Annotated in this window: 108 protein-coding genes and 1 riboswitch (2 of these 109 cut by a window edge); of the genes, 38 read left to right on the forward strand and 70 right to left on the reverse strand. The window is 70.8% G+C overall.

Features of this window, described 5'->3' with window-relative positions; translation table 11 throughout:
• Positions 1-1434, forward strand: the 3' portion of a protein-coding gene (locus H4W31_RS06335) for an ABC-F family ATP-binding cassette domain-containing protein (RefSeq protein ID WP_192765795.1). It extends 201 nt beyond the left edge of the window; only the last 1434 of its 1635 coding nucleotides appear in the window; its start codon lies off the left edge, out of view; it ends in the stop codon at positions 1432-1434.
• 33 nt (positions 1435-1467) lie between these two features.
• Here H4W31_RS06335 and H4W31_RS06340 read toward each other — a convergent pair whose 3' ends face one another.
• Positions 1468-2160, reverse strand: coding sequence for an anti-sigma factor family protein (locus tag H4W31_RS06340; protein WP_192765796.1), 693 nt, complete (start codon positions 2158-2160; stop codon positions 1468-1470).
• Entirely contained in the window at positions 2157-2672 is a 516-nt protein-coding gene (locus tag H4W31_RS06345; protein WP_192771885.1) for a sigma-70 family RNA polymerase sigma factor, read from the reverse strand. The genes H4W31_RS06340 and H4W31_RS06345 overlap by 4 nt, the downstream gene beginning before the upstream one ends.
• A gap of 237 nt (positions 2673-2909) precedes the next feature.
• Here H4W31_RS06345 and H4W31_RS06350 point away from each other — a divergent pair, with 237 nt between their 5' ends.
• Positions 2910-5042, forward strand: a complete 2133-nt coding sequence (locus H4W31_RS06350; protein WP_192765797.1) for a PhoX family protein — start codon at positions 2910-2912, stop codon at positions 5040-5042.
• A 126-nt stretch (positions 5043-5168) separates the two neighbouring features.
• Here H4W31_RS06350 and H4W31_RS06355 read toward each other — a convergent pair whose 3' ends face one another.
• Positions 5169-5951 carry an IclR family transcriptional regulator gene (locus H4W31_RS06355; RefSeq protein ID WP_192765798.1) on the reverse strand — a complete coding sequence of 261 codons (783 nt, stop codon included), beginning with the start codon at positions 5949-5951 and terminating at the stop codon, positions 5169-5171.
• 152 nt (positions 5952-6103) lie between these two features.
• Between H4W31_RS06355 and H4W31_RS06360 the strand changes: the two genes are divergently transcribed.
• Both H4W31_RS06360 and H4W31_RS06365 read left to right on the forward strand, forming a co-directional pair.
• The gene (locus H4W31_RS06360; protein WP_192765799.1) at positions 6104-7294 is read left to right on the forward strand and encodes an MFS transporter; all 1191 of its coding nucleotides are present in this window, start codon (positions 6104-6106) and stop codon (positions 7292-7294) included.
• Between the two features lie 88 nt (positions 7295-7382).
• The gene (locus H4W31_RS06365; RefSeq protein WP_192765800.1) at positions 7383-8105 is read left to right on the forward strand and encodes a hypothetical protein; all 723 of its coding nucleotides are present in this window, start codon (positions 7383-7385) and stop codon (positions 8103-8105) included.
• 61 nt (positions 8106-8166) lie between these two features.
• Here the strand turns inward: H4W31_RS06365 and H4W31_RS06370 are convergent, their stop codons facing one another.
• The 19 genes from H4W31_RS06370 to mqnC form a co-directional block, all read right to left on the reverse strand.
• Positions 8167-9198, reverse strand: coding sequence for a polyprenyl synthetase family protein (locus H4W31_RS06370; RefSeq protein ID WP_192765801.1), 1032 nt, complete (start codon positions 9196-9198; stop codon positions 8167-8169).
• 66 nt (positions 9199-9264) lie between these two features.
• Complete coding sequence (nuoN, locus tag H4W31_RS06375; RefSeq protein ID WP_225945416.1) at positions 9265-10821, reverse strand: NADH-quinone oxidoreductase subunit NuoN; 1557 nt, start codon at positions 10819-10821, stop codon at positions 9265-9267.
• A gap of 37 nt (positions 10822-10858) precedes the next feature.
• Positions 10859-12394 (reverse strand): NADH-quinone oxidoreductase subunit M, encoded by a 1536-nt coding sequence (locus H4W31_RS06380; protein WP_192765802.1) that lies wholly within the window; start codon positions 12392-12394, stop codon positions 10859-10861.
• Between the two features lie 64 nt (positions 12395-12458).
• A complete protein-coding gene (gene nuoL / locus H4W31_RS06385; RefSeq protein ID WP_192765803.1) occupies positions 12459-14378 on the reverse strand; it encodes an NADH-quinone oxidoreductase subunit L in 1920 nt (639 codons plus the stop codon).
• A gap of 13 nt (positions 14379-14391) precedes the next feature.
• Entirely contained in the window at positions 14392-14709 is a 318-nt protein-coding gene (gene nuoK / locus H4W31_RS06390; protein WP_192765804.1) for an NADH-quinone oxidoreductase subunit NuoK, read from the reverse strand.
• Between the two features lies 1 nt (position 14710).
• Entirely contained in the window at positions 14711-15481 is a 771-nt protein-coding gene (locus H4W31_RS06395) for an NADH-quinone oxidoreductase subunit J (protein ID WP_192765805.1), read from the reverse strand.
• Positions 15478-16068: an NADH-quinone oxidoreductase subunit NuoI gene (gene nuoI / locus H4W31_RS06400; protein ID WP_192765806.1), complete on the reverse strand. Its 591-nt coding sequence runs from the start codon at positions 16066-16068 to the stop codon at positions 15478-15480. The genes H4W31_RS06395 and nuoI overlap by 4 nt, the downstream gene beginning before the upstream one ends.
• Before the next feature lies 1 nt (position 16069).
• Positions 16070-17449, reverse strand: a complete 1380-nt coding sequence (gene nuoH, locus H4W31_RS06405; protein ID WP_192771887.1) for an NADH-quinone oxidoreductase subunit NuoH — start codon at positions 17447-17449, stop codon at positions 16070-16072.
• A gap of 67 nt (positions 17450-17516) precedes the next feature.
• Positions 17517-20012 carry an NADH-quinone oxidoreductase subunit G gene (locus H4W31_RS06410; RefSeq protein ID WP_192765807.1) on the reverse strand — a complete coding sequence of 832 codons (2496 nt, stop codon included), beginning with the start codon at positions 20010-20012 and terminating at the stop codon, positions 17517-17519.
• On the reverse strand, positions 20012-21331 hold the full coding sequence (gene nuoF, locus H4W31_RS06415; RefSeq protein WP_192765808.1) for an NADH-quinone oxidoreductase subunit NuoF: 1320 nt from the start codon (positions 21329-21331) through the stop codon (positions 20012-20014). Before nuoF ends, H4W31_RS06410 begins: the two co-directional genes overlap by 1 nt.
• Positions 21328-22407, reverse strand: a complete 1080-nt coding sequence (gene nuoE, locus H4W31_RS06420) for an NADH-quinone oxidoreductase subunit NuoE (RefSeq protein ID WP_192765809.1) — start codon at positions 22405-22407, stop codon at positions 21328-21330. The genes nuoF and nuoE overlap by 4 nt, the downstream gene beginning before the upstream one ends.
• Positions 22408-23742, reverse strand: a complete 1335-nt coding sequence (locus tag H4W31_RS06425; RefSeq protein ID WP_192765810.1) for an NADH-quinone oxidoreductase subunit D — start codon at positions 23740-23742, stop codon at positions 22408-22410. It lies immediately after the preceding gene.
• Complete coding sequence (locus H4W31_RS06430; protein ID WP_192765811.1) at positions 23739-24482, reverse strand: NADH-quinone oxidoreductase subunit C; 744 nt, start codon at positions 24480-24482, stop codon at positions 23739-23741. Before H4W31_RS06430 ends, H4W31_RS06425 begins: the two co-directional genes overlap by 4 nt.
• On the reverse strand, positions 24479-25153 hold the full coding sequence (locus H4W31_RS06435) for a NuoB/complex I 20 kDa subunit family protein (RefSeq protein WP_192765812.1): 675 nt from the start codon (positions 25151-25153) through the stop codon (positions 24479-24481). The genes H4W31_RS06430 and H4W31_RS06435 overlap by 4 nt, the downstream gene beginning before the upstream one ends.
• Before the next feature lie 13 nt (positions 25154-25166).
• Positions 25167-25532, reverse strand: a complete 366-nt coding sequence (locus H4W31_RS06440) for an NADH-quinone oxidoreductase subunit A (RefSeq protein ID WP_192765813.1) — start codon at positions 25530-25532, stop codon at positions 25167-25169.
• A 120-nt stretch (positions 25533-25652) separates the two neighbouring features.
• Positions 25653-26930, reverse strand: a complete 1278-nt coding sequence (locus tag H4W31_RS06445) for a geranylgeranyl reductase family protein (protein WP_192765814.1) — start codon at positions 26928-26930, stop codon at positions 25653-25655.
• A gap of 141 nt (positions 26931-27071) precedes the next feature.
• Positions 27072-27956, reverse strand: a complete 885-nt coding sequence (locus tag H4W31_RS06450; RefSeq protein WP_192765815.1) for a hypothetical protein — start codon at positions 27954-27956, stop codon at positions 27072-27074.
• Between the two features lie 72 nt (positions 27957-28028).
• Entirely contained in the window at positions 28029-28739 is a 711-nt protein-coding gene (locus tag H4W31_RS06455) for a demethylmenaquinone methyltransferase (protein WP_192765816.1), read from the reverse strand.
• 501 nt (positions 28740-29240) lie between these two features.
• Positions 29241-30431: a cyclic dehypoxanthinyl futalosine synthase gene (gene mqnC / locus H4W31_RS06460; protein WP_192765817.1), complete on the reverse strand. Its 1191-nt coding sequence runs from the start codon at positions 30429-30431 to the stop codon at positions 29241-29243.
• Positions 30432-30640: 209 nt separating this feature from the next.
• Between mqnC and H4W31_RS06465 the strand changes: the two genes are divergently transcribed.
• Complete coding sequence (locus tag H4W31_RS06465; RefSeq protein ID WP_192765818.1) at positions 30641-31744, forward strand: tetratricopeptide repeat protein; 1104 nt, start codon at positions 30641-30643, stop codon at positions 31742-31744.
• A gap of 45 nt (positions 31745-31789) precedes the next feature.
• Here the strand turns inward: H4W31_RS06465 and H4W31_RS06470 are convergent, their stop codons facing one another.
• Together H4W31_RS06470 and H4W31_RS06475 are read right to left on the reverse strand one after the other, a co-directional pair.
• Positions 31790-33082 (reverse strand): phospholipase D-like domain-containing protein, encoded by a 1293-nt coding sequence (locus H4W31_RS06470; protein WP_192765819.1) that lies wholly within the window; start codon positions 33080-33082, stop codon positions 31790-31792.
• A gap of 163 nt (positions 33083-33245) precedes the next feature.
• A complete protein-coding gene (locus tag H4W31_RS06475; protein WP_192765820.1) occupies positions 33246-33464 on the reverse strand; it encodes a helix-turn-helix transcriptional regulator in 219 nt (72 codons plus the stop codon).
• A 620-nt stretch (positions 33465-34084) separates the two neighbouring features.
• Here H4W31_RS06475 and H4W31_RS06480 point away from each other — a divergent pair.
• Positions 34085-34876 (forward strand): GNAT family N-acetyltransferase, encoded by a 792-nt coding sequence (locus tag H4W31_RS06480; protein WP_192765821.1) that lies wholly within the window; start codon positions 34085-34087, stop codon positions 34874-34876.
• A 68-nt stretch (positions 34877-34944) separates the two neighbouring features.
• Here the strand turns inward: H4W31_RS06480 and H4W31_RS06485 are convergent, their stop codons facing one another.
• Positions 34945-35220, reverse strand: coding sequence for a hypothetical protein (locus H4W31_RS06485; protein WP_192765822.1), 276 nt, complete (start codon positions 35218-35220; stop codon positions 34945-34947).
• 390 nt (positions 35221-35610) lie between these two features.
• Between H4W31_RS06485 and H4W31_RS06490 the strand changes: the two genes are divergently transcribed.
• Together H4W31_RS06490 and H4W31_RS06495 are read left to right on the forward strand one after the other, a co-directional pair.
• The gene (locus tag H4W31_RS06490; protein ID WP_192765823.1) at positions 35611-35901 is read left to right on the forward strand and encodes a hypothetical protein; all 291 of its coding nucleotides are present in this window, start codon (positions 35611-35613) and stop codon (positions 35899-35901) included.
• Positions 35898-36293 carry a hypothetical protein gene (locus tag H4W31_RS06495; RefSeq protein ID WP_192765824.1) on the forward strand — a complete coding sequence of 132 codons (396 nt, stop codon included), beginning with the start codon at positions 35898-35900 and terminating at the stop codon, positions 36291-36293. The genes H4W31_RS06490 and H4W31_RS06495 overlap by 4 nt, the downstream gene beginning before the upstream one ends.
• A 53-nt stretch (positions 36294-36346) precedes the next feature.
• Here the strand turns inward: H4W31_RS06495 and paaE are convergent, their stop codons facing one another.
• Genes paaE through paaA form a run of 5 tightly spaced genes read right to left on the reverse strand, consistent with a single transcriptional unit; the run spans position 36347 to position 40074 of the window.
• Positions 36347-37471: a 1,2-phenylacetyl-CoA epoxidase subunit PaaE gene (gene paaE / locus H4W31_RS06500; protein WP_192765825.1), complete on the reverse strand. Its 1125-nt coding sequence runs from the start codon at positions 37469-37471 to the stop codon at positions 36347-36349.
• Positions 37468-37950 carry a 1,2-phenylacetyl-CoA epoxidase subunit PaaD gene (gene paaD / locus H4W31_RS06505; RefSeq protein ID WP_192771888.1) on the reverse strand — a complete coding sequence of 161 codons (483 nt, stop codon included), beginning with the start codon at positions 37948-37950 and terminating at the stop codon, positions 37468-37470. The genes paaE and paaD overlap by 4 nt, the downstream gene beginning before the upstream one ends.
• A gap of 2 nt (positions 37951-37952) precedes the next feature.
• Positions 37953-38699: a 1,2-phenylacetyl-CoA epoxidase subunit PaaC gene (gene paaC / locus H4W31_RS06510; RefSeq protein ID WP_192765826.1), complete on the reverse strand. Its 747-nt coding sequence runs from the start codon at positions 38697-38699 to the stop codon at positions 37953-37955.
• On the reverse strand, positions 38696-39001 hold the full coding sequence (gene paaB / locus H4W31_RS06515) for a 1,2-phenylacetyl-CoA epoxidase subunit PaaB (RefSeq protein ID WP_192765827.1): 306 nt from the start codon (positions 38999-39001) through the stop codon (positions 38696-38698). The genes paaC and paaB overlap by 4 nt, the downstream gene beginning before the upstream one ends.
• On the reverse strand, positions 38998-40074 hold the full coding sequence (gene paaA / locus H4W31_RS06520; protein ID WP_192765828.1) for a 1,2-phenylacetyl-CoA epoxidase subunit PaaA: 1077 nt from the start codon (positions 40072-40074) through the stop codon (positions 38998-39000). Before paaA ends, paaB begins: the two co-directional genes overlap by 4 nt.
• 400 nt (positions 40075-40474) lie before the next feature.
• Here paaA and H4W31_RS06525 point away from each other — a divergent pair, with 400 nt between their 5' ends.
• The gene (locus H4W31_RS06525; protein ID WP_192765829.1) at positions 40475-41431 is read left to right on the forward strand and encodes a hypothetical protein; all 957 of its coding nucleotides are present in this window, start codon (positions 40475-40477) and stop codon (positions 41429-41431) included.
• Positions 41431-42378 (forward strand): serine hydrolase, encoded by a 948-nt coding sequence (locus H4W31_RS06530; protein ID WP_192765830.1) that lies wholly within the window; start codon positions 41431-41433, stop codon positions 42376-42378. The genes H4W31_RS06525 and H4W31_RS06530 overlap by 1 nt, the downstream gene beginning before the upstream one ends.
• Before the next feature lie 71 nt (positions 42379-42449).
• On the opposite strand, the gene H4W31_RS06535 is transcribed toward H4W31_RS06530, so the two are convergent.
• The 5 genes from H4W31_RS06535 to H4W31_RS06555 all read right to left on the reverse strand — a co-directional run bounded on the left by H4W31_RS06535 (position 42450) and on the right by H4W31_RS06555 (position 46241).
• Positions 42450-43298 (reverse strand): menaquinone biosynthetic enzyme MqnA/MqnD family protein, encoded by an 849-nt coding sequence (locus H4W31_RS06535; protein WP_225945417.1) that lies wholly within the window; start codon positions 43296-43298, stop codon positions 42450-42452.
• Entirely contained in the window at positions 43295-44707 is a 1413-nt protein-coding gene (locus H4W31_RS06540; protein ID WP_192765831.1) for an MFS transporter, read from the reverse strand. Before H4W31_RS06540 ends, H4W31_RS06535 begins: the two co-directional genes overlap by 4 nt.
• A gap of 45 nt (positions 44708-44752) precedes the next feature.
• The gene (locus tag H4W31_RS06545) at positions 44753-45334 is read right to left on the reverse strand and encodes an ArsR/SmtB family transcription factor (RefSeq protein WP_318783054.1); all 582 of its coding nucleotides are present in this window, start codon (positions 45332-45334) and stop codon (positions 44753-44755) included.
• A 216-nt stretch (positions 45335-45550) separates the two neighbouring features.
• Positions 45551-45871 (reverse strand): helix-turn-helix domain-containing protein, encoded by a 321-nt coding sequence (locus H4W31_RS06550; RefSeq protein WP_192765832.1) that lies wholly within the window; start codon positions 45869-45871, stop codon positions 45551-45553.
• Positions 45858-46241 (reverse strand): type II toxin-antitoxin system RelE/ParE family toxin, encoded by a 384-nt coding sequence (locus H4W31_RS06555; protein ID WP_192765833.1) that lies wholly within the window; start codon positions 46239-46241, stop codon positions 45858-45860. Before H4W31_RS06555 ends, H4W31_RS06550 begins: the two co-directional genes overlap by 14 nt.
• Positions 46242-46497: 256 nt before the next feature.
• Between H4W31_RS06555 and H4W31_RS06560 the strand changes: the two genes are divergently transcribed.
• The 8 genes from H4W31_RS06560 (at position 46498) to H4W31_RS06595 (ending at position 54489) form a co-directional block, all read left to right on the forward strand.
• Positions 46498-48582: a HelD family protein gene (locus H4W31_RS06560; RefSeq protein WP_192765834.1), complete on the forward strand. Its 2085-nt coding sequence runs from the start codon at positions 46498-46500 to the stop codon at positions 48580-48582.
• Positions 48583-48890: 308 nt separating this feature from the next.
• Positions 48891-50060 carry a serine hydrolase domain-containing protein gene (locus H4W31_RS06565; protein ID WP_192771891.1) on the forward strand — a complete coding sequence of 390 codons (1170 nt, stop codon included), beginning with the start codon at positions 48891-48893 and terminating at the stop codon, positions 50058-50060.
• A 118-nt stretch (positions 50061-50178) separates the two neighbouring features.
• Positions 50179-50886 carry a transporter gene (locus H4W31_RS06570; protein ID WP_192765835.1) on the forward strand — a complete coding sequence of 236 codons (708 nt, stop codon included), beginning with the start codon at positions 50179-50181 and terminating at the stop codon, positions 50884-50886.
• On the forward strand, positions 50883-51218 hold the full coding sequence (locus H4W31_RS06575) for a winged helix-turn-helix domain-containing protein (protein WP_318783056.1): 336 nt from the start codon (positions 50883-50885) through the stop codon (positions 51216-51218). The genes H4W31_RS06570 and H4W31_RS06575 overlap by 4 nt, the downstream gene beginning before the upstream one ends.
• Positions 51215-52159 carry an ABC transporter ATP-binding protein gene (locus H4W31_RS06580; RefSeq protein ID WP_192765836.1) on the forward strand — a complete coding sequence of 315 codons (945 nt, stop codon included), beginning with the start codon at positions 51215-51217 and terminating at the stop codon, positions 52157-52159. The genes H4W31_RS06575 and H4W31_RS06580 overlap by 4 nt, the downstream gene beginning before the upstream one ends.
• 14 nt (positions 52160-52173) lie before the next feature.
• Positions 52174-52911: an ABC transporter permease gene (locus tag H4W31_RS06585; protein ID WP_192765837.1), complete on the forward strand. Its 738-nt coding sequence runs from the start codon at positions 52174-52176 to the stop codon at positions 52909-52911.
• Between the two features lie 303 nt (positions 52912-53214).
• Positions 53215-53715: a hypothetical protein gene (locus H4W31_RS06590; protein WP_192765838.1), complete on the forward strand. Its 501-nt coding sequence runs from the start codon at positions 53215-53217 to the stop codon at positions 53713-53715.
• A 162-nt stretch (positions 53716-53877) separates the two neighbouring features.
• Positions 53878-54489 carry a dihydrofolate reductase family protein gene (locus H4W31_RS06595; protein WP_192765839.1) on the forward strand — a complete coding sequence of 204 codons (612 nt, stop codon included), beginning with the start codon at positions 53878-53880 and terminating at the stop codon, positions 54487-54489.
• Positions 54490-54500: 11 nt separating this feature from the next.
• Here H4W31_RS06595 and H4W31_RS06600 read toward each other — a convergent pair whose 3' ends face one another.
• The 3 genes from H4W31_RS06600 to H4W31_RS06610 form a co-directional block, all read right to left on the reverse strand.
• Positions 54501-55355 (reverse strand): ABC transporter ATP-binding protein, encoded by an 855-nt coding sequence (locus H4W31_RS06600; protein WP_192765840.1) that lies wholly within the window; start codon positions 55353-55355, stop codon positions 54501-54503.
• Entirely contained in the window at positions 55352-56419 is a 1068-nt protein-coding gene (locus H4W31_RS06605) for a FecCD family ABC transporter permease (protein WP_192771893.1), read from the reverse strand. The genes H4W31_RS06600 and H4W31_RS06605 overlap by 4 nt, the downstream gene beginning before the upstream one ends.
• Positions 56420-56490: 71 nt before the next feature.
• The gene (locus H4W31_RS06610; protein WP_192765841.1) at positions 56491-57426 is read right to left on the reverse strand and encodes an ABC transporter substrate-binding protein; all 936 of its coding nucleotides are present in this window, start codon (positions 57424-57426) and stop codon (positions 56491-56493) included.
• Positions 57427-57534: 108 nt separating this feature from the next.
• A riboswitch (cobalamin riboswitch) is annotated at positions 57535-57633 on the reverse strand.
• A gap of 194 nt (positions 57634-57827) precedes the next feature.
• Between H4W31_RS06610 and H4W31_RS06615 the strand changes: the two genes are divergently transcribed.
• From H4W31_RS06615 to H4W31_RS06635, 5 genes are all read left to right on the forward strand, one after another.
• Complete coding sequence (locus H4W31_RS06615; protein ID WP_192765842.1) at positions 57828-58676, forward strand: phosphatase PAP2 family protein; 849 nt, start codon at positions 57828-57830, stop codon at positions 58674-58676.
• Positions 58677-58705: 29 nt separating this feature from the next.
• Positions 58706-59440 (forward strand): phosphatase PAP2 family protein, encoded by a 735-nt coding sequence (locus H4W31_RS06620; RefSeq protein WP_192765843.1) that lies wholly within the window; start codon positions 58706-58708, stop codon positions 59438-59440.
• Positions 59441-59542: 102 nt separating this feature from the next.
• Entirely contained in the window at positions 59543-61384 is a 1842-nt protein-coding gene (gene recQ, locus H4W31_RS06625) for a DNA helicase RecQ (RefSeq protein ID WP_192765844.1), read from the forward strand.
• 125 nt (positions 61385-61509) lie between these two features.
• Entirely contained in the window at positions 61510-62055 is a 546-nt protein-coding gene (locus H4W31_RS06630) for an RNA polymerase sigma factor (RefSeq protein WP_318783057.1), read from the forward strand.
• Positions 62052-63176 carry a CU044_5270 family protein gene (locus H4W31_RS06635; protein ID WP_192765845.1) on the forward strand — a complete coding sequence of 375 codons (1125 nt, stop codon included), beginning with the start codon at positions 62052-62054 and terminating at the stop codon, positions 63174-63176. Before H4W31_RS06630 ends, H4W31_RS06635 begins: the two co-directional genes overlap by 4 nt.
• Positions 63177-63229: 53 nt before the next feature.
• On the opposite strand, the gene H4W31_RS06640 is transcribed toward H4W31_RS06635, so the two are convergent.
• The 6 genes from H4W31_RS06640 to H4W31_RS06665 form a co-directional block, all read right to left on the reverse strand.
• Entirely contained in the window at positions 63230-63712 is a 483-nt protein-coding gene (locus H4W31_RS06640) for a pyridoxamine 5'-phosphate oxidase family protein (protein ID WP_192765846.1), read from the reverse strand.
• A gap of 208 nt (positions 63713-63920) precedes the next feature.
• Positions 63921-64541 carry a response regulator gene (locus H4W31_RS06645; protein WP_192765847.1) on the reverse strand — a complete coding sequence of 207 codons (621 nt, stop codon included), beginning with the start codon at positions 64539-64541 and terminating at the stop codon, positions 63921-63923.
• Complete coding sequence (locus H4W31_RS06650) at positions 64538-65884, reverse strand: sensor histidine kinase (RefSeq protein WP_225945418.1); 1347 nt, start codon at positions 65882-65884, stop codon at positions 64538-64540. The genes H4W31_RS06645 and H4W31_RS06650 overlap by 4 nt, the downstream gene beginning before the upstream one ends.
• Before the next feature lie 6 nt (positions 65885-65890).
• Complete coding sequence (locus H4W31_RS06655) at positions 65891-66637, reverse strand: ABC transporter permease (RefSeq protein WP_192765848.1); 747 nt, start codon at positions 66635-66637, stop codon at positions 65891-65893.
• 21 nt (positions 66638-66658) lie between these two features.
• On the reverse strand, positions 66659-67591 hold the full coding sequence (locus tag H4W31_RS06660; RefSeq protein ID WP_192765849.1) for an ABC transporter ATP-binding protein: 933 nt from the start codon (positions 67589-67591) through the stop codon (positions 66659-66661).
• 90 nt (positions 67592-67681) lie between these two features.
• Positions 67682-68242 (reverse strand): hypothetical protein, encoded by a 561-nt coding sequence (locus tag H4W31_RS06665; protein WP_192765850.1) that lies wholly within the window; start codon positions 68240-68242, stop codon positions 67682-67684.
• Positions 68243-68272: 30 nt separating this feature from the next.
• Between H4W31_RS06665 and H4W31_RS06670 the strand changes: the two genes are divergently transcribed.
• Complete coding sequence (locus H4W31_RS06670; protein ID WP_192765851.1) at positions 68273-68437, forward strand: hypothetical protein; 165 nt, start codon at positions 68273-68275, stop codon at positions 68435-68437.
• A gap of 58 nt (positions 68438-68495) precedes the next feature.
• Here the strand turns inward: H4W31_RS06670 and H4W31_RS06675 are convergent, their stop codons facing one another.
• Entirely contained in the window at positions 68496-70379 is a 1884-nt protein-coding gene (locus H4W31_RS06675; RefSeq protein WP_404825697.1) for a M14 family metallopeptidase, read from the reverse strand.
• A 277-nt stretch (positions 70380-70656) separates the two neighbouring features.
• Here H4W31_RS06675 and H4W31_RS06680 point away from each other — a divergent pair, with 277 nt between their 5' ends.
• Together H4W31_RS06680 and H4W31_RS06685 are read left to right on the forward strand one after the other, a co-directional pair.
• Positions 70657-72021, forward strand: coding sequence for a C39 family peptidase (locus H4W31_RS06680; RefSeq protein WP_192765852.1), 1365 nt, complete (start codon positions 70657-70659; stop codon positions 72019-72021).
• A gap of 157 nt (positions 72022-72178) precedes the next feature.
• Positions 72179-74986 carry an ABC transporter permease gene (locus H4W31_RS06685; protein WP_192765853.1) on the forward strand — a complete coding sequence of 936 codons (2808 nt, stop codon included), beginning with the start codon at positions 72179-72181 and terminating at the stop codon, positions 74984-74986.
• Positions 74987-75001: 15 nt separating this feature from the next.
• On the opposite strand, the gene H4W31_RS06690 is transcribed toward H4W31_RS06685, so the two are convergent.
• The 7 genes from H4W31_RS06690 to H4W31_RS06720 all read right to left on the reverse strand — a co-directional run bounded on the left by H4W31_RS06690 (position 75002) and on the right by H4W31_RS06720 (position 80282).
• Entirely contained in the window at positions 75002-75604 is a 603-nt protein-coding gene (locus H4W31_RS06690) for a hypothetical protein (protein ID WP_192765854.1), read from the reverse strand.
• Positions 75605-75619: 15 nt separating this feature from the next.
• Entirely contained in the window at positions 75620-75913 is a 294-nt protein-coding gene (locus H4W31_RS06695) for a DUF4229 domain-containing protein (RefSeq protein WP_192765855.1), read from the reverse strand.
• A 14-nt stretch (positions 75914-75927) separates the two neighbouring features.
• Positions 75928-76356: a hypothetical protein gene (locus H4W31_RS06700; RefSeq protein WP_192765856.1), complete on the reverse strand. Its 429-nt coding sequence runs from the start codon at positions 76354-76356 to the stop codon at positions 75928-75930.
• 152 nt (positions 76357-76508) lie between these two features.
• A complete protein-coding gene (locus tag H4W31_RS06705) occupies positions 76509-77705 on the reverse strand; it encodes an ABC transporter permease (RefSeq protein ID WP_192765857.1) in 1197 nt (398 codons plus the stop codon).
• Positions 77702-78484 (reverse strand): ABC transporter ATP-binding protein, encoded by a 783-nt coding sequence (locus H4W31_RS06710; protein ID WP_318783058.1) that lies wholly within the window; start codon positions 78482-78484, stop codon positions 77702-77704. Before H4W31_RS06710 ends, H4W31_RS06705 begins: the two co-directional genes overlap by 4 nt.
• Positions 78481-79851 (reverse strand): efflux RND transporter periplasmic adaptor subunit, encoded by a 1371-nt coding sequence (locus H4W31_RS06715; protein ID WP_192765858.1) that lies wholly within the window; start codon positions 79849-79851, stop codon positions 78481-78483. The genes H4W31_RS06710 and H4W31_RS06715 overlap by 4 nt, the downstream gene beginning before the upstream one ends.
• Positions 79848-80282, reverse strand: coding sequence for a hypothetical protein (locus H4W31_RS06720; RefSeq protein WP_192765859.1), 435 nt, complete (start codon positions 80280-80282; stop codon positions 79848-79850). The genes H4W31_RS06715 and H4W31_RS06720 overlap by 4 nt, the downstream gene beginning before the upstream one ends.
• A 316-nt stretch (positions 80283-80598) precedes the next feature.
• On the opposite strand from H4W31_RS06720, the gene H4W31_RS06725 reads away from it, so the two are divergent.
• Both H4W31_RS06725 and H4W31_RS06730 read left to right on the forward strand, forming a co-directional pair.
• Positions 80599-81258 (forward strand): response regulator transcription factor, encoded by a 660-nt coding sequence (locus H4W31_RS06725; protein ID WP_192765860.1) that lies wholly within the window; start codon positions 80599-80601, stop codon positions 81256-81258.
• Complete coding sequence (locus H4W31_RS06730) at positions 81255-82433, forward strand: ATP-binding protein (protein ID WP_192765861.1); 1179 nt, start codon at positions 81255-81257, stop codon at positions 82431-82433. Before H4W31_RS06725 ends, H4W31_RS06730 begins: the two co-directional genes overlap by 4 nt.
• 43 nt (positions 82434-82476) lie before the next feature.
• On the opposite strand, the gene mqnE is transcribed toward H4W31_RS06730, so the two are convergent.
• A complete protein-coding gene (gene mqnE, locus H4W31_RS06735) occupies positions 82477-83646 on the reverse strand; it encodes an aminofutalosine synthase MqnE (RefSeq protein WP_192765862.1) in 1170 nt (389 codons plus the stop codon).
• Positions 83647-83918: 272 nt separating this feature from the next.
• Here mqnE and H4W31_RS06740 point away from each other — a divergent pair, with 272 nt between their 5' ends.
• Positions 83919-85403 (forward strand): C40 family peptidase, encoded by a 1485-nt coding sequence (locus tag H4W31_RS06740; RefSeq protein WP_192765863.1) that lies wholly within the window; start codon positions 83919-83921, stop codon positions 85401-85403.
• An 870-nt stretch (positions 85404-86273) separates the two neighbouring features.
• Here the strand turns inward: H4W31_RS06740 and H4W31_RS06745 are convergent.
• Positions 86274-86453: a hypothetical protein gene (locus H4W31_RS06745; RefSeq protein ID WP_192765864.1), complete on the reverse strand. Its 180-nt coding sequence runs from the start codon at positions 86451-86453 to the stop codon at positions 86274-86276.
• 1576 nt (positions 86454-88029) lie between these two features.
• On the opposite strand from H4W31_RS06745, the gene H4W31_RS06750 reads away from it, so the two are divergent.
• From H4W31_RS06750 to H4W31_RS06760, 3 genes are all read left to right on the forward strand, one after another.
• Complete coding sequence (locus H4W31_RS06750) at positions 88030-88248, forward strand: hypothetical protein (protein WP_192765865.1); 219 nt, start codon at positions 88030-88032, stop codon at positions 88246-88248.
• Between the two features lie 536 nt (positions 88249-88784).
• Positions 88785-90422 carry a DEAD/DEAH box helicase gene (locus H4W31_RS06755; protein WP_192765866.1) on the forward strand — a complete coding sequence of 546 codons (1638 nt, stop codon included), beginning with the start codon at positions 88785-88787 and terminating at the stop codon, positions 90420-90422.
• Between the two features lie 313 nt (positions 90423-90735).
• Positions 90736-91359, forward strand: coding sequence for a putative glycolipid-binding domain-containing protein (locus H4W31_RS06760; protein ID WP_192765867.1), 624 nt, complete (start codon positions 90736-90738; stop codon positions 91357-91359).
• Positions 91360-91381: 22 nt separating this feature from the next.
• Here the strand turns inward: H4W31_RS06760 and H4W31_RS06765 are convergent, their stop codons facing one another.
• Positions 91382-92473: an L-cysteine desulfhydrase Cds1 gene (locus tag H4W31_RS06765; RefSeq protein ID WP_192765868.1), complete on the reverse strand. Its 1092-nt coding sequence runs from the start codon at positions 92471-92473 to the stop codon at positions 91382-91384.
• 39 nt (positions 92474-92512) lie between these two features.
• On the reverse strand, positions 92513-92983 hold the full coding sequence (locus tag H4W31_RS06770) for an Lrp/AsnC family transcriptional regulator (RefSeq protein ID WP_192765869.1): 471 nt from the start codon (positions 92981-92983) through the stop codon (positions 92513-92515).
• Positions 92984-93229: 246 nt separating this feature from the next.
• Here H4W31_RS06770 and H4W31_RS06775 point away from each other — a divergent pair, with 246 nt between their 5' ends.
• Positions 93230-93511, forward strand: coding sequence for a BldC family transcriptional regulator (locus H4W31_RS06775; RefSeq protein WP_192765870.1), 282 nt, complete (start codon positions 93230-93232; stop codon positions 93509-93511).
• Between the two features lie 102 nt (positions 93512-93613).
• Here the strand turns inward: H4W31_RS06775 and H4W31_RS06780 are convergent, their stop codons facing one another.
• The gene (locus H4W31_RS06780; protein ID WP_192765871.1) at positions 93614-94243 is read right to left on the reverse strand and encodes a UbiX family flavin prenyltransferase; all 630 of its coding nucleotides are present in this window, start codon (positions 94241-94243) and stop codon (positions 93614-93616) included.
• Positions 94244-94505: 262 nt separating this feature from the next.
• Between H4W31_RS06780 and H4W31_RS06785 the strand changes: the two genes are divergently transcribed.
• A complete protein-coding gene (locus H4W31_RS06785) occupies positions 94506-95672 on the forward strand; it encodes a terpene synthase family protein (RefSeq protein WP_192765872.1) in 1167 nt (388 codons plus the stop codon).
• An 85-nt stretch (positions 95673-95757) separates the two neighbouring features.
• Here the strand turns inward: H4W31_RS06785 and mqnP are convergent, their stop codons facing one another.
• From mqnP to H4W31_RS06800, 3 genes are all read right to left on the reverse strand, one after another.
• The gene (gene mqnP / locus H4W31_RS06790; protein ID WP_192765873.1) at positions 95758-96660 is read right to left on the reverse strand and encodes a menaquinone biosynthesis prenyltransferase MqnP; all 903 of its coding nucleotides are present in this window, start codon (positions 96658-96660) and stop codon (positions 95758-95760) included.
• Positions 96660-98120, reverse strand: a complete 1461-nt coding sequence (locus tag H4W31_RS06795; RefSeq protein WP_192765874.1) for a menaquinone biosynthesis decarboxylase — start codon at positions 98118-98120, stop codon at positions 96660-96662. Before H4W31_RS06795 ends, mqnP begins: the two co-directional genes overlap by 1 nt.
• Before the next feature lie 200 nt (positions 98121-98320).
• Entirely contained in the window at positions 98321-98725 is a 405-nt protein-coding gene (locus H4W31_RS06800) for a hypothetical protein (RefSeq protein ID WP_192765875.1), read from the reverse strand.
• Between the two features lie 371 nt (positions 98726-99096).
• Here H4W31_RS06800 and H4W31_RS06805 point away from each other — a divergent pair, with 371 nt between their 5' ends.
• The 3 genes from H4W31_RS06805 to H4W31_RS06815 all read left to right on the forward strand — a co-directional run bounded on the left by H4W31_RS06805 (position 99097) and on the right by H4W31_RS06815 (position 101881).
• Positions 99097-99804 carry a DUF998 domain-containing protein gene (locus H4W31_RS06805; protein ID WP_192765876.1) on the forward strand — a complete coding sequence of 236 codons (708 nt, stop codon included), beginning with the start codon at positions 99097-99099 and terminating at the stop codon, positions 99802-99804.
• Positions 99805-99931: 127 nt separating this feature from the next.
• Positions 99932-100303, forward strand: coding sequence for a YciI family protein (locus tag H4W31_RS06810; RefSeq protein ID WP_192765877.1), 372 nt, complete (start codon positions 99932-99934; stop codon positions 100301-100303).
• A gap of 93 nt (positions 100304-100396) precedes the next feature.
• Positions 100397-101881 (forward strand): RNA polymerase sigma factor, encoded by a 1485-nt coding sequence (locus tag H4W31_RS06815; RefSeq protein WP_192765878.1) that lies wholly within the window; start codon positions 100397-100399, stop codon positions 101879-101881.
• Between the two features lie 312 nt (positions 101882-102193).
• On the opposite strand, the gene H4W31_RS06820 is transcribed toward H4W31_RS06815, so the two are convergent.
• The 8 genes from H4W31_RS06820 to hemL all read right to left on the reverse strand — a co-directional run bounded on the left by H4W31_RS06820 (position 102194) and on the right by hemL (position 111558).
• Positions 102194-103678, reverse strand: a complete 1485-nt coding sequence (locus tag H4W31_RS06820) for an ATP-binding protein (RefSeq protein ID WP_192765879.1) — start codon at positions 103676-103678, stop codon at positions 102194-102196.
• 140 nt (positions 103679-103818) lie between these two features.
• On the reverse strand, positions 103819-104985 hold the full coding sequence (locus H4W31_RS06825; RefSeq protein WP_192765880.1) for a serine hydrolase domain-containing protein: 1167 nt from the start codon (positions 104983-104985) through the stop codon (positions 103819-103821).
• 288 nt (positions 104986-105273) lie between these two features.
• On the reverse strand, positions 105274-106314 hold the full coding sequence (gene ccsB, locus H4W31_RS06830; protein ID WP_192765881.1) for a c-type cytochrome biogenesis protein CcsB: 1041 nt from the start codon (positions 106312-106314) through the stop codon (positions 105274-105276).
• On the reverse strand, positions 106314-107963 hold the full coding sequence (gene resB, locus H4W31_RS06835; protein WP_192765882.1) for a cytochrome c biogenesis protein ResB: 1650 nt from the start codon (positions 107961-107963) through the stop codon (positions 106314-106316). Before resB ends, ccsB begins: the two co-directional genes overlap by 1 nt.
• A complete protein-coding gene (locus tag H4W31_RS06840) occupies positions 107963-108904 on the reverse strand; it encodes a cytochrome c biogenesis CcdA family protein (protein ID WP_192765883.1) in 942 nt (313 codons plus the stop codon). Before H4W31_RS06840 ends, resB begins: the two co-directional genes overlap by 1 nt.
• Entirely contained in the window at positions 108904-109497 is a 594-nt protein-coding gene (locus tag H4W31_RS06845; RefSeq protein ID WP_192765884.1) for a TlpA family protein disulfide reductase, read from the reverse strand. The genes H4W31_RS06840 and H4W31_RS06845 overlap by 1 nt, the downstream gene beginning before the upstream one ends.
• A gap of 1 nt (position 109498) precedes the next feature.
• On the reverse strand, positions 109499-110146 hold the full coding sequence (locus H4W31_RS06850; RefSeq protein ID WP_192765885.1) for a histidine phosphatase family protein: 648 nt from the start codon (positions 110144-110146) through the stop codon (positions 109499-109501).
• A 74-nt stretch (positions 110147-110220) separates the two neighbouring features.
• Positions 110221-111558 (reverse strand): glutamate-1-semialdehyde 2,1-aminomutase, encoded by a 1338-nt coding sequence (gene hemL, locus H4W31_RS06855; RefSeq protein ID WP_192765886.1) that lies wholly within the window; start codon positions 111556-111558, stop codon positions 110221-110223.
• Between the two features lie 213 nt (positions 111559-111771).
• Between hemL and H4W31_RS06860 the strand changes: the two genes are divergently transcribed.
• The gene (locus H4W31_RS06860; RefSeq protein ID WP_192765887.1) at positions 111772-112107 is read left to right on the forward strand and encodes an STAS domain-containing protein; all 336 of its coding nucleotides are present in this window, start codon (positions 111772-111774) and stop codon (positions 112105-112107) included.
• A gap of 80 nt (positions 112108-112187) precedes the next feature.
• Here H4W31_RS06860 and H4W31_RS06865 read toward each other — a convergent pair whose 3' ends face one another.
• On the reverse strand, positions 112188-112742 hold the full coding sequence (locus H4W31_RS06865) for a response regulator (RefSeq protein ID WP_192765888.1): 555 nt from the start codon (positions 112740-112742) through the stop codon (positions 112188-112190).
• Between the two features lie 24 nt (positions 112743-112766).
• Positions 112767-114125: the final stretch of a hybrid sensor histidine kinase/response regulator gene (locus tag H4W31_RS06870; RefSeq protein WP_192765889.1), read on the reverse strand. 3012 nt of this gene lie beyond the right edge of the window; only the last 1359 of its 4371 coding nucleotides appear in the window; the start codon falls outside the window, past its right edge — the gene reads right to left on this strand; the stop codon is at positions 112767-112769.

Raw genomic sequence — 114125 nt, forward strand, 5'->3', positions numbered from 1 at the left:
GGCGTGATGCGTCAGTTCATCGGCTCGATCCGCGACCACCGCACCGTGCACGAACTGCTGCTCTCGGTGGCACCCGACCGGATCCGGCAGGCCGCCGACAGACTGCGCCAGGCCGAACGGGCGCTGGCCGAGCACGACGACGAGCCGACCCAACTCCGCTACGCGCACGCCGTCACCGAGTACGTCGAGGCGGGCGGCTACGACCTCGAAGTCGTCTGGGACGCGGTGACCACGGCCGCCCTGGGCCTGCCGTACGAGCGGGCCGGCAGCCGGGACGTCAACACCCTCTCCGGCGGAGAGCAGAAACGCCTCGTCCTGGAGGCCCTGCTACGCGGTCCGGACCAACTGCTGCTGCTCGACGAGCCGGACAACTACCTCGACGTACCGGGCAAGCAGTGGCTGGAGCGACAACTTCGGGCGAGCACCAAGACGGTGCTGCTGGTCTCGCACGACCGGCAACTGCTCGCCGAGGCGGCCGACCGGATCGTCACCGTCGAGGACCGGCAGGTCTGGGTGCACGGTGGCGGGTTCGCCAGCTATCCCGCAGCACGGCGGGATCGGATCGACCGGCTCGACGACCGGCGCCGACGATGGGAGGACGAACACGCCCGGCTCCGGCACCTGGTGCACACCGCCCGGCAGGGCGCCGCCCACAACGACGCGCTCGCCTCGGCGTACCGGGCGGCGCGCAGTCGTCTGGCCCGGTTCACCGACGCCGGACCACCGACCCGGCCGCCGAAGGAGCAGAACGTGCGGATCCGGCTGCGCGGTGGGCGTACCGGAAAACAGGCCCTGCTCTGCCAGCAGCTCGAACTGACCGGCCTGATGCGACCGTTCGACCTGGAAATCTGGTACGGCGAACGGGTCGCGGTGCTCGGCTCCAACGGCTCCGGCAAGTCACAGTTTCTCAGGTTGCTGGCCGGAGCCGGTGACGTCGGTCCGCCGGGCGGCCACCCGGTTGGCCACACCGGCACGGTGCGGCTCGGTGCCCGCGTCGTACCCGGATTCTTCGCCCAGACCCACGCCCGACCCGACCTGTACGGACGCACCCCCGCCGACATCCTGATGACCGGGTACGCGCTGCTCCGCAACGACGCCATGGCGGCGCTGGCCCGGTACGAGATCGCGCCCGCCTGGAACCAGCCGTTCCAGACCCTCTCCGGCGGGGAACAGGCCCGGTTGCAGATCCTGCTGCTCGAACTCGCCGGTGCCACCCTGCTGCTGCTCGACGAGCCGACCGACAATCTCGACCTGGCCAGCGCCGAGGCCCTGGAACACGGTCTGGCCGAGTTCGCCGGCACCGTCGTCACGGTCACCCACGACCGCTGGTTCGCCGCGCACACCGACCGCTATCTGCTGTTCGGGGCGGACGGGCAGGTCCAGGAGACCGACGAGCCGGTCTGGACGCAGGGTCGGGTCGACCGACCCCGCTGACCGCCGTCGGTGGGCGGGAACGAGCTGACCGGGCTACGGCACGTCGTAGGCGAGCAGCGGGGTGTTGTCGTACCGAACGAGTTCCAGCCGGAGCAGTTCGGACCGGGTGAACCGGGTTACCCCGGTGAAGGTGACGTCGTCGCCGGGTGCGGCCACCCACGAGCCGACCTGCTCCATCGCGCCGTCCGGGCCGTACGCGATCAGCCGGAAGGTGTACGCCTTCGTGTAGTCCGCCGTCTTCTTGTAGAGGCACTTCATCGTCACCTGGGTGCCCGACCTCGTGCCGTTGAAGCCGATCTCGGCACTTACCGGCACGGCGCCCCGGACCGGTTGCATGGCGGCCATCCGCACCTCGACGCCGCTTCCGCCACCGTCGCCCAGCGGAAGCCAGTTCACGCCCAGCCCGACGGCGACGGCCAGGCAGGCGGCGGCCAGCGTCACGGCGGCGAGCCGGATCCGGCCGACCCGACGGTCCCGGCGTCGTACGGCCACCGCCGATTCGACCAGTTTCGGCACCCGGGACTCGGCGGGCGGCGGTGCGGAGATCCACTCCAGTCCGGCCGGATCGAGCCGCCCCAGCAGCCCCGGCAGTACGGCGATCTCGGCGACCGCCTCCCGGCAGGCCGGACAGCCGGCCAGGTGCCGTTCGTACGCGGTCCGCTCGGCGGGGGACAGGGCGCCCAGCACGTACGCGCCATCATCGTGGGCGTACTCGCAGCGCATCACCCGGTCACCCCCATTTCCGCCAACACCAGGCGCAACGATCGCAACGCGTAGTGCGTACGCGACTTCACCGTTCCCGGCGGCACCCCCAGCCGGGCGGCCGCCTCGGCCACCGACCTGCCCTGGTAGAAGCACTCCACCAGCACCTCGCGGTGCGGCGGCGACAGCCGGTGCAGCGCCTCCGCGACCGTCCAGGCCTCCACCGCGCGGTCCGCCTCGTCGACCACCTGCGGCGGCTCGGGCAGGTCGTCGGTGATGACCTCGCCGACCCGGGCACTGCGCCGCCGCCAGGCGTCGATGGCGAGGTTCCGGGCGATGGTGAAGAGCCAGGCCCGGACGGATCCACGTTGCGGATCCATCGCCTCCGGATGCCGCCAGGCCCGCAGCAGGGTCTCCTGCACCAGGTCCTCGGCCCGCTGCCGGTCACCGTTGGTCAGCCGCAGGGCGTGCGCGAGCAGCGCCTCTCCGTGCTCGTCGTGCATGGCGCGCAGAAGTTGGGCGTCCCGGTCGCTGATGGTGTTCCTCGCTTCCCCGCTCGCTACGGCTGCCGGACCCCGTCGTCAGGTTTCACGTAATCCTCGGGCAAACGGTTCAACCCGATGTCCGGAAGGCACCCCTGGCTGCAGGTGTTCATGCGCGGTTCACCGGAGCGCCGGCCGCCGCTCACGGCGCACTTCTAGCGTCCGGCAGGCATGCGCCCGTGATCGCGATCCGGGTGGGCATTCCGAATCCTGCGAGGAGGCTCCATCTCCATGACCGAGCGACCCCGGCTGCTCCCTCTGCTCGGCCCGGCGGGCCACGGCGGACGTGACGCCATGACCTGCATCTACCGGTGCGGCAACGCCTGTTCGCACCCGGTGCCCAACGAGTCGGACAACCCGTACTTCGGGGATGTCGTCCACGCCGAGGTCACCCGCCGGGGCGTGGTCCGGGCCGGTGCGGTCGGCGCGCTGGTGCTCGGCTTCGGTGGCGCCGCGGCCGGTGCGCTCGTCGGCTCGCCGGCGCTGGCCGCCCCGGCCGGCGGAGCCGGACCGGTGGTCCCGGAGGTGGACAGCTTCGTCCCGAGCCGGCAGGGCGCCGGCAACGGTGCGCTGACCTTCAAGCCGATCCCGCCGAACAAGCTCGACACCCTGGTCGTGCCGAACGGGTACGACCACCGCGTCGTGATCCGCTGGGGCGACCCGGTGCTGGCCGGCGCGCCCGAGCTGGACGTGGAGCGGCAGAGTCCGGGCCGGCAGTCCCAGCAGTTCGGCTACAACAACGACTTCGTCGGCGTACTTCCGTTGGACCGCAAGGGCGAGCGTGCCCTGCTGGTGGTGAACCACGAGTACACCAACGAGAACCTGATGTTCCCGAACTTCACCAGCCTGGACGCGATGAGCGTCGAGCAGATCCGGACCGCGATGGCCGCGCACGGGCTTTCCGTGGTCGAGCTGGAGCGGGTCGGCCGCGGCGGCGAGTGGAAGCCGGTCCGCGACGGCAGGCTGCGGTACAACCGCCGGATCACCGCGCACACCACGAAGTTCGACTTCACCGGGCCGGCGGCCGGCTCGGCCTGGTTGAAGACGGCGGCGGACCCGAAGGGCCGGACCGCGATCGGCACCCTGAACAACTGCGCCGGTGGCATCACCCCGTGGGGCACGGTGCTCTCCGGTGAGGAGAACTTCAACCAGTACTTCGTGGGCGGCGACGGCGCACCGGAGCAGCTGAAGCCGAAGCTGGCCCGGTACGGCATCCCGACCACCGCCCGCTACCCGGCCGACAGCCGGAAGTGGGAGCGGGCCGACGAGCGGTTCGACCTCGCCAAGCACCCCAACGAGGTGCACCGGTTCGGCTGGATCGTCGAGGTCGACCCGTTCGACCCGGAGGCGAGGCCGCGCAAGCACACCGCGCTGGGCCGGTTCAAGCACGAGGGCGCGAACGTCATTGTGGCCAAGGACGGGCACGTCGTGGCGTACATGGGCGACGACGAGCGGTTCGACTACCTCTACAAGTTCGTCTCGGACAAAAAGTTCATGAAGGGCGACTCCTGGACCGCCCGGGAGCACAACCTCGGCCTGCTGGAGGCCGGCACGCTGTACGTGGCGAAGCTGGAGTACACCAGCGCCGGCGAGATCGACGGCTCGGGGAAGGTGCCGACCGACGGCGCGTTCAACGGCAGGGGCAAGTGGATCAAGCTGGTCCGGGGCAACGTCTCGTACGTGCCGGGGATGACCGCGGCGGACGTACTCACCTTCACCCGGCTCGCCGGTGACGCGGTCGGAGCGACCAAGATGGACCGTCCGGAGGACGTCGAGCCGAGCCTGCTCACCGGCAAGGTGTACGTGGCGCTGACCAACAACACCAACCGGGGCGTCGGCACCAACCCGGCGGCCGACGAGGCGAACCCGCGGATCAACAACAAGCACGGGCACGTGCTGGAGCTGGTCGAGAACAAGGGCGACAACGCCGCCGAGACGTTCACCTGGTCGGTGCCGATCGTCTGCGGCGACCCGACCGACGCGTCGACGTACTTCGCCGGGTACGACAAGACCAAGGTGTCGCCGATCTCCTGCCCGGACAACGTGGCGTTCGACGGTTCCGGCAACCTCTGGATCTCGACCGACGGCAACGCGCTCGGCAGCAACGACGGGCTCTTCGCCACCGCCGTCGAGGGGCCGGAGCGGGGCCACCTGAAGCAGTTCCTCACCGTGCCGCTCGGTGCGGAGACCTGTGGGCCGTTCATCAGCACCGACAACCGGTCGGTCTTCGTCGCCGTACAGCACCCGGGTGAGATCACCGGGGCGTCGGTGGAGAACCCGGCGTCGAACTGGCCGGACGGGGACTTCGCCAAGCCCGGTGTGGTGGTCACCTGGCGGCTCGACGGCGGCGTCGTCGGTAGCTGATCCGGAGTACGCGTTCCGTGGCCTCCTGCCACCCCGTCAGGGGCGGTAGGAGGCCACCTCGCGGTCCAACCCCGGACGCCGCACCGTCGATCCTGGAGCGTCGCCCTCAGGGCCGCCGGGGCGGCCTCAGACCTCGCTGGCGAGTCCATCGGCGACGGCGCGGGCCACCGCCAGCAGCTTGGCCCGGACCACCCGGGCCGAGGTCATCATCTCGGCGGCCGGCAGCGCGCAGGCGAGGACCACCCGGCGCTCCATGTCCTTGTCCGGGGTGACCAGCACCGCCGCGCAGGCGACGCCGTGCCGGAACTGACCCAGTTCCAGGTGCATGCCGCGCCGGTCACCGGCGGCCAGGTCGGCCTCGAACGCGTCGTTCGCCACCAGGGTCGCCGAGGTGAACGGCCGCATCCCGTACTCGCGCAGGTAGCGGAACCGCTGCTCCGGGGTGAGGGTGGCGAGCAGCGCCTTGCCCAACGCGGTGGCGTGGGCGCCCTCGTCGAAGCCGGGCACGAGATCCTCCAGGTACGGCGACCTCGGCCCCTCGGCGAGTGCGGTGATCGCCACCTGGCCGCCCACGAACCGGCCGAGGTAATGGCTGTAGCCGGTGTCCGAGGCGGCCCGCCGCAGCGACTCGCCCACCACGGGCGGCCCGCGGAACGCGGTCACCAACTCGCGGTACCGGTCGGCCACCTCCAGACCGACGATGTACGTGCCATCTTCGCGCCTGATCACGTAGCCCTCGTAGGCGAGCGTGCGCACCAGGTGGTACGTGGTGGCCACAGTCAACTCGCAACGCCGGGCTATCTGCTTAACGGTCAGGCCCTTCGGTGCCCGTCCGACCGCTTCGAGCACGCGCAACGCACGCGACACGCTGCGGATCAGGTCCGAAGGTTCCGCCAAGGGGTCGCGCACAACCACCTCCGCCGCCGGGGACTTACACATTATGAGAAACCGGGCGTCTGCGAAATGCCCGTTCGGATCGAGGATGCCAGATCTACGGCGACCGTGCGTGCAGCCACGGACACGAACGGTTCATACGGGCGGCTCGCGTAGGCTCGTCGCAAATGGCCGATTTCCCTGTGGACCCCCCTCCAGCCGTAACCTCTGCCAGCCTCACTCGTACGGTCCTCGGCGCCACCATCATCACCGTCGCCGGCGTACTTCCGGTATTCCTGGTCGGTGGACTGGCCGTACAACTCGGCGCCGAACTGCACCTCACCCCCGCTGGGCTGGGCCTGGCGGTCGCCGTCTACTTCGGTGTCAGCGCGCTCGCCTCGGTCCCGTCCGGTGCGCTCGTCGAGCGGTACGGGCCGTCCGTGGCCGCCCGGGGCAGCCTGCTGCTGGTCGCCGCCACCATGCTCGCCATCGCCGCCGTGGCACACTCCTATCCGGTCCTGCTCGCCCTGCTGGCGCTCGTCGCCCTGGCCAACCCGCTCGGGCAGATGTCCAGCAATGCCGCGCTGGCCCACCAGGTGCCGCCCGGCCGGCAGGGCCTCTCGTTCGGGATCAAACAGGCTGCCATCCCGGCCGGCACGCTGCTGGCCGGAGCCGCCGTACCGGCCGTCGCGTTGACCGTCGGCTGGCGCTGGGCGTTCGTACTCGCCGCCGGGCTCGCGCTGGCCACCCTGGCGCTCGTACCCACCGGTCGGGCCGCCGCCGCGAGCCCGGCGCGGCAACGCGGTGAGCGGGCCACCGGCGCCCTCGTGATGCTCGGCCTGGCCGCCGCCCTGGCCGCCGGTGCCGCGAACGCACTCGGCACCTTCCTGGTCTCCTCGGCTGCGGCCCGGGGCCTCTCCCCGGGGCTGGCCGGGTTGGTGCTGACCCTCGGCGGCGCCGTCTGCCTGGTGTCCCGGGTCCTCGGCGGTTGGCTGGCCGACCGGCGTACCGGCGGGCACCTGAACACCGTCGCCGGGATGCTCGTGGTCGGTGCCGTGGGGCTGAGCCTGCTGCACCTGGCCGGCCCGGTGGCGCTGCTCCTCGGCGTGGCGCTGGCCTTCGGGCTGGGCTGGGCCTGGCCCGGGCTGCTGAACTTCGCGGTGGTCCGGTTGCATCCACAGGCGCCGACCGCCGCCACCTCGATCACCCAGACCGGGGTGTACGCGGGCGGCTGCCTCGGTCCGCTCGGCCTGGGCGCGCTCGCCGGCCGACTCGGCTACCCGACAATGTGGCTGGTCGCGGCGGTGACGATGCTGCTTGCCGCCGGATTCATGCTGATCGGTCGCCGGATGTTGTTGCGGGCCATGAATCGTCGGTAGATAACGGGACTAGTGGGATACCTGGTCGTATGAAATCATTTCGCCGGTATGTGCGCCCCCGCTTACCCCCTGGCAGGAGACGAGACGGATGAACCGCAACCGCCCGGTCGGGCGCCTCGCGGTACTGGCGCTGCTGCTCTGCCTACCGGTCGCGGCCGCCGGCTGCGCCGGGCAGGAGGGGGAGTGGGATCCGGTGGAGTTCGGCACACCGAGCCCCGCCTCGGCGGCGTTGCCGATCCGGGTCGACGAGGACGACGTGATGGGAGCCGCCCGCTGGCCGAGCGCCTGCCGCTTCCTCACCGACGGCGAGATCCGGACGCTCCTGCCGCAGGCCGAGAGGATCCAGCGCAAGCCGACCGCGGTCAGCGTCTTCTCCTTCGACGAGGAGCAGCGACAGCACGCGCCCGAGGGTTCGTGCCGGTTCGACTTCTGGCTGCGGGACGTGACGATCGAGGACGTGACCTCGGGCGTCAAGCTGAGCATCGTGGCCATCGCCGACCCGTCGATCATCAGCGACCACTACAGCGAGGAACTCGCCAGCGCCCGGACCCGCAGTGACCGGGAACCCGCCGTCGACCTGGGCGCCTCGCTCGGGCCCGAGGCCTGCTACACCTGGCGTGAGACGTCGAAGCTCTTCCCCGTCGTGGTGTGCCGACAGGGCCCCCTGATGTACGACGTCAGCGGCACCGGCTACGGCGACATGCAGGGCGTACCGGAAGGCGATCTGGTCGCCCAGGGCGAGGCCTGGCGTGACCGGGTGCAGATCCCGATCGCACAGATCATCGCCACGAAGGTGCCGGCGACGGGCTGAGCGGTTAGGAAGGGGCCCTTCTTCTACCGGAAGCGATAGGAAGGGGCCCTTCCTTACACCTTCAGCCGGTGCGGTCGGCGATGAAGTCGCAGAGGGACTCCAGGGCCTGCCGAGGGCCGCCGTGGGGTAGCGGTGCCAGCCGGGACCGTGCCTCCTCGGCGTAGCTACGTACCGTCTCCCGGGCCCTCTTCAACGCCGGGGACTCGCGGAGCAGGCCGAGCGCCTCGGCGTGCAGCGCGTCGTCGGTGACCGGGCCCCGGGACAGGATGTCGCGGAGTCGGACCGATGCCGCGTCGCCGTCGTCCGAGCTGAGTGCGTAGAGGACCGGCAGGGTCGGTACGCCTTCCCGCAGGTCGGTGCCGGGGGTCTTGCCGGACTGCACCGACTCGGAGGCGATGTCGAGCAGGTCGTCGGAGAGCTGGAAGGCCATCCCGACCGTCTCCCCGTACCCGGCGAGAGCCTCGGTGTGCGCGGCCGGCGCACCGCCGAACATCCCGCCGAAGCGCGTCGACGTGGCGATCAACGAACCGGTCTTCTCCGCGATCACGTTCAGATAGTGCCGAACCGGGTCCTCGCCGGCACGCGGACCGACCGTCTCGGCGATCTGGCCGTGCACCAGCCGGGCGAAGGTCCGGGCCTGCAACCGCACCGCCTCGGTACCCAGGTCGGCCGCGATGTCGGCGGCCCGGGCGAACAGGTAGTCGCCGACCAGGATCGCCACCGAGTTGGTCCAGCGCGAGTTGGCGCTCGGCGCACCTCGACGCACCGGCGCCTCGTCCATCACGTCGTCGTGGTACAGCGTCGCGAGGTGGGTGAGTTCCATCACCACCGCCGCCGGCACCACCTGGGCGGCGGTCGGATCCCCGAACTGCGCCCCGAGAGCCACCAGCAGCGGCCGGAACCGCTTGCCGCCGGCATCCACCAGATGTCGGGCCGCCTCCGCCACCAGCGGATCGGCACTGTTGATGTTCGTCAGCAGCGCGGTCTCCACGGTGACCAGCACACTGGCCACCGACGCCTCGACCTGGGCATCGACGAAGTCGATCCCGAGCGCACCCATTCCGTCAGCCGTTCCCCCCACGCCATCAACCATGCCACACCCGCCGGCCAACCCCTGGTGGGGGGCAGTTGACGAATGGCCGGACGTGGGAGGAACCGGTCATCGGACGAATTCGGCAGCGCCGTTGGCGAGATCCAGCAGCGGCGCCGGAGCCACCCCGAGCACCAGGGTGGCCAGTACGCCGATCGCCAGCGCCGTCGCGGTCAGGCCACCCGGCAGCGACACCGTCGGGGTGGACTCGCCCGGCTCGGAGAGCCACATCATCACGACCACCCGCAGGTACGGGAAGGCGAGGATCATGCTGGTCAGCACACCGGCGACCACCAACCAGGTCTGCCCGGCGTCCAGCGCCGCCCCGAACACCGCGAACTTGCTGGTGAACCCGCTGGTCAGCGGAATGCCGGCGAAGGCCAGCAGGAGGAAGGTGAACAGTCCGGCGTAGAGCGGCGACCGCCGGCCCAGCCCGGCCCACCGGGACAGGTGGGTGGCCTCGCCGTCCGCGTCCCGGACCAGGGTCACCACGCCGAAGGCGGCGACCACCGTGAAGCCGTACGCGACGAGGTAGAACATCGTGCTGGAGAGACCGTCCCTGGAGATTGCCAGGGCGCCGACCAGCAGGTAGCCGGCGTTCGCCACCGACGAGTACGCGAGCAGCCGCTTGATGTCGGTCTGGGTGACCGCGAGGATCGCGCCGACCAGCATCGTCAACACCGCCACCGTGCCGAGCACCGGAACGAAGTTCCAGCTCGCGCCGGAGAACGCCACGTGCAGCACCCGGAGCAGACCGCCGAACGCGGCGACCTTGGTGCAGGCGGCCATGAAGCCGGTGATCGGGGTCGGGGCACCCTGGTAGACGTCCGGGGTCCAGACGTGGAACGGCGCCGCCGCGATCTTGAACAGCAGGCCGATGGAGAGCAGTGCGAGGCCGGCGAAGAGCAGCACCGGGCTGGCCGACGAGTCGCTGACCGCCGTCCGGATGGTGCCGAAGTCCACCCCGCCACCGGAGCCGGGGCCGCCGGCACCGACGGTGAAGCCGTACACCAGCGCCATGCCGAACAGGAAGAACGCCGAGGCGTACGACCCGAGCAGGAAGTACTTGAGCGCCGCCTCCTGGCTCAGCAGCCGCCGACGCCGGGCCAGCGCGCAGAGCAGGTAGAGCGGCAGCGAGAACGCCTCCAGCGCGATGAACATCGTCAGCAGGTCGTTCGCGGCGACGAAGAGCAGCATGCCGGAGATGGCGAACATCGTCAGCGGGTAGACCTCGGTCGCGCCGCCCTCGTCGGCGGCCTGCCGCTGGTCCTCGGGGGATCCGACGGTGACCGCGGCGTGCGCCACGAACGCGCCGCCGCGCTGCACCGACCGCTCACCGATGAGTAGCAGCGCCATCCCGGCGAGCACCAGGATCGCGCCCTGGAGGAACAGCGTCGGCCCGTCGATCGCGACCGCCGTGCTGGCGGTGATCAGCCGGTCGTTCGCGTTCAGCACCACCATGACCAGCGCGGCGACCACGGCGAGCAGGCCGAGGATCAACTGCACCAGGTGTCGGCGGGCCCGTGGCACGAACGCCTCGACCAGTACGCCAAGCAACGAGGCCCCGAAGAGGATCAGGATCGGCGACAGCGCCGCGTAGTCCATCGGCGGGAATTCGAGATCCATTATCGGACCTTCCTTACGTGCGCGACTGAGGGCCCGCTCACCGGTGTGCCTCCTGGACGGTGCCCACCGTCGGCGCCGGATCCTGCTTGTCGAGGTCCTGCTCCATGGTGGCCTGGACGGCGGGGTTGATGACGTCGGTGACCGGCTTCGGGTAGAAGCCGAGCAGCAACAGCAGCGCGATCAGCGGGGCGACCACGACCTTCTCCCGGATCGACATGTCGCGCCGCATGCTCTCGACCCCGGCCAGTGCCGGGTTGAGCGTGCCCTGGGTGGTCCGCTGCACCATCCACAGCACGTACGCGGCGGCCAGGATGATTCCGGCGGTGGCGATGATCGCGACCGGCTTGTTCACCGTGTACGTGCCGATCAGCACCAGGAACTCGGAGATGAACGGCGCCGTACCGGGCAGCGCGAGCGAGGCGAGACCGGCGAAGAAGAACACCCCGGCCAGTACCGGCATCAGCTTGCCGACCCCGCCGAAGTCGGTGATCAGCGCCGAGTTGCGCCGGGCGACCAGCATGCCGACCACCAGGAAGAGCAGGCCGGTGGCGAGCCCGTGGTTCACCATGTAGAGCACGGCACCGGTGCCGGCCTGGGTGGTGAAGGCGAAGATGCCGACCCCGATGAAGCCGAAGTGCGCGATCGAGGTGTACGACACCAGCCGCTTGAGGTCGTTCTGCCCGACCGCCAGCAGCGCGGCGTAGACGATGCCGATCAGGGCCAGCGCGATCGCCCAGGGGGCGAACCATTTCGACGCGTCCGGGAACAGCGGCAGGCAGTACCGCAGGATGCCGAAGGTGCCGACCTTGTCCATCACGCCCACCAGCAGCGCGGCGGAGCCCGCCGGTGCCGCGCCACCGGCGTCCGGCAGCCAGGTGTGGAACGGGAAGAACGGTGCCTTGATCGCGAACGCGACGAAGAACCCGAGGAAGAGCCAGCGCTCGGTGCCGGTGGAGATGTCGATCTGGGTCAGCGCCTGCCAGTCGAAGGTCTTGCCGCCGACCACCCAGAGCCCGATCACCGCGGCCAGCATGAACAGACCGCCGACCAGCGAGTACAGGAAGAACTTCACCGCCGCGTACTGGCGCCGGTGGCCGCCGTAGCTGCCGATCAGGAAGTACATCGGCACCAGCATGACCTCGAAGAACACGTAGAACAGGAAGACGTCGGCGGCGGCGAAGACGCCGATCATCGTGCACTCGAGGAAGAGCAGCAGCGCGAAGTAGACCGGCACGGAACGCTTCGAGGACTCCGCCTCGTGCCAGGAGGCCAGGATCACCACCGGGACCAGCAGGGCGATCAGCATCAGCATGACCAGCGCGATGCCGTCGGCGGCAAAGGTGAAGTTGACCCCCCAACGCGGGATCCAGGAGTACGACTCGCGTAGCTGGAGCCGGTCGCCGCCGGCCTCGAACGCGATCCACATGAAGACGGCGAGCACCAGTACGGCCAGCGACCAGCCGAGCGCGATCCGCTTGGCCAGCTCGGCCCGGCTCGCCGGCAGGAACACCACCACCAGCGCACCGACCAGCGGCGCGACGGTGAGCACCGAGAGGAAGGGGAAGTCGGACATTATTCGGCCTTACCTCCGTCGTCAGTGCCCGGTCGGTTGAGGGCGCCCGGTCCCTTGAGGTCGGTCACGCCAACCACCCCAGTTGGACCGCCAGGAACGCGGCCACCACCAGCACGGCACCGGTCAGCATGGACATCGCGTACGACCGGACGAAGCCGGTCTGGAGCCGGCGCAGTCGACCCGAGCCGCCACCCACTGCGGCGGCGAGCGCGTTGACCAGACCGTCGATCCCCCGGTTGTCCAGGAACACCAGCGCCCGGGTGAGGAAGATGCCCGGCTTCTCGAAGACCGCCTCGTTGAACGCGTCGGTGTAGAGGTTCCGGCGGGCCGCCCGGACCACCGGGCCGGCCGGCTGCTCCTGGAGCGCGGTGCCGTTGCGGAACAGCACCCAGGCCAGGCCGGCGCCGAGCACCGTCAGCCCGAGCGACAGCACGGTGATGACGGTGTGCGAGAGCACCGGTTCGTGCGCCTCGCCGTGGCCGCCGAGCACCGGGGTCAGCCAGTCCGCGACCGGGGTGGCCATCAGCGCGCCGGCCGCCACCGAGCCGAGGCCCAGCAGGATCAGCGGCACGGTCATCACCGGCGGCGACTCGTGCGGGTGGTCGATGTCCTCGGTCCAGCGCTTCGGACCGTGGAAGGTGAGCACGAAGAGCCGGGTCATGTAGAACGCGGTCAGGCCGGCGCCGAGCAGCGCGGCGCCGCCGTACAGCCAGGCGGTCCAGTCGTCGCGCTCGAAGGCGGCGACGATGATCGGCTCCTTGGTGAAGAAGCCGGAGAACGGCCACATGCCGATGATCGCCAGCCAGCCGAGGCCGAAGGTGATCCAGGTGATCTTCATGTGCTTGGAGAGCCCGCCGAACCGGCGGATGTCCACCTGGTCCTTCATCCCGTGCATCACCGAGCCGGCCCCGAGGAACATGTTGGCCTTGAAGAAGCCGTGCGCCAGCAGGTGGATGATCGCCAGCGCGTACGCCCCGCCGCCGAGCCCGACGCCGAGGAACATGTAGCCGATCTGGCTCACCGTCGACCAGGCGAGGACCCGCTTGATGTCGTCCTTGGCCGCGCCGATGATGCAGCCCATCAGCAGGGTGAGCGCGCCGACGCTGACCACCACGGTCTGCAACGTCGGGTCGAGCGAGAAGATCGGGTTGGACCGGGCGATCAGGTAGACACCGGCGGTCACCATCGTGGCGGCGTGGATCAGCGCCGAGACCGGGGTCGGACCCTCCATCGCGTCCGGCAGCCAGGCCTGGAGCGGGAACTGACCGGACTTGCCGGCCGCGCCGAGCAGCAGCAGGAGACCGAGGATCAGGATCGTGCTGCCGGCGAGCTGGCTCGCGCCGTTGAAGACGTCGGCGAACTGGGTGCTGCCCAGGGTGGCGAACATGATGAAGATCGCGATCGCCAGGCCGGCGTCGCCGACCCGGTTCATCAGGAACGCCTTCTTGCCGGCGGTGGCCGCGCTGGGCCGGTCGTTCCAGAACGAGATCAGCAGGTACGACGCCAGACCGACGCCCTCCCAGCCGACGTAGAGCATCACGTAGTTGTTGCCGAGCACCAGCAGCAGCATCGCGGCGACGAACAGGTTGAAGAACCCGAAGAACCGGCGCCGGCCGGCGTCGTGCGACATGTACCCGACCGCGTACACGTGGATCAGGAAGCCCACGCCGGTGATCAGCAGTACGAACACGGCGGCCAGCGGGTCGAAGAGCAGCCCGAAGTCGACGTGCAGGTCCCCGACCGCGATGAAGTCCCAGAGGGACAGCTCGACCGAGCGGTTCTCCAGGTTACGCAGCCCGAAGAAGTAGCTCAGGCCGAGCGCGAAGGTGACGCCGATGCTGGCCACGCCGAGCCAGTGCCCCCACCGGTCGGCACGCCGGCCGAGCAGCAGGAGGATCGCCGCGCTGACCAGCGGGATTGCCACCAGCAGCCACACGCTGCCCAGCAACCCCGTGGCGTGGGCGTACTCCACAGAATGTTCCACTGGTGGGCCCCTCTTAGTACTTCAACAGGTTGGCGTCGTCGACGCTCGCCGAGCGTCGAGTCCGGAAGATCGTCATGATGATGGCCAGCCCGACCACGACCTCGGCCGCGGCCACCACCATGACGAAGAACGCCATGATCTGGCCGTTCAGGTCGCCGTTGATCCGGCTGAACGTGACCAACGCCAGGTTGGAGGCGTTGAGCATCAGTTCGATACACATGAAGAGGACGATCGCGTTCCGCCGGATGAGTACCCCGACCGCGCCGATGGTGAAGAGCACACAGGCGAGGATCAGGTAGTGGTTCGGCGATACCGAGAAGAAGTCCGACATGCTATTTCTCCGTCCCCTTCAGTGCCGTCTCCGAGTCGGACATCTCGCGGGTCGGCAGGATCTGCGGAACGCTCCGCTCGGTCAGGCCACCGTCGGGCAGCCGGGCCGGGGTGGCGACCGAGGACGAGGTGGCGTAGACGCCGGGGCCGGGCTTCGGCCCCGGGTAGTTGCCGGGCCGGAACCGGGACCGCATCGTGGCGATCTGGTCCATCCGGTCCTCGCGGCGCCGTTCGACGTGCGCCAGCACCATCGCGCCGACCGCCGCGGTGATCAGCAGCGCCGAGGTGATCTCGAAGGCGAAGACGTACTTCGTGAAGAGCAGCGCGGCGATCCCCTGCACGTTGCCGCCCGCGTTGGCCTGCTCCAGGCCGGCCGCGTCGGCCTGGCCGAGCGCCCGCCACGCGCCGGTGGCGAGCAGGGCGCCGAAGCCGAGGCCGAGCACGATCGCGGCGACCCGCTGGCCGCGCAGCGTCTCGATCAGCGAGTCCGAGGCGTCCCGACCGACCAGCATCAGCACGAAGAGGAACAGCATCATGATGGCGCCGGTGTAGACGATGATCTGCACCATGCCGATGAACGGCCCGGACTGGAGCACGTAGAACACACCCAGGCAGAGCATCGTCAGCACCAGCCAGAGCGCCGAGTGCACCGCGTTGCGCGCCCACACCATGCCGATCGCGCCGATCAGGGCGAGCGGGGCCAGGACCCAGAAGGTCACCTGCTCCCCGCCGGTCACCCCACCGGTGGCGGCGAGCACCGCCTGCCCGGTCACGACGGCTCTCCCGTCGTACCGGAGCCGTCCACCGTGCCGGTCTCGGACCAGGGCGCCCGCTCCGCCCCGGCCGAGGTGCCCGGGTTGGTCAGCGCGCCGATGTAGTAGTCCTTCTCGGTGTCACCGAGCCGCATCGGGTGCGGCGGCTGCTCCATCCCCGGCAGCAGCGGCGCCAGCAGCTGCTCCTTGGTGAAGATCAGGTCCTGCCGGTTGTCCCGGGCCAGCTCGTACTCGTTGCTCATCGTGAGCGACCGGGTCGGGCAGGCCTCGATGCAGAGTCCGCAGAAGATGCAGCGGGCGTAGTTGATCTGGTACGTGCCGGCGTACCGCTCGCCCGGCGAGAAGCGCTGCTCGTCGGTGTTGTCGGCGCCCTCGACGTAGATCGCGTCCGCCGGGCAGGCCCAGGCGCACAGCTCACAGCCGATGCACTTCTCCAGCCCGTCCGGATGCCGGTTGAGGATGTGCCGCCCGTGGTAACGCGGAGCGGAGACCGGCGGCTTGAACGGATAGTCGGTGGTGACGACCTTCTTGAACATGTGCGAGAAGGTGACCCCGAAACCCTTGAAAGAACCGGTGATCGCGCCCACGTCACACCTCCTTCTCGTCGTGACCGGCGCCGGTGGTGCCCGGCTGTCCGGCGCCCACGTTGGCCGGCTCCCGCTCGGCGACCGCCCGTTTCGTGCGTGGACTCGGCGGCACCTGGAGATCCATCGGCGGCAGTGGGAAACTGCCGGCCGGTCGCCGGTTGACCTTCTCCTGCAACGTCCGGGGCGGCGGCTGCTTCTTGGTCGGCCAGAGCAGCGTCAGCAGCAGTACGACCAGCACCGCACCGGCGATGATCGTGTAGCGGGTGGTCTCGCCGAGGTCTTCCTTCTGCAGGGTGCGGATGCCGGCCAGGACCAGGATCCAGACCAGGTTGATCGGCAGCAGCACCTTCCAGCCGAGCCGCATGAACTGGTCGTACCGGAGCCGGGGCAGCGTGCCCCGCAGCCAGATGAAGATGAAGACCAGGCCGATGACCTTGCCCATGAACCAGAGCAGCGGCCACCAACCGGAGTTCGCACCCTCCCAGAGGCTGATCGGCCAGGGTGCCCGCCAGCCGCCGAGGAAGAGCGTCGTGGTGACCGCCGACATGGTCACCATGGCGACGTACTCGGAGAGCATGAAGAGCGCGAACTTCAGCGAGCTGTACTCGGTCATGAAGCCCGCGACCAGCTCGGATTCGGCCTCGGGCAGGTCGAACGGCGCCCGGTTGGTCTCACCGACGGTCGAGATGAAGAAGATGATGAAGCTCGGCAGCAGCAGGATGGCGTACCAGCCCGGGGCCGGCAGATCCACCACGCCGAACAGGTTCAGCCGGGTGCCGTCACCCTGGGCCGCGACGATGCCGCTGGTCGACATCGTGCCGGCGGTCATGAAGACCGCGACGATGCTCAGACCCATCGCGACCTCGTACGAGATCATCTGCGCGCTCGACCGCAGCCCACCGAGCAGCGGGTACGTCGAGCCGGAGGCCCAGCCGCCGAGCACGATGCCGTAGACGCCCATCGAGGAGCAGGCCAGCAGCACCAGTACCGCCACCGACACGTCGGTGACCTGCAGCGGGGTCCGCTCGCCGAAGATGCTCACCATCGGACCGAACGGCACCACCGACAGCGCGGTCACCGCGCTGATCACCGAGATGGTCGGCGCGAAGAAGTAGACGACCTTGTCGGCCGCCTTCGGCAGGATGTCCTCCTTGAAGGCCATCTTGAGACCGTCGGCGAGGGTCTGGAGCAGGCCGAACGGGCCGATCTGGTTCAGACCGGGCCGCTGCGCCATCCGGGCCACCACCCGGCGCTCGAACCAGACACCCAGCAGGGTGGCCAGCACGGCGAAGACGAACGCGAACACGATCTTGATCAGGACCAGCCACCACGGATCCTTGCCGAAGTCCTGCAGCGTCGGATCCTGGGCCAGATAGGCCAGGTTCACAGCGTCCACCTCTCGTTCGCGACTGCGGGGCTCACTCGCTCCGCTCGCTCACTCCTCGCGCTCACCGGGAACCTCCGGCAGTGGTGTTCAGCAGCGGTCCCGGACGACCGGCCGCGTCGGCGGCCGGCTGCCCAGCCCCGACGGTCAGCCGGACGATCGTGCCGGACGCCGCCCCGAGGCTGCGCCGCACGGTCGCGCCGGGCGAGTTGGTAGGCAGCCAGACCACGCCGTCCGGCATGTCGGTGACCGCCACCGGCAGGGTGAGCGCACCCCGGTCGGTGCCGACGGTGACCGCGTCACCCTCGGCCACGCCGAGCTCCTCGGCGGCGGCCCTGCCGAGCCGGACCACCGGAGGCCGGGCCGTGCCGCCGAGGTGCGGGTCGCCTTCGGTCAGGGTGCCGGCGTCGATCATCTGGTGCCAGGTGGCGAGCACGGCCTCGCCCGGACCCGGTCGGGCCGGCTCGGCCGGCGCCACGGCCGGCGCGGCGGTCCGGTTGCCCCGGGTCGCGGGCAGCGCGCCCAGCTCGCGGCGGACGCTGTTCACGTCCCCGGTGCCGAGCTGCACGTCGAGCTGCGCGGCGATCGCGTCGAGCACCCGGCCGTCGGTCATCGCCGGAGTGTTCAGCACCGCCTCGAAGGTCCGCAGCCGGCCCTCCCAGTCGAGGAAACTGCCGGCCTTCTCCACCACCGGCGCGACCGGGAGGACCACGTCGGCCCGCCGGGTCACGGCGCCGTGCCGCAGCTCCAGGCTGACCAGGAACGGCACCTTCTCCAGCGCCTCGTCGGCCAGTCGGGGGTCGGCCAGGTCGGCCGGGTCGACCCCGGCCACCACCAGTCCGCCGAGCGCGCCGGACGCGGCGGCGGCGAGGATCCCGTCGGTGTCCCGACCGGGCTGGCTCGGGATGACCCCGGCGGCCAGGTTCCACGCCCCGGCCAGTTCACCCCGGGCGGCCGGGTCGGTCACCGGACGTCCGCCGGGAAGCAGGTTCGGCAGGCAACCGGCGTCGACGGCGCCACGGTCCCCGGCACGCCTCGGAACCCAGGCCAGCCTGGCGCCGGTACGGTCGGCCAGCTCCGCGGCGGCCGAAAGCCCGCCCGGTACGCCGGCCAGCCGCTCGCCGACCAGCAGCACCGCACCCTCCTGGCGCAGCGCCTCGGCGATCGCGGTGTCCTCGGCCAGCAGCCGGGCCTCCTCGCCGGGCGCGGCGGTCAGCACCGTCGCGCCGAGCTTCGCCAGGCCCCGGGTCACGAACGGCGCCAGGGCGAGCACCTTCAGGCCCCGCTTCGAGTACGCCTTGCGCAGCCGCAGGAAGAGGATCGGGCACTCCTCCTCGGGCTCCAGCCCGGCGATGACCACTGCCGGCGCCCGCTCGACGTCGGCGTACGTCACCTCGGTCGCCCCGGCCACGGTGCTGGCCAGGAACTGGGCCTCCTCGGCGGAGACCGGCCGGGCCCGGAAGTCGATGTCGTTGCTGTTCAGCGCCACCCGGGTGAACTTCGCGTAGGCGTACGCGTCCTCCACGGTGAGCCGACCGCCGGTCAGTACGCCGACTCCGCCGCCCGCGTCCCGTGCCTCGCGCAACCCGTCTGCGGCGAAGGCCAGCGCCTCGCTCCAGGAGGCCTCGCGCAGCTCACCGGTCTTGGCGTCCCGGATCAGCGGGTTCGTGATCCGCTCGTTGGCGGTGGCGTACCGGAAGCCCCAGCGGCCCTTGTCGCAGTTCCACTCCTCGTTCACCGCCGCGTCGTCGCCGGCCAGCCGGCGCATCACCTTGCCCCGGCGGTGGTCGGTGCGCTGGGCGCAGCCAGCGGAGCAGTGCTCGCAGACGCTCGGCGTGGAGACCAGGTCGAACGGGCGGGCCCGGAACCGGTACTGGGCACCGGTCAGCGCGCCGACCGGACAGATCTGCACGGTGTTGCCGGAGAAGTAGGAGTTGAACGGGACGTCGCCCTCGTCCCCCTCCTCGCCGCCGTAGACCTCGTCCCGGTAGACGTTGATCTCCTCGGCGCTGGACCGGCCCATCAGGTCGATGAACTTGTCCCCGGCGATCTCCTCGGAGAACCGGGTGCAGCGCTGGCACAGTACGCACCGCTCCCGGTCCAGCAGCACCTGGCTGGAGATGTTGACCGGCTTCTCGTACTCGCGCTTCTGCTCGTGGAAGCGGGTCTCCGGGCGACCGGTGGACATCGCCTGGTTCTGTAGCGGGCACTCGCCGCCCTTGTCGCACATCGGGCAGTCGAGGGGGTGGTTGACCAGCAGCAGCTCCATGATCCCCTCCTGCGCCTTCTTGGCGACCGGAGAGGTGAGCTGGGTACGGACCACCATGCCGTCGGCCACGGCCTGGGTGCAGGAGGCGACCGGCTTGCGCTGGCCCTCCACGTCGACCAGGCACTGCCGGCAGGCGCCCGCCGGAGCGAGCAGCGGATGGTCGCAGAACCGCGGGATCTCGATGCCCAGCTGCTCGGCGACCCGGATCAGCAGCGCACCCTTCGGCGCCGTCACCTCGATGCCGTCGATGGTGAGCGTGACGGTGTTGGTCTGCTTGGCGACGTCCGTCATCAGTGCGCTCCTACCAGGGTCTGCTCCGACAGCTTGGGCGCCGTCCGGCCCTCGATGTAGTCGAGGTAGTCCTGCTTGAAGTACTGCAACGAGGAGGTCACCGGACTGGTCGCGCCGTCGCCGAGGCCACAGAACGAGCGGCCGAGGATGTTGTCGCAGGTGTCCAGCAGGGTGTCCAGGTCCTCGTGGGTGCCCTGGCCGGCCAGGATCCGCCGGTAGGTGCGGACCATCCAGTAGTTGCCCTCCCGGCACGGCGTGCACTTACCGCACGACTCGTGGTGGTAGAACTCCAGCCACCGGTAGGTGGCGTAGACCGGACAGTCCTGGTCGGAGAAGATCTGGGTCGCGGTGGTGCCGAGGATCGAACCGGCCGCCGCCACCCCCTCGAAGTCGAGCGGTACGTCCAGGTGCTCGGCGGTGAGCAGCGGGGTCGAGGAGCCGCCCGGGGTCCAGAACCGCAGTTGGTGACCGGGCTGCATGCCACCGGCCAGCTCGATCAGCTCCCGCAGCGTGATGCCGAGCCCGGCCTCGTACTGGCCCGGGTTGGCGATCCGGCCGGAGAGCGAGTAGATCATCGGCCCGGACGACTTCTCCGTACCCATGCTCTTCCACCAGGCGGCCCCGCCCAGCACGATGTACGGCACGCTGGCGATGGTGCCGACGTTGTTGACGACGGTCGGGCAGGCGTACAGGCCGTGGGTCGCCGGGAACGGCGGGCGGAGCCGGGGCTGGCCCCGGAACCCCTCCAGCGAGTCCAGCAGCGCCGTCTCCTCGCCACAGATGTACGCCCCGGCGCCGCTGTGCACCACCAGGTCGAGGTCGAAGCCGGTGCCGAGGATGTTCTTGCCGAGGTAGCCGGCCCGGTACGCCTCGTCGACGGCGTTGCGCAGCCGTCGGGCGGCGTGCACCGCCTCACCCCGGATGTAGATGTACGCCCGGTTGGCCCGGATCGCGTACGAGGCGATGATGACGCCCTCGACCAGCGAGTGCGGGTCGTGGGTCATCAGCGGAAGGTCCTTGCAGGTGCCCGGCTCGCCCTCGTCGGCGTTGACCACCAGGTAGTGCGGCTTGCCGTCGCCCTGCGGGATGAAGCCCCACTTGAGTCCGGTCGGGAAGCCGGCGCCACCCCGGCCACGCAGGCCCGAGTCCTTGATCAGCTGGATCAGGTCGTCCGGGTGCGCGGCGAGTGCCTTGCGCAGCGCGGCGTACCCGTCCAACCGCTGGTAGACGTCGAGTTGCCAGGCGTCCGGCGAGAGCCAGCGCTTGGTGAGCACCGGGGTCAGCTTCTCCAGCGTCTCCCGAGAGGGCGTGGTACTCACTCCTTGGCCTCCTTCAGCGAGCGCTCCTGCGCGTCCGACCCGTCGCCGTCACCGGCCGGCTTGCCGTCGCTGGCCGGCGGGTTGGCGTCGGCGCCGGCCGCCTCGGCGGCCCTGGCGTCGGTCGGTCCGGCCGGTACGCCGTCGACCGGTGCCTTCGTGCCGGGCGCGTCCGGGGCCGGGGTGCTGGCGTCCGGTGCCCGGGTCTCGGCGGTACGCACCTGCGGCGACTTGCCGTCCGGAGCCTTCACGTCCGGCGCGGTGGTGCCGGTGGCGGCGGCCGGTCGGGTGGTCGCCGGTGCCGGCTTGTCGCCGGTGTCCCGGCCCTTGATCGGGGTGTTCGGGTCGTAGCCGGCCACCGAGATGCCGTGCTGCTGGGCGAGCCGCAGCCCGCGCAGCGTCGGGTCGCCGGCCTGCCCGTCGGCCACCGCCTCCTGGCGCGGGTCGCTGAACCCGGCCAGTTGCAGCGACATCTCCTTGAGCGTGCAGAGCCGCGCGCCCCGGCTCGGCTGCGGCCGGTTGCCGGCGCGCAGCTCGTTGACCACGCCGACCGCGCTGTCCGGGTCGACCTGGTCGAAGAAGTCGTAGTTGACCGTCATCACCGGGCCGTAGTCGCAGGCGGCCAGGCACTCGGCGTGTTCCAGCGTGATGCTGCCGTCCGCGGTGGTCTCGTCGTGCCCGACGCCGAGGTGCTCGGTCAGGGCGTCGTAGACCTGCTGGCCGCCGAGCACGTTGCACATGGTGTTGGTGCAGACGCTGACCAGCCAGTCGCCGGTCGGCCGACGCTTGTACATGGTGTAGAAGGTCGCCACCGCGCCGACCTGCGCCTTGTTCAGTCCGAGCACGTCGGCGCAGAACTCGACACCGGCCGGGGAGACGTACCCCTCCTCGGACTGCACGAGGTGCAGCAGCGGCAGCAGCGCCGATCGGGACCGGTCGGCCGGGTAACGGGCGACGATCTCCCGCGCCCGGTCGTCCAGCTTCGCGTGCAGGCCCGCGCTGCGCGCACCGGTCCGCTGGCCCGGCACTGGGCCGGGTCCGGCCGCCGCGCCGTTGAGCTGAATCTCGATATCAGTCATTTAGCGATCACACCCACCCATCACCGGGTCCAGCGACGCGCCGCCCGCGATCACGTCGGCGATCAGGCCGCCCTCGGCCATTGCCGGCAGCGCCTGGAGGTTGACGAAGCTGGGCTCGCGGTAGTGCACCCGGTACGGCCGGGTGCCTCCGTCGGAGACCGCGTGTACGCCCAACTCGCCGCGAGGCGACTCGATGGCGACGTACACCTGCCCCGGGGGCACCCGGAAGCCCTCGGTGACCAGCTTGAAGTGGTGGATCAGCGACTCCATCGACTGACCCATGATCCTGGCGACGTGCTCCAGCGAGTTGCCCATCCCGTCGACCCCGATGGCGAGCTGCGCCGGCCAGGCGACCTTCTTGTCGGCAACCATGATCGGGCCGGGCCGGAGCTTGTCCAGCGCCTGCTCGACGAGCTTGAGCGACTCCCGCATCTCGGCCATCCGGACCAGGTAGCGGCCCCAGACGTCACCGGTCTCGGTGGTCGGCACGTCGAACTCGTAGTTCTCGTAGCCGCAGTACGGCATGGTCTTGCGGATGTCCCAGGCCAGGCCGGCCGAGCGGAGCACCGGGCCGGTGACGCCCAGCGCCACACAGCCGGTCACGTCCAGCACGGCCACGTTCTTGGTGCGCTCGGTCCAGATCGGCTGGCCGGAGAGCATGTCCTCGTATTCCTTCAGGCGCTTCGGCAGCATCTTCAGGAACTCGCGGATCTTGACGATCGCCTCGTCCGGCACGTCCTGGGCGACCCCGCCCGGCCGGATGTACGCCATGTTCATCCGGAGGCCGGTGATCATCTCGAAGATGTCGAGGACGTACTCGCGCTCGCGGAAGCCGTAGAGCATCACGTTGACCGCGCCGAGCTCCATCGCCGTGGTGGCGATCCAGACCAGGTGCGAGGAGATCCGGTTGAGCTCCATCATCAGCACCCGGATGGTGTTGGCCCGCTCGGTGATCTCGTCGGTGATGCCGAGCAGCTTCTCCACCGCCAGGCTGTACGCCGTCTCGTTGAACAGCGGCGAGAGGTAGTCCATCCGGGTGACGAACGTGGTGCCCTGCACCCAGTTGCGGTACTCGAGGTTCTTCTCGATCCCGGTGTGCAGGTAGCCGACCACCGCCCGGGCCTCGCGGACGGTCTCGCCCTCGAGTTCCAGGATCAGGCGGAGCACGCCGTGCGTCGACGGGTGCTGCGGACCCATGTTGACGATGAGCCGCTCGTCGTTGATCGGGTCGTGCCCGCTGACGACCTGGTCCCAGTCGCCACCGGTGACGGTGAAGACCCGACCCTCGGTGGTTTCCCGGGATTCGGCGTAGCTCGGGTTCGTCGAGGTGCTCATTGGTACGACCTCCGCTGATCGGGCGGCGGGATCTCGGCGCCCTTGTACTCGACCGGCACACCGCCGAGCGGGTAGTCCTTGCGCTGCGGGTGGCCCTCCCAGTCGTCCGGCATCAGGATCCGGGTCAGGCTGGGGTGGCCGTCGAAGACGATGCCGAACATGTCGTACGCCTCCCGCTCCTGCCAGTCGGCGGTGGGGTAGACCTCGGTGACGCTTGCCACGTGCGGCTCTTCGGTGCTCACCGCCACCTCCAGCCGGATCACCCGGCGGTAGGTCATCGAGGTGAGCTGGTAGACGACGTGCAGCCGGCGCTGGTCGGTGCCGAGGTAGTCCACTCCGGAAACCGAGGAGCAGAGTTCGAAGCGCAGGGCGGCGTCGTCGCGCAGCACCTGGCACACCTCGGCGATCCGCTCCGGGCGGACGTGCAGGGTCAGCTCGCCCCGGTCGACCACGACCTTCTCGATCGCGTCCGCGAAGCCGGGGTACGCCTCCTGCAGCGCGTCGGCCACCTCGTCGAAGTAGCCGCCGTACGGCCGGGGGCTGTCCAGCACCCCGACCCGCTGCCGGACCAGGCCGCCGAAGCCGGAGGTGTCACCGCTGCCGGCGATGCCGAACATTCCGCGCCCGGCCGGGCTGGCCGGCGGCAGTTCGGCCGGCGCCCCGCTGGTCGCGCCGACCGGCGGCCGCGACACCGGCACGCCGCCACCGTTCTGCTCGGCAGGCTTGTTGGCCTCGCTCATCGGTCGGTCCTTCCGACGAGGTGGTTCTGTGCCTTCATCCAGTTCTCGATCCGGAGCTGCTCCTCGCGGCCCTCGGCCACCGCCTTCGTCCACTCGGCCCGCCGGGCCTTGTCGTTGTGGTACGAGGACGGCATCGAACCGGGCGCGACCACTGGGATGTCACCCCGGGCACGGCGCGCCTCCAGCATCTTGCGGCCGGTCGGGCCGAGCGGCTCGTGGCCGATCTTCTCGCGCAGCTTGAGGATCGCGTCGATCAGCATCTCGGGACGCGGTGGGCAGCCGGGCAGGTACATGTCCACCGGCACGATGTGGTCGACGCCCTGGACGATCGCGTAGTTGTTGAACATGCCGCCACTGCTGGCGCAGACGCCCATCGAGATCACCCAGCGGGGCTCGGCCATCTGGTCGTAGATCTGGCGCAGCACCGGGGCCATCTTCTGACTGACCCGGCCGGCCACGATCATCAGGTCGGCCTGCCGTGGCGAGGCGCGGAAGACCTCCATGCCCCATCGACCGAGGTCGTAGTGGGACCCGCCGGCCGCCATCATCTCGATCGCGCAACAGGCCAGCCCGAAGGTGGCGCCCCAGAAGGACGACTTCCGGGACCAGTTGACCAGTTTCTCGACCGAGGTGAGCAGGATGCCGGCCGGGAGTTTTTCCTCGATACCCATCTGACGACCTCCCTCAGTCCCAGTCCAGGCCGCCGCGCCGCCACACGTAGGCGTACGCGACGAAGACCGCGACGATGAACAGCACCATCTCCACGAAGGCGAATGTCCCCAGCACGTCGAAGGAGACAGCCCACGGATACAGGAAGATGATCTCGATATCGAAGACGATGAACAGCATCGCCGTCAGGTAGAACTTGATCGGGAACCGTCCGCCGCCTACCGGCTGCGGGCTCGGTTCGATGCCGCACTCGTACGCCTCGAGCTTGGCCTTGTTGTAACGCCGGGGGCCGGCGAGCCGGGCTGAGGCGACGGAGAACAGCGAGAACCCCGCAGCGAGGGCGAACAGCCCGATGATGGGTACGTACGGCGAGAGTGACATCGTTTTCTCCTGCTCGTCCTTCCCGGCCCTCGGTCAATTTCCAAATTCACACTATTCACAGTCCTCCGGGCGACGCTGCCCGGGGTGCCGCTGCGGCCCGCGCGCGGGCCCGACGGCGGTTCACACGGCCGGAGCCACCTTCGTCATCGCGTTGATGACCCGGTCCATCGCGTCACCACCGCGCGGATCGGTCAGGTTCGCCAGCAGCTTGAGCACGAACCGCATCAGGGTCGGATGCGGCATCCCGTGCTTGGTGGCGATCCGCATCACCTGCGGATTGCCGATCATCTTCACGAAGATGTTGCCGAGCCGGTAGTAGCCGCCGTAGCGGACCTTCAGCTCGGCGGGGTATCCGGCCAGGGCCCGCTCCCGCTCGGCACCGGCAGGTCGGGCCAGCGCCTGCACCGCCACCTCCGCGGCGAGTTCGCCGGACTCCATCGCGTACGCGATGCCCTCGCCGTTGAACGGGTTGACCATGCCGCCGGAGTCACCGACCAGCAGCACGCCCCGGGTGTAGTGCGGTACCCGGTTGAAGCCCATCGGCAGCGCAGCACCGAGGATCGGGCCGTCCGCGTTGGTCTCGTCGGTCATGCCCCACTCGGCCGGCGTGTTGGCCAGCCAGTCGGTGAGCAGCCGCCGGTAGTTGGTCTTGCCGAACGCGGCCGAGGAGTTCAGCGCACCCAGCCCGACGTTGACCCGGCCGTCGCCCATCCCGAAGATCCAGCCGTACCCGGGCAGCAGCTTGTCGGGGTTCTCCTTGCTGCGCAGTTCCAGCCACGACTCCAGGTAGTTGTCGTCGTGCTTGGCCGGCGAGCGGTAGTAGCGGCGGACCGCGACCCCGATCGGCCGGTCCTCCCGCTTGTTGAGGCCCAGCGCCAGCGGAAGCCGCCCGGAGACGCCGTCGGCGGCCACCACCAGCGGCGCGTGGAAGGTCACCGGCGCCTTGTCCGGGCCGATCTCGGCGGTGACCCCGATCGACCGGCCGGAGTTGTCGAGCACCGGGCCGGTCACGTTGACCCCGGTACGCAGCTCCGCGCCGGCCTCGGTCGCCCGCTTGGCCAGCAGGTCGTCGAAGTCGAGCCGGGTCCGGACCAGGCCGTAGTTGGGGAAACTGGCCAGCTCGGGCCAGTCGAGTTCGAGCCGGATGCCGCCACCGATGACCCGCAGGCCCTTGTTGCGCAGCCAGCCGGCCTCGGGCGAGGTGTCGATGCCCATCTTGACGAGTTGCTTGACCGCCCTGGGGGTGAGTCCGTCGCCGCAGACCTTCTCGCGGGGGAACTCGGTCTTCTCCAGCAGCAGTACGCGTACGCCGTGTCGGGCCAGGTGATAGGCGGTGGTCGATCCGCCCGGACCGGCGCCCACCACGATGACATCCGCGTCGTTTTCGATCGTCGTCATCCGCGCCTCCCCTCCCGATCGCTCGTGAAATGCTTCACAAGCCTGGTCCGGGGAGGAGTCTAAGACCGCGAAACGGCCGGCAACCGGTTAGGTGAACCTAACTTGCCGAGGTAGGCGTGGTGGCTACGTCCGGCGGCTCGTTCAGGTGCGGTCCTCCCCGTCGCGCTGCGCGGGCCGGCGCTCGATCGGTCCCGGCGTGACCGGTCCCGGCTCACCCGGATGCGGATCGGCCGGATGCGGGTCCACCGGATGCGGATCGGTCGGCCGGGGCTCGGCCGGATGCGGATCACCCGGACCGGGGCCGGCCGGATGCGGGTCGGCCGGACCGGGCCGACCCGGTTGCGGTTCACCCGGCTGCGGCTGTGCCGGATGCGGCTCGGGCGGAGTCGGCACGGCGGGGTGCGGCTCCACCGGCAGGCCGTCGGCCCGGGGCGCGCCGGCCCCGTTCGACCGGCTCGGCTGGGTGGCGATGCCGGCGGCGTACGGGTCGCCGGCCGAGGAGCGGTCCCGCAGCAACTCGCCGCCGTTGCCGTCCCGTTCCGACACCGGCTCGGTCGGGTACGGCCCGTCGTCGAGTTCCGGCATCCGCTCGCCGACGTCGCTCGCCCGCTCGTTCTCGTACGGCAGTTGTTCCCGGAGTGTTCCGCCACTGACCCGGTCGAGCGCGGCGAGCACCTCGGCGACCACGGTCCGCACGGTGACCGGGTCCGGGCCGGCCAGCTCCCGGATCTGGGCGATCAACTCGGCCGCCTCAGCCTCGGGCCCCGACGCCTCGCCGTGCGCGCTTCCCGGCGTTCCGTCCGCGCTCACGGGCGCCCCGTTCATGCTCTCCGGCGCCCCGTTCGCGCTCTCCGGCGTTCCGTCCGCCGCCCGGTCGGCCGACCCGGCGCCCTCGGGGGTGTGATGTCCCCGACTCGTCTGTCCGGCGTGCTCCGGCGGGTTCGCGGCCTCCGGCGGGTTCGCGGCCTCCGGCGTTCTGGAGGTCGGCTGCTCCTCGCCGTCGACCTGCCGGTCTGCGCCCGTCATGGGCGCAGCCTACGGGCTCAAAAGCCCCTTTGCCGATTAAACCGACCATAAGGCATTGGACCTGATGAAACTTCAGGAACGAGTGGCCCGGTGCAGGGCGACGATGCCGCCGGTCAGGTTCCGCCACGCCACCCGCTGCCAGCCCGCCCGCGCGATCTGCCCGGCCAGCCCCGCCTGGTCCGGCCAGGCCCGGACCGACTCGGCGAGATAGACGTACGCGTCCGGGTTGCTGGCCACCGCCCGGGCCACCGCCGGCAGGGAACGCATCAGGTAGGACAGGTAGACGGTCCGGAAGACCGGGTTCGTCGGCGTACTGAACTCGCAGACCACCAGCCGGCCACCCGGCCGGGTCACCCGGGCCATCTCCCGGAGCGCCGCCTCGGTGTCCACCACGTTCCGCAGGGCCAGCGAGATGGTGACCGCGTCGAACGACTCGTCGGGAAACGGCAGCCGTAGCGCGTCACCGGCCAGCAGCGGCACCTCGGGCCGGACCCGCCGGCCGGCCCGGAGCATTCCGATGGAGAGATCCAGCCCTACCGCGTACGCCCCGGAGGTGGCCAGTTCGGCGGTGGAGACACCGGTGCCGGCGCCCACGTCGAGCACCTGGTCACCCGGCTTCAGGTCGAGCGCCGCCAGGGTGGCCCGACGCCAGCGCCGGTCCTGCCCGAACGAGATCACGGTGTTGGTCAGGTCATACCGGGACGCCACCTCGTCGAACATCGCCGCGACCTCGTGCGGCTGCTTGTCCAGGCTGGCCCGGCGTCCGGACGGGGTACGGGTCACGCCGGACGAGTCTGCCAGCCATCGGGCCACGGGTGCGGCCCGGGGGCGCCGGATACACCACGGGCGAGACGGTCACCCGTCTCGCCCGCAATGCCGTGCGTTATATGAACGGCCCTCATGGACCGATAGAGGACGACTTCACGTCGCTCGCCATCCTGACCCACCCGGTCCGAACCGGGTGCGGCAATCAGGAAGTACGTCCGGGACGTTATCGGTTACGCGTGGTACGTCGCGGTTCCTTGATCCAACTGTTATGACCGATGAACCGGCTCCGACTTCCAAGAATGTCCAGGTTCGAGGGCCTTCGGAGGCACCTACTCGCCATTGGGTCAGCGGATCGGAGCAAAGGATCGGCTCCTCGCCCAATCGGCGATGGACCGAACGGATGACGGTACCGGCGACATCCGACTCGGCTTGACCAAGGTCAATACTTCCGGCCGGGTCAGCGACTGCCAGTCAGCTCGGCGACTGCCGGGGCCAGCTCGGCGACTTCCGGTCAGCTCAGCGCGCCTCGACGAGCGGCAGGGTACGGCCGACGCCGCCACCGGGCAGCGCGATCGAGGAGAAGTGCGAGACCACCCGGTCGTCGGTCGGATCGTCCGCCGGGGTGTGGTGCACCGCGAGATGCCGGTAGAGCGTGTCCCGCTGGGCCGGAATCCGGCCGGCGGAACGGATCATCCAGATCAGCTCGTGCAGGTTGGACCGGTGCTTGGCACCGGCCGAGGAGATGACGTTCTCCTCCAGCATGATCGAGCCGAGGTCGTCGACCCCCATGTGCAGGGCGAGCTGGCCGACGTCCTTTCCGGTGGTCAGCCAGGACGCCTGAAGGTGCGGGACGGTCTCGAAGAACAACCGGGCCACCGCGATCAGCCGCAGGTACTCCAGGGTGGTCGCCTGGGTACGCCCCTTGAGATGGTTGTTCTCCGCCTGGTACGTCCACGGAATGAAGGACCGGAAGCCCCCGGTACGGTCCTGGACGTCCCGGATCATCCGCATGTGCTCGATCCGCTCGGCGTTCGTCTCGCCGGTGCCCATCATCATCGTCGCGGTGGACTCGATCCCTTGGCGGTGGGCGAGTTCCATCACCTCGAGCCAGCGGGCACCCGACTCCTTCAGCGGAGCGATGGCCTTACGCGGCCGGTCCGGCAGCATCTCGGCGCCGGCACCCGCGATCGAGTCCAGCCCGGCCGTCTTGATCCGGCTGATCGCCTCGTCGAGCGAGACGCCGGAGACCTTCGCCATGTGCAGGATCTCGCTCGGCCCGATCGAGTGGATCACGAGCTGCGGGTACGCCTTCTTGACCGAGGAGAAGAGTTCCTCGTAGTACTCCACGCCGTAGTCGGGGTGGTGGCCACCCTGCAACATCACCTGGGTCGCGCCCAACTCGACCGCCTCGCCGCACCGGCGCAGGATCTCCTCGGTCGGGTGGGTCCAGCCCTCCTTGTGCTTGGGCGCACGGTAGAAGGCGCAGAACTTGCAGGCGGTCACGCAGACGTTGGTGTAGTTGATGTTGCGGTCGATCAGGTACGTCACGATGTTGTCCGGGTACCGCCGTCGGCGTACCGCGTCCGCCGCCTCGCCCAGCGGGTGCAGGGGCGCCTCGGTGTAGAGCAGCAGCGCCTCCTCGGGCGTGATCCGCCCGCCGTCCGCGCCGCGCTGCAGGATGCTGTCGATTTCCCGGCTCAACGTCACAGAACCGAGGGTACGCCGCACCCGGTCGGACCAGCACTCGCCGCCCGTGGATGTCGGCGGGCCCACCCTCGGGCCGTCGGGAGCCCTCTCCGAGGACGCGTCTGCGTGCCGCGTCGACAAGGGGTGCGTTGCCGGCCGCACCGGTGAGGGGCGCGTCGCGGGCCGTACCGGTGAGGGGCGCGTCGCGGGCCGTACCGGATCATCAGGAGATGTTCACCAACACGTGGGAGCGGCTGCGCCAGCGGCTGGCGGCCGTCGTACCGGGGCAATCCCCCGGCCGGCCCGCCAGCGGGCCGGGTGCCGACGGACCGGAGCTGGTGCGGGCGCTGGCGGACCGGGCCGACCGGCTACACCGCGAGGGGAAGCCGGATCTCGCCGCCGAGTCGCTGACCGAGGCCGTGGCGCTGAGCCGGGACGTCGGCGGCGCCAAGTGGGGCGACGCGCTGACGCACCTGGCGGACGTGCTGGCCCAGGCCGGCCGCGCCGACGAGGCGGTGACCGTCGCTCGGGCGGCGGTGGCCGCGTTCGGCGACCAGCGGAGCACGGGGCGGGCCGAGGCGCTGCGCCGGCTCGGCCGGCACCTGCTCTCCGGCGGCAGCTCCGACGAGGCGGTGGCAACGATCCAGGAGGCGGTGGAGCTGTACGCGGCGCTCGCCGGCCCGCTCGCGATGCGGAACGCCAAGGCCCAGTCCACGGCCCAGTACGACCTGGCCGTGGCGCTCGGCATCGTCGAACGGTACGAGGAGGCGCTCGCCGCCGCGACCGAGCCGTTACTGGTGTTGCGGCTCCAGGACCGCCTGCACGTCTCCCGGGGCCGCCGGCGGTACGCGGACCTGCTGTTCCGGATCGCGTACTGGCAGGGGGAACTGGACCGGCCGGCCGAGGCGGTGGCGACGGCGCGGGAGGCGGTCGCCCAGCTCCGGCGGGTCGTCGCCGCCGACCCGCTGGACGACGACCTGGACGACCTGGCCCGCGTCCTGCTGGTACTGGCCCGGCAACTCCGCCGAGTCGACCACGACGCCGAGGCGGTGCCGCCATTGCGGGAGGCGGTCGCGATCTGGCGACGCCTACCCGACGGCGACGACGGCCTGGCGGAGTCGTCGGTCGACCTCAGCCGCCTGTACCAGGACCTCGGCGGCCACGAGGACGAGGCACTGGCGGCGCACCAGGATGCGGTCGACGCCACCCGGCGGCTGGTCGCGGGCGATCCCGAGCGGTACGAAGCCAAGCTGGCGTGGCTGCACGCCGAGGGTGGGCGCCGGGCGGAGGCGCCGGATGAGCTGGACCGGCGGGGCCTTCCCGGACCCGGCTGAGCATCCCCCGGGCCTTCCCACGCGTCAGCCGGGCCTTCCCACGCGTCAGGTGGTGCAGCTTCCGTTGTCCGGGTTCACGCACTTGGCCCGGCTCCACAGCGTCTCGAAGTTGTTGTGGAAGTCGTTCCAGACGGTCGGGTGTTCGATCTTCATCAGCGTCTCGTCGTGATCGGTCAGCGCGGGGTCGGTGACGTTGTGCGAACCGGTGAAGACCACGCTCCGGCCGGCCACCCCGGCGAAGGTGCCCCGGATGATGATGTTCTTCGAGTGCAGGGTGACGACCCGGCCGTCGACGTTGCTGGCCTCGGCGTCGTGGTACTTCTTCAGCGAGACGTTCGGCTGACCGTTCAGCGTGGCGTACGCGGTGGCGCCCATCGTGCCGTAGACGACCCGTACCCGGCAGCCCATCCGGCCGATCCGGCGCAGTTCGCTGGCGACCTGCGGGCGGGCGTCGGTGAACTGGGCGTGCGCCACGTCCACGGAACAGCCGCTGGCGTACGCGTTCACCTCGGCCAGCCGGTTCGCCAGGGTGTCACTGTCCGCCCGGGGCGAGTGGTAGACGGTGACGTCCGTGGTCGGCGACTTGTAGTAGCCGTTGGCGGCGTTGAAGTAGTCGTTGTTCTTGCGCTGCGCCCGCATGTCGTTGAAGTACGCGGTGAAGTGGTCGTACAGCTCGTAGTCCTCGTGCACGACCAGCGCGCTGTTGAACAGGTTGTTCTGGCTGAAGGTGAGGTTCTGCGAGCTGACGAAGACCACCCGCTTCATCGTGCCGCTGGTGGAGAAGGTGAAGACCTTGTTGTGGTTGATCGAGTTGCTCTTGTTGCCGATGCAGGCCGTCGAGCCGGACACCGTGGACGAGGTCTTGCCGCAGATCACCAGGTCGTCGAGGTTGGCCGAGTTCAGCACCGTCATCGCGGCGTTGTCCGCGCCGGTGTTCACCCCGCCGCCGGTCTCGTCCAGGACGATCCGGACGATCACGCCCCGGGCCTGGGCCCGCTTGAGCGCCTCGGCCACCACCGGAGAACTCCAGCTGTACATGAGGCCCCGGATGTAGCCGCCGGCCGGAGCGCCGTCGGCGAGCCGGACCAGCTCGTCTTCGATGGTCCGGTCCCGGGTGCCGTCGTCGGCCGGGATATTGAACCGGGTGTACGCCGAGAACGGGTCGGCCGCCGTCACCGCGCCGTCATCGGCGTCGAGCGGGCCGGCCGGTGCGGCTGGCACCGACGGGCTGGCCGCCATGGCGGGCGGTACGGGCAGCGCCGCCGCCAGCAGGCCGAGCGCCGCACAGGACGCCAACCCGATCCGGACCTGGACACGACGTGTACGGAGCATCCTCATGACTACCTTGGTAGTACAGATCCTTCAGCAAGGCAACGATGTACGTAGATATTTTTCACCACCGACATCGGCCGGTCACCTCGCCTCCCGAACCGCGTCGGAGCGTGATGAAAAGCCACCGATCGCGGACGTCCAGGTGCCCTGCGGTAATCGTTACGGCCCGTCAGTCCTCCGGCGGCGGTGGTTCGTCCGCTCCCCTGGCCTTCCACGGCTGGTGTTCCTCGATCCAGCGCTCTACGTCCGCCGCCCACCAGACCGCGCCACCGGCCAGACGGTCCACGGGCTCCGGGAAGTCTGTCCTGCTGGTGAGCTGTACGACGCGAACCCGGGACACGCCAAGGCGCTCCTGCAGTTCCGCTGAGCCGTACAGCTTCCGGACCATGCCCGTAGCTTCCGTATGCCAGCCCCTTGCAGATCTGAAAGTCCTACCCGGGTCACCCATATGTGCTGGTGGAGCCACTTCCTGCCATTCGAGACCACCCTGTCGAACTTGACAGGGGGTCGCCCATGGCGTGTGCTACAGGGGTTCAACCAATGGGTAGCGGTCCGGCTCAGGGCAGGTGCGATCTCCCAGGGCCGGGCCTGCCCGACCCTGACGGAGAGGTGACGCTCGTGTTCAGTGCCGATCTACCGCACCAGCCCGTACCGATTACGGGAACCGGGCCGGCACCCCATCCCCGGGGATCCGATCCGAGCGTGATCAACATGTCGCTGCCGGTTCACGTGTGCGTCCGCTGCGCTATCGCGCTGGCGACCGGGGACCGGGGACATAACTGCATTGAGAGCGACCCCGGGCGGAGCCCGGCGGCGGCCATGCGCGACTGGCGCTGTGAGTGTCCCTGCCAGCCGTAACCCGAACCGGCTGGCAGAAAGCGGCCCGAACCCCGTGGGGGGGTCCGGGCCGTTGGCTGAAGAAGGGGCAGCCCGGACAGCGAGCAGCGTCCCTCCGGCCGTCCCGGCCGCCCATGAGGCGATCAGTCCGGCCCCGGCTACGGTGCACCGATGCCCGTACGCCAACACCCCGAGGATCGCCTCGACTCGCTGCTGGACGCCGACGACGGCACCGCGCTCGCCCGGTTCTGCATGTACGACGACGACGGCGAATCCGTCGCCGCCGACGTACAGCCGCTGCCCGGGGCCGCCCTGACCGCGGTAGCCGCGCAGGCCCGGCGCGATCTCGCCGGGGTGCGACTGGACACGCCGGACGAGGGGCTGGCCGACGCCCTGGTGGCGGGTGGGCTCGCACTCCACCAGGCCACCACGGAGTTACGTCACGACCTGGCCGAACTGCCGGCGCCGCCGGTACTGCCCGCCGGCTGGACGCTTGCCGAACCGGGCTGGGACGCCGACCTCGCGCGGGCGTGCGACGCGGCGTACGGCCCGGACCATCCGAACTGGCGGTGGCAGTCCGGCGACAACGAGCAGATGCGGGCGATATTCGACGCCGGCGATCCGGTCCCGCCGCTGCGGTCTGCCTCGGCCCGGGTGGTGGGTCCGGACGGGCGCAGCGCCGGCCACGTGCTGTGCGCCGGCCCGGTGCCGTGGACCGACGACGTATGCGGCTGGATCCTCGACATCGCGGTGGCGCCGCACGCCCAGGGCAACGGACTCGGCCGGGCCCTGCTGACGCACGCCCTGCGCGGCACCCGCGAGGCCGGGTTGTCGACCCTCGGGCTCTCGGTGCTGGATCGCAACCCGGCCCGCCGGCTGTACGACAACGCCGGTTTCCGGACGCACGCCCGGGTGTTCTCGGTGCTGCTGCCCCCGACCGCCGACAGCACCGGAACGCAGTGATGCGACACCACACCCGTCAGGGCGTCACACGGGGCTGACCGCCCACCGCGCCACGCCGCCAGAGCGGGTCAGTTGTACATGTACAGGTAGTAGTAGCCCTGCGGCTCACCGCTGCGCCACTCGTAGTGGCAGCTGTAGTAACGCCACGCTCCACCGGCGACGAGGCTGTCGCCGAAGTAGCGGCAGGCTTCCAGGGTGTAGTAGGAGCCGAAGGGGTAGTTGTCGGGACCGGCAATCGCGGCCGGGCGGGCGACCGGCGCCGCGGCCTGCGCCGGGGCGCCAAGGCCGACCAGCAGTGCGCCGCTGGCGCTGGCGAGCGCCACCATCGTCCGGACTCTACGCATGGGACCTCCACGGAGTGAGCGTGCTTTCGCTGCACACAAAGATAGTCAATCTTCGATCTATAGCTCATGGCCCACCGAAGCTTGCCGCCATCCGCGCAAGCCCACCAATCCGTCGATGGTGATCTATGTCCACCTTCATCGAAACGAAGGCAACCACCCATGCGTCGTAGTCGACTACCACGGTGTCGGTGATCGGGCCGGACTGGCAGCGTGCGGCGAGCGGTGACCCGGTCGAGCACTGCTCCGTTCTCAGTTACTGGACCGCGAGCGCCGCAACCAGCCGTGGCGGCCTACCAGCTACGACTGGCCGTCCAGGCCAGCTCCGGTCGGCAGTCAGACAGCCGCGCAACACCGGCTCAGATGTCATAGGGCGCGAGTAGGATCCCCGGCATGACGGACTCTGACGGCCGGAGGCGGGCGCACGCCCTGGTCGACGAACTTGTCGGTCCCTCGGACGAGACCGCCGACCGGGCGGTCGAGGTGCTGCACGCACATGCCGCAGCACTTGCCTGGGTGCGCGACACCACGGGAAGTTACCCCGCTCCGCCCATGGTCACGGCCGCGCTGAACGAGGCAGCTACCGCGCTCCGCAGCGGGGGCGACTGGCGCGACCCGGTGGCCGCCCTCGGGCAGGCAGCTGTCGAAGCACTCACCGCTTACCGTTCGACCACGGCAACGTGACCGGATACATCCTCGACGACCTCGCCCTGTCCACCGGTCTCACGCCCGTCGGCAGCGAACACCACCGTCGTGAGTTGTCCAGGCTGCTGCGCGCGGCGATTGACGGCGGCCCGACCCTGGACGTTCCGGCGCTCTGCCTCACGGAGGCGGCCACCTCGCGTCAAGCGCTCGCGGGACATCTCGCCGAGCTCATCGCCGCGGCGCCACCGGGTGCGATTGATCTCTGCGGCCTCACCCGGACCGATCATCTCGACACGCTCCGAATCAATCACCCAGAACTCTCCTGGCCCGCTGTACATGCCGCGAATCATGCCCTCTCAACCGGGCTGCCGATCCTCACTCCGGACGCCACGCGTTACACCGGCGTACCGGTCAATGTGCTGTCCCTATAGGAAGCCACTCCAATCCGCGGATTGCAGCTTGGCCACCAGCAACCGGCGCCCACTCAACCGTCGTAGTCGATTACGACCGTGTCGGTGATCGGGCTGGACTGGCAGGTCAGGACGTACCCGGCGGCCACCTCGTCCGGCTCCAGGGCGTAGTTGCGGGCCATCGTCACCTCGCCGGAGACGACCCGGGCCCGGCAGGTCGAGCAGACCCCGCCCTTGCAGGCGTACGGCAGCTCACCGCGCACCTTCAGTGCGGCGTCCAGCACCCGTTCGTCGCGGCCCATCCGGAAACTCGACGTCCGGCCGTCGAGCTGGATCGTCACCTCGCTGCCGGTCGCCGCCACGCTCGGTCGGACCGGCGGCGCGGGCGGCTCGTCCACATGGAACAGTTCGGCATGTACGGCCTCCGCCGGCACGCCCCGGGCCGCCAGCGCCGCCCGCGCGTCGAGCACCAGTCCGTACGGGCCGCAGAGGAACCACTCGTCGACCCGCTCCGCCGGCACGATGGTGTCGAACAGCCGACCGAGCCGCTCGGCGTCGATCCGGCCGGAGAGCAGCGGCGACTCACCGGGTTCCCGGGACAGCACGTGCACCAGGTGCAGCCGTTCCCGGTACCGGTCCTTCAGGTCGGCCAGCTCCTCCACGAACATCACCGTCCGGGCGTACCGGTTGCCGTACACCAGGGTCACGGTGCTGGCCGGCTCGACGGCGAGTGCGGTCGCGACCAGCGACAGCACCGGGGTGATGCCCGACCCCGCGACCACGGCGGCGTAGTGCCGGACCCGGTCCGGCGCGAACGCCGTGCTGAAGTGCCCGAGCGGCGGCAGTACGTCCACCGTGTCCCCGGCCCGCAGCGTGGTGACGGCGAACCGGGAGAACGCGCCGCCGGGCACCTCACGGACCCCGATCCGCAGCAGCCCGGCCTCGGCCAGCTCCGCCGGGGTCGAGCAGATCGAGTACGACCGCCGCACCTCCCCCGGTACGCCGTCCGGCGCGCCGACGTCGACGAACCGGCGCACGGTGAGGTGCTGCCCGGCCCGGAAGGCGAAACCGGCCCGCAGTTCGGCCGGTACCTCGAAGGTGACCGCGACCGCGTCGTCGGTCAGCCGGTCGACCGCCTGGACCGACAACGGATGGAAGACCGGGCGGCGACGGACCGGCCGGTTGATCGTTACGCTCAAAACGCCCTCAGGTGGTCGAAGGGTTCACGGCAGGCCCGGCACCGCCACAGCGACTTGCAGGCGGTCGAGCCGAACCGGCTGACCTGTTCGGTGTCGACGGCGCCACAGCGCGGGCAGCGGATGGTCAGGGTCAGCGGCACCGGTCCGGCGCTTCCGGCCGGCCCCGGTGGGGCGATGCCGGTGGCGGCCAGTTTGGCCCGACCGGTCTCGGAGATCCAGTCGGTGCTCCAGGCCGGGGCGTACACGGTGACGACCTCGACCTCGGGATGTCCGGCGGCGGCCAGCGTGGCCCGGATGTCGGCCCGGATCACGTCCATCGCCGGGCAGCCGGTGTAGGTCGGGGTGATGGTGACGGTGACCCGGCCGCTGCCCGGCTCCGTCGCCACCTCCCGCAGTACGCCGAGTTCCTCGATCGTCAGCACCCGCAGTTCCGGGTCGACCACCGACGCGGCGGCCCGCCAGGTCGGATCGGTGCGCACGCTCACCAGCGGGCTCCCGGATGGGCCCGGTGCAGCACCTGCATCTCGGAGAGCAGGTAGGACAGGTGCTCGGTGTGCACGCCGGTCCGGCCGCCGGCCGGAGCCCAGCCGTCGGCCGGGCGGTCCAGCGTCGCCCTCGCCAACACCGGCTCCACAGTGGTCAGGAAGGCGTCGCGCAGCCCGGCCGGGTCGACCGGCGCGGACGGATCGGGGGCGAACAGCTCATGGGTGTACGGCCAGATCCCGTCCACGGCCGCCTGCATCCGCCGGTGCGACTCCTCGGTACCGTCGCCGAGCCGTACCGTCCACATGCTTGCGTGGTCGAGGTGGTAGGCGACCTCCTTGCGGGCCTTGCCGGCGATCGCGGCGAGCCGGGCGTCGGCACACCCGCTCAGCGCGACGTAGAGCGGCAACTGGTACGCCGACAGGAACAGCAGCTTGGCCATCGTCACCGCGAAGTCGCCGTTGGGCAGTTCGACCAGCAGAGCGTTGCGGAACTCCCGGTCGTCGCGCAGGTACGCCAACGCGTTCTCGTCCCGGCCGGCCCCCTCCAGTTCCCCGGCGTACGTCAGCAGCAGTCGGGCGGCGCCGAGCTGGTCCAGGGCGATGTTGGCCAGCGCGACGTCCTCCTCCAGTTCGGGTGCGGCGGCCACCCACTCGCCGAGGCGCTGCGCGGCGACCAGTGCGTCGTCGCCGAGCCCGAGCAGGTAGCCGAGCCGGGTTCCGGTGGGTACGTCGGTGGGGTTCACAGATGCGCCGCCCCGTCCGGTACGTCGTAGAACGTCGGATGCCGGTAGACCTTGTCCGCGGCCGGCTCGAAGAAGGCGTCCTTCTCGTCGGGGCTGGACGCGGTGATCGTCTGTGCCGGGACCACCCAGATCGAGACGCCCTCCTGCCGGCGGGTGTAGACGTCCCGGGCGTTGCGGAGCGCCATCTCGGCGTCCGGCGCGTGCAGGCTGCCGACGTGGTTGTGGGACAGTCCCCGCCTCGGCCGGACGAAGACCTCCCACAGCGGCTCGCTGTGCCGTACCGGTTCGGTGCGCTCGCTCACGCCGCTACCTCCACGCGCTCGTCGGTCCGCTTGGCGGCGTACGCGGCGGCGGCCTCCCGGACCCAGCTTCCGTCGGCGTGCGCCCGGCGGCGGTGGTCGATCCGCTGCCGGTTGCACGGCCCGTCGCCGGAGATCACCCGCATCAGCTCGGCGTAGTCCGGCTGGGTGTAGTCGTACGCCTGCCGCTGCTCGTTCCAGCGCAGGTCGGGATCGGGCAGCCGGAGATCGAGTACGCCGGCCTGCTGGACGCACATGTCGACGAACCGCTGCCGCAGGTCGTCGTTGGAGAACCGCTTGATCTTCCAGGCCATGGACTGCTGGGAGTGGGTGGAGTCGGTGTCCGGTGGGCCGAACATCGCCAGCGACGGGTACCACCAGCGGTCCACCGCGTCCTGGGCCATCGCCCGCTGGGCGGGGGTGCCGGAGGCGAGCGTGTGGAGGATCTCGTAGCCCTGCCGCTGGTGGAAGGACTCCTCCTTGCAGACCCGGATCATGGCGCGGGCGTACGGCCCGTACGAGCACCGGCACAGTGGCACCTGGTTGACGATCGCCGCGCCGTCCACCAGCCAGCCGATGGCGCCGACGTCGGCCCAGCCGAGGGTCGGGTAGTTGAAGATCGAGCTGTACTTCTGCCGACCGGTCAGCAGCAGCTCGACGAGTTCGTCCCGGGTCACTCCGAGGGTCTCGGCGGCGGCGTAGAGGTAGAGCCCGTGGCCGGCCTCGTCCTGCACCTTGGCGAGCAGGATCGCCTTGCGCGCGAGCGAGGGGGCGCGGCTGATCCAGTTGCCCTCCGGCTGCATGCCGATGATCTCGGAGTGGGCGTGCTGGGCGATCTGCCGGATCAGGGTCTTCCGGTAGGCGTCCGGCATCCAGTCCCGTGGCTCGATCTTCTGGTCGGCTTCGATCAGGGCGGTGAAGTAGTGCTGCGGGTCGTTGTCGACGGCCGGGCCGTCCGCGACGCCGGGACGACCACGATCGGCGGCGGCCCGCAGCGCCACCTCCGCCGCCTCGACCTGATCGAGCAGGCCGCTGGCGGGTCCGTCATCCGGGCCGGGAAAGTCATGTCCGTACACCCACCAAGTGTTACAGCTCAACTAGCCGGTAACCAAGATGTGTAATACAAATGCGGCCCAGAGCCGACAGTCGGCTGCTCAGCGCGGTGGCACCAAATGTCCGCACTGATGGGTGAATGACCCTGGTCACACCGACTCCAATATTCAGGATCTACCATCTGATATCGGCTTATTTCCGGTCACCGATCTGGAATGCCACGGTCGCGCCATCTGGCGGATCGGGCTCAGGCACGTAAACTTTCCCCGTTCCGTCCTGCCGCCTCCCCCGGCAGTTCGGGCGCGGACACACCGCCGGTGTGGGGCTGGCGGCGACCGCGCTGACGACGACACACCCGCAAGACGCAACAGCGCCCTGTACCCACAGCGGCCCCCCGGCCCTCACTCTTGGAGCCCCGTCTTCATGCGTTCCCGCGTGACTCTGGTGCTCGCCATCACGGCAGTCGTGCTTGGCGGCGTCCTGCTCGTGCCCGCTGCGTACGCCCGGCTGAACGGGACCGCTGGTGGCGACCCATCCTCGGCCACCCCGACGCCGGTCGGGATCGAACCGTCCGCGCCGCCCCCGCCGACCCTGGCCGCTGCGCCGGTGAAGATCAGCGGTGTGGACGGCTTCTTCTCCTGGGCGCTGCTGGACCGGGAGAGCGGGAAGATCTCCGGCGCCAAGAACATGACGTCGACCAACTCCACCGAGTCGATGATCAAGGTCTGGATCGTCTCGGACTACCTGCGCCAGCTCGGCAGCAAGAAACCGCCGGCCAGCATGCTGAAGATGGCCAGCACCTCGATCCGGAACAGCAACGACGACTCCACGAACGCCCTCTACAAGACCGCCGGCGGGACCAGCTCGCTCGACCGCTTGATCAAGATGTGCGAGCTCACCGAGACCGCCAAGGTCATTCCGCCCGGCGACAATTCCGTTTGGTGGAGTTACACCAAAATGTCGCCCCGGGACGCGGTACGGATGGGAGAGTGCGTCAAGGACGGCACCGCGGCCGGACCAAAGTGGACGAAGTGGGTGCTCACCGAGATGTCCAAGGTAAGCGGTTCGGTGAAGGACCAGCAGGCCCGGCAGGGCGGCGGCAAGTGGGGGATCATCGACGGCCTGCCCAAGGGCGTGACGGCGCAGGGCCTGGTCAGCATCAAGAACGGCTGGACCCTGATCAACGCTGACGGCAAGTGGCACGTCAACTGCCTGGCCGTCAACGACGACTGGGTGCTCTCGGTGATGATGCGCTACTCCGGCGGCAAGGGCCTCGGCTACGGCGCCAACGTCTGCGCGAGCGTCGCCAGCCAACTCGTCGCCCCGCAGCCCGGCGCCGCGCTCAAGGTTCCCAAGCCGCTCAGCGCCAAGGCGGCCTGATGGGCGCCGACGAGCGGCGGGCGAGGGCGACGGCCAGATCCAACCGGTCCACGGCGCTCCGGCTGAGCCTCATCTCCGTCGCACTCCTGGTGCTGGTGCTGGTCGGGCTCCGACTGATGCCAGGCTCGCCGTTCGCCAGTACGGCCGCCGCCAAGTGGGGCGAGTCGTCCGGTACGACGGGACCGTCCGCGACCGGTGGGCCGACGAAGAAGCCGACCCCCACCCCGACGCCGAGCCCCACCCTGCCGGCGCTGCCGGTGGCACCGGCGAACGTGAAGATCGACAAAGACGGCTGGTGGAACTGGGCGCTGATGGACACCCGGACCGGCAGGATCTCCGGCTCGGCGAACATGGACGAGACCAACCCGACCGCCTCGATGATCAAGGCGTGGATCGGAGCGGACTTCCTGCGTCGGGTGGACGAGAAGGGTGACACGCCGAGCGACACCCGGATGAGCCAGGTCTCGACCATGATCCGGGACAGCGACAACACCGCCGCGCAGACCCTCTACGAGGTCAACGGCGGTACCGCGTCGATCCGGCGACTGATCAGCATCTGCGACCTGACCGACAGCAGCCCGGCCGCCGACGGTGGCTGGAGCCGTACCGCCCTCTCGGCCCGGGACACCGCACGGATGGGTGCCTGCATCGCGGACGGTCGCGCCGCCGGCCCGAAGTGGACCAAGTACCTGCTCGGCGAGATGCGCGCCGTACGCGGCGTCGGCAACTTCGGCATCCGCAAGGCGTTCCCCGCCGCCGAGCAGAAGACCATCGCGGTCAAGAACGGCTGGGTGGACCGGACCCGGGAGCAGAAGTACACGGTCAACTGCCTGGCCATCGGTGACGGCTGGACGATGGCGGTGGAGACCCGCTACGCGATCAACCTCGGCTACACGTACGGGGCGAAGATCTGCGAGGACGTGGCCCGGCAGCTCCGTACGGACTGACCCGACCCGGTAGCCACCGGATCGAGTCGAGGACCGGCGGTCGGCCGGCGAGAAGGGCGGAAAGCCCGAGGTCAGCCGGTGAAGAACGCGGGGCCGTCGGCCGGCAGCGCCGGAAGGCCGTCCAGCGCGGCGGCCCGACGGGCGAACTCCCGCAGACCCGCCACCTGCCGCTCGCCGAGCGAGAAGTCGAGGGCCCGGAAGTACGTCGCGAGGGTGGCGGCGTCGAACGGCTCCCAACGGGCGGCCGCCTCGGCAGCCTCGTCGAGTTCGGCCAGGCAGAGGTCCCGGGAGCGCAGGAACGCCTCGTGCACGCCCTTGACCAGCCCCGGATGTTCGGCGGCGAAGTCCCGGCGTACCGCCCAGACGGCGAAGACCATCGGCAGCCCGGTCCACTCCCGCCACGCCTGACCCAGATCGGTGACCGACAGGCCACGGCCCGGTGCCTCGTAGAGGGCCCGGAGCGCCACGTCGCCGATCAACACCCCGGCCTCGGCCTCCAGCAGCATCGTGGTCAGGTCCGGCGGGCAGCTGAAGTACTCGGGATCCACGCCGTACCGGTTGGCGAGCAGCATCCGGGCGAGCAGCACGCTGGTCCGGGAGGTGGAGCTGAGGGCGACCTTGGCCCCGTCCAGCTCGTCCAACGGGCGGGTGGAGACGATGTTGACCGACAGCACCGGCCCGTCGCTGCCGACCGCGAGGTCGGACAGGAGCAGCAGCTCGTCGGCGTGCTTGAGGTACTCCACCAGCGGGATCGGGCCGATGTCGAGGTCACCGCCGACCAGTGCCGCGCTCAGCCGTTCCGGCGAGTCCTTGTGCAGGTCGACGTCGATGAGCGCACCGGAGCGCATCAGGCCCCAGTAGATGGGCAGACAGTTCAGGAACTGGATATGGCCTACCCGGGGTCGCCGTAGCTCGGTCATGATCCGACGGTAACCGTCGGCTCGGGTGTCCGCCGCGTTGCCCCGTCCGGAAGTGGCCTATCCCGCACCGTCCGGCGCCGCTCCGACCGCGCGGCCCGGAGCACGACCGGGGTCACCGCCGCGACCACGGCCAGCCCCGCCAGGCCGGCGACGGCGACCAGCGGGCGGGGTGCGAACCCGGCCAGCAGTACGCCGCCGATCAGGTAGCCGAACATCCCGGCGCCCTGGATCGCGGCGCCCTGGGCAGCGAAGGCCTGTCCGCGCTGCTCCGGCGGCACCCGGTTAGCCATCACCAGGTTGCTGAAGACGTTCAGTCCGCCGTTGGCGAGGCCCCCGATCAGCCAGAGCAGTACCAACCAGCCGGCGTCCGGCACGGCCGCGCCGAGCCCGACGAGCAGGCAGGCCAGGCCGAGCATGACCAGCACCCAGAGCACCAGGGCGCCGTCGTCGCGGGCCCGGCGTGCCGTGGGTGCCAGCAGCCAGGCGCCGAGCAGCATGCCGGCGGTCCAGGCGCCGCTGACCAGGCCGAAGACGGTCGTGGAGGCGTGCAGGGTCTCGCGGATGTAGAAGACCTCGATCACGTTGACCGCGCCGACCCCGGCCACCGTCGCGGCGACCGCGAGCACCATCGTCCAGAGCAGCGGATCACGCCGTAGCCGCCAGGCCCCGACCGCCGCCCCGGGGCCGCCGGGAGCCACGGGAGACGCCGGGCCGGCCGGACCGAGGCCGACGGCCGCGCCGCCCACCGCCACTGCGGACGTGTCCCCGACGACCGACGGCACGGTCCCGGTCGCGCGCCGACGACCACCCCGTCGGGTACGCAGCAGCAGTCCCGCCGCGATCAACGCGAGGTAGCTGACCGCGTCGAGCAGCAGCGGGACCCGGGTACCGAAGTTGCCGACCAGCAGCCCGGCCAGTGCCGGCGCGACCAGCATGCCGATCGAGCCGGCGGTCTGGTTGATCGCGCTGGCCCGGGGCAGGTCCGCCCGGCGCACCATCTCGGGCAGCAGGGCGGCGAGGGTCGGCTGGGTCACCGCCAGGCCGCAGGAGAGGAGCGCGACGAGCGCCATGATCACCTCGGGCCCCTCGGCGTAGGCCAACGCGACGCAGACCGCCGCCTGCCCCACGCCGGCCACGACCAGCAGCCTGCGGCTGTCCACCCGGTCGGCCAACCGCCCGGTCAGCGGTGCGAGGAGCACCAGTGGCAGGGCGGCGGCCAGCATCACCCCGGAGACCGCGAAACCACCCGCGCCGGTGGACTGGAGGGCGAGCGCCAGCGCGGTCGCGGCGAGGAAGTCCCCGCAGGTCGAGGCGGCGCGGGCGCCCGCCGCCAGGTAGACGTCCCGCCATCGGGAGGCCGGCAGTTCACCGTCGACGGTCGCAGCGTGACCCGGAGATGCGAAGGACATACTTCGAAAGTAATCCTTCACATCTCTCGACGCAATCCCCGCCCGTCACTCCGATGGCAGCGCCGCGTAGTGGATCATCACGGGGCGGGCCCCCTCCGGTGGATCGGAGCGGTCACGCCGCCGGTACGGCTTCATCAGCTCCTGCACCGCCTCGTTCAGCGCGGTCAGCTCCGCTGCGGTCAGCAGCAGCACCGGCCCCCTGATCGCGGCGGCGTCGTACCACTCCTTCGGCTCGTTCCGGGACCGCCGGACCCAGTCCCGGACCCGCTGGAGATCGCGGGCGGCGTACACCTCGATCAGCGTCGCCTCGGCGTCCCACGCCTCCGGCGACGCGTCCTGCCCTGCCTCGACCCCCCAGGAGCCCACGGAACTGCGCCACAACCGCTCGCGGGCGTCGCCCCGGCTCGGCGCATGCTCGACCAGACCGAACTTCGCCAACTCCCGCAGGTGGTAGCTGACGGCACTGGGCGACAGTCCGACGATCTCGGCGCACTCCGTGGCGGTCACCGCCGCTCCGGTCGAGACCAGATGCTCCATGATCCCCAGCCGGGCCGGATGCGCCAGCGCCCGCATCACCTGCGGGTCGCTGATCATCATCGGGCGTTGCTCGACCGGCTGCTCGGTCACGTCGCCTCCTCGCTGCCCTCGGTCATGTCGTCTCCTCGCTGCCTTCGTCGGCGCCATGACTTCGCAGACTGGGCCAGCCGATGCCCTCGGTGCGCTCGGTCATGCGCCCATGATTGCGCCCCCGGCCTCGGACACGCCAAATGCCTCGCGAACGATCAGATGCCGACCACACGCCGCCCGACTTCCGAGCACGGTCGGGACCGGGCCAGGGAGCCGCTAGGCGACCTTGAGTTGCTCGTCGCCGAAGTCGGCGATGAGCTTGAGCGTTCCCCCGAGGGCGGCGATGTAGCGACCCAGCACATCCTGGGTGGAGACGACGCCGGCTTCGATCTGCGACACCCGGGCGGCGCTGATCCCCATCCGGACGGCAACCTGCTCCTGGGTCATTCCACGCCTTTTCCGGAGTTCAGCCAGACGCCAGCCCCGAGCCTGGTCGAGCATCTCGTCAACGGCGGAGTCGAACGCTTCCTGCCCGCCCGCAGTGTCGACCGCACGCGCCAAATTGTCGGTGTCACGCCACCGCTTAACGCCACTCATCACTTATCTCCCTCTCCCGTTCCTTCAGGTATGTGGCGTAGAGCTGTTCCGCCTCGGGGATCGCTTCCCGGTACCAGCGCCGCCATTGGCCGGACTTGTCCCCGGCAACGAGCAGAATCGCGGAACGCCACGGGTCGAAGACGAACAGGATCCTGATCTCGGTACGCCCCGCGGACGGTGGCCGCAGTTCCTTCATGTTGGTGATCTGGGAAGCGGTGATGCTGTCCACCAACGGCCGACCCTCACCCGGGCCATTGCGTTCCAGGACAAGGATGGCCTGATTGACCAGGCGATGCGTCTCGCGATCAGCCTGGTGCAGAGCGTCGAGAAACTCTTCGACCTGGGCGGTCAGCAAGATTTCCCAGTCCACGGCCCCCTCCTCGCTGGTTAACAATTTTCTTAACACGGATCCGCCCCCCGCCGCAACTCACTCCGATGATCGGTCCACCGGCCCTACCCCGCCGCGCTAAACCTGTCGCCCGGGTGCCAGGCGCGGCGTACGATCGAACGCTCGCGTGCCAACCGCACGCCCTTCCAGCACCGGGCACAGCCGGTACCGCGCTGACGGAGCGCCGGGCGGCCCAGGTCAACCGAGCCGATAATCGCGCACCGAAAGGTCTCATCGGATGACCCTGCCCGCCTTCGACCCGCCCATCGAACACGCTGCCACGGAACACCAGCCCGACGACCTCGACCGGGAACTCGCCGCCGAACGGGCCCACCTGGGCGCCTCCCGGGCCGCCCTCCGGCGGATGCGGGAGCACGCCGAGGCACTTTTCAGCACCGGTCAGGACGTCGCCGGGGACGCGTACGCCGCCGAAACCCTCGGCCGTACGCTGTCCCGCCGGGTCGCCGAACTGGCCGACGATCCCAACACCCCGCTCTTCTTCGGCCGGCTCGACTTCTCCGACGCGAGTCACCACATCGGGCGGCGCCACGTCACCGACCCGGTCGGCGAGCCGATGGTGCTGGACTGGCGGGCTCCGCTCTCCCGCTCCTTCTACCGGGCCAGCGTCCGGGACCCGCAGGGGGTGCACACCCGGCGACGGTTCGGCTTCGGCGCCGGTCAGCTCACCAGCTTCGAGGACGAACACCTCGACCGGGGCGAGGAGTACGGCACGAAGAGCCGGATCCTCACCGCCGAGATCGAACGCCCCCGGGTCGGTCCGATGCGGGACATCGTCGCCACCATCCAGCCCGAGCAGGACGAGTTGGTCCGCGCCGACCTGGCGGACTCGATCTGCGTACAGGGTGCTCCGGGCACCGGTAAGACGGCAGTCGGGTTGCACCGGGCCGCGTACCTGCTCTACCTGCACCGGGAACGGCTGCGCCGGTCCGGCGTACTGGTCGTCGGGCCGAACCGGGCGTTCCTGTCGTACATCTCGGCGGTGCTGCCCGCGCTCGGCGAGGTCGAGGTGACCCAGGCGACCGTGGAGGACCTGGTCACCTCGCCGTACCGGTCGGAGGGCACCACCCGGTCCGGAACCCTGGCGATCCGGGGCACCGACCAGCCGGCCACCGCCATCGTCAAGCACGACGCCCGGATGGCCGAGGTGCTGCGCCGGGCCCTGGCCGGGTTGATCCACGATCCGGAGGAGCCGATCACGGTCTCCGACGGCTCGTTCCGCTGGCGGGTGAGCACCGAGGCGCTGCGCCGGGTGGTCGAGGAGGCCCGCCGGGAAGGGCTGCCGTACGCCACCGGTCGGGAACGGGTCCGGGCCCGGGTGGTCAGCCTGCTGCAACGACAGGCCGAGGCGCGCCGGGCCGAGTCACCCGGCGAGGTGTGGTTGCGCCGGATGGGCCGGTCGAAGCCGGTCACCGAGTTCCTCGACCGGTGCTGGCCGGCGGTCACCCCGGACGGGCTGGTACACCGGCTGCTCGCCGATCCGGACGCGCTGGCCAGTGCCGCCGTCGACCTGCTCACCGAGGCCGAACAGGCGCTGCTGACCTGGCCGAAACCGCCCCGTACGGCGAAGGCGGCGAAGTGGAGCGCCGCCGATGCCGTACTGGTCGACGAGGCGGCCGGGTTGGTCGAGCGGCTGCCCAGCTTCGGACACGTGGTGGTGGACGAGGCCCAGGACCTCTCCGCGATGCAGTGCCGGGCCATCGCCCGGCGCAGCGAGCACGGCTCGATCACGCTGCTCGGCGACCTCGCCCAGGGCACCGCGCCGTGGGCCGCCACGAACTGGCGGGAGTCCCTGCGGCACCTCGGCAAGCCGGACGCCTCGGTGGTGCCGTTGACCATCGGTTTCCGGGTACCGGCCGCGGTGGTCGCGTTCGCCAACCGGCTGCTGCCGGCGCTCGCCGTGGACGTACCGCCGGCCGAGTCGCTGCGCCGCGACGGCGCGCTCGACATCCGTACCGTGACCGACCTGTCGGCGGCGACGGTGACCGAGGTACGGGCGGCGCTCGCCCACGACGGCTCGATCGCGGTGATCGCCGCCGACGCCGAGGCCGACGGGCTGCGCGCGGCGCTGGCCGGCGCTGGAATCGCGGCCGCGACCGCCGACGAGGTCGAGACCGCCGCGCGGGTCACCGTCGTCCCGGCCACCCTCGTCAAGGGCCTGGAGTACGACCACGTGATCGTGGTGGAGCCGGCCCGGATCGTGGCGGCCGAACCACGCGGCCTGAACCGGCTCTACGTGGTGCTGACCCGGGCCGTCTCCCGGCTCGCCGTGCTGCACACCGAGCCCCTGCCCGCACCGCTCTGAGCCGCCTTCCGGCGCCCTTCCTGGCCCGCCTGCGATGGCCTCGGGAGGCGGTGCCGTCTCCACCACGAGGTGGAACCGGAAGAGGGACCGGACCCCGGCGACTCGTTCGCACCGGGGAGGTGCGGTTCATCACCGATGTGGACGATTACGCCACCGTTGGCGGGACATGATCGGAGGAAGCACCCGCCATCCATCCGGGAGGAATTGTGCACCCGCTCCGTCCGTACCAGTCACGCCGCAACTTTCTGCGTACCGCCCTGGGGTCGACCGTGGCGGTGGTGGCGCTCGGCAGCGCCGCGACCCCCGCGATGGCCGGCGCCGCGCCGACCGGTTCCGGCGGCGGTCTGCCGGACGAGGTACTGCGGGAACGCCTGCGGGCGATCAGCGACGCCGGAATGCCGGGCGTCTTCGCCGAGGTACGCGACGGCCGCGCGACCTGGCGGGGAGCCAGCGGAGTCGCCGATGTGGAGACCGGACGGCCGGTCCGACCGGACTTCCAGCACCGGGTCGGCAGCATCACCAAGACCTTCGTGGCGACGGCGCTGCTGCAACTCGTCGCCGAGCGCCGGCTGTCGCTGGACGCACCGGTCGGCCGCTACCTGCCTGAACTCGTACCGGCCGGGGTGACCGTCCGGATGCTGCTGAACCAGACCGGCGGGATCAACGACTACGACCACGTCCTGTTCGGGACGCTGGAAGGCATCGAGAAGTACCAGCACACCACAATCAAGCCGGCGGAACTGGTCCGGATCGGACTGGCGGAGCCGCCGGTCGGCGCGCCGGGCGAGCATCACTACTACGCGAACACCAACTACATCCTGGCCGGGCTGCTCCTGGAACGGATCACCAAGCGGCCGGCCGCCGTGGAACTCACCCGCCGCATCCTGCGCCCGCTCGGCCTGCACGGGAGCTACTTCCCGGGTACGTCGCCCCGGATCGAAGGGCCGCACTCGGCGGCCTACCTGCCCTGGGACGACGCCACCCTGCGTGACTTCAGCGTCTACAACATGTCCTGGGCCTGGACGGCCGGGGAACTGGTCTCCACCACCGCCGACCTGAACCGGTTCTTCCGGGCGCTGCTCGGCGGGCAGCTGCTCCGGCCGACCGAACTGGCCGAGATGCGTCGGACCGTACCGGCCGATCCCGCCAACCCGGACGGCGGCCGGTACGGGCTGGGCCTGATCAGCGCGTCACTGCCCGGCATCCCCGTCTGGGGGCACGACGGCGTGGTCTTGGGGTCCGAGACCATGTCGCTGCATTCGGCGGACGGCCGGCGCCAGGTGAGCGTCGCGCTGAACGCCAGCCACTACTGGGCTCCCGGCCTGCCCGATCCGATCGGCGCGGCGCTGTTCGACTTCCTGCTCACCGCGCTGGGTGGAACAGCACCGGCCCCGACGGCGGCGAACCGGGCTCAGGGCGGCCGGACGGACGCCCTACGGTTCACTCCCGCCCCGGGCGCCTCGGCGTTCGCCCGGTAATCCGCTCGGCGGGCGCCCGCCCCGTTCCTGCGGCCGGCGCCCGCCGCACAACCTCCGGCGGCGAGTGTCGTCAAAGTAGTTGGTGTGCTCGTGGAGTTTGTATTGTAAACTCGTTTACGTGACCGGGAGCTTTGACAACGAATCTGTCGACGAACACGACGAACTGCCGCCGGCCGATCCGGCCGCCGCGCTCCGGCTGATCGCGGAGCAGCAGGCCGAGGCGGCCCGCAAGCTCAGCCCCAACCTGCTCTGGTACTACTGGCCCTGGGGTCTGGCCTGGCTGATCGGCTTCGGCCTGCTCTTCCTGCGGTTCGGGCCGGACGGCCGGGTGTTCGTCGAGCTGCCCCTCTGGCTGCCACTGGCCACCCTCTTCACCCTGCTGATCAGCGCCGGCATCATCTCCGGGATCACCGGCGCGCGGACCTACGGCCAGGTGACCGGCGACTCCAACCGGCGCGGTCTCTGGTACGGCCTGGCCTGGGGCCTCGGCTTCTCCGGCGTCATGGTGGTCCTCGGCCAGGTCTCCGACTACCTGCCGGAGGACATCGCAGGGCTGCTCTGGTCCGGCGTCCCGGTGGGGCTCACCGGCGCCCTACACATGGCCGGTGGCGCGATCTGGCTCGACCGCAACCTGTTCCGGCTGGGCGCCTGGATCAGCGTGATCAACATCGTCGGAGTGATCGCCGGACCGGGTTGGCACGCGCTGGTGGTCTCGATCGCCGGTGGTGGCGGAATGCTGGTGGCGGGCGTCGTCTTCCTGCTCCGCGACCGCGCCGGGAGCGCCCAGCGCGCTCGCCGGACCCCCAGTGCCCGGAGCGACCGGTGAGTGGGCCGCCCGAACTCGACCCGGTGATCCACGCCCAGGCCCGGCTGCGGGTCATGGCCACCCTCGCCACCCTCTGCGAGGGCGACCGGATCACCTTCCCCCGGCTCCAGGACGTCCTGCAGATGACCGCCGGCAACCTCTCGGTGCACCTCCGCAAGCTCGAGGAGGCCGGGTACGTCGAGATCGTCAAGACCCACCAGGGCCGTACCCCGACCACTCTCGTCGCACTCACCCGGCGCGGCCGGTTCGCCTTCGAGGAGTACACCCTGGCGGTCCGCGCCCTGCTCGACACGCCCCAGACGCTGGATCCCGCACAGACGGAGGAGAGATGATTCTCGCCCGCGCCGTCCAGGCCACCCGCCGATACGGCGACCTCATCGCCCTCGACCGAGCCGACCTCGACCTGCACGCCGGTGAACTCGTCGGCCTGCTCGGCCCCAACGGAGCCGGCAAGAGCACCCTGTTGAACCTGCTGGTCGGGCTGCGCCGGACCAGCTCCGGCCGGGTCGAACTGCTCGGCGGCGACCCCCGTGACCCGGCCTCCCGGCGGCAGATCGGGGTGACCCCCCAGGAGACCGGTCTGCCGCCCACGCTGCGGGTCGGCGAGGTGGTCGACTTCGTCTCCGCGCACTACCCCGACCCGGTGCCCCGGGCGGAACTGCTCGGCCGGTTCGGCATCGACGACCTCGCCCGGCGGCAGACCGGCGGGCTCTCCGGCGGGCAGAAGCGGCGGCTGGCCGTCGCGCTCGCGTTCGTCGGCCGGCCCCGTCTCGTCTTCCTCGACGAGCCGACCACCGGACTGGACGTGACCGCCCGCCGCGAGCTGTGGGACGGCATCCGCCAGTTCCACGCCGACGGCGGCACCGTGCTGCTCAGCAGCCACTATCTGGAAGAAATCGAGGCGCTCGCACACCGGGTGGTGGTCCTCGGCCGAGGCCGGGTACTCGCCGACGACAGCGTCAGTGCGATCCGGGACCTGGTCGGCGTACGCCGGGTCAGCCTGGTGGCTGCGGAGCTGCCCGCACTGCCGGGCGTACGCGGCGTCGAGCGGATCGACGGCGTCACGCACCTGCTCACCACCGACGCGGACCAGCTCGTCCGTGACCTGGTGGGCGCCGGGGTCCCGTTCTCCGGGCTGGAGATCAGGCCCACCTCGCTGGAGGACGCCTTCCTGGCCATCACCAACGACGCCGCCCCCGAGGCCGTGCAGACCGGCCCGCAGTCCGGTGCCGTGCAGTCCGAGGCCCGCCTCACTCAACCCGCTGACGTCTGAAGGAGGATCCGGTCGTGCGGCTGTCCCTCGTACACGCCAGATATCAACTGCTGGAAACGTTCCGGATCCCGATCGCGATCGTTGGCAGCGCCTTCTTCCCGGCCGCGTCGATGCTGTTCTTCGTCGTACCGTTCAGCGGGAACGACCCCGTCGTCGCCACCAACGCCACCGCCGCGATGGTCACCTTCGCGGTGATGAGCACCAACATCTTCCAGTACGGCATCGGGGTGGCCGAGGATCGGGCCCAACCCTGGGACCCTTACCTGCGGACGCTGCCCGCCGGCGCCGCTCCCCGGTTCGCCGGCCGGATCCTCGCCGGCCTGGCGATGACCATGCTGTCGCTGATCCCGGTGGTGGTGATCGCGGCGGTGGCGACCGAGGCGAGGGTCAGCGGTCCGGCGTTCCTGGCCGCGCTCGGCACGACCGTCATCATCGCCGTCCCGTTCACCCTGATGGGGCTCGCCATCGGGTACTCCCTACCGAGCAAGGCCGCGATCGTGGTCGCCCAGATCCTCTTCTTCCCGCTGGCCTTCGGGGGCGGTCTGCTCTTTCCGCCCGGCCAGTCACCCGGGTTCATCGAGACGATCGCCCCCTACCTGCCGACCCGGGGCGCGGCGGAGCTGATGTGGGCGTCCGTCGGGGACTTCGCGGTCAACCCGCTGTCGCTGGTCATGCTCGGCGTCTGGATCGTGGTGCTGGCCGCGATCGCCGGCTGGGCCTACCGGCGCGACGAGGGCCGACGGTTCAGCTGAGGGTACGGCGGTCCGGCCGGGACCCGGGAGGTCCAAAAGGGACAGAAACACGACACTCCGACGACGTCGGCCGAATATCCGTCAATTCGTTGCACCGTAACGGTTTCAGGCCGTCAAGCCGCACGGATCCCGACCGAGAACATCCACGCCGACAAGTGTCCATCAAGATTTCCGCAAGGTTCTGATCATGCCGGTCGATCCGGTCCACAACCATGGTTCAGTGTGGCTGCGCCGGCCGCGACCGCGGCGGCGACGCGGCCCTGCACCGTGGTCGCGAGGCTTGAATCCGGAGGATGTGCCCCCATGCGGAAGACCTCAATGATGAGTTCGCCCGGCAAGAAGATCGCCGCCGTCGTCGTCACTCCCCTGCTGGCGTTGACGACCCTCCTGCTCACCGCGTCCCCGGCCTCCGCCGCACCGACGACGCGGTGCTCCGCCTACCAATACCAGTCGGCGCCGGCGGCCACCAACGTCGCGATGAAGACGTGTGTGGTGAAGAACGGCAACTCGCGTTACGCGTACATCCTGATCGAGCAGGCCAGGGCGTCCAGCGGATCGACCTGGGACCTCTTCAAGGTGCACGCCCGGCTGGAGCGCAACGACGTCAACAAGGCCACCAAGTGGTGCGACTTCACGGACTCGATGAACCGGTACCAGAACCCGAGGCTCAAGTGCACCACCGCGACGGTCTCGTCGTCCACGGCCGGTGGCTGGACCTCCGACGGCGTCATCAACTTCAACTTCGACCTCGACGGTCTCGGCGACAAGTCCAGGGCACTGGGTGGTTCGCCCAGCGTGAGCTGAGCACGACACGTCACGCCGTGATGGGCGCCTGCGACCACGAGTCGTACGGCGCCCATCACCGTCTTTGCGATCCTTCCACCGGCAGCTTTTCTTGTCTTGACAGATCTAATTGTCGGTGACAGGGTTACTGGCATCACGGAGGACATCGGAAGGACAAGAACCATGAGGAAGCTGATCGTGACCGCGTTCCTGACCCTCGACGGCGTCATGCAGGCCCCGGGCGGCCCCGGAGAGGACGACGACAACGGCTTCGCGCACGGCGGGTGGATGGTGAACTACTGGGACGATCAGGTGGCCCAGGCGATGGGGCAGACGATGGGCAAACCCTTCGATCTCGTCCTCGGCCGCAGGACGTACGACATCTTCGCCTCGTTCTGGCCGACCGCCTCGGAGGAGGAGGGCGCCAAGCCCCTTAACGACGCCACCAAGTACGTCGCCTCGCGCGGCCGCCCCACCCTGAGCTGGGCCAGGTCGGTCCTGATCGAGGGGGACGTGGCAGAAGGCATCGCCGCCCTCAAGCAGGAGGACGGGCCGGAGTTGCAGGTGCACGGCAGCGCCAACCTGATCCAGACGCTGCTGCGGCACAACCTCGTCGACCAGTTCCACCTGCTGGTCTTCCCCGTCGTCCTCGGATCGGGCAAGCGCCTGTTCTCGGAGGGCGCCATCCCCGCCGGGCTGAAGCTCGTGCACAGCAAGGTCTCCACCAGCGGGGCCATGATCTGCACCTACGAGCCGGCCGGCGCGATCGTCCCCGGGACCTTCGGCCAGGACTGACCGGCGCTGGACTACCGCTGGCCGCTACGGCGGGCCCGGACCGGGACGACGAGTGGACCATGTTCACCGTCGATCACCCGGACCCGGGCCCGGTAGTGCACGGCAAGCAGTTCGTCGGTCAGCACCGCGCGGGGCGGCCCGTCGGCAACCACCTCGCCGGCCGCCATCAACACCATCCGGTCGGCGTACTCCCCGGCGACCGAGAGGTCGTGCATGGTGGCCAGCACCGTCAGGCCGTGGTCGGCGCGGAGCTGGTCGACGAGTTCCAGCACCTCCTGCTGGTGTCCGATGTCCAGCGCACTCGTCGGCTCGTCGAGCAGCAGCAGCGAGGCGCCCTGGGCGAGCGCCCGGGCCAGGAAGACCCGCTGCCGCTCACCACCGGAGAGCGTCGACAGGGCCCGAGCGGCGAACCCGGTCAGGTCCAGCCGGTCGAGTACGTCGTACGCGACCGCCAGGTCCGCCGCCGACTCCCGGCCCAGCGCCGGGATGTACGGAGTCCGGCCGAGCAGTACGTAGTCGAGTACCGCCATCCCGGCCGGTACGACCGGGGACTGGGCCACCGTCGCCACGATCCGGGCCCGGTCCCGGCGCCGGAGCCGGTTGATCGGCGTACCGAAGAGGGAGATCGCCCCGGTGCCGGCCGGCAGCAGGCCACCGACCGCGCGGAGCAGGGTCGACTTGCCGGCGCCGTTGGGCCCGATCACCGTCACCCACTCGCCGGTCGCCACCGAGACGTCGACACCACTCAGGATGCGCGCCCCACCGAGGGTGACACCGAGCCCGGTCACCTCGACGGCGACGTCGGCCCGCCCGGTCACCTCGCCCGCCGCATCGCTCCGCCCCGCCGCGTCGTTCCGTCCGGTCATTCCGACACCCGCTTGGTGGTCCGCAGCACCAGCGCGAAGAACGGCCCGCCGAGCAGCGCGGTGACCACGCCGATCGGAATCTCGGACGGCGCCGCGACCGTACGGGCGGCCAGGTCGGTCAGGGCCAGGAAGGCACCGCCGAACAGCACCGAGAGCGGCAGGACGGCCCGGTAACTGGACCCGGCCAGCATCCGTACGGTGTGCGGAACGATGATCCCGACGAAGCCGATCAGCCCGGACACCGAGACCGCGGCGGCGGTGCCCAGCGAGGCCGCGGCGACCAGCAGCAGCCGGGACCGCTGCGGATGCAGTCCGAGGCTGCTTGCCTCGTCGTCGCCAAGCGCCAGCACGTCGAGTTCCCGGCGGTGCAGCAGCACGACGGCGGCGGTGACCACCGTGTACGGCAGCATCAGCAGCACGTCGTGCCAGCCGGCGGTGGCCAGCCGGCCGAGCATCCACGAGTAGACCTCCTGGATGCTCTCCGCGTCGCGTTGCAGCAGATAGGTCTGCCCGGCGGCGAGGAACGCGGAGACCGCCACCCCGGCCAGGATCAGGGTGGCCGGCGACCGGTCCCGACCACCGGCCGCGCCGAGCAGGTACGTCAGCAGCACCGCGCCGAGCGCGCCGACGAACGCGGCCAGTGGAATGGTGACCGGAAGTCCGACCGTGACGTCCGCGCCGGTGACCCCGCGCGCCACGATGACGGCGGTCACCGCCAGGCCGGCTCCGGCGGCCACCCCGAGCAGGTGCGGATCGGCCAACGGGTTCCGGAAGACGCCCTGGTAGCAGCCGCCGGCCAGGGCCAGCATCCCGCCGACGAGCAGCCCGAGCACCACTCGGGGCAGTCGCAGCTCGGTGACGATCGCCACCTCGCGCTCGTTCAGTCCGCTGTGCAGGTGCACTCCGGGTACGAGGTTCAGCAGCTCGATCGCGACACTGCCCGGCGGCAGGCTGACCGGGCCGAACGCGATCCCGGCGATCGCGCTGACCAGTACGGCGGCGAACCCGGCGACCAGCCAGCGCCGCCGCAGTCCGGCGGGCCGGACCGGCCGGCCGCCCCGGATCGACCGACCGGGCGCGGCCGGCTCCCCGGGACGTACCGGCGTGCCTGTGGCACCGGGGGTGCCCGCTGTGCTCAAGCGGGGACCTTGGCCACCGCGTCGACGATCGCCCGGAGCAGGTCGACGACCCGGGGTCCCCAGCGGGAGGCGATGTCGTCGTCGAGCGCGACGATCTGGTTGTTCTTCACCGCCGTCACCCCGGCCCAGCCCTTCCGGGCCTTGACCGTCTCGGCGGACTGCTGGCAGCACTTGGTGTCGGCCAGGAAGACCAGGTCCGGGTTGGCCTTGATCAGCGCTTCCTCGGACAGTTGCGGGTAGCCGCCCTTGGCGCCGTCGGCGTCCGCCGGGTCGGCGATGTTCGTCAGGCCCACCATCGCGAACAGCGATCCGACGAACGTACTGCTGGTCGCGGAGTAGTACTCCGGGCCGAGTTCGTAGAAGTAGGTCAGCTTCGTCGACCGTTGCGGCAGGTCCTTGACCAGCTTGCCGACGTCGTCCTTCATCCGCTGGACCAGGTCGGCCGCCGGGTCCGGATGGCCGGTGAGCGTGCCGAGGTCGGTGATCTGCCGGTACGTGTCGTCCAGCGTCTTCGCGGCGGGTGCCAGGTAGTACGGGATCTTCAACTGGGCGAGCTGGTCCACGATCTTGTTCAGGTCGTTGGTCAGCACCACCAGGTCCGGGTTCTTCGCGGCGATCGCCTCGGCGTTCGGGGTGAACGCGGAGAGGTCGGTCTTCGGCGCGTCGGCGGGGAAGTTGGAGTTGTCGTCGACGGCGGCGACCTGTTCGCCGGCCCCGATCGCGAAGAGCATCTCGGTGGCGCTCGGCCCCAGTACGACGATCTTCTCGGGGCGCTTGTCGAGGGTGAGCGCGCCCACCGTGACCGGGAAGGTGGCGGCGGCGCCACTGGCACCCGTACCCGGCTCCGGGGCGGGATCGTCGGCGCAGGCCCCGAGGGCGAGCGCGGCCGTGGTCAGCACCACGGTCAACAACCTGGGCGTACGTCTTCTCATGGGTCCTCCTGTCGGGGAGAGGTCTGGTGCTCCGCCGACAGGTACCGGTGCCCCCGCCCACGGGGCGCCCTTCCTCGAAGGCGCTATCCGCGACCGTGCCGCAGGCGACCTGGCTTATCCTCCGCTGGTCGCGTCGCGTGTGCCCGGGGGGGATCGACGAGTGCGGGAGGTATCACAGTTGCGGGACAGCGCCGGTTTCGCACCGGCTTCGCTGCGGGGTGGTCGGAGGAAACCGTAGCGCATCCGCGTCGTCACCCGTCAGTGGCATCGCGCCATCCGCCGGACGTTCCCGCTGATCACGAGCCGGGTGCCCTCGGCCCACCCCACCCGTGAACGTGCCCGCCCGCCACTGCGGTCAGCCGATGGGCATCGTTACCGGGGCTGCCGGGTAAGGCGGATCCATGCAATCGGCACAGTCAGACACGGACGGAGACGCGGGAACCCGAGGATGGTGGGAGCGGCGCCTCGATCCCGACCGGTCGTTGGGGCTGCGGCTGACGCTGACCGCCACCGCGGCGGGGCTCGTACTGGTCCCGTTCTCGGTGCTGGCCATCCTCGTCATCTCGGCCTGGTGGCCGCTGCGCAACGTCGACCAGGGCATCGCCGAGACGCTGCACGAACACGCCCTGGCGAACCCGGGTTGGGTCTCGGCGACACAGATCTGGACCGACGCCTTCGGCCCGGGACCGCTACGGGTGGCGGTTCTGGCGGTGGCGGCCTGGCTGTGGTGGCGAGGTGCCCGCCGGGTGGCGCTCTGGGCGGTCACCACGATCGTGGCCGGCGGAGTGTTGGGCGCCACCCTGAAACTGCTCTTCGGCCGGAACCGGCCCGAGTTGCTGGATCCGGTGTCCCACGCGCCGGGCTACTCCTTTCCGTCCGGCCACGCGCTGACGGCGGCGCTGGCGTCCGGCGTACTCCTGTTGGCTCTGCTGCCCTTCGCCGACCGGGTCGGCGACGCCGCCCGGCGCCGCGCGGCCCGGTGCGGGTTGTGGGTGGCCGCCGTGACGGTGACCGTGCTGACCGGGTTGAGCCGGATCGCGTTGGGCGTGCACTGGTTGAGCGACGTCCTGGGCGGCTGGGTGCTCGGCGCCGCCATGGTGGCGGCCACGACGGCGGCGTTCGCCACCTGGCGTGGGCACGTCGGCCGCCGCCCGACCTCGCCGATGACCGAGGGCGTCGTCGAGGAGGAGGGCATGGTCGACGACGAGGGCGAGCCGCGGCCCGAGCCCGCGGCCCACCCGCAGGCGTAGCCGGAGCCGGTATCGGGTAGCAAGGCGTGATGTCCCTTGCTGAGATACCCACGGTGCTCCGGCAGGCCGCCCTCCGGCTCGTGCTGCCGACCGCCGTCCTCTACGGGGTGATGGTGGGCCTGGGACTCCTGGTCACGAGGGTGCTGAACGACGTCTGGCCGCTCACCGCCGAGGATGCGGTCAACCGGCGGTTCGAGGCGGAGCGGGACGGCACGCTGAACGCCGTCTCGCTGGTCTTCAGCACAATCGCGAGCACGTCGGCGGTCGTCGCGGTCACCGCGCTGGTGGCGATCGTCCTCGCGCTGTCCGGCTGCCGGTGGCGGGAACCGATGTTCCTGATCGGCGCGGTGAGCACCCAGGCGCTGATCTTCCTGCTCACCACGATGGCGATCGACCGGACCCGCCCGGCGGTCGAGCACATGGACACGTCGCCGCCGACGTCGAGCTTCCCCTCCGGCCACACCTCGGCGGCCGTCGCCCTCTACTGCGGCCTGGCGCTGGTGCTGGCGGCCCGGGCCCGGCGTACGCCGGTCAAGGTGGCCTGGTGGTCGCTGCTGGTGGCGGTGCCGGTCGGCGTCGCGCTGACCCGGATGTACCGGGGGATGCACCATCCCAGCGACGTGATCGGATCGTTCATCAACGCCGGGACCTGCCTGGTCATCATGGCGCGCGGCGTCCTGGACCGGACGGTTCGCTGGGGACGCGGCCACCTCCCGGGCAGACGACCGGCCGGCCGGCGCCAGCCCAGCACCTCCGCCGCCTGAGCGGCGCCGCCACCGGCGTGGCGGCCAGGCTCCGGCCCGGCGTGGCGGCGTGGCCGGGCGGGTGGGACGCCAACCGGGCAGGCTCCTCGTAGAATCCCCCGGGTGACTTCTCCGACCGACCAGCGGACCGACGACGCGTTGGGAGTGCTGCGCCGGGTCTTCGGCTACGACACCTTCCGGGACAACCAGCGGGAGATCATCGACCAGGTCGTCGGTGGCGGCGACGCGCTGGTGCTGATGCCGACCGGTGGCGGCAAGTCGCTCTGCTACCAGATCCCCGCGCTCGTCCGGGACGGGGTCGCGGTCGTCATCTCGCCCCTCATCGCGCTGATGCAGGACCAGGTCGACGCCCTGACGACCCTCGGCGTACGGGCCGGGTTCCTCAACTCGACGCAGGACTTCGAGGCCCGTCGGCTGGTCGAGTCGGCCTTCGTCGCCGGCGAACTCGACCTGCTCTACCTCGCCCCGGAGGCGCTGCGGACCGAGTCCGTGCTCCGGCTGCTCGACCGGGGCAAAATCGCGCTGTTCGCGATCGACGAGGCGCACTGCGTCGCGCAGTGGGGCCACGACTTCCGGCCCGACTACCTGGCGCTGTCGTTGCTGCACGAGCGGTGGCCGGCCGTACCCCGGATCGCGCTGACCGCCACGGCGACCCCGGCGACCCATGCCGAGATCGCCGCCCGGCTGAACCTCGGGGACGCCCGGCACTTCGTGGCCAGCTTCGACCGGCCCAACATCCAGTACCGGATCGTGCCGAAGCGGGAGCCGAAGAAGCAGCTCCTCGACCTGCTCCGGACCGAGCACTCCGGCGACGCCGGGATCGTCTACTGCCTGTCCCGGGCGTCGGTCGACAGGACCGCCGAGTTCCTGGTGCAGAACGGGATCCCAGCGCTGCCGTACCACGCCGGACTCGACTCGGGCACCCGCGCGGCCAACCAGCACCGGTTCCTGCGCGAGGACGGTCTGGTGATGGTCGCGACGATCGCCTTCGGGATGGGGATCGACAAACCCGACGTACGGTTCGTCGCCCATCTCGACCTGCCGAAGTCGATCGAGGGCTACTACCAGGAGACCGGTCGGGCCGGCCGCGACGGTCTGCCGTCCACCGCCTGGCTGGCGTACGGGCTCCAGGACGTCGTACAGCAGCGCAAGATGATCGACAGCTCGGACGGTGACCGGGCCCGGCGCCGGGTGCTCGCCGCGCACCTCGACGCCATGCTCGCGCTCTGTGAGACGGTGCAGTGCCGGCGGGTGCAACTGCTCGGGTACTTCGGTCAGCAGAGCGCCGGCTGCGGCAACTGTGACACCTGCCTGACCCCGCCGGAGTCCTGGGACGGAACCGTGGCGGCGCAGAAACTCCTCTCCACCGTGCTGCGCCTGCACCGCGAACGCGACCAGAAGTTCGGAGCCGGTCAGTCCATCGACATCCTGCTCGGCCGCAAGACGGAGAAGGTCGCCCAGCACCGCCACGACACGCTCAGCGTCTTCGGCATCGGCACCGAACTGACCGAGTCCGAGTGGCGCGGCGTGGTCCGGCAACTGCTCGCGCAGGGACTGCTCGCGGTCGAGGGCGACTACGGCACGCTGAGCCTCACCGAATCGAGCGGGGACGTACTCGGCAAGCGGCGTGAGGTGACGATGCGGCGGGAGGCGCCCCGGGCGGCGGGCGGCTCCCGGACGTCGAAGCCGCGCACCGCCGGGTCCGCCGTCGTCGTCGAGCTGTCCCCGGAGGCCGAGCCGGTGTTCGAGCGGCTGCGGACCTGGCGCGCCGCGACCGCCAAGGAACAGGGCGTTCCGGCGTACGTCATCTTCCACGACGCGACCCTGCGCCAGATCGCGGCCGAGCCTCCGGCGACGCTGACCGACCTCGCCCGGGTCAACGGCGTCGGGGAGAACAAGCTCGCCAAGTACGGCCAGCAGATCCTGGACACACTCGCGGTGTGACGCCGGTCCGGCCGGCATCGCGAGGCTCCGCTTCCACCTGGTCGTTTCGGATTCGTCGGTAAGAACCCGGCTGCTCCACGCACTACTCGTGACGGCGTACCTTCCCGCACGAGGAGCTGGAGCCTGTGACAGATGCCGATGCAAGCCGGCGCTTCACCGCGATCTACGACGCGCACCACCGGCAGGTGTACGCGTACGCGGTGAGCCGCGCCGGACGTGAACACGCCGACGACGTGGTGGGTGACACCTTCCTCGTCGCCTGGCGCCGGCTGGACGAGATACCGGCGACACCACTGCCGTGGCTGCTCGGCGTCGCCCGGAACGTGGGGCGTGAGCGGTACCGCGACGAGGTCCGGCAGTCAGCCCTTGCCACCGAGCTGCGGGCCTGGGTCCGGGAGGCGGACGAGGACGTGGCCGAGGGCGTCGCCGACCGGGCGGCGGTACTCGTCGCGCTTGCGCGGCTCACCGAGGACGACCGGGAGTTGCTGACCCTGACGGCCTGGCACGGGCTCTCCGCCCGGGATGCCGCGCGGGTCGTCGGCTGCTCGACGGCAACGTTCTTCGTCCGACTGCACCGGGCCAGGAAACGGCTGCGGGAGGGCATGAGCGATGCCCAGCAGGTCGACCGTCAACCCGCCAGGACCACTCTCGCCGAGGAGTACAGCCGATGAGCAACCGACCCGATGTGATGAAGCTGCTGGCCGAAGCCCGACCCCGCCGCCTCGACCCCGAACCGGGCAGCCGGATCGACCCGATGACGATCACCACGTATCCGCGTTCGGGCGCGGGTCGCCGGCGGGCCGTGCCGCGCCGCCGTCTCGTCCTGGCCGGCGCGCTGCCGATGGCGGCCGCGCTGACGGTCGGCGCGCTCGTGCTGACCAGCGGGGGCGGCGCCGCGCCCGACCGCCCCGTTCCCGGCGCGACCGGACCGTCGGCCGCCGCGCCGGCCGAGCCACGGTCGGCGCGGGAACTGCTGTTGGTCGCCGCCGAGCGGACCGGCACGGAGAAGTCGGATGCCGGACGCTACTTCGTCCGCAGTCAGGAGCACGGCGAGCGCAAGGAGGTCGACTCGGCGAAGGGCCGGTACGGCGTCGCGGTGCGCTCGCGCATCGAGCGGTGGCAGGCCACCCGTCCCGGTGACCAGAGTGTCGATCTCTTCCAGAGCATCGGGTTCGTTCCAATCACCCCGGCCGACGAGGCCGCCTGGAAGGCCGCCGGTTCGCCCACCCGGTGGACCGAGCCCGCGCCAGCTGGACACGCCGACATCGTCCACCACGCGACGGCCGGGCCCAGGTCGGTTCAGGTGATCCCCGCCGGCCGCGACCTGCACCTCGCCGGCCAGCCGGTCAGCGCCGCCGAGCTGGCGGCCCTGCCGGCCGACCCGGCGGCGCTGAAGGCGGCGCTGACCACCCGGTACCGCCGCAGCGGCGGCACCGAAGACCTCCGGCAGGCCCTGTTCTTCGCCGGCCGGGACCTCGTGGCCGGGCTGCCCGCCCCGTCCCGGGTACGCGCCGCCGCCTACCGCATGCTCGCCGACCTGGATGGGGTCGACTTCCTCGGCCGGGTGACCGACCGGGAGGGACGGTCCGGCATGGCGGTCGCCCACACCCGTCGGGGCGACTCCGTGTGGGGCCAGACGCGGCTGATCATCGATCCGCAGACCGGGCAGGCCCTCGCGGAGGAGAGCTGGAACCTTGGCACCGGCCGGAAGGCAGCAGCCAGCGGAACGCTGATGGGATGGACGCTGCTGCTGCGCGCCGGTTACACCGACGAGACCCCGCCGAGCAGCTAGACCGATCACACCAAGGACGGTTGCGGGCCGGGCGGACGCTCGGCCCGCAACGCCTACCGCCGGTCGCCGATGTTCACCGTCATCCGGGAGTCAGCGCCCCGGCCGTAGCGGGGATCGCTGCCCCTGACGAGTACGGAGTGCTCGGTGACGGTCGCGTGGTAGAGGCGGAACTGCCCCGGTGCCCGCAGCTCGTCGACGCCGATGCGCTTCGGCTCGGGCAGCCGGCTGTTGAAGAGGACGGCGAGCCGGTCGACGTCCTCGTCCGGTACCTCGGTCGCGCTGGCCCTCAGGTAGACGGCTTCGGCGCCACCGATGGGCGAGTGGGTGTCGTAGATCGCGATGCTGATCTCGGGGCGTACGGCGATGTTGCGGGAGTGCTGGGTGTCGGGTGAGGACACCCAGTAGAAGTCGGTGTAGCCGTCCGGGGTGTAGAAGACGGGGCTGACCCATGGGGTGCCAGCGGGGTCGGCGGTGCCGAGGGCGAGATAGTTGTTGGCGTCGATCACATCTCGGGCGATCTCGGCGAGTTCAGGCATTCTCGCCGCCGTTGAGCACGCGGTAGGTCAGGTGCTCGGCGGTGGCGGTACGGATCGAGTCGGTCAGTTCCAGCCGGGCGGTGATGGTGGTGGGCCTGGGGCTCATCTTCCCTGCTCTTTCATCCTGTCGAGGACGGCGTCGAGCCGGCGGTGGCGCTGCTCGACGGCCAGCCGACGGTCCTGCCGTGCGGTGGCCAGCAGCGGGGCATCAGGTGAGCAGGCGACGGCGGTAGCCCTCGGCCACCGCCGAGGCCCGATCACGAGCGCCGAGTTTGTCGTAGATGTGTTGCAGATGGGTCTTGATGCTCGCTTCGCCGATGAACAACGCTGTAGCGGCCTCTCGATTCGAACTGCCGTTCGCGACCAATTGCAGCACCTCCTTCTCTCGATCGGTCAGTGTGCCGGCGCTGGGCCTCCGAACCTGCTCCATGAGGTGCTGCGTCACCGACGGCGCGAGCACCGACTCTCCACGCGCGGCTGCACGGACGGCTCGCATCAGTTCGTCGGGCAGCGCATCCTTCAGGAGATAACCGATCGCACCCGCCTCGATCGCCGGCAGGACGTCGCTCTCGCTGTCGAAGGTGGTCAGGATCAGCACCCGGGCACTCGGGGCCCGTTCGCGCAGGGCCGCGGTCGCGGCGACGCCGTCCATCCCGGGCATCCGAAGGTCCATGAGTACGACATCCGCTGCCAGTACCTCCGCACGCTCGATGCCCTCGGCGCCGTCACCGGCCTCGCCGACCACGACGATGTCCTCGACGCCCGCAAAGGTGTCGCGAAGGCCGCCCCTCACGATCGGATGGTCGTCGACGATCAATAGTCGAATCATCGGTCGGTCTCCTCCTTCGCTCTCGCACCCCCGGGAGTGATCGCCGGAACGCGCGCACTGACGGATGTCCCTTCACCCGGTGCGCTCTGCACCTCTACGTGACCGCCGACGCCTCTGATGCGCTGGCGCATGCTCGTCAGGCCGAAGCCGGTGCCGACCCCTTTCGCGAACCCGCGGCCATCATCCCGCACGTCCAACAGCACTTCGATGCCCGTGTACGACAGCGTGACACCGACGCGCGAGGCCTCCGCGTGCTTCGCCACGTTGGTCAACGATTCCTGCGCGACCCGGAAGAGCGACACCTCGATCGCCGGGCTCAGTGGCTCTCGGGCGCCGGTGACCTCCACCTGCGCTCTGATCCCCTCGTCCTGCGACCATCGCTCGGTCAGCGTGCGGAGCGCGTCGGGAAGGTGCGCTCTGGCGAGTTCCTGGGGAGCGAGCGCCCGCACCGACCGTCTGGCCTCGGTCAGGCTGCTGCGCGCGAGCCGAAGTGCACGCGCAACGTGCTCTTCGGTCTCGCCCTGCACCGTCGCGGAACGCTCCGCGGCCTGGAGTTGCGTGATGATGCCGGCGAGACCCTGGGCCAGGGTGTCGTGGATTTCGCCGGCCATCCGCTGCCGTTCGTCCTGGGCTCCGGATTCCCGGGCCTGGGCGACCAGTTGGGCATGGAGCCCGGCGTTCTCGTGCAGTGCCGCCTCGAGTCGCTCGACGAGCTTCTCCCGCTTGCGTTCTTCCGGTTCGCTTCGCGCCGTGAGCAGGATTCCCACCCCGATCGCCGCGGTCTGCACGGCGACGATCAGGATGAACTCCGCGAGCGTCTCTGGGGTCGGGTTCGCCCACACTCGCATCGGCGAGCCGTTGAGGGCCACGGAGGTGGCCAGGACTCCGAGCACCCCCACCGGCCATGGCTTGAGCAGGTACGCGTGGAAGAAGCCCGCGATGGTGAAGACGAGGAAAATGTCGGAGTACGTCATGAGGGTGACGCACAGTGCCAGCAGTCCGACGAAGTAGATGGCGTTCGGCCCGGGCCGGAGCGTCCTCCTTTTGATCGGCAGTGTGTGCCCGAACAGCACCCACAGCGCCGAGACCGTGACCAGTCCGAGGACGGACGTGCCCTCGGGCCAGAAGCGTTCACCGGAGGCCGGAAGCACCCACGAGAAGTAGATCGCCGTCGAGATCGTCAGCAGCAGCCACGGTGTGAACAGCTGTAGCAGGTCCCAGACCCGCAGTTGCTCCTCTTTCCAGGCCAACCGGGAGCGATTCGCGATCTCTGCTTCTTCCGCGATGGCGGATTCGTGGGTACTGGAGCCCGGGCGCTCACCGGGCCCGGCATCTCGGCTCATCGTCCCCTACTCCCAGCGGAAGAGCTTCGCGGCGACCGCGCTCGCGATCACTGCGATACCCGCCATTATGGCAATCTGCAGCCAGAAGGGCTGCCCACCGGCGGTGGCGGTGATCTCGCCCGCTTCGGCGGACCACGCCGCGGTGAGAGCCTGCAGCCCGGGCGGTATGAACTCGCCGACCTCGCGCAGCAAGTCGGGCATGAGGACACGGGGCAGGAAGGCCCCGCCGAAGAACATCAGCGCAACGAACAGGAGGGTGCCGATCTGGTTCGCGGCACCGCTCGTGCGGACCACCGCCGCGGAGATCATGCCGAGCCCGAGCAGTGCCGCATAGCCGACGATGAAGGCGACGACGAACTCCAGGGGCCGCGTGGGCGGCGCGATGTCCAGCACCGCCCACGCGACGAAGATCATGAGTGCCGCGGAGACGACCACGGAGGCGAACGCGACGATCATCTGCGCGAGCAGGACGCTCCGCGGATGCGCAGGAGTGGTCGACAGCCTGCGCAGGACGCCGCGCTCACGATACGTCGCGATCACCGCAGGGATGTGCTGCACGGCGATCATCACCATCCCGAACACCAGTGCGGTCGGCGCCCAGATGTCGATGGACCGGAGCCCGCCGGTTTCCGGCGACGACTCTCTGAGTGCCGGGATGGCGCCCAGCCCGAGCAGGAGTCCCGCCGGGAACAGCACACCGAAGCTGACGGTGGCAGAGTCTCGGAGGAGGAGTTTCGTCTCGACCTTGATCATGTTCGCAAGAGCAGGCATGGGTCAGCCTTCCTTCTGGAGGAGTTCTGGGGATTGCGGGGCGCGGCCCGTAAAGGCCACGAACGCGTCATCGAGGTTGCGCTGGTCGACGCGGAGGTCTTCCGCCACGACCTGCGCCCTGGCGAGAGCCCCTGCGACGCTGCTCAGAAGCTGTCCGCTGCCGGTGACCCGCCAGCGGCCCTCGGTGATCTCGACATCGGTCACGTCGCGAAGCTCTGTCAGGACACTCCTGTCGAGCGGCTGCCGTACCCGGAACCGGACCTGCTGCACCGCGCTCGCCTGCGCAATCAGCCCTGCCGGCGTATCCACTGCGGCAACCCGGCCACCATCGATGACGGCGATCCGGTCGCACAGGCGCTCCGCTTCATCCATGAAGTGCGTGACCAGGAGGATCGTGACGCCCGTGTCACGAACCCGCTCAATGAGGCTCCAGGTGTCCCGCCTCGCCTGCGGGTCCAGTCCCGTCGTGAGCTCGTCGAGAATCGCGACCTTCGGGTCGCCGACCAGAGCGAGCGCGATCGAGAGCCGCTGCTTCTGTCCGCCTGAGAGAGCCTTGTACCGCGTGTTGCGCTTCTTGGTGAGATCCAGGAGCTCCATGAGCTCGCGCCAATCGGCGGGTTCCCGGTAGAAGGAGCTGTAGAGCTCGAGCGCTTCGGCGACCTTGATCGCGTCCGGGAAGCTGCTCTCCTGCAGTTGCACGCCGAGTCGCTCACGCACCTCCGCGCGATTCTTCTTCGGGTCGAATCCCAGTACGGAGATCGAGCCCGAGTCGGGCGTTCGCAGGCCGGCGATGCTCTCGACGGTTGTCGTCTTGCCGGCGCCGTTGGGCCCGATGATGCCGAAGATCTCCCCCTCTTCAATGGTGAGAGAGACATCGTCGACGGCAATGTGCTGCCCGTAGCGCTTGTGCAGATTTCGTACTTCTATTGCGGTCATGCGGCGAAGTTACGGGCGCACCGCACCCCGCCACGTCGACCGTCGCGTCTGAGCTCGGGTTGATTCGCGCCTCCACCGTTCGGTGGATCTTCAGCACCTTGCGGAGCGCCCGAAGCCCTGTTGGTGAGCCGAGTCGGGCTGGTGGTGGCGACGCCGCCGGTAGTTCGCGGCCAGCGCCAACACGAGCGGTCCCCACGCCAGCAGCGGCAGATAGTACGGCCACACGTCCCAGCCGGGCGGCGGATGCCCGGTGTCGTCCGGCCCGATCAGCACCGGCCCCTGGTCGACGACATCGAAGGTCAGGTTGAACACGAGGTACAGGCACAGCGTGATGAGCAGCGAGCCGCCGATCAGCGCCGGTATCGTCGCCGCCCTGACCGGTACCGTGCGGCCGCCGAGGCCGGGCACCCAGCCGGGAATCCGCTCGCCCCAACGCTGCACGAGGCCGAGGGTGAGCAGCCCCAGCCCCATCGAGAGGATCGAGAGCAGCAGGAGGTACCAGCCGCCGTCGGCGAGGGTGAAGCCGTCCCGGAACAGCAGGGTGACGCGCCAAACCGCCGACGGCAGTATGCAGAGCGGCACGGCGTACGCCGCCCAGACTGCCCAGGCCGGGGCTGCCGTCGAGTGTTGACCCGTAGATGCCTGCCTCATGGTCCCCCCAGTTCTTCGGTCTCGGGAGTCATGCTCACGGACCTGGGGAAGTCTCACTTCACCCTGCGGAGGCAACCGCATCCCCCGTGCCGGGGAGTGTTGGCGGACGGCAACGCGCAGAGCGGCGGCTCGGTTCCGTACGACGCGAAGGGCCAGCCCCAGGAAATCTACTTCTGGGGTTGGTCCGGCGACTGATCGTGGCCTCCGGCCACCCCCGACGGGGCAGCCGGAGACCACGGACGGGCGGAGACGATCAGGAACTGGTGATCGTCACGTTGTCGACGGCCGCCTCGACCAGGCTCGCCCCGGAGGCGTCGGCGGCCTGGACCAGGAGCCGGACCGACTGCCCGGCGTACGCGGACAGGTTGGCGGTGGCGGTCGCCCAGGAGCCGTTGCGGTTGCTCGCCGCACCGGCCTGGTTGAACACCTGGGTCGTGCCGCCGTTGTGCACCACGCTGACCCGGAGGTAGTCCGCGGACGAGGCGTTCGACCCGTGCGCGAGGTACCAGGCCAGGGAGAGCGTCAGCGTTCCGCCGGCCGGCAGGGTGATCGCCGACGACTGGGCGCTGGTCACGCCGCCGTCCAGGTCGTAGTCACCGGCTGACGTGCCGGCGAGCCGACCGGTCACCAGGTCGTTGCTGCCGGCGTACGGGGCGAGTTGCTTGGCGCCGCTGGAGGTGGTCGCCTGGGCCGTACCCCGTTCGAAGGCGCCGGAGGTGGCGGTGTCCGTACCCGATGGGTTGATGGTCCAGCCGGTCGCGGTCTCGAAGGTGTCCGACCAGACGGTGGTGCCACCGCCCCCGGTGCCGCAGTAGGTGGCCTGCAACCCGACCGCCCGGTACGGACAGTCGGCGTACTCGCTCAAGATCAGCACCGCCTCGCGGTTCCGGGAGGTCTGCGCCGGGATCACCTCGTCGGGCGGGTAGAAACCGCCGCCGCCGGCCGAGCCCGGGTACATCTCGAAGGTGTACGCGAAGATGTTGTGGGTCGCCCACATCCAGTCCAGGCTGTCCCCGTCGGTGATGTAGAGGTCGCTGGACTGTTCCGGGGTGTAGTTGTTGGTGGCCGCCATCTGCTGGCCGAGGGTCCGGAACGTCCGTTCCTGGTCGGCGTTCAGCCCCGGCCCGGTGTTGGCGGTGGTGTAGCCGTACGGCCAGAGCACCAGCTGCGAGTACGTGTGGAAGTCGATGTTGGCCTTGATCTGCTGCGTACCGCCGACGACCCGGCTGTTCACGAAGTCCCGCAGCCGCTGGGTCTCCGGCGCGGAGAACGCCGACGGGCCCCGGTACGTCTCCGAGGAGGTCGTGCCGGACGAGCCGCCGCAGCAGCCCCAGTTGTAGCCCCAGTTCCGGTTCAGGTCGGTGCCGACGTTCGACGAGCCGCTGTTCGGCTGCCGGTTCTTCCGCCAGGACCGGTACGAGCCGGTCGCGATGTCGTACTCGCTGCCGTCGGGGTTGACGGTCGGGACGATCCAGATCTCCCGGGTGTTGACGATGTTGGTGATCCGCGAGTCCGAGCCGTAGCTGTCGGTGAAGAGGTTCAGCAGGTAGATCGCCATCTCCACGGTCAGGTGCTCCCGGGCGTGCTGCTGGGAGTTGAACAGGATCTCCGGCTCGTTCTCGTCGGTCGCGACGTTGTCGGAGATCTTGATGACCGGCAGGTCGCGGCCCTCGTACGAGGTTCCCATGCTGGTCCGGCGGGCGATCGTCGGATGGTCGGCGACGACCTGGTTGATCACCGCGTTCAGCTCGGCGTAGTTGTGGTACGCGGAGTCGGCCGGCGGGAAGTCGAGGATCCCGACGTCGCCGTTCGGCGCTCCCCGGTCCGGTGGCGCCGGTACCGCCGCCACCTCGAAGCCGAGTGCGGTGATCGCCTTGACCTCGGCGGCGGTGGCGGTCACGTGCAGCACGCCGTGCTCGACGTAGTCGATCGAGGTACCGGTGCGGGCGACGGCGTTGCGGTCGTCCAGGGTGCGCGGACCGAGCACCCGGTACTCGGCGGCGCTGGCCGGTTCGGCGTCGGCGGTCAGGTCCGGCTGGGCGCTGGCGGCGACCGGGCCGGTGACGGCCGCGAGCAGTCCGATCACGACGGTGCCGGCGAGTACCGCCATCCGGCGCGGAGTGGTCCGGCCCGAGATGGTGGGCCGGGCGACGGTCCGGTGCCGGGTCGACAGCCGGGACATCAGGGTGCGGAAGGGCATGAAAACCTCCTGGGGGTAGGGAGGATCCCGCTGGGTAGTGCACACTGCACCATCCGTTCCATGGTCATATCAATATTGATCACTCCGCACCCCATGCCAGTCTGACCCTCCTCCCGGCAAAGATTTTCTTAGCTCGAAGCTCTGGCGAAAGTTCCTGCCGAGCGGAATAGTGACGACAGGACAGGACCCCGACCTTCGTCCCCGCGGAGCTTCGATGGCCAGACCCCCGTTTCCGACCAGCCGGCGGGCGTTCGTCACCGCCGGCATCACCACCCTCGCCCTGCTCGGCACCGCCGTCCCGGCCGGAGCCAGCACCGTGACCCAGACCGGCAAGCGGCCGATCAGTCACGACGAGCAGATCACCTACCAGGACTGGTCCAGCTACGCCGACTGGCGTGGCGGCAGCCACCAGGGCACGGTCGCGATCCCCGGCGTCCGTACCGGGATCACCATGCTGCGGCCGGCCGGCACCACCGAGTACGCCGACCCGCACACCGGCACCACGAAGACCTGGGCGTACAGCACCTGGACGTCGCCGGTCACCTCGGTCGGCTTCGACGCCAGCGAACTGGTCGCCTCGTGGAACGCCGACACCCCCGCCGGCACCTGGATCCAGATCGAACTACAGGGCACCTACAACACCGGCGACCAGACCCCGTGGTACGTCATGGGCCGCTGGGCCTCCGGCGACCAGGACATCCGGCGGACCACCGTCAACCGGCAGGGCGACCCCTGGTCGTCGATCTGGACCGACACCTTCTCCATCGACGACGTGGCGAACGGGGTGATGCTGCGGGCGTACCAGCTGCGGTTGACCCTCTACCGCGCCCCGGACACCTGGCGCGCCCCCCGGGTCTGGATGCTCGGCGCGATGAGTTCGATGGTGCCGGACCGGTTCACCGTGCCGGCCAGCGCCGGCCGGATCGCCTGGGGCCGGGAGCTGCGGGTGCCGACCTACTCGCAGAACGTCCACTCCGGCCACTACCCCGAGTACGACGGCGGCGGCCAGGCCTGGTGCTCGCCGACCTCCACCGAGATGGTGGTCGAGTACTGGGGACAGAAGCCGTCCGCCGAGGACACCTCCTGGGTGAACCCCGACTATCCGGACCACACGGTCAACCACGCCGCCCGGATGGTCTACGACTACGCGTACGAGGGTGCGGGCAACTGGCCGTTCAACACCGCGTACGCGGCCTCGTTCCCGGGGCTGGACGCGAAGGTGACCCGGCTGCACTCGCTCGACGAGGTGGAGCACTTCATCAGGGCCGGCATCCCGGTGATCACCAGTCAGTCCTTCCTGGCCGAGGAGCTCGACGGCGCCAACTACGGCACCGCGGGACACCTCTTCGTGGTGGTCGGCTTCACCGCCGACGGTGATGTGATCATCAACGACCCGGCGTCGTCCAGCAACGACGTGGTCCGCAACGTCTACCAGCGCGAGCAGTTCGAGCAGATCTGGCTGCGTACCAAGCGGACCAATGCCAGCGGTGGGGTCTCCAGTGGATCGGGTGGGATCGCGTACCTGATCAAGCCGTGGTGGAAGCCCTGGCCGAAGCTGCCCGGCTCGACCAACTGGTAGCCACCTGAGAACTGCCCTGGGGAGGAACATCGGCCCCGTACCCGGTCAACGTCGCCCGGGTACGGGGCCGATCTCGTGCGCCCGCTGCCCGCCCCGACGGGTCTTGCATTGTCACAATGTATGGCCCAGTGTGTGATCAGACACGGGGAGGCGCATCATGCTCAGGTTCGTCTGGCGACAGCTACGCGGGCACGCGGGACGGTCGGTGGCGCTGCTCACCGGCATCCTCGTGGCGACCACCGGCTTCACCGTGCTCACCGGCACCACCACCGCGTCCCGACTCCAGGTGACCGGCACCGTCGAACGGAACACCGCCGCCGCGTACGACATCCTGGTCCGCGCCGGCGGCAGTCGCAGCCCCGAAGAGTCCGTGCGGGGCCTGGTCCGGCCCAACTATCTCTCCGGACTCTTCGGCGGCATCACCACCCGCCAGTACGACCAGGTCAAGGCGATCTCCGGAGTGGACGTCGCGGCCCCGATAGCGATGCTGGGCTACTCCACGACGGCCGCGCCCACCCCGCTGGACCTGACCGACACGGTCGACCCCGCGCTGGATCGGCAGGTCATCCGCGTCGAGCCGACCTTCGTCGCCGACCGTGGGCTCTCTACCGCGCCGGCCCGGCCGAGGTACGTCTACGTCACCCGACACCCCCTGATCTACCCGGTACCCGCCGACGACCTCGACGCCGAATCACTGCGCTACTCCGACGGCCGCTCGTACGACTCCGGCCGGTGCGGACCCGTGCCCCGGGAGGTGACCGCCGGCGGCCGGAGCGAACCGGTCTGCGATCCGAGCTGGCAGCTCGGCTCCGGCCCGGGCACCATGTCCGAACGCGAAACCTGGTCCGTGGAGGCGGTCCGGCTGCTGCCCGACGGTCGCTTCGAATCCTGGGCCGGCTACGCGTTCGCGCAAACCCCACCCCCGGTGGCCCGGGACCGACTGGTGCTGTCGATGCGGTTGACCGTGCCGGCACTGCTCGCCGCCGTGGACCCGGTCGCCGAGGAACGCCTCGTCGGCCTCGGGAACGCGCTCGTCGACGGGCAGCCGCTCGACGCCGACGACACCGTCACCGAGGTCAACAACGGCGGCTCGGTCAACCAGAGCTTCCCGGTGCTCGCCACCAACCGCCCGTACGTCGACGGCACCGTCCGGGCCAGCTACACCCGGCTCACCCCGGCCAGGGTCGCCGGGGTACCCGCCACCGAACTGGGCCAGGCGCTGGACCGGGCCAACGGCGTCCCCGCCGGCACCGGGAAGCAGGAACTCCGCTCCGCCCACCAGGCACGACTGAGCGGTGGACTGGACGAGGAATGCTGCTACGGCCAGCTCCAGCACATCGTCCAGCCCGGACAGGCCGAGTACGACGTACTCCCCGACGGCAGTCTGCGGGCGCACACCTTTCCGGCCGACCCGGACGCGTACAACGGCGAGAAGACGTTCAACCCGCTGCCCCAGCCCTGGCTCGCCGAGGACACCGCCTACCGTCCACTGACCAGCCTGCCGGTCGCCACCGGGCCGTACCGGGTCTGGCGGGCGGTCGGCGTCTTCGATCCGGAACGACTCGCCGGGTTCAGCGACGTCTCCCGGGTGCCGCTGGAGACGTACGAGCCGCCGGCCGCCGAAGGTGCCGACCCGGGCAGCCGACAGGCGCTGGGAAACCAGCCGCTGCTGCCCAACGGCAGTCCGGGCGGCTACCTCTCCGCGCCCCCACTGCTGCTCACCAACCTCGCCCTGGTGCCGAAGCTCCTGGCAGGAAGCCGAGGTACCCAGCTCGGCGCACCGATCAGCGCCATCCGGGTACGGGTCACCGATGTGGACGGCTACACCGAACGTTCCGCCGAGCGCGTCCGGCTGGTCGCGGAGCGGATCGCCGAGGCCACCGGGCTGGACGTCGACATCACGCTCGGCTCGTCCCCGGCACCGCAGACGGTCGAACTTCCCGCCGGCTCGTTCGGCCGACCCGCGCTACGGCTGACCGAGAACTGGTCGGCGCTCGGCGTCGCCTCCGTGATCATCTCCTCGGTCGACCGCAAGAGTGTCCTGCTCTTCCTCCTCGTCCTGGTGGTCTGTGCCCTCTTCCTCACCAACGCCGTCTCGGCCGCCGTCCGGCACCGCAGGTCGGAACTGGCCGTACTCGCCTGTCTCGGCTGGCCGGCCCGGCGGATCGGCGCACTGATCCTCGGCGAGGTCGCCCTGCTCGGGCTGGTCGCCGGGACACTCTCCGTCGGGCTCGCGCCACCGCTGTCCGCCGCGCTCGACATCGGGATCGGCTGGCGGCAGGCCGCGCTCGCCGTACCGGTGGCACTGCTGCTCGCCCTGGTCGCGGGCGTGGTTCCGGCGCTGGTGGCCAGCCGGGCCCATCCGGCCGCCGCACTACGCCCCGCCGTCACCGCGACCGCGCGGATCCGCCGGCCCCGGACGCTGTTCGGGCTGGCCCTGGTCAACCTGACCCGGACGCCCGGACGCACCCTGCTCGGCACCGTCGCGCTGGCGCTCGGGGTCGGCGCGCTGACCCTGGTCGCCGCCGCCGCGTACGCCTTCCGGGGCGCCATCATCGGCAGCCTGCTCGGCGACGTGGTCTCGTTGAGCGTGCGCGGCGCGGACACCGTGGCCGCGATCGCCACCGTGCTGCTCGGGGCCGCCGCCGTGGCCGACGTGCTCTACCTGAACATCCGGGACCGGGCCGCCGAGTTCGCCACCCTGCGCGCCGTCGGCTGGACCGACGCGGCGCTGACCCGCCTGGTCGCCTACGAAGGTGTCGCGCTGGGCGTGCTCGGGGCGGTCACCGGTGCCGCCGTCGGGTTGGCCGGCGCGGCCGTGCTGGTCGGCGGCCTCCCCGGTCCCCTGGTGGTGGTGGCCGCCGCGACCGCGCTCGGTGGAGCGCTGATCGCCACCCTCGCCGCCCTCGTTCCGGCCACCCTGCTGCGCCGGCTGCCGACCGCACGCCTACTCGCCCAGGAGTGACCCGGGCGGCGGGCGCTACGCCGTACCGCCGGACGGGGCGGTCGGGTCGGACGGCCGGACCGGCCCGATCAGGGCGGCGGCCCGTCGACCGGGCTCCGGCAGCGGAGAGACCACACTGCACGCCGACGCGTCCGGAAAGACGACCAGGAAGCGGCCCCGGCGCAGCAGACCGGCCGGCGCCAGCACCGCCCCGGCCACGCTCTCCCTCGGCACCTGGTGCACCACCCTGGCAACCTGCTTCGTCGGCCCGAGCCAGCGCCGCAGCCAGTTGCCGGTGGTCAGGTGGACCAGTTCCAGGTCGGCGATCACCAACCGCCGATCGGTCAGTACCAGGGTGGGCGCGGTCACGCCGTCGATGGCGGCGTACAGCCGGCCGGCGGAACTGTCCCGCCCGCCGAGCAACGCCCGCCCGAAGGTCAGCCGCTGGAGCAGATTACCCGGATGACTACCGCCGACCAGGATGGTCGGATCGAGCAGGTTCTTCAGCTCGTCCGGAACGGAGACGTCCTCGGTCGTACCCATGTCCCTGGTCAACGACACCACGATCAACAGGCGTTCCCCCGGCGCCAGCACCGGGCGGAACACCGGCTCCATCGCCGCCGTGAAGTCCTTCGCCACGGGGCAAGGATGCCATCAACGTACGGCGTCAGGCTTGTCGCCCGATTCGTCCGCCGGCGCCGACCGGTCGTCCCCGGCCAGCGCGGCACGCAGTCGCTCCTTCTCGGCCCGGCGCTTCTCCGTCGCCCCGGCCAACTGCTGGGCCATCTCGTCCCGCCACCCCCGGAGCAGGAAGAACGCGAGCGCGGCGGAGAACGCCACGGCCAGCATGAGCTTGAGGAAGAGGTTCGCCTCGACCGGCCAGAGCGCCAGGGCCACCACCACGAACAGGCCGATCCGGCCCAGCGTGTACTTCACCGCGGGACTCATGTCTCCATCTCCGATCAGCTCGTCCGGCCGGCGAGCCAGCGGACGCCGACAAACCAGACCAACGCGTACGCCACGGCGAAGATGGCGGCGCCCAGCCCGCCCGAGACCAGCGGCGGGGCTTCGGTGGCCAGCCCGGCGGCCAGCAGCCCGGCGGCGATCGCGACGGCGGCGGCCACCAGTGCGCCGGCGACCCGGGCCGGGCCGAAGTTCCAGGCCCGGAACTCCTCGACGAAGACCCACGCCGGCAGGATCACCGCCAGCCAGCCGTTCGCCCGACCGAACTCACCGATCCCGAGCAGCGCGAAGATCCAGTCGAAGAGCAGCAGCGCCAGCAGCCCGACGACCACCCCGGCCAGGGTCACCCCGAGCAGATCGGCCAGGACCACGATCCGCCCATCGTCGTCGCGCCGGGGAAAGGGCGCGCGCTCGCTTCGCTCGCTCATGACGCGTCGAGCGTACGTGAGCCGGTGCCGATCGGCCCGCTCCGGGCCACCGGACGCGACCGGCGAGGCCGTCGGAAGGCGCGGTGTCCGGATATCGGCACGCCGCGGCGGCCTGGCCGGTCTTCCCGGGCCGACCATGCCGACAGGTCGGCCTACAGCGCACGGAGTGCCTCGGTCGGTGCCATCCGGGCGGCCCGAGCCGCCGGATAGAGCCCGGCGACGGTCCCGGCGACCAGGCTGGCGACCAGTCCACCGCCGAGCGCCACCGCCGGCACCACCGGTGACCAGTCCCGGCTGGCCGCGTACCCGATCGTGATCACCGCGCCGGCTGCCGCACCCGCCACCCCACCGGCGACCGAGAGCAGGATCGACTCGGTGAAGAACTGCCACCGGACGTGTGCCCGGGTCGCGCCGAGCGCCCGCCGGAGCCCGATCTCGCCCCGCCGCTCCAGTACCCCGATCACCATGACGTTGGCGATCCCGAGGCAGCCGACCAGCAGCGCGACCGCGCCGAGCCCGAGAAACAGCCCGGTGTACACCGCCTCGGCGGCAGCCCGGGCGACCAGCGCGTCGGATGGCCGGCTGACCTCGACCTCGCTGGGACTGCGGGGATTCGCGACCATCGGCAACCGGTCCCGGACCGTCGCGACGGCAGCCTCGGTGGAGCGCTCGTAGATCTTGGTCGGGAAGCCGTCGAAGGCCAGCCGCTCCATCGCCACCGGAATGCCGACCAGCACCGCCGAGTCGACACCCGGATCGAGCACCACCGGCCCGAGCACCCCGACCACGGTGAACCACTGCCCGGCGAGGAAGAGTTGCGGGCTGCCGCGTACCTCGACGACACCGAGCCGGCGCGCGGCGGCGGCACCGAGGACCACCGCCGGGTACCGCGAGGTCGCCGCGTTGAGCCAACTGCCGGAGACCACCGGAACATCCAGGGTCGCCGGCAGGCTGAGACTGGTGGCCAGGATCCCGATCCCGCCGGTGTTGCCGACCGGGACCCGGTCGTGCCGGTACACCCCGCCGTCGACCCTGCCCACGTGTGCGGTCTCCCGGACGCCGGGCAGCCGCGCGATCATCGCTGGCGCCTCGGCGGGCAGGTACGCGTCCTCGCCGGTCAAAGACCTGCCCGGCTGCACGGTCAGCAGATTGGTGCCGAGCGCGTCGATCTGGGCCAGCAGCCCGGCCTGGCTCGACGCGGACACCCCGAGCACCGCGACGACGCAGGCAATCCCGATCGCGATGCCGAGACCGGAGAGCGCGGCCCGCAGCGGACGTCCCCGGACACCGAGCAACCCGAGCGGCAGTACGTCGGCCAGCCGCAGCCGGGACCGGGGCAGTCCCCTCATCGCCCGCCCTCCTCATCGACCCGAATCCGCCCGCCACACTCGATCCGGCCGTCAGACTCGATCCGCCCGCCAGACTCGATTCGGCCGTCAGACTCGATCCGGCCGTCCCGGATGCCGATCCGGCGGGGCAGCGACGCCGCCAACGACGTGTCATGGGTGATCACCACGATGGTGCTGCCGTCGGCGTGCAACTCGCGCAGCAGGCTCAGCACCGCCGCGCCGGAACCCGAGTCCAGGTTGCCGGTCGGCTCGTCGGCGAGCACCACCGCCGGCTCCCCGACCAGCGCCCGGGCGATTGCCACCCGCTGGCACTCGCCGCCGGAGAGCTCGCCGGGACGATGCCACAGCCGGTGGGACAGGCCGACCCGGTCCAGCGCCACCACCGCCCGCTCGCGGCGCCGGGCCGCCGGCAGCCCGGTGTAGAGCAGGCCGGTGGCCACGTTGTCGACGGCGCGGAGCGTCGGGCTCAGGAAGAACTGCTGGAAGACGAACCCGATCCGGTACGCGCGCAGCGCGGCCAGCTCCGCGTCGCGCATCCGACTGGTGTCCCTGCCGTCGACGTGCACGGTGCCGGCGCTCGGTCGGTCCAGGGTGCCCATCAGTTGCAGCAGCGTCGTCTTGCCGGAGCCGGAGGGGCCGACCACCGCCACCAGTTCGCCCCGGTCGACGCGCAGGTCGACGTCGTGCAGGACCGACAGGTTGCCGTACCGCCGGGAGACGGCGCGAAGTTCGAGGACGGGTACGGCCTCCGTCAGGCCTCCGACGACTGCCCCGGTCACGCCGGCACCTCCACCCGGCTGCCCTCGACCAGCCCCTCGGCGGAGACCTCGACCCGGCCGGCGGTGAACATCCCGGGCCGTACCGGAACGATCCGCCGGCCGGCCGGGTCCACGACGACGACCGCGAACGCCCCGTCCGGTCCCACGGTCAGGGCCTCGATCGGGACGCTCAGCACCCCGCGTCGGGTCTCCGCCGGGAAGGTGACCGTGACCTGCCCCTCGAACACCCCGCCGAGCCGGTCCTCCGGGCCATCGATGCCGATCTCCACCGGAGCCGTGGCCGGGCAGGACGTGCCCTGACAACCGGTCGGCTGTCCGCCGGCCTGTGCCGCCGTACCGGTGTTCGGAGCCTGGCCCGAGTCGACCTCGGCGGTACTGCCCAGCGTGGAGACCCTCCCGTCGACCGTACGGCCGTTCGGAAGTTGGACCCGGACGAGCTGCCCGACCCGGACCAGTGCCCGGTACGACAGTTGCAGGTCGACCTGGACACTGTGCCCGGTGCCGGTACCGGTCAGCACCGGTGCTCCCGGTCCGGTCGGCTGGCCGATCAGCGGGTCCACCGTGCCGACCCGGACCGACCCCGGCGCGACCAGTGCGTCGCCGGCCGCGACCCGGCCCGTCTCGTCGACCCCGAGTGCGTCCTGCCAGCGCCGTACCGCCCGCGCGGTGGCCGCCGTGTACGAGTCGTCGACGGTGAGGTCGTCCGGATCGGCGTGGTCGAGTTCGACCAGATTGCGTTCCAGCTGCCGGACGTCGGCGCCCTCGCTGCCGGGTGCGAGCGGCCGGTAGAACGGCACCGACCCGAACAGCAGCGGAATCGGTCGCAGGTCCACCCCGAGGATGCGCTCGCCCCGTCCGACCACGGCACCGGGCCGGGGCACCCAGGTCACCGTGCCGGACCGCTGCCCGACCAGCCGGTACGCCCCGGCGAAGCCGAGCCGCCCGCTCACCTGCACCGAGTTGACCAGGTCGGAGCGGGTGACCGGTCTGGTCGGCAGGGCCGCCGCGACCGGCCGGGACTCGGCGGGTTCCCGGTCGAGACGGGAGTACCCGCCCAGCCCGGCCGCGCCAACCACCAGTACGCCGACCACCGCACCGAGCCGCCCCGGCCACCGCCGTCCGGCGCGCCTCGGCCCCCGTGGTCCGGGCGAGGCCGTCGGCGTCGCGGCGGTCGTCGACGTTGCGGCGATCGTCGGCGTCGCGGCCGTCGGGGGCATCGCGGCCGTCGGGGGCGGTGCGGCGGTCGTCGGCGTCGGGGCCGTCGGGGCCGTCGCAGCCGCCGGGGGCGGTGCGGCCGTCGGGGGCATCGCGGCCGTCGGGGGCGGTGCGGGCGTCGGAGCCGGTGCGGCGGTCGCCGGGTCGGTCACTTCGGCTGCCCGGTTCGCTTCGGCCCGGCTGGCAGCCCGTCGGCCAGGTTCGCGTACTTGGCCGGCAGGTGCTCCTTGCACGCCTGGGCGGCCGGCTTCCAGGTCGGGGCGGAGAGCAGCGCGCCGTCGAGCCGAAGTCCGCCGTCCGGGGCCGGGTCGGGCATCTCGACGCCGCGATCCCGCATACACCCGGCGAAGGCGAGCAACCGCTCGGTCATCTCCTCCTTCGTCGGCGCGCCGGCCGCCACCGCCGCCTCGTCCAGCGCCACCCGGCACTCGGCACGCGCCGCCTCGTACCGCTGGTCGCCGCGCAGCCCCGGCTCGGCGAAGCCCGGCATGCCGCGCTCGTCGAAGGTCGGATCGGGTACGTCGTACCCGCGCTCGCGCATGCACGAACTGAAGCCGAGCGCCGCCGCCCTCAGCTCGCCCACCGGACCGGCCGCGCTGGCAGCCGCCCCGCCGCCCACCGAACCGCCGGATCCGGGCCCACCGCAACCGGCCAACACCAACCACCCCGCCAACCCCGCCGACACCGCGACGGCGCGAAGGGTGTTAGGAAGGGGCCCTTCTTCTCCAGAAAACGATAAGAAGGGGCCCTTCCTTGCAGTTGTACGCATTGTGGGTGCTCCTTTGGCTGGCCGGGTGGAGTGGAGTGGGGTGCGGGGCCAGCATCGGGTTCAGGGCGTCAACAGGAGATGCACAGAAGTCTTGAGGTCACCTTTAACCCGGACGGCGTTTACTCGATTGATGCGTGTGCTGGTTGTCGAGGACGACGAACTGCTGGCCGATGCCATCGCCCGGGGGCTGCGCCAGCATGCGATGAGCGTCGACGTGGCGCTGGACGGTGCGCAGGCGTTGGAGCGCACCGGCACGACCCGGTACGACGTCGTCGTACTCGACCGGGACCTGCCCGAGATACTCGGTGACGAGGTGTGCCGGCGGCTGGTGCATGACGGCGGGCACCACGGCCGGATCCTGATGCTCACCGCCGCGTCGACCGTTCGGGACCGGGTCGACGGGCTGAACCTGGGCGCCGACGACTACCTGTCGAAGCCGTTCGCCTTCGACGAACTGGTCGCGCGGGTGCACGCGCTGCTCCGCCGGGTCACTCCGGCCCGGCCGCCGGTGATCGAACGGGCCGGGCTCCGGCTCGACCCCGCGCAGCGGGTGGTCACCCGCGACCACCGGTACGTCCGGCTCGCCCCGAAGGAGTTCGCGGTGCTGTACGTCCTGCTCGCCGCCGACGGGGCGGTGGTCAGCGCCGAGGAGCTGCTGGAACGCGCCTGGGACGAGAACGCGGACCCGTTCACCAACACCATGCGGACCACCGTCGGCACGCTGCGCAAGAAGCTCGGTCCACCGGTGGTCATCGAGACCGTGGTCGGCGCGGGGTACCGGATCCCGTGACCGCCCACGACCCCCCGCGCCGGCTGCGCCTCACCGCCCGGGCCCGGCTCACCCTGCTCTACGCCGGACTGTTCGCGCTCTCCGGAGCGGCGCTGGCGACCGTGATCATGACTCTCACCTTCGCCCCCGTGGAGCCTGGCGGCACGCCGACGAAGGTGACCGAGCTGCGCAAGGCGACGACCCCGCCGTCCGGCAAACCGTCGGTGAGCGTCGCCGACCTCGGCCGGGCGCAGGAGCAGATCCGGCTCAAGGAGGCGGCCCGGCGGGAACTTCGGGATCGGATCGTGGGCAGTTCCGTCATCGCGATCGGCGCGATGACGCTTGCCTCCGCCGGTCTCGGCTGGTTGATGGCCGGACGGGTGCTCCGCCCCGTACACCTGGTTTCCGGCACCGCGCGGCGGCTCTCCCAACGCAACCTCGACCAGCGGATCCCGGTCGCCGGGCCACGCGACGAGATGCGCGAACTCGCCGAGACCTTCAACAGCATGCTGGACCGGCTGGAGACGGCGTTCGAGGCACAGCGCCGGTTCGCCGCCAACGCGTCGCACGAACTGCGCGGGCCGATGACCACCTCGCGGACCCTGGTCGAGGTGGCGGCCGCGACTCCCGGCGCCAGCCCCGATCTCGCGCTGCTCGCCGGGCAACTGAAGCAGGTGCTGAGCCGGCAGGACCGGATCGTGGAGGGCCTGCTCGCGCTGGCCCAGAGCGAGCATGGCACCAGCACCCGGCAACCGGTCCGGTTGGATCTGCTCGCCCGGGACGCGCTCGACCGGCGCGCGGCCGAGCTCACCGAGCGGTCCATCAGCGTACGGGTGGAGCTGGGCGCCGCCACCGTCTCGGGCGATCCGACCCTGCTGGAGCTGTTGGTCGACAACCTCGTCCGGAACGCCGTCCGGCACAACCATCCCGACGGCGTCGTCTGGATCCGTACCGACGGGTCGACGATCGTGGTGGAGAACACCGGCGACCAGGTCAGCGCCGAGCGGCTGCGTGAACTCGTGGAACCGTTCCGCCGGGGCCGGCAGGACCGGGTGTACGGCAGCGGCGGCGCCGGCCTGGGACTGGCCATAGTGGACGCCGTCAGCCGCGCGCACGGCGGCCGGTTCACCCTGACTCCCCGACCCGGTGGCGGCGTACGCGCCCTGGTCACCGGTCCGGCCGACAGCACGTCCTAGCGGCGGCGCCCCGGCTCCGCGCCGGACCGCCGGGTCGAACGGATCAGGCCCAGACCTGCTGGGGCTCGGACCGCCGCTGCGCCAACGTCGGCGGTGCGTCGTACTCGCGTACGACGTTGTAGCGGGTGTCCCGTTCGACCGGGGTGAACCCGGCGTCCCAGATCAGTTCGAGCAGGTCTTCCCGGTGCATCGTGCTCGGCGTGCCGTACGAGTCGGCATCGTGGGTGATCTTGTATTCGACCACCGAACCGTCCAGGTCGTCCGCGCCGAAGTTGAGCGAGAGCTGGGCCACCGACAGCCCGTGCATGACCCAGAAGCACTTGACGTGCGGCACGTTGTCGAGCAGCAGCCGGGACACGGCGAAGGTCTTCAACGACTCGGCCGGGGACGCCATCGTCGTCCGCTCCTGGAGCCGGTTACGGATCTTGCCGTCCGCCGAGTCCACGAAGTCGTGCTGGTAGCGCAGCGGGATGAAGACGGTGAAGCCGCCCGTCTCGTCCTGCAACTCCCGCAGCCGCAGTACGTGGTCGACCCGGTGCCGGTGCTCCTCGATGTGGCCGTAGAGCATGGTCGACGGGGTACGCAGGCCCTTGGCGTGCGCCAACCGGTGGATCCGGGACCAGTCCTCCCAGTGGCACTCGTGGTCGACGATGTGCTGCCGGACCTCCCAGTCGAAGATCTCCGCCCCGCCACCGGTCAGCGACTCCAGGCCGGCGTCGATGAGCTCGTCGAGGATCTCGTCGGCGGGCAGGCCGCTGATCTTCTCGAACCACTGCACCTCGGTGGCGGTGAACGCCTTCAGCTTGACGTCCGGCAGCGCCGCCTTCAGCTCGCGCAGCACCTTGGGGTAGTAGCGCCAGGGCAGGGTGGGGTGCAGGCCGTTGACGATGTGCAACTCGGTGAGTTGCTGGCCCTCCATCTCCTTCGCCTTACGCACGGCCTCCTCGACCCGCATCGTGTACGCGTCGGCCTCGCCCGGTTTGCGCTGGAAGGAGCAGTACGCGCAACTGGCCGAGCAGACGTTGGTCAGGTTGAGGTGCCGGTTGACGTTGAACATCACCCGGTCGCCGTTCAGCTCGGTACGCCGATGGTGCGCCAGCCGCCCGAGCCAGACAAGATCGTCACTGGCGTAGAGTGCCTCGCCGTCGGCCCGACTGAGCCGTTCCCCGGCGTACACCTTCTCTTCCAGCTCACGCTTCCGTCCGGCATCCATGCCAGCCACGTCCCTCCAGCAGCGGTCCCCCACCAACCCCGATCTCCGACGAGCCTACGTGGATCCTTCGACGACGCTCCGAACCGGTGGGGTGACAGCGACGTAGTTCACCGGCCGGCGCGGCGGGTTCACCGGGTTCTCAGCGTCTCGTTACCCGCCGTCGGATCGACAACCCCAGCACATTGAGGTAAGACAAAGTGGGACGCGATACACACTCAAGGCGATACCTCGGCGGCATCGACGCTGCGGTGGTGCACCGGATGGGGAGCGGCATGACCAACAGCAGGCGCGGACGACCGGCGCGACCGGGCATCACGGTTTCCCCGGTGCTACGCCCGATGCTCTGGTCCGCCCTGGTCGGCGCGATCGTCGCCGGGGCGATCGCCAGTCCGGTCTACGCCGAACCGCCGCTGCCGAACACCGTCCCCGACTCCGGCGTACGCCCCCTGCCGGTCGGCGTGCCGGTGGTGCCCAACAGCACCACGACACCGCCGACCTCGCAGATCCCGGCCGTCAACGGCCCGCTGGCCAGTCAGATCTACGCGCTGGACGTCGAGGTCGCCCAGCTCGGCGAGCAACTGCTACAGCTACGCCAGGCCCGGGACACGGCCGCCACCGAGGTCACCACCGCCGACGGGGCCCGGACCAAGGCCCGGGACGAACTGGCCAAGGCCCGTACCTCCGCGGACAGCGCGGCGACGGGTGCGCTCAAGGACGCGGCGGGCCTGCCACCGGGCGCCTTCGGCACCGACCTGCACGGCCTCGACCTGCTCAGCCGGATCCAGCGTGGCGAGGAGCACAGCGGCGACAGCACCCTGGCCGCCAGCGAGGTGGCCCGGGCTCAGCAGACGCAGCAGGCGGCAGAGGCCGCGCACCAGGCTGCCTCGGTCAAGTCCAAGCAGGCGGCCGAGACGTTCACGGCGGCGGAGAAGCGCTACAAGGAGCGGTCCGCCACCCTGGTGGCGCTCAAGCGCAACAACGCCGATCAGCTCGCGGCGATCGAACGCGCACAGGAAGCGGCCGAGCAGCGCCTCGGCGACCAGATCGGCGCGGACAGCGTCGCCGGGATGATGGCCCACCCCAAGGCGCTGGGCGCGATGCGCTACGCACTCGCCCAGCGGGGCGACCCCTACCTGTGGGGCGCCGAGGGTCCGGACCGGTTCGACTGCTCCGGCCTGATGCTGGCCGCCTACCTCTCCCAGAACAAGCGGATCCCCCGGGTGTCCCGGGACCAGTACAACGGCACCCGTAACCAGAGCGTCGCCCGGGAGGCTCTGCTCCCCGGCGACCTCATCTTCTTCGCCTCGGGCAGCAGCTGGACCAGCATCCACCACGTCGGGATGTACATCGGCGGCGGCAAGATGGTCCACTCGCCCACCACCGGCGAGGTGGTCAAGGTGTCCACCGTCTGGTGGTCCCGGTTCTACGCGGCGACCCGGGTCTTCCCCGCGGTGCCGGCGCCCAACGCGACCACGCCGCCGCCGACCACCCCGCCGCCGACCACGAAGCCACCGACGACGCCGCCGCCGACCACGAGGCCGCCGACCACCAAGCCGCCGATTCCGCCGACCACACCGCCGGCCACACCGCCGGTGACCCCGCCGACGACGCCGCCCGCGACCCCGCCGACCCCACCGACGACGCCGGCCCCGCCGGAGACCACCAAGCCGGTGACGCCGACGACGAACACGTCGACGGGCGGACCGAGCGCCACCCGGTCGACTCCGGCGGCGGACGGTAGCCCCAGCGGGGGCTGACGGTGCCGGCCGCCGGCCGGCTGTGCGCTCGTGCTGAGATATGGCACGGTGAGGGTTGACGTACTTCCGGCCCGGCCCACCGGTCCGGGCGTGGGCGCGGGAGGCAACAATGGACGAATCGCAGGTCAGGCCGGGCAACGGGGACGGGCCGCCAGGTCCTGACGAGCCGGCTGGCTCCACACCGTCCGTACCGGACGGGCAGCCCGAGCTGTCTCCGTTGCCGCCCCCGCCACCGGTCGGCACCGCCCTGCCCGAGCCATCGACCGAGGGCGAGCTGCCCGAGGCGTACGAACTACCTCCGCCACCGCCGGACGGAACGCTCTGGCCCGACCAGCCCGGACAGACTCCAACCGAGCAGCCCGACCCGGAGGCGGCCGGGGACCCGGTCGGCGTGGTTCCGGCCGACGAGGACGCGGCATCGGCAACGGCAACGGACGACACACCGGCACCGGTAACAGATGGCGTACCGCCGGAGGCTGAAGCGGTCCGGGACGCGGCTTCGGCCGATGAGGTGGTTCGGGATGCGCCGGATTCAGTCGATAGCACGCCCGAGCCCGTTCCCGTCGTAGCGACCACCGCTGATCCTGATCCCGATCCTGCTTCGGACGCGACCGCCACGCCCGATCCCGATCCCTCTCCTGCTCCGGACGCCACCGGCACGACGGACCCCGATCCGGTGGCCGATGCCACCGCCACGCCCGGTCCCGACCTCGATCCGGCTTTCCACCTCGATCCGGCTCCTGAAGCCGATCCGGTTTCCGAGGCTGACGCCGGGCTCCGGGCCGACTCGGCGCCCGACGCCGACGGCGATCGGCCACTCGACGCCGACGCCGATCCGGCTGCCGACGACGCCTCGCCGGCTGTCGAAGCTCACGCCGCTGCCAAAGCTGACGCCGCTGCCGACGTCGACGCCGCTGCCGACGTCGTCGTGGCAACCCCGGCCTCCTCGGGTACGCCAGCGGCGAGAGGGCGCGCCGCAGCCGTGGCGGTCACCACGCCGAGCGCCGCCGACATCGCCTCGATGCCCGCCAGCTCGTCGGGCAGCCGCACCTACCGGGCCGGTGACCTGGCCAAGGCGACTGCCGACGCGCCCCCGGCCACCTCCACCGCCCCAGCGGCCGCCGGCGCCCCAGTGGCCAGCACCCCAGCCGCCCCTAGCACCCCAGCCGCCCCTAGCACCCCAGCCGCCCCCAGCACCCCAGCCGCCCCTGGCACCCCCGTGGTGGCGAACGCCCCAGTGGCCCCTAGCGCCCCAGTGACGGCGAGCGCCCCGGCGGTGCCCGCTGGCCCGGCGGCCGCAGGCGCCCCGGCGCCCGCGGCTCCGACGAGTGCCGCAACCCCGGCAGGTGCCGCGACCCCGGCCGCCATGCCGGTTCTGAGAACTCCGACAACTCCGGCGCCACCGCTGCAACGACGCCGTCCGCAGGCGCCACCGGCGACGGAGTCGCCGTGGTCGGCGTTTGCCGCCGCCGTCAAGTCCCCGGCGGCACCGCCCGCCGACCCGGCCGCCGCCGCATCGCCCGGTCCCGCCCAGTTCGACCCGGTACGGCAGTACGGCCGCTCCGACGCGTCGGCCCTGGCCGGATCGCCGGGATCGGGTACCGCCACTCCGCCGGCAACCTCCGATCCGTCACCTCGCGGCGCCGAATCCCCGTCCGGCGGCGCACCGGGATACACCGTGCCGCCACAGCGCAGTGCCCCCCGGAGCAGTGCCGGTACGACCCGGGCCAGCGCCTCGGTGCCGGGACTACCCCGGGTGCTGCCGACCGAGGCCGCTGCCGCGGCGGTGGTGCCGGGGCGGGCGAAGGTGTACCGGGCCAGCGAGCCGGATCCGGCCGAACCGCCGGCGCCGAACCGTCCCCCCGAGCCGGTACAACCGCCGGAACCGGCACAGCCGCCGAAACCGCCGGTTCCCGAGCCGTCGCCGGGGCCGAGCCCGGTGCCGTCACCGTTCCCGGTACCCGTACCCCCGACGCCGGGCCCCGGACCGGGACCGTTCTCCCCGGGACCTGGTCCGATGCCGCCGGTCCCGGGTCCGACACCGCCCGGACCGATGCCGACGCCGTACCCGCCCACCTCGGCGGGCCCGGGCGCGGTCTCCTACCTGAGCCCGCCCGGATCGGGTGGCCCGAGCGGCCGGCCCCCGGGTGTCCGGCCCCCCTCAGGCGGCCGACCGGCGGATCTCCCACCTCCAATGGGCAGCCGACCGGCCGATTTCCCACCGCCCGCAGGCAGCCGACCGACGGATGTCCGATCCCCCGCAGGCAGCCGACCGACGGATGTCCGATCCCCCGCGAGCGCCCCGCCGGCCGCCGAGCCACCACTGGTCGTTCCGGCGCCCGCCCTGCCCGCCTGGCCCCCGCCGACCAACCCACTGGCCTCGAACCGTCCCGTCAACTCCGGTACGCCGGGCTACTCCCTGCCCACCGCCGACCCGGGTCCGGCCGTCGCCGCCAACACCGGTCGCCCGCCGGCCCCCGCTCGACCACCGGCTCCCGCTCGCCCGCCGGCCGCTCCACCCGCCAGCCCCACCACCCCGCAGTCGCCGGGGTACCAGGACTGGGCCCGCGACCAGCGCCCGGAAGGCACCGTGTACGGCGGACCGGAAGGGCATCTGACCGTTTCGATGCCCACGAACGTGAACCAGGTGGAGAACAGTGGCTCGCTGACCGGCCACATCCTGGCCCAGGGTTGGACAGACACGCCGTCGCAGAAGACGAACACCGGCCGGGTGGTGATCGTCCTGCTGATCGGGCTCAGCATCCTGGTCGCGGTCGGGCTGCTGGTCGTACTGCTGGTCGGGGACGCGTTCAGCAGTCTCTTCGACGGCCTGTTGGGCAGTTGATCAACGACCCGGGCGGCGAGGGTTTCCGACTGAACGGAGCGGCCGCTGCCGATCTCCGTTGGTGAGCCTGCCCACTGGCAAGCGCGCCGAGGTGGCAGCGGCGGCATACCCCCGTACACTCGGGTGGTTGTTGACCTGGCGCGTGTACCGCGCCTATGGGCGATCTTGCGGGCGAATCGGCGGCGACCACGTCGCGGCGGGCCATCGCGATGATGCGCCCCGCTTGAGAGGTATCCTTGACGACCTTTGCTGACCCCAGCACGTTTCCGTCCGTATTCGACGCCCAATCGGCGTCAACCGCTCCCGCCGTTCCGGCCACACCGGCCGTTTCCGACGCCGAGCTGATTTCCGCGGCCCCGGCTGTTTCCCCCGCCGAGGCTGTGTCCGGTGGAGGAACTGTTTCCGCCACCGAGGCTGTTCCCGCTGCTGAGGCTGTTCCTACCGCTGAGGCTGTTCCCGCTGCCGAGGCTGTTCCTACCGCCGAGGCTGTTCCTACCGCCGAGGCTGTTTCCGGCACTCCGAACGACGACGACGAAATGGACCCGGCGATCGACGCCCACCAGCAGGCCGCAATTGACGAACCAACCGATTTCGCCGCGCTGGGGGTGCCCCGGCAACTGGTACGGGCGCTGAGCCGCGAGGGCATCGAAACCCCGTTCGAGATCCAGCGCGTCACCGTGCCGGACGCGCTCGCCGGTCGGGACGTACTCGGCCGGGGTCAGACCGGCTCCGGCAAGACACTCGCCTTCGGACTGCCCGTGCTGACCCGGGTCGCGGCCGGTCCCCGGGCCCGGCCGAACCACCCCCGGGCGCTGATCCTGGTACCGACCCGCGAACTGGCGATGCAGGTCAACGACGCGCTCATGCCGCTCGGCCGGGCGGTGGGCGTGTTCCTGAAGACCGCCGTCGGCGGGGTGCCCTACGACCGCCAGATCGACTCGCTGCGACGCGGTGTGGAGATCATCGTCGCCACGCCGGGCCGGCTGGGCGACCTGATCCAACGGGGCGTCTGCAAGCTCGACGACATCGAGGTCACCGTCCTGGACGAGGCCGATCAGATGGCCGACATGGGCTTCCTGCCGGACGTCACCGAACTGCTCGCCAAGACCCCGGCGAACGCCCAGCGGCTGCTCTTCTCCGCCACACTGGACGGCGACGTCGACACCCTCGTCAGGCGGTTCATGACCGATCCGGTCACCCACTCGACGGACCCGGCGACCGCCGCTGTGTCCACGATGGACCACCACATCCTGTTGATCCCCCCGCACGACAAGTTCGCGGTGGCGGCGTCGATCGCGGCTCGACAGGGCCGCACCATGATGTTCGCGCGTACCCAGATGGGCGTCGACCGGCTGGTCGAGCAGTTCGCGGCGGTCGGTGTCCGGGCCGGCGCGTTGCACGGCGGCAAGACCCAGCGGGTACGTACCCGCACGCTGGCCGAGTTCAAGGAGGGCCGGACGAACGTCCTGGTCGCCACCGACGTGGCGGCCCGGGGCATCCACGTCGACGGGGTCTCGCTGGTCGTCCACGTCGACCCGCCCAAGGATCCGAAGGACTACCTGCACCGGGCCGGTCGTACGGCCAGGGCCGGAGAGTCCGGTGCGGTCGCCACCCTGGTCCTGCCCAAGCAGCGCCGGTCCACCCTCGCGGTGCTGCTCAAGGCCGGTGTCGAGCCGGCCGAGACCCGGGTACGTTCCGGCGACGCGGCGTTGGCCGAGGTGACCGGGGCTCGTCAGCCCAGCGGTGTGCCGGTGGTCGAGGAAGCGGCACCGCGCGGGCGGGCGGAGCGGCCCCGCGGGGATCGGCGTTACGGCGACCGTCCGCAGGGTGAGCGGCGCTTCGGCGACCGTCCGCAGGGCGAGCGACGTTACGGCGACCGTCCCCAGGGTGAGCGACGCTTCGGCGACCGTCCGCAGGGCGAACGGCGTTACGACGACCGACCGTCCGGCGACGGCACTGCCGCTGGCGCTGGCGCTGGACAGGGCGGCCGGACCGAACGGGGTGGTGAGTGGCGGTCGGGCGGCCGGCACGGAGGTTTCCGGCACGAGGGCCGGACCTCCACCGACCGGGCCGGCTGGGACCGTCCGCGCGACGACCGGGGGACCGGCGAGCGTTCGACGGACGACCGACGGGGGCACCGGTTCGACGGGCGACGCCCGACGCCGACCCGCTGACCGAAGTCTGACCGATCTCTGACCGGGCCGACGGCGCGCATCCCGCGTGCCGGCGGCCCGGTCCGTTTCTCCGCGCAGCACGGCGAGCCGTTTCGCTGGGCAGCACGCCGGACTGCCTCGCCACGCTGCATGGCGGGCCGTTCTCCCACGCAGCATGGCGGGCCGTTCTCCCGGGCAGCATGGCGGGCCGTTCTCCCACAGCATGGCGGGCCGTTCTCCCGGGCAACACGGCGGGCCGTTTTCCCAGTCAGCATGGCGGGCCGTTTCGGCGCGGTAGGCATGGATGTCACTGTCCGGCGGTAACGTCCCGGTCATGCCGACCAAGCCGAAGTCACTGTTCTGGAACCGGACCGATGTCGCGGGAGCGGATCACGCCCTCGTGGACGAACGACGCGGGATCACCGCTCGGGGTACCGCCCTGGCGGTTGATCCGGTGGCCTTCACCTGCCGTTACGAGCTGCGCACCGACGAACGCTGGGCGGCCGAGGGGCTGGAGGTCAGCTGCGAGGGTGCGGGCTGGCTGCGTACCCTGCGCCTCGAACGGGCGGCCGGCCGCTGGCGGGCCAGCACCGCCGAGCAGGGGGACCTGGACGCCGCGCTGGTCGCGGCCGGACATCCGGCCGCCGGCCTGCCCGGGACCGAGGAACCGGAGCGGCTCGCGACGGCGATCGACGTCGACCTGAGCGCCTCGCCGCTGTTCAACACCCTTCCGGTACGCCGACTGGGGCTCCGGGACGCCGCTGTCGGCAGTACGCACCGGATCGTCGCGGTCTGGGTGCTGGTGCCCAGCCTCCAGGTGATCCCCGCGGAGCAGGTCTACACGGTGTTGGACGGCGGCGGCGTACGCTTCGCCAGCGAGGGCTTCACCGCCGACATCACGCTCGACTCCGCCGGCTACGTCCTGCGCTATCCCGGGCTGGCCGAGCGGCGCGACTGACCGGCCCGGCGTCGCGCCCGCCTCAGCCGGTCCACTCTCCGGAGATCAGGAACCGGTCGATCGTGGACAGGTGTGGCGCCAGATCCATGCCCCGATCGGCCACCCATTCGTCCGAGTAGTACGTGTCGGTGTAGCGCTCGCCGCCGTCACAGAGCAGCGTCACCACCGACCCGGCCCGGCCGGCGGCCCGCATCTGGGCGATCAGGCCGAACGCACCCCACAGGTTGGTACCGGTCGACCCGCCCACCCGCCGGCCGAGCACCGCCGATCCGGCGCGCATGGCGGCCAGCGAGGCCGCGTCCGGCACCCGGATCATCCGGTCGACGACGCTCGGTTGGAAGGACGCCTCGACGGTCTGCCGGCCGATCCCCTCGATCCTGGACGCACCGTCGGCAGTGGTCGACCAGTCGGCCGAGGCCCAGGCCGGGTAGAACGCGGAAATCTCCGGATCGACCACGCAGAGTCGGGTCGGAAGTCGCCGGTAGCGGACGTACCGGCCGATCGTCGCGCTGGTACCGCCGGTGCCCGCGCCGACCACGATCCAGTCCGGAGTCGGATGCCGTTCCAGGGACATCTGCGCGTAGATCGACTCGGCGATGTTGTTGTTTCCCCGCCAGTCGGTCGCGCGTTCGGCGTACGTGAACTGGTCCATGAAGTGGCCACCCAGGTCCTCGGCCAGCCAGCGCGCCTCGACCACGACGGTGGCCGGATCGTCGACCAGATGGCACTTCCCGCCCTGGAACTCGATCAGGGCGATCTTCTCCGGGGAGGTGGCGGCCGGCATGACGGCGATGAACTGCACCCCGAGCATCCGGGCGAAGTACGCCTCGGAGACCGCCGTGGAGCCCGACGACGCCTCCACAATGGCGGTGTTCGGACCGATCCAACCGTTGCACAGTCCGTAGAGGAACAGCGACCGGGCCAGCCGGTGCTTGAGCGAGCCGGTCGGGTGCACCGACTCGTCCTTGAGGTATAGGTCGACGCCCCACTCCCGGGGCAACGGGAAGCTGAGCAGGTGCGTGTCGGCGGACCGGTTCGCGTCGGCCTCCACCGTCGCGATGGCCGCGGTCACCCACGCCCGATCGCTGTCGTCAAACCGGTCCAGATGTTCCATGACCAGGAACGTAGCAAGCTCGCTCGGAAAGGTGCCCGGTCAGGGCGCCGCTACCGGTCGGGGCGGGGTGAGCGGCTGGGGACGGTTCTCCCATTTCGTCGACAATGCCACTCCGGTACGCGTCGACGCCACTCCGGCGGTCCGGTTCAATCGCAGGATCAGTTGCTCCAACTCGGCAATTGTGCCTACTCGGGCCTTGAGCAGGAACGATTCCACCCCGGCCATGAAGTAGCAGGACTCGATTTCCGGCATCTCCCGGATCGCCCCGAGCAGGTCGTCGGTGTCGCCGCCGGAGTCCTGCACGATGCCGATCAGCGCCGTCACGCCGAGCCCGATAGCCTCCGGTTCCACGTCGGCCCGATAGCCTCGGATGGCGCCGCTCGCCTCGAGTTTGCCCACCCGCTCGTGCACTGCCGGCGCGGAGAGGCCGACCTGCCGGGCCAGCTCAGCGTACGAAAGGCGAGCATTGCCGCGCAGCAGCTCAACGAGGCTGAGGTCGATCGCGTCCACGGAGTGGACCCTAGTCCGAGTCCTCGAAGGGGTCGGCGGCGGAGCCGGCATTGTTGCTGACAAAGTTCTTAAATGCCGTAAATCGTCCGGTCTAACCTCCCACACAGTACGTTTTCGCGTTTGCCGGACACGGCACTCCGGCGGTGTTGTAATTGCCCTACGTCCCTTAAACGAAGGCTCTGGCAAGCATGTGTTCTGGGGGCGGTCCTACCAGTCCGGGGGCTTCGTCGACGCGAGGAGGGGGCTGTGGACACTGGAGATCGTCTGCTGACACCGGGCGAGGTGGCAGCACTCTTCCGCGTCGATCCAAAGACCGTCACACGCTGGGCCGCGGCCGGGCGTATCGGTAGCATCCGAACACCCGGCGGGCATCGCCGCTTCCGCGAGTCGGAGGTACGTGCGCTGCTGGAGGGTGAGGGCATGCTCGACGAGGTCGACGAGGGCATCGCAAACCGTCCGCGGAACGCGGGCCCGGCCACCCCGAGTGGTCCCGGCCCGGCCAGCGCCGGCAACGTCGGCCTGCACTGATCCAGACGAACCCGGCCGGCGGGTCCTTACCCGACAAGCCGGCCGGTTTCGGCGAGATCCGATCATGCGGACCAGCCGGACGCCGCTGGGCGTGACCAGGGGTCAACCCCGGGCCGCGCCCAGTTCGCCGGACCAGCGCTGGAACAGCGAGTGCGGCACGCCGAGCGCGTCCAGCACCTTGCCGGCGACAAAATCGACGAGCTGGCGGGCCGAGGCCGAGGCACCGGCGCCGTAGAAGCCGGGACTCGCCGGCAGCACCACCGCTCCGGCGTCGTGCAGGGCGATCAGGTGCTCCAGGTGACTTCGGGTGACCGGCGTCTCCCTCGGCACCACCACCACCGGACGCCGTTCCTTCAGGTTGACCTCGGCCGCTCGTTGCAGCAGGTCCTTGGAGAGGCCGATCGCGATGCCGGCGCAGGCCGCCGTGCTCGCCGGGACGACGACCATGCCCCGGGCCGGGTACGAGCCGCTGCTCGGTCCCGCCGCGAGATCCCCGGCCGGCCAGTACGTCACGTCCGCGTCGGCCAGGTCCCGCTCCAGCCACCCGGACAGGTCCTCCCGCCAGTGTGCGTCCCGGAACGGGCGACCGGTCTCGTCGAGGATCGTCAGTCGGGCCGCCCGGGACACGACGAGGTCCACCGGCGCCCCCGCGTCCAGCAGCCCGCCGAGCACGGCGGCCGGGTACGGCGTACCCGATGCGCCCGAGACACCGACCACCCACGGCCTTCTCATGCCCACAAGCCTGCCGCAACCGCACTCCCCGGTTCCGGCCGCCCCCGGTCGGGGGTCGGGCCGCGCCCGGTCGGGGGTCGGTCCGCCCCCCCCGGGCGGGGGTCCGCGTGACGGCCGGACCGGTCGTCCCGGCGGGACACGGCGGAGGGACCGGATCATCAGCTGATGCGAGATGGGACGGCGACGACGGCGATCACAAACACCTCGAAAGGTGGAATGCTGCTCACGTATGTCCGTGGTGCGGGACCGAGGGAGGACGGACATGTATAGCGATGGCGCGTGGGTTGACGAGCTGCGGTGTCCGATTCCCGCACGGCTCTGCCCGTACGCGGACGAGGTGCAGGACTGGCTGGTCGACTGGGCCGACCGGGTCGGCGGACCGCTCGACAGCGAGGCCCGGGGCCGGCTCGCCCGGGGCGGGGTCGCCCGGTACGCCGGCCGGCTGTATCCCGATGCCACCGAGGCCGACCTACAGGTGCTCAGCGCGCTGTTCACCTGGTTCTTCCTGCTCGACGACGCCTGCGACGCGACCCGGCGCCCCCGGCCCGCCGAGGTGGCCGCGCTCTGTGACGGGGTACTGCGGCTGCTCCGCCACCCGCCCGGCACGGCGGGGTCGCGGCCCGCCAACCAATCGCCGGCCGCACCGGGGACCCGGTCCCCGAACGGACCGGCGGCCCGGCTGACGTCGCCACCGCAGACCCGCTCGGCGAACCAGCCGGGACCCCGGCCCGAGCCGTTCGACGGACCGCTCCGGCGGATGCTCACCGACGCCTGGCAGGTTCCCTCCCGCAGGATGTCGGCCTCCTGGCGGGACCGTTTCGTCGACGCGGTGGCCCACCATCTCGACGGCGTGGTCACCGAGGCCACCAACAAGGCGACCGGGCGGCTGCCCAGCGTGGCCGAGTACGTCCCGCTGCGCCGCGCGACGTCGGCGGCCTACGTCTCGTACGCCCTGATCGAGTTCGCCACCGGGCGGCCGGTGCCGAACGCCGTCTACCACCACCCGGCGGTACGCGAGGTCGCCGCCACCGCCAACGACCTGCTCTCCTGGTTCAACGACCTGCTGTCGCTGGACCGGGACGCGGCCACCTCGGGCGGGCACAACCTGGTGCTGGCGGTGGCCCGGGAGCAGGGGATACCGGTCGAGGCGGCGGTCCGGGTGGTGGTCCGACGCTGGCAGCGCAGCATGCGGCGGTTCGTCGAGTTACGGGACGCCGTGCCGTCGTTCGGATCGGCGCTGGACGGGTCGCTGCGCGAGTACCTGGAGGGCGTGGCGAACTCGGTACGCGGCACGATGGACTGGTCCCTGGAGAGCGGCCGCTACCGGGACGCGCTGCCACCCGCCCGGCCGGCCAACTCGGCGGTCCGGCTGGAGCGGCTGCCCGGCCCCACCCCTCTGACGCGGGACGACTTCCCGGCGGCCCCCTGACGCGCGATCGACTTCCCGGCGACGCGCTGATCGGGGGCGGCCTGGTCGGGGACGGCTCGGTCGGGGGCGGCTCGGTCGGGGGCGGCTAACCGCGTAGGTGGAACCGGACCACGAGATCGAGCAGGGCGAAGACGAAGAGAGCGATCCCGACGAACCCGTTGGCGGTGAAGAACGCCCGGTTGACCCGGGACAGGTCGGTCGGCGTGACCACCACGTGCTGGTAGCCGAAGGCGAGCGCGGTCAGCAGCAGGCCGAACCACCACGGCCAGCCGAGTCCCACCAGCGCGCCGAACCACAGGAACAGGCCGAACGTCACCACGTGCGCGACGGTCGAGGCGTACAGCGCGAACCGGCGGCCGTACCGGGCCGGCACGCTGCGTACTCCGATCCGCTGGTCCACCTCGCTGTCCTGGCAGGCGTAGATCAGGTCGAAGCCGCCGATCCAGAGTCCGACCGCCGCCCCGAGCAGCCAGGCCGGGCCGGAGCCGGCGAAGGTGCCGGTCACCGCGACCCAGGCACCGACCGGGCCGACCGCTTGGGCCAGCGCCAGGATCGCGTGCGGCCAGTCGGTGAACCGCTTGGCGTACGGGTAGACCACCAGCGGCACCACCGCGAGCGGGGCGAGCGCGAGGCAGAGCGGGTTGAGCGCCGCAGCGGCGGCGAGGAAGACGACCAGGGCGACGGCCGCGCCGGTCCAGGCCGTCCGCACGCTCACCGCCCCGGTGACCAACTCCCGCTTGGCGGTACGCGGATTGCGGGCGTCGATCCGTCGGTCGATGATCCGGTTCGCCGCCATCGCGAAGGTACGCGCACCGACCATGGCGATCGTGATCAGCAGCAGGTCGAGCCAGCGCACCCGTCCGCCGTGCCGTTCCATCGCGGTCAACGCCGACAGGAAGGCGAACGGCAGCGCGAAGACCGAGTGCTCGATCGCCACCAGCCGGAGGAAGGACTTGACCCGCCCCGGGGACTCCTGCACGGCCGTCATCAGATGCCGTACTCCGTCCAGCGCTTGTCGACCAGGGAACGGATCTCCGGCGACATCGTCATCTCCTCCGGCCAGCCCCGGGTGTAACCCTCGCCCGGCAGCTTGCGGGTGGCGTCCACGCCGGCCTTGCCACCCCAGAACTGCTGGTACGACGAGTGGTCGAGGTGGTCCACCGGCCCCTCGGTGAGCAGCAGGTCCCGGGCGTAGTCGACGTTGCCGAAGGCCCGCCAGGCCACCTCGGCGTAGTCGTGCACGTCGCAGTCCTCGTCGACGACCACGATCAGCTTGGTCAGCGACATCAGGTGGGCGCCCCAGATCGCGTTCATCACCTTCTGGGCGTGCTTCGGGTAGCGCTTGCGGATCGAGATGATCGCGCAGTTGTGGAAGACCCCGGCCGCCGGCAGGTCGTAGTCGACGATGTCCGGAATCATCAGCTTGAGCAGCGGCTGGAAGATCCGCTCGGTGGCCTTGCCCAGGCCGTGGTCCTCCTGCGGCGGCTTCGAGGTGATGATCGAGTGGTAGACCGGGTCACGTTGGGTGGTCATGGCCTCGATGTGCAGCACCGGAAAGGGCTCGACCGGGGTGTAGAAGCCGGTGTGGTCGCCGAACGGGCCCTCGGGCAGCCGTTCCCCCGGCTCGATGTAGCCCTCCAGCACGATCTGCGCGTGCGCCGGCACCTGCAACGGCACCGTCAGGCAGTCGACCATCTCGACCCGCTCGCCGCGCAGGAACCCGGCGAACAGGTACTCGTCGATGTCGCCGGGCAGCGGCGCCGAGGCGGCGTAGCTGACCACCGGGTCGCAGCCGATCGCGATCGCCACCGGCAGCCGCTGGCCGAGGCGCTCCGCGACCGCGTGGTGCGCGGTGGAGTCCTTGTGGATCTGCCAGTGCATGCCGAGGCTGTTGGCCGAGTGCTGCTGCAACCGGTACAGGCCGAGGTTGCGCTTGCCGGTCTCCGGATGCTTGGTGTGGGTCAGCCCGTAGTTGTGGAAGATCCCGCCGTCGCCGGGCCACACCTGGAGGCCGGGCAGCCGGTTCAGGTCGACGTCGCCGCCCCGGTAGATCACCTGCTGGCAGGGGGCCGTCTTCACCTTCTTCGGCGGTACGGACTTGAGCTGCATGACCTTGCCGAGGCCCTCCCGGATGCCGGACCAGCCGACCGGCAACTCCGGCTTGACCAGCGCCCCGATCCGCGCGCCGATCTCGTCGAGCCGGTCCACGCCGAGCGCCATCGCCATCCGGCGTTCGGTGCCGAACAGGTTGATCGCGATCGGCATCTCACCCCGGGTGGGCCGCTCGAAGAGCAGCGCCGGCCCGTTCGCCCGGACCGTACGGGTGGTCACCTCGCTGATCTCCAGCGTCGGATCGACCGGTACGCCTACCCGACGCAACTCTCCGGCGCTTTCCAGCGCGGTGAGGAACTCCCGGAGATCCTGGTACGGAAAGCCACGAGCCGCCATGGCGCTAGTCTGTCGCACCGCCCGGCCGGGCGACGAGGCCGGGTCCCCACAGCGTGACCGGGCTCCCGCCACCGGGCGGCCGGACGGGCCTTCCACCTGCTGGGCCGGCACACCGGGAACGCCGCGCCCACCTGGACACCAGAGGCGTCAACCACTCCGTTTGACGCCTCTGGTGTCCAGGTGACGGCGTGCGGAGGGCGTTAGAGCAGGCCGATGCCGAGCAGCAGGGTGCCGGTGACCAGGCTGAGGCCGCCGAGGCCGACTAGCCAGATCAACTTGTTGGGTCGGGTGTCCGAGGGACGTACCACCGACAGGAAGAAGCCGAGCGGCATCAGGATCGGCGCCGCGACCAGGAGGGTACGGATCAACATCCTGGTCCCGTCGCCGAAGCCGGTCCGGTCGAGGTAGAGGAGCGCGACGAGGGCGAACAGCACCAGTACGCCGGCGTGGGCGTGCCCGGCCGTCCAGAGCGCGCGCCGCACCGGGTTGTCCAGGTAGCCGGGAATCCGCCGGACGAGGTGCATGAGCAGGGACAGACCACCGAAGGCGATCGTCGAGACGGTGATCAGCAGGATGGCTGCGGTGGTCTGTGTCGCGGACGACATGAGGTCTCCTGTCAGGGTCGGACACGCGCAACTTGTCGTCGTCAAGATTGCGTCACCGACGGGCATCTTGTCAACAGCAAGACTCGTCGGCCCGCTGACAGAGCCGGCTCCACCTCCTGCTTGGCGGTCTCCTGCTGCTCGGCAATCTCCTGCTGCTCGGCGGTCTCCTGGGCGTCTCCGCCGGACCGACGCCGAACCCGTCGGAAAGTCCGGACGACCTGTCGGCCGAACCCCGTCGGAAAAAAATCCGGACGACCTGTCGGATCCGCCGCTCTCCGATCGAGGCATGGGTAGCGGGCGGTCCGAGTCGACGACCGCGCGCACCGCCGACCACACCGCCCCCACGCAGGGCGCACCGAAGGAGGACGACGATGGACCAGGAGACGCGACTGCGGGTCAGGACCACCGATGAGCTGCTCGACCGTTCGGGTACGCCGACGACCAGGGTCAGCAGGGCCTTACTCGGGTACGGCATCGTCGCCGGTCCGACGTACGTCCTGGTGTCGCTGGCCCAGGCACTGACCCGGGACGGATTCCAGCTCGACCGGCACGCCTGGAGCCTGTTGAGCAACGGCGCACTCGGCTGGATCCAGATCACCAACCTGGTGCTGGCCGGGCTGCTGACCATCGCACTCGGGATCGGACTGCACCGGGTGCTGTCCCCGGGGCCCGGCGCGACCTGGGCGCCCCGGCTGATCGGGACGTACGGGGTCAGTCTCGTCGCCGCCGGAGCGTTCCGCGCGGATCCGGCCCTCGGCTTTCCGGCCGGCACCCCGGAGGTCGGGGCGGCGGTAACGTGGCCCGGCATGCTGCACTTCGCCGCGGGCGGCATCGGATTCGCCTGCCTGATCGCGGCCTGCCTCGTCCTCGCCCGCCGTTTCTCCAGCGAGGGGCGCCGGGGCTGGGCGACCTTCTCCCGGTCGACCGGCGTGCTGTTCCTCGCCGGCTTCGTCGCGATGGCGGCCGGAGCCGGTAGTGCCGGGATCAACCTGGCCTTCACCGCCGTGGTCGTCCTCGCCTGGGCCTGGATGTCGGCGGTGGCCGCCCACCTCTACCGCCGGACCACGCGAGCCAACTGACCCAGGTCGGCCGCGACCGTTGCCGGAGAAGGACTGCCGGCGGATCGGTTCCGTGGCCCGCCGTTCGACGTACCAGTTGCGGCCGGGAACGACCCGACCGAAGAACCGACCCGAAGGAGTCACCACGATGCGATACCTGGCACTGTTGCGGGCCACCCGGATCACCAGCCCGCCGCCGCCCGGGCTGATGGAGGCGATCATGCAGCTCGGCGAGGAGGCGACCGCAGCCGGCGCGCTGCTCGACACCGGCGGCCTCGCACCGAGCGCCGAGGGCGCACGGATGCAGGTCTCGGCCGGCAAACTGAGCGTGACCGACGGGCCGTTCGCCGAGACGAAGGAGACGATCAGCTACGCCCTGTACGAGGTGCGCGCGAAGGAGGAGGCGGTCGAGTGGACCTCCCGCTTCATGCAGTTGCACCGCGACCTCTGGGAGGGCTGGGAGGGCGAGGGTGAGGTACTCCGGGTGTACGGACCCGAGGACTTCGCACCGCAGTCCTGAACCGGGAACGGTCGGTTCTGGCCGGGGTGGTGGACGGGTTCCCTCGCACGCCGCCCCGGCCGGACGTCCACGTTGGTGGTTGGATCGGTAACCATGACGGCCACCGATCCGGACCAGGCCACCGATCCAGGCCAGGCCACCGATCCGGACCAGGCCACCGGTCGGGACCAGGCGACCGGCCCGGACCGGGTCGCGGGTTCAGGCCAGGCGGGTGATCCGGACGGGGCGACCCGGCGGACCATCGAGGCGGTCTGGCGGATCGAGTCCGCCCGGATCATCGCCGGGCTCGCCCGGCTGGTGCAGGACGTCGGGCTCGCCGAGGAACTCGCCCAGGACGCGCTGGTCGTGGCGCTGGAACAGTGGCCCCGGGCGGGCGTACCACCGAATCCGGGTGGCTGGCTGGTGTCCACCGCGAAGCATCGCGCGATCGACCTGCTCCGGCGGCGTACGACGTACCAGCGGAAGCTCCGGGAGCTGGGCCGGGAGATCGAGAGCCGATCGGAGCCGACCGACCCCGACCTGGCGGCGGTACTCGACGACGGGCAGATCGACGACGACCTGCTCCGACTGGTCTTCACCGCCTGTCATCCGGTGCTTCCGACCGAGGGGCGGGTGGCCCTGACGCTCCGGCTGCTGGGTGGGCTGCGTACCGACGAGATCGCCCGAGCGTTCCTGGTGCCGGAGTCGACCGTCGGACAACGGATCACCCGGGCGAAACGTACGCTCGCCGCGAAGCGCGTACCGTTCGAGCTGCCGGCGCGGACCGAACTCGCCGACCGGCTGGCCTCGGTCTTCGAGGTGATCTACCTCGTCTTCAACGAGGGTTACTCGGCGACGACCGGCGACGACTGGATGCGGCCGACCCTCTGTGCGGAGGCGCTCCGACTCGGTCGGATCCTGGCCCGGCTGATGCCGCAGCAGGCCGAGGTACACGGTCTGCTGGCCCTGATGGAGATCCAGGCGTCCCGGATCCGTGCCCGGACCGGCCCATCGGGCGAACCGATCCTGCTACCGGACCAGGACCGTCGGTTGTGGGACCGGCTGCTGATCCGGCGCGGGCTCGAAGCGCTGGATCGGGCCGAGGCGCTGGGGATCGGGCCGTACACCCTTCAGGCCGCGATAGCCGCGTGTCACGCCCGTGCCCGCAGCGCCGACCAGACCGACTGGGTACGGATCGCCGCGCTCTACCGGGTACTGGTGCACGTCTCGCCGTCCCCGATCGTGGAACTGAACCGGGCCGTCGCGGTCGGGATGGCCAGCGGGCCGGCTGACGGTCTGGAGATCGTTGACGAGTTGGCCGACGAACCCGTGCTGGCGAGTTATCCGCTGCTGCCGGCGGTCCGGGGCGACCTGCTCGGCCGGCTCGGCCGGTACGACGAGGCCCGGCAGGAGTTCGAGCGGGCCGCCGAGCTGACCAGGAACGCTCGAGAGCGGAAGCTTTTCCTGGACCGTGCCGCCGAAGCCGCTGCCGCTGCCGCCGGTGCTGGCCGCCACAGTCGTGCGGGCAACAACACAACGCCAGGATCTATCGACTCGGCGAGCGGGAGGACGCGCGTGGTCGACCCGACAGCGGGCTGACGCGGTCCGGTTGACGTCAGACCCCACGATGCTGGATGGATGGTGATCCTGAAGGCGATTCCCGGCTGGTGGGGGCGGCGTGGTCGAACAGCTAGGACCGTCGATTCGACCGGTCGAGTTCGGTGACCTGACGCACCAGGCGTTGCAGTTGGCGTACCACCTGGCGGCGTCGGCTGACCGTACCGCAGCCACTCGTGCCCGGTTTCGACTGGGAGATCGACGGCACGCTCCGCGAAACCCAGTGGATGGTGCGACGTGCGGATGCGGGCTTTCGGCGGACTGCTCGGTGGAACGCTGTCCAAGGCCCGGCCGTCACTCGCCGGTGTAGAGCCGGGCCAGGTCGACCAGGACGACATCTGCTCGCTCCGTAACGATCGCGGTGAGCCGCTCGGTGAAGCCCTCGGCACTGGCCAGCAGTAACCGGACATCTCCGGTGTCGAAGCCGGTTCGGCCCTGGAGCACCTCCCGAATCCGATGTAGCCGGTCGAGATCCGGCTCGCCGAGTCGGCGGCCCCACTTCACCTCGCCGATGGCCAGCAACGGACGCGGACCGTCGCCGATCGGTGGCTCGCCGAGCGCGACGAGGTCGAGTTCGTGTCTCGTCCGACTGACCGGGTCGGTCAGCACGCCGGAATTCGCCTCGGCGACTGGACCGCCGAAGGTCTCCGGCGCCGCGAACCGCAGCGCCCACTCCCGGACCAGTTCCTCGAAGCGGGGACCGAGAACGGCGCTGGCGTACCGGCGTTGCGAGCGGCGCCAGACGTCCGCGCCCCGACGCTGCTCCAGCGCGGTCCAGGCCGGGCGCATGACGGCCTGGTAGAACGTCACCAGCGGTTCGGTGATCCGGAAGCTGCTCCGGCCGGTGCGGAATGGATCGGGTGCCCGGACGAGTAGGCCGACGTCTTCCAGGACCGTCAGCGGGTGTTGCAGGTCGGTGGCCTTGCGCCCGATGTAGCCGGCGATCCCGCCCCGGGTGGCGTTGCCCTCGGCCACGGCGGCCAGCACCGAGTGGTAGAGCGCGGTCTCCCGCAGGTCCGGGTCCTCCGCGAGCAGGTAGCGGGCCTCGCGGAAGAGCGGCCTGGCCGGGTTGAGGACCGCCCGCACCACCCAGTCGTCGAAGTCGGCCAGGTCTGCCGGCGCGTCGTCGGAGACGTACTCCCGGCGGTAGGCGGGCGTGCCGCCGACGATGGCGAAGACCCTCGCCGCGAGCGCCGGGTCGGTGATCCCCCAGAACCGCGCAGCGCTGCGGAAATTGAGCGGCTGGACCGGCAACTCCAGTCCGGCCCGCCCGCGCAGCGGCGCCGATCCGGCGAGCAGGCCGCCCATGAAGGAGAGGGCCGACCCGCACAACAGGATCCGGGTACGGGACTCGGTGCGTTCGACGCGGCCGGGTGTCAGCGCGTGCTGGATCACCGAGGGCAGGTCCCGGCTGGCTCGGGCCAGGTACGGAAACTCGTCGAGTACGACAGTGGTCGGGCCGGCCCGACCCACGGCGAGCAACGCGTCGACGGTGTGCTCCCAGTCGGGCAGGTCGACCGGCCCGGGGGCGCCGGTGTGCTGCCCGAGCGCCGCTCCGAGCCGACGCAGCGAATCTGTCGGGGTGGCCTCGGTGGCGCCGAAGTAGAACCCGCCGGTGGCCCGGGCGAGTTCGTACAGCAGCAGGGTCTTGCCCTGCCGTCGGCGCCCGGTGACGACGCCCAGGGTGGCGCCGGGACGATCGTCGGCGGCGAACCGGGCAAGATCCGCCCACTCGGCATCCCGGTCGAAGATCCCCGCTGGTTTCCGCGGCCCTGCCACCCGGCCCCCTAGTTAGAAGTACAGTTCTTAGAAGCCTACTTCTAATTCGACCGCCGTGCGTCGGATCAGTTGAACTGGCCACCCGCCTCGGTGCGCGCCCGTCAAGCGCGGCCGGAGAACCGACTTCCGGAAGCTGCCTCTCAGCCGCAGATCGCGCGGTCGATCAGGCTGTTCAACGCGCCGGCGCGGGCCGCGATGGCGTCCCGGTCGATGGTGCCGGTGAACAGCGACACGGTGATCCGGCGACTGCCGTCATCGCTCACCGCGGGCTCGATGGTGTAGCCGAACCCGTTGCCACCGTGGCCCCAGTACCCGCCGCCGCAGGAGAGCGGGCGGTAGAACAGTCCGAGCCCGTCGCCGCTGCCCGACGGGTAGCCGTTGCCGTCGGGAATCGCCACCATCTGCCGCATCTGGGCCAGCTGAGCCGGCGGCAGCAGTCTGCCCCGGATCAGCGCCGCGAAGAAGGCATTGAGATCGCCGGCCTTACTGACCATCGAGCCGTCCGCGCCGCTGTCCAGGCCCCGGACCGCGATGGTGGTGTCCACCAGCGGCCCACCCTCGGTGAACTGCTGGTAGTTGGTGGCGTGCGGCGCCGGCAGGAACGGCCAGGTCCCAGGCGTACGGGTGTGCCGGAGGCCCAGCGGGCGGATGATCCGATCCTGGACCTCGCGCTCCCAGCCGTGGCCGGTGACCGCCTCGATCAGCATTCCGGCGAGTACGTAGTTGGTGTTCGAGTAGGCCCAGGTGGTGTCGCTCGGCGGCTCGCTCATCGCCATCGCGACCAGTTCGCCCGGGGTGTACGTCCGCCACCGCTCCTGTCGGTACGTCTCCGGTGTGACGTAGTTCGACACCAGGTCCTGGGTGTAGTTACGCAGCCCGCTGGTGTGCTGCAACAGCTGCCGGACGGTGACCGTACGACCGTCGTTGCCGTTGCCGGCGACCACCCCGGGCAGCCACCGCTCCACCGGATCGGAGAGCGACAGCCGGCCCTCGGCCACCAGTTGCAGCACCACCACGGCGACGTACGTCTTGGTGGTGCTACCGATCCGCAGGTACGGATCGCGCGGGACCGGGCGGCGGGTGTCGAGATCGGCGACCCCGCTGCGGGCAACCTCGACACCATGGCCGGTATCCAGCCGGGCGAAAACGCCGGTGACTCCGAGAGCGTGCAGCCTGTCCACGTCGTGTTGCAGCGGTGTGGAATTCGTGGTCGTGTTCGCGGTCGCCGGGGCAACGGCGCCCAGCAGCGCCAGCGCCAGGCTCACCGCCACGACCCGGCCAGCAATTCGAACGGCTCGATTCGTCATCAACCCAGGCTCCCGAACCAGCCGTGGGGAAGCACTCCTGCCAACTCGACAATCGAACCGGGGGGCTGCCGTACCCAGGGTCTTCGGGCAGCCCTGAGCCCTTCGAATCATGGCAGCGGCGCCGGGCGGGCCCTTGTCCCCCGGGACCGGTGCGGCTCCAGGCGAAAGTTGACGATTTCTTGTCGTCGGAGCGACAACAGGTCGTCAAGATCCATTCAGTCGACGTGCCCGAGAGCTACGCCGGCAGAGTGAGCTGCCGGGAGACGCCGGAGCGGTCGTTGACCCGCCTCAGTCGAGGCCGCCGTACGAGTGCAGTCCCTCGAAGAAGATGTTCACGCCGTACAGGTTCATCTGCATGGTCAGGAAGCCGAGTACGGCGATCCAGGTCGCCACCGGACGCTTGACGCTCGGCGTGGCGCGGGCGTGCAGGTAACCGGCGTAGACCACCCAGGAGATGAAGGCCCAGATCTCCTTCGGGTCCCAGCCCCAGTACCGGCCCCAGGCCGCCTCGGCCCAGACCGCGCCGGCCATCACCGCGAAGGTGAAGATCGGGAACGCGAAGGCGTGCAGCCGGAAGGTCAGCCGTTCCAGGCTGGCCGCGGCCGGCACCCGGGCACCGAGGGTGTACGGGAAACTCCGCTTGCCCTGGTCGTACCCGTTCCGGATCAGGTACATCACCGCCGGTACGGCACCCAGCAGCAGGATGCCGGACGAGGTCGAGATCGTCGCCACGTGCACGACGAACCAGTACGAGTCCAGGGCCGGCACCAGTGGCACGATCGGCACGTACAGCACCAGCCCGGCGACGGCCAGCAGCAGCACCATCGCCAGCGCGACGAAGAGTCCGAGGTGCCGGAGTGCGGGACGCCGGTACAGCAGCCACAGCCAGCCGACCACCCCGACGAGGGTGGTCGTGAGCAGGTACTCGTACATGTTGCCCCACGGCATGCGGTCGGCAGCCACGCCACGGGTGACCACCACGCCGAGATGCACGAGGGCCGCGATCACGGTCAACGCCGCCGCGATCCGCCCGGCCAGCAGCGCCCGCGTCGACTTCGGCCCGTCGACGTCGTACGTCGGCCCGTCAGCGCCAGGCGTCGACCCGCCGGCCGGCGTCACCACGTCGGTGGCGTCCAGCCCGGTCCCGACGACCGGTTCGGAACCGCCGCCCGCACCGGACCCGACCAGCACCAACTCGCGCTCCGGCCGGACCGCCGCCCGGCCGACCACGCTCCGGGTGCCGAAGGCGTACTCGGCGGCGTGGCCGATCATCGCGAGCAGGTACCCCAGGATCGCGACCACCAGGAGTTGGTCGGACAGCGCGGCCATCAGTCGGTCCCCTTCCCCGTCGCCGCATCGGGTCGCGCCCCGCCGGGACGCGTCGCGGCGACGAGTTTGTCGAACTCGTCGGAGAATCCCGAGTATTCGGCGCGCGGTAGCCCGCCCACCTCCACCAAACTACTACGATCTGTCGTTGACTTCCCGGCCGGTGCCGGAACAAGCCGGAACCAGACCCGGCGCCGCCGGCCGAACAGGGACAGCATCAGGCCGACGAGCAGCAGCCCGGAGCTGATCAGCACGATCCGCTCGCCGGGGTCGGACCGGACCGAGAGGGTGATGTACGGCCGGGTGCCGAGGAACTCGACCGTCGTACCGTCGTCGAGCGTCCACTTCTCGCCGAGCCGCAACAGCTTGCCATCGCCGAGCCGGGTGAGCTTCCCGTTGTCGACCTGACGCTGGTCGAGCCGGTAGATCGAGCCCGGGATCCCGGCGTCCATCCCGAGGTTCCCCCGGTACGCGAACAGCATCACCGCCGGAGACCGCTCGGCCGGGTACACCGACCGGGCATAGGGTGGCGCGTCCGGAGCGGTCGGAAAGTAGAGGCCCTCGAAGGCGACCTGTAGGTCGGGGCTGCGCGCACCGGTCGCCGGATCGAGGTTGACGTCCGGGAAGGCCGCCACTCCCTCGCTGGTCAGGTTGCCGTCGAGGGTGAGGAACGCCTCGTCACTGAGCTGCGCCTTACCCGACCGGTCGGTGTAGCGCAGGATCGGCGCGTAGCCGTGCCCGAGCAGGTAGACGCTGAGGCCGTCCAGCCGCAGCGGGTCGTTGACCGAGAAGTTCGCCCGGTACGGCGCCCGGTCGCCCTCCTCCACCGTCGCCTCGGCCCGGAACGACGCCGGCTGCCCGGTCGGCAGGAACCGGGCCTTGAAGTCGGTCAACTCCAGGCAGAACGGCGGCAGGTCGCTTCCGTCGATCCGGTGCCCGAGCCGGGACTCGCTGTACTGCTGGAGGCTGTTGCAGAACGCGTTCTCCTCGCCGGCGACGAGCAGCCGGTTGCCGTGCCAGCCGTACCAGGAGCCGAGCCCGATGCCGACCAGCACGCCGATCAGCGAGAAGTGGAACAGCAGGTTCCCGGTCTCCTTGAGAAGGCCCTTCTCGGCCGACACGGCGTTGTCGCGCACCGCCACCCGCCAGCGCCGCTTGCGGAGCATCGCCACGACCGCCGTCAGGTCGTCCCCGTCGTAGTCGAGTACGACGTGCTTCGGCAGCCGGTCCAGCCGCTTCGGCGCCGCCGGAGGTGCGGTGCGCAGCGCGCGTACGTGGTCGCGCAGCCGGGGCACGATGCAGCCGACCAGCGAGGTGAACAGGAGTACGTAGATCGCCGAGAACCACGGCGAGGCGTACACGTCGAAGCCGCCGATCCGGTCCAGCACCGGGAACAGGTCGGGATGTTCGGCCTGGAAGGCGTTGACGTTCTCGATGTTGATGTTGCGCTGCGGCAGCAGCGATCCCGGAATCGCGGCGACGGCGAGCAGGAAGAGCAGGATCAGCGCGGTACGCATGCTGGTGAGCTGCCGCCACGAGTTACGGAGCAGCGCCAGCGGTGCGGGAATACGGCGTACCCGTGGCGGGGCCGACGCGGGCTCCGTCGGCTTCTCGACCGGGGTGGTCTCGGTCTGCCCGTCCACGGCCGGCATCAGATGCCCACCTCGCCGGCTCCGAACGTGCTCTGCAACCAGATGACGAGGTCCTGCCAGCCGCCGGTGACCAGGGCCAGTCCGATGACGATGAGAAGTGCGCCACCGACCCGGGTCACCCAACGGCTGTTGCGGCGGATCGCCCGGAACAGCCCGAGCAGCCGGTGGAAGCCGAGCCCGAAGACGATGAACGGCAACCCCAGCCCGAGGCAGTACGCGACGGCCAGTACGGCGGCCCGATCGGCCTGTCCGCTGGCCGTACCCATTCCGACGACGGCGCTGAGGGTCGGGCCGACGCAGGGAATCCAGGAGAGTGCGAAGACCGCGCCGAAGACCGGCGCGCCGAGCAGCCCGGCCGCCGGCAGCCGCTGGATCCGGACCTCGCGCTGCATGCCGGGGATCCAGCCGAGGTAGGAGAGGCCGAACACGATGATCACGATGCCGATCGCGATCTCCAACGGCCGCTTCTGCGCGAACAGCGCCTGGCCGACGGCGGTGACCAGGACGGCGGTCAGGGTGAAGACGACGGTGAAGCCGGCGATGAAGAGCAGCGTGCCGGCGAGCACCCGGCCGCGTACCGCCCCCGCCGTCCGGGTCGGCCGGGTGGCCACCGCCACCCCGCCACCGACGCCCGCCGACACGGCGCTACCTGCGCCCGCTGGTGCGGGGCCACCTGCGACCGTCGGCGCGGCACTTTCGGGAGCCAGTCCGCCGGGACCGTCGCCCGCCCGCCCCGGTTCCGGGTCGGCCCGGCGCTGCTCCTGATCGGCCCGGCGCTGCTCCAGGTCGCTGCCGGCCAGCCCGGTGACGTACGACAGGTAGCCGGGCACAAGTGGCAGCACGCACGGGGACAGGAAACTCACCAGGCCGGCGAGCGCCGCCGCGCCGATGGCCAGCCAGAGCGGCCCGCTCTCGGCGAGGTCGGCGAAGGTCTGGCCCATCAGTTCGGCCCGCCGCCCGGGGCGGCCTGTTCCGCCGCCACCCGGGTGAGGATCGGCTCCAGCGTCTCCCGGGTGACCGCGGTCCTGATCACCACCGCGATCCGGCCCTCCCGGTCCAGTACGACGGTGGCCGGGATGGAGTTCGGCGGAATGTCGAAGGCGAGCGCCAACCGGCTCGGCGGGTCGAAGAGGCTCGGGTACGTCACCTTGAAGGCTTCCTCGAACGCCCTGGCCTTGTCCCGCCCGTCCTGGATGTTGATGCCGATGAAGCGGACGCCACGCTCCCGGGTCGCCTGGTAGGTCGCCTCCAGGTCGTCGGCCTCGGCCCGGCACGGCGCACACCAGGAGCCCCAGAAGTTGATCACCGCGACCTGGCCACGATCCTGCGCCAGGTCGTAGTTCCCGCCGGAGAGCAGTTCACCGGTGACCTTCGGCGCCTGCGGGCGATGCTCCGGGGCGCACTCGATCACGCCGCCCTTCGTCGTGCAGTCGTCCTTCCAGTCGTCCTCGCCCGAGCAGCCGACCAGGGCCAGGGCCAGGGCCGCGGCGACCGCGAGCAGGGCACCGAGCCGGGCTCGTCGGGGACGCCTCATCTCATGCCCCCTTGGCCGTCCGGGCGGTCGGCGACATGGCGACCAGGTGCGCCGCCGGCTCGGTGTAGCCGATCCCGACGATCTTGGCACCGTCGAAGTGGAACGAGGTCAGGCTGGCCAGGCCGCACTGCCGCTTACGCGGGTCGTGCCAGAGCCGCTTGTGTTCGACGTACCGCCGGAGGGTCCAGATCGGAAGCTGGTGCGAGACACAGATCGCCTCCCGCCCCTCGGCCGCCACCCGGGCCGCGTGCACCGCCGCGAACATCCGCTCGGCGATCGCCGTGTACGCCTCACCCCAGGACGGGGTGACCGGATCGCGCAGCACCCACCAGTTGCGGGGATCCCGGAACGAGCCGTCGCCGGGCGACACCCGCTTGCCCTCGAACCAGTTGGCGCTCTCGATCAGCCGCTCGTCGACCCCGACCGGCAGCCCGAACTGCGCGGCGATCGGATCCGCCGTCTGCTGGGCCCGCTCCAGTGGGCTGGCCACCACGTGCACGATGTTCCGGTCGGCGAGCGCCTGCGCCGCCGCCTTCGCCATCTGCACGCCCAGCTCGGAGAGCCGGTAGCCGGGCAGCCGGCCGTAGAGAATCTTCTCCGGGTTGTACACCTCACCGTGCCGCAGCACGTGCACGACCGTCGTGCTCATGACCGCGCTCCGCTTCGCTTCGCGCCGCCCTGAGCATCCACACTGAGCTGCCCGGTTCGCTCGCTCACCACCAACTACCCCCCGTGACCGGCCGCCGCCGCAGCCTCGGCCGCTACCGGCAGCGCCGCCGCGATCTGCTCCAAGGCGGCGTCGTCCAACGCCGTCGACACGAACCACGACTCGAAGGCGCTCGGCGGCAGGTACACCCCGCTGGCCAGCATCGCGTGGAAGAACGCCCGGAACGCCGCCACGTCCTGGCCCCGCGCGGTGTCGAAGTCGACCACCTCCGCGTCGGTGAAGAAGACCGAGAACATGTTTCCCGCGTACGACAACCGGTGCGGCACCCCGGCGGCGGTCAGCGCGTCGCCGGCGAGCTTGCCCAGCGTGGCGGCGGTCTCGTCGAGTTGCCGGTACACCGCCGCGTCGGCCAGCCGAAGCGTGGCCAGGCCGGCGGCACAGGCGAGCGGGTTACCGGAGAGCGTGCCGGCCTGGTAGACCGGCCCGGCCGGCGCGAGCCGACCCATGATCTCGGTACGTCCGCCGAACGCCGCCGCGGGCAGCCCGCCGCCCATCACCTTGCCGAAGGTGAAGAGGTCGGCGTCGACGGGTTCGAGTCCGGCCCAGCCCCCGGCGGAGACCCGGAAGCCGGTCATCACCTCGTCGACGATCAACAGTGCGCCGTGCGCGTGCGCGATCCTGGCCAGCGCCGCGTTGAAACCCTCCCGGGGCGCCACCACACCCATGTTCCCCGGGGCGGCCTCGGTGATGATCGCGGCGATCTCGGCGCCCTGGGCGGCGAACACCGCCTCGACGGCGGCCACGTCGTTGTACGGCAGCACGATGGTCTCGCTCGCCGCCGCACCGGTGACCCCGGGCGAGTCCGGCAGACCGAGCGTCGCCACGCCCGAGCCGGCGGCGGCGAGCAGGGCGTCGACGTGCCCGTGGTAGCAGCCGGCGAACTTCACGATCCTGCTGCGGCCGGTGTAGCCCCGGGCCAGCCGGATGGCCGACATGGTCGCCTCGGTGCCCGAGTTGACCAGCCGTACCTGCTCGACGGAGGTCCGGGCGACGATCTCGGCGGCCAGCTCGACCTCGCCCTCGGTCGGGGTGCCGAAGCTGGTGCCCCGGGCGGCGGCGTCCTGCACCGCCGCGACCACGCCGGGATGGGCGTGCCCGAGGATCAGCGGACCCCACGAGCAGACCAGGTCGACGTAGCGCCGGTCGTCCGCGTCGAAGAGCCACGGGCCCGAGCCACGGGCCATGAACCGGGGAGTGCCGCCGACGGCCAGGAAGGCACGCACGGGAGAATTCACCCCGCCCGGCACGATGGCGCGGGCGCGGTCGAACAGGGCCTGGGAGGCCGGTGCGTCGGCCGGATAGCGGCCGGGCCCGGCAGGATACGTCTCGCTCACGGTGCCGCCATTCTGTCAGCGCCACCTGCCCCCCCGGCACCCACCCCTCGCAGCGTCGCCCACGTCACCCTCCCAGATGCAAGGAAGGGCCCCCGCATATCGCTTTCTGTAGAAGAAGGGCCCCTTCCTAACCGGCGGGGCGGGCGGTCATCGACCCGGCGGGGCGGCGGCCATCAACAGGCCGGTTCGGTTGGATCGCGATAGGCTGATCGGGTGAACCGGGCCGAGCTGACAATCGGTGTGCAGCGGACGTCCGACGAGGCGATTCTGCGCCTCGCGGGCGAAATCGACATGCTCACCGCCGCCAGGCTGTCCAGTGTCGTCAACGAGGTACTCGCTGACGCGCCGTCCCGGATCGTGCTCGATCTGAGCGATGTCACGTTTTGTGACTCCCAGGGGCTCGGCACCCTGGTGGTACTCAGCCGCAAGGCCAGCCACGCGCAGAGCCTGCTGGTCCTGACCAACGTCGGCGACTTCCTGCTCAGGGTGCTGGACATCACCGGGCTCCGCTCGGCACTGATGATCCGTAACGAGCAGTCGACCGGCTGACGACCCACCGCCACCGCCCACGACACCCACCGCCCGGCCGTCGGCCAGTCTGCGGCCGTCGGCCCGGTACGCGCGGCCGGTCAGGCCACGGCACCCCAGCGGGCCTGCTCCAGCAACTCGACCGCGCGGTCCCGGCCGTCCGGGTCGTCCGAGCGCAGCATCGCGACGGCGTCGTCCACCGCCTCGGTCATCGTCCGCCACTGGGTGTCCCGCTCCCGTACCAGCTCGGACTGTGCGGCGAGTTGCCGGGTTTTCACCCACAGTTCGACGAAGACCGAGACCTTGGCCCGGAGCACCCACGGGTCGAACGGTTTGGTCAGGTAGTCGACCGCGCCGACCGCGTACCCCCGCAACGCGAGCTGGGCGTCCCGGTCCGCGGCGGTCAGGAAGATGATCGGGACGTGCCGGGTACGTTCCCGTCGCTTGATGTGGCTCGCGGTCTCGAAGCCGTCCATCTCCGGCATCTGGGCGTCCAGCAGGATGACCGCGAAGTCGTCCACCAGGAGCTGCTTGAGCGCGGCCTCCCCGCTCTCCACGGCGACCGACTGCACCGGCAGTCCCTGCAGGATCGCCTCGAGCGCCATCAGGTTCTCCCGCCGGTCGTCGACCAGCAGGGCTTTGGCCAGCTCACTCACTGGTAGTCCCCTCGCGGCCGGCGGTCACCCGTCGACCTCTCGTCCGTCCCCGATCACCCAGGACGCCATCAGTTCGATCAACTCGTCCAGGTCCACCGGCTTGGTGATGTAGTCGCTCGCCCCGGCCCCGAGCGCGGACTCGCGGTCTCCCGGCATCGCCTTGGCGGTCAGGAACACCACCGGCAGGTCGGTGAAGCGGTGGTTGCGGCGGATCGCCCGGGTCGTCTCGTACCCGTCCTGGTCCGGCATCATCGCGTCCATCAGCACGATGTCCACCTCCGGGTGCTCCGCGAGCAGCCGTACGCCGTCCACTCCGTTGTCCGAGTAGAGCACGGTCATGCCATGCAGTTCCAACGCGCTGGTCAACGCGAAGACGTTCCGGACGTCGTCGTCGATGATCAGCACGGTGGCCCCGTCGAGCTGCCGGGCGGCCGGGGTCGGCGGGTGGTCCGGCTCGCTCGAAGTCCGCAACATGGTGGCCAGCCCGCCCCGGCTCGACGGCAGTGGCGGCACCGGCACCGGGGCGACCACCGCGTCCGGAGCCAGCACGTCCGGTACGAAGAGGGTGAACGTCGAGCCCTGTCCCGGCGCCGATGACACGGTGATGGTGCCGCCGATGAGGCGGGCCAGGTCCCGGCTGATCGACAGCCCGAGCCCGGTGCCGCCGTACCGCCGACTGGTGGTGCCGTCGGCCTGCTGGAACGCCTCGAAGATCAGCCCGAGTTTGTCGTCGGAGATGCCGATCCCGGTGTCGATGACGGTGAACGCCACCACCTGGTGCGCGGTGGCCAGCGCCGGTACGTCGAAGAACGCGCCCTCCGGTGCCGGCCCGATCCGCAGCGTCACCGCACCGTTGTCGGTGAACTTGACGGCGTTGGAGAGCAGGTTGCGGAGAATCTGCTGTAGCCGCTGGGCATCGGTGACCAGCGTCGACGACAGTTCCTTGGAGACCCGTACCTGGAAGTCCAGTCCCTGCTCCTCGGCCTGCGGCGCGAAGGCCTGCTCGACGTAGCTGCGGATCTCGGAGAACCGCACCTCGGTCGGCTCGACGTCCATCCGGCCCGCCTCGATCTTCGACAGGTCGAGGATGTCGTCGATCAGGGAGAGCAGGTCGGAGCCGGCACTGTGGATCGTGCGGGCGAACTCGATCTGCTTCTCGGTCAGGTTGTCCTCGGAGTTGTCGGCCAGCAACCGGGCCAGCAGCAGCAGCGAGTTCAGCGGCGTACGCAGCTCGTGGCTCATGTTGGCCAGGAACTCCGACTTGTACGCCGACGCCCGGGCCAACTGCTGCGCCTTGTCCTCCAGACCGATCCGGGCCAGTTCGATCTCCCGGTTCTTGGTCTCGATGTTGCCCTTCTGCTCCGACAGCAGCTGCGCCTTGTC

Origin of the sequence: Plantactinospora soyae, from assembly GCF_014874095.1 — a bacterium.
In the GTDB taxonomy this organism is placed as follows: Bacteria; Actinomycetota; Actinomycetes; order Mycobacteriales; family Micromonosporaceae; genus Plantactinospora; species Plantactinospora soyae.

Bases quoted from the DNA above. Each gene is read 5' to 3' on its own strand.
- H4W31_RS06350 (WP_192765797.1), top strand. From the start codon at position 2,910: ATGACCGAGCGACCCCGGCTGCTCCCTCTGCTCGGCCCGGCGGGCCAC.
- H4W31_RS06360 (WP_192765799.1), top strand. From the start codon at position 6,104: ATGGCCGATTTCCCTGTGGACCCCCCTCCAGCCGTAACCTCTGCCAGC.
- H4W31_RS06365 (WP_192765800.1), top strand. From the start codon at position 7,383: ATGAACCGCAACCGCCCGGTCGGGCGCCTCGCGGTACTGGCGCTGCTG.
- H4W31_RS06370 (WP_192765801.1), bottom strand. From the start codon at position 9,198: ATGGTTGATGGCGTGGGGGGAACGGCTGACGGAATGGGTGCGCTCGGG.
- nuoN (WP_225945416.1), bottom strand. From the start codon at position 10,821: ATGGATCTCGAATTCCCGCCGATGGACTACGCGGCGCTGTCGCCGATC.
- H4W31_RS06380 (WP_192765802.1), bottom strand. From the start codon at position 12,394: ATGTCCGACTTCCCCTTCCTCTCGGTGCTCACCGTCGCGCCGCTGGTC.
- nuoK (WP_192765804.1), bottom strand. From the start codon at position 14,709: ATGTCGGACTTCTTCTCGGTATCGCCGAACCACTACCTGATCCTCGCC.
- H4W31_RS06410 (WP_192765807.1), bottom strand. From the start codon at position 20,012: ATGACGGACGTCGCCAAGCAGACCAACACCGTCACGCTCACCATCGAC.
- nuoE (WP_192765809.1), bottom strand. From the start codon at position 22,407: ATGACTGATATCGAGATTCAGCTCAACGGCGCGGCGGCCGGACCCGGC.
- H4W31_RS06425 (WP_192765810.1), bottom strand. From the start codon at position 23,742: ATGAGCACCTCGACGAACCCGAGCTACGCCGAATCCCGGGAAACCACC.
- H4W31_RS06430 (WP_192765811.1), bottom strand. From the start codon at position 24,482: ATGAGCGAGGCCAACAAGCCTGCCGAGCAGAACGGTGGCGGCGTGCCG.
- H4W31_RS06435 (WP_192765812.1), bottom strand. From the start codon at position 25,153: ATGGGTATCGAGGAAAAACTCCCGGCCGGCATCCTGCTCACCTCGGTC.
- H4W31_RS06440 (WP_192765813.1), bottom strand. From the start codon at position 25,532: ATGTCACTCTCGCCGTACGTACCCATCATCGGGCTGTTCGCCCTCGCT.
- H4W31_RS06445 (WP_192765814.1), bottom strand. From the start codon at position 26,930: ATGACGACGATCGAAAACGACGCGGATGTCATCGTGGTGGGCGCCGGT.
- H4W31_RS06450 (WP_192765815.1), bottom strand. From the start codon at position 27,956: ATGACGGGCGCAGACCGGCAGGTCGACGGCGAGGAGCAGCCGACCTCC.
- H4W31_RS06465 (WP_192765818.1), top strand. From the start codon at position 30,641: ATGTTCACCAACACGTGGGAGCGGCTGCGCCAGCGGCTGGCGGCCGTC.
- H4W31_RS06470 (WP_192765819.1), bottom strand. From the start codon at position 33,082: ATGAGGATGCTCCGTACACGTCGTGTCCAGGTCCGGATCGGGTTGGCG.
- H4W31_RS06475 (WP_192765820.1), bottom strand. From the start codon at position 33,464: ATGGTCCGGAAGCTGTACGGCTCAGCGGAACTGCAGGAGCGCCTTGGC.
- H4W31_RS06480 (WP_192765821.1), top strand. From the start codon at position 34,085: ATGCCCGTACGCCAACACCCCGAGGATCGCCTCGACTCGCTGCTGGAC.
- H4W31_RS06485 (WP_192765822.1), bottom strand. From the start codon at position 35,220: ATGCGTAGAGTCCGGACGATGGTGGCGCTCGCCAGCGCCAGCGGCGCA.
- H4W31_RS06490 (WP_192765823.1), top strand. From the start codon at position 35,611: ATGACGGACTCTGACGGCCGGAGGCGGGCGCACGCCCTGGTCGACGAA.
- H4W31_RS06525 (WP_192765829.1), top strand. From the start codon at position 40,475: ATGCGTTCCCGCGTGACTCTGGTGCTCGCCATCACGGCAGTCGTGCTT.
- H4W31_RS06530 (WP_192765830.1), top strand. From the start codon at position 41,431: ATGGGCGCCGACGAGCGGCGGGCGAGGGCGACGGCCAGATCCAACCGG.
- H4W31_RS06535 (WP_225945417.1), bottom strand. From the start codon at position 43,298: ATGACCGAGCTACGGCGACCCCGGGTAGGCCATATCCAGTTCCTGAAC.
- H4W31_RS06540 (WP_192765831.1), bottom strand. From the start codon at position 44,707: ATGTCCTTCGCATCTCCGGGTCACGCTGCGACCGTCGACGGTGAACTG.
- H4W31_RS06550 (WP_192765832.1), bottom strand. From the start codon at position 45,871: ATGAGTGGCGTTAAGCGGTGGCGTGACACCGACAATTTGGCGCGTGCG.
- H4W31_RS06560 (WP_192765834.1), top strand. From the start codon at position 46,498: ATGACCCTGCCCGCCTTCGACCCGCCCATCGAACACGCTGCCACGGAA.
- H4W31_RS06565 (WP_192771891.1), top strand. From the start codon at position 48,891: ATGGCCGGCGCCGCGCCGACCGGTTCCGGCGGCGGTCTGCCGGACGAG.
- H4W31_RS06580 (WP_192765836.1), top strand. From the start codon at position 51,215: ATGATTCTCGCCCGCGCCGTCCAGGCCACCCGCCGATACGGCGACCTC.
- H4W31_RS06590 (WP_192765838.1), top strand. From the start codon at position 53,215: ATGCGGAAGACCTCAATGATGAGTTCGCCCGGCAAGAAGATCGCCGCC.
- H4W31_RS06595 (WP_192765839.1), top strand. From the start codon at position 53,878: ATGAGGAAGCTGATCGTGACCGCGTTCCTGACCCTCGACGGCGTCATG.
- H4W31_RS06600 (WP_192765840.1), bottom strand. From the start codon at position 55,355: ATGACCGGACGGAACGACGCGGCGGGGCGGAGCGATGCGGCGGGCGAG.
- H4W31_RS06610 (WP_192765841.1), bottom strand. From the start codon at position 57,426: ATGAGAAGACGTACGCCCAGGTTGTTGACCGTGGTGCTGACCACGGCC.
- H4W31_RS06615 (WP_192765842.1), top strand. From the start codon at position 57,828: ATGCAATCGGCACAGTCAGACACGGACGGAGACGCGGGAACCCGAGGA.
- H4W31_RS06620 (WP_192765843.1), top strand. From the start codon at position 58,706: ATGTCCCTTGCTGAGATACCCACGGTGCTCCGGCAGGCCGCCCTCCGG.
- H4W31_RS06635 (WP_192765845.1), top strand. From the start codon at position 62,052: ATGAGCAACCGACCCGATGTGATGAAGCTGCTGGCCGAAGCCCGACCC.
- H4W31_RS06640 (WP_192765846.1), bottom strand. From the start codon at position 63,712: ATGCCTGAACTCGCCGAGATCGCCCGAGATGTGATCGACGCCAACAAC.
- H4W31_RS06645 (WP_192765847.1), bottom strand. From the start codon at position 64,541: ATGATTCGACTATTGATCGTCGACGACCATCCGATCGTGAGGGGCGGC.
- H4W31_RS06650 (WP_225945418.1), bottom strand. From the start codon at position 65,884: ATGAGCCGAGATGCCGGGCCCGGTGAGCGCCCGGGCTCCAGTACCCAC.
- H4W31_RS06655 (WP_192765848.1), bottom strand. From the start codon at position 66,637: ATGATCAAGGTCGAGACGAAACTCCTCCTCCGAGACTCTGCCACCGTC.
- H4W31_RS06660 (WP_192765849.1), bottom strand. From the start codon at position 67,591: ATGACCGCAATAGAAGTACGAAATCTGCACAAGCGCTACGGGCAGCAC.
- H4W31_RS06665 (WP_192765850.1), bottom strand. From the start codon at position 68,242: ATGAGGCAGGCATCTACGGGTCAACACTCGACGGCAGCCCCGGCCTGG.
- H4W31_RS06670 (WP_192765851.1), top strand. From the start codon at position 68,273: ATGCTCACGGACCTGGGGAAGTCTCACTTCACCCTGCGGAGGCAACCG.
- H4W31_RS06680 (WP_192765852.1), top strand. From the start codon at position 70,657: ATGGCCAGACCCCCGTTTCCGACCAGCCGGCGGGCGTTCGTCACCGCC.
- H4W31_RS06685 (WP_192765853.1), top strand. From the start codon at position 72,179: ATGCTCAGGTTCGTCTGGCGACAGCTACGCGGGCACGCGGGACGGTCG.
- H4W31_RS06695 (WP_192765855.1), bottom strand. From the start codon at position 75,913: ATGAGTCCCGCGGTGAAGTACACGCTGGGCCGGATCGGCCTGTTCGTG.
- H4W31_RS06700 (WP_192765856.1), bottom strand. From the start codon at position 76,356: ATGAGCGAGCGAAGCGAGCGCGCGCCCTTTCCCCGGCGCGACGACGAT.
- H4W31_RS06705 (WP_192765857.1), bottom strand. From the start codon at position 77,705: ATGAGGGGACTGCCCCGGTCCCGGCTGCGGCTGGCCGACGTACTGCCG.
- H4W31_RS06725 (WP_192765860.1), top strand. From the start codon at position 80,599: ATGCGTGTGCTGGTTGTCGAGGACGACGAACTGCTGGCCGATGCCATC.
- mqnE (WP_192765862.1), bottom strand. From the start codon at position 83,646: ATGGATGCCGGACGGAAGCGTGAGCTGGAAGAGAAGGTGTACGCCGGG.
- H4W31_RS06740 (WP_192765863.1), top strand. From the start codon at position 83,919: ATGACCAACAGCAGGCGCGGACGACCGGCGCGACCGGGCATCACGGTT.
- H4W31_RS06750 (WP_192765865.1), top strand. From the start codon at position 88,030: ATGCCCACGAACGTGAACCAGGTGGAGAACAGTGGCTCGCTGACCGGC.
- H4W31_RS06755 (WP_192765866.1), top strand. From the start codon at position 88,785: ATGGACCCGGCGATCGACGCCCACCAGCAGGCCGCAATTGACGAACCA.
- H4W31_RS06760 (WP_192765867.1), top strand. From the start codon at position 90,736: ATGCCGACCAAGCCGAAGTCACTGTTCTGGAACCGGACCGATGTCGCG.
- H4W31_RS06765 (WP_192765868.1), bottom strand. From the start codon at position 92,473: ATGGAACATCTGGACCGGTTTGACGACAGCGATCGGGCGTGGGTGACC.
- H4W31_RS06780 (WP_192765871.1), bottom strand. From the start codon at position 94,243: ATGAGAAGGCCGTGGGTGGTCGGTGTCTCGGGCGCATCGGGTACGCCG.
- H4W31_RS06785 (WP_192765872.1), top strand. From the start codon at position 94,506: ATGTATAGCGATGGCGCGTGGGTTGACGAGCTGCGGTGTCCGATTCCC.
- mqnP (WP_192765873.1), bottom strand. From the start codon at position 96,660: ATGACGGCCGTGCAGGAGTCCCCGGGGCGGGTCAAGTCCTTCCTCCGG.
- H4W31_RS06795 (WP_192765874.1), bottom strand. From the start codon at position 98,120: ATGGCGGCTCGTGGCTTTCCGTACCAGGATCTCCGGGAGTTCCTCACC.
- H4W31_RS06800 (WP_192765875.1), bottom strand. From the start codon at position 98,725: ATGTCGTCCGCGACACAGACCACCGCAGCCATCCTGCTGATCACCGTC.
- H4W31_RS06805 (WP_192765876.1), top strand. From the start codon at position 99,097: ATGGACCAGGAGACGCGACTGCGGGTCAGGACCACCGATGAGCTGCTC.
- H4W31_RS06810 (WP_192765877.1), top strand. From the start codon at position 99,932: ATGCGATACCTGGCACTGTTGCGGGCCACCCGGATCACCAGCCCGCCG.
- H4W31_RS06815 (WP_192765878.1), top strand. From the start codon at position 100,397: ATGACGGCCACCGATCCGGACCAGGCCACCGATCCAGGCCAGGCCACC.
- H4W31_RS06825 (WP_192765880.1), bottom strand. From the start codon at position 104,985: ATGACGAATCGAGCCGTTCGAATTGCTGGCCGGGTCGTGGCGGTGAGC.
- ccsB (WP_192765881.1), bottom strand. From the start codon at position 106,314: ATGGCCGCGCTGTCCGACCAACTCCTGGTGGTCGCGATCCTGGGGTAC.
- resB (WP_192765882.1), bottom strand. From the start codon at position 107,963: ATGCCGGCCGTGGACGGGCAGACCGAGACCACCCCGGTCGAGAAGCCG.
- H4W31_RS06840 (WP_192765883.1), bottom strand. From the start codon at position 108,904: ATGGGCCAGACCTTCGCCGACCTCGCCGAGAGCGGGCCGCTCTGGCTG.
- H4W31_RS06845 (WP_192765884.1), bottom strand. From the start codon at position 109,497: ATGAGGCGTCCCCGACGAGCCCGGCTCGGTGCCCTGCTCGCGGTCGCC.
- H4W31_RS06850 (WP_192765885.1), bottom strand. From the start codon at position 110,146: ATGAGCACGACGGTCGTGCACGTGCTGCGGCACGGTGAGGTGTACAAC.